This window comes from Bacteroides cellulosilyticus (assembly GCF_020091405.1).
Lineage (GTDB): Bacteria > Bacteroidota > Bacteroidia > Bacteroidales > Bacteroidaceae > Bacteroides.
On the sequence record NZ_CP081903.1, the window covers coordinates 4,442,681 to 4,558,023 of the forward strand.

Annotated in this window: 112 protein-coding genes and 3 pseudogenes (1 of these 115 cut by a window edge); 43 read left to right on the plus strand and 72 right to left on the minus strand. The window is 45.0% G+C overall.

Features of this window, described 5'->3' with window-relative positions; all coding sequences use genetic code 11:
• The 5 genes in view from K6V21_RS16480 to K6V21_RS16500 are tightly spaced (at most 13 nt apart) and all read right to left on the minus strand, a layout consistent with a single transcriptional unit that may run on beyond the window.
• Positions 1–204: the 5' end (the start) of an EamA family transporter gene (locus K6V21_RS16480; protein WP_224319308.1), read on the minus strand. Its footprint begins 741 nt before the window's first position; the window shows 204 of its 945 coding nt (coding positions 1–204); the start codon lies at positions 202–204; its stop codon lies beyond the left edge, outside the window.
• Complete coding sequence (locus tag K6V21_RS16485) at positions 171–1,349, minus strand: MalY/PatB family protein (protein WP_224319309.1); 1,179 nt, start codon at positions 1,347–1,349, stop codon at positions 171–173. The genes K6V21_RS16480 and K6V21_RS16485 overlap by 34 nt, the downstream gene beginning before the upstream one ends.
• Complete coding sequence (locus K6V21_RS16490; protein WP_224319310.1) at positions 1,330–2,232, minus strand: DUF3737 family protein; 903 nt, start codon at positions 2,230–2,232, stop codon at positions 1,330–1,332. The genes K6V21_RS16485 and K6V21_RS16490 overlap by 20 nt, the downstream gene beginning before the upstream one ends.
• Before the next feature lie 13 nt (positions 2,233–2,245).
• Positions 2,246–2,773, minus strand: coding sequence for a cyclophilin-like fold protein (locus K6V21_RS16495; RefSeq protein WP_224319311.1), 528 nt, complete (start codon positions 2,771–2,773; stop codon positions 2,246–2,248).
• A gap of 13 nt (positions 2,774–2,786) precedes the next feature.
• Entirely contained in the window at positions 2,787–3,815 is a 1,029-nt protein-coding gene (locus K6V21_RS16500; protein ID WP_224319312.1) for an alpha/beta hydrolase, read from the minus strand.
• Between the two features lie 247 nt (positions 3,816–4,062).
• On the opposite strand from K6V21_RS16500, the gene K6V21_RS16505 reads away from it, so the two are divergent.
• Positions 4,063–5,091 (plus strand): tyrosine-type recombinase/integrase, encoded by a 1,029-nt coding sequence (locus K6V21_RS16505; RefSeq protein WP_224319313.1) that lies wholly within the window; start codon positions 4,063–4,065, stop codon positions 5,089–5,091.
• A gap of 763 nt (positions 5,092–5,854) precedes the next feature.
• On the opposite strand, the gene K6V21_RS16510 is transcribed toward K6V21_RS16505, so the two are convergent.
• On the minus strand, positions 5,855–6,154 hold the full coding sequence (locus tag K6V21_RS16510; RefSeq protein WP_008777440.1) for a hypothetical protein: 300 nt from the start codon (positions 6,152–6,154) through the stop codon (positions 5,855–5,857).
• Positions 6,155–6,225: 71 nt separating this feature from the next.
• Here K6V21_RS16510 and K6V21_RS16515 point away from each other — a divergent pair, with 71 nt between their 5' ends.
• From K6V21_RS16515 to K6V21_RS16555, 9 genes are all read left to right on the plus strand, one after another.
• Positions 6,226–6,528: a hypothetical protein gene (locus K6V21_RS16515; protein WP_008659523.1), complete on the plus strand. Its 303-nt coding sequence runs from the start codon at positions 6,226–6,228 to the stop codon at positions 6,526–6,528.
• Positions 6,529–6,710: 182 nt separating this feature from the next.
• Entirely contained in the window at positions 6,711–7,040 is a 330-nt protein-coding gene (locus K6V21_RS16520) for a hypothetical protein (RefSeq protein WP_004308738.1), read from the plus strand.
• Positions 7,041–7,054: 14 nt separating this feature from the next.
• Positions 7,055–7,315, plus strand: a complete 261-nt coding sequence (locus tag K6V21_RS16525) for a hypothetical protein (protein ID WP_004308737.1) — start codon at positions 7,055–7,057, stop codon at positions 7,313–7,315.
• 698 nt (positions 7,316–8,013) lie between these two features.
• On the plus strand, positions 8,014–8,394 hold the full coding sequence (locus K6V21_RS16530; protein WP_004308735.1) for a single-stranded DNA-binding protein: 381 nt from the start codon (positions 8,014–8,016) through the stop codon (positions 8,392–8,394).
• A 487-nt stretch (positions 8,395–8,881) separates the two neighbouring features.
• Positions 8,882–9,409, plus strand: a complete 528-nt coding sequence (locus K6V21_RS16535) for a hypothetical protein (RefSeq protein ID WP_004308734.1) — start codon at positions 8,882–8,884, stop codon at positions 9,407–9,409.
• 466 nt (positions 9,410–9,875) lie between these two features.
• The gene (locus K6V21_RS16540) at positions 9,876–10,190 is read left to right on the plus strand and encodes a hypothetical protein (protein ID WP_007218095.1); all 315 of its coding nucleotides are present in this window, start codon (positions 9,876–9,878) and stop codon (positions 10,188–10,190) included.
• A gap of 418 nt (positions 10,191–10,608) precedes the next feature.
• The gene (locus K6V21_RS16545; RefSeq protein ID WP_007218096.1) at positions 10,609–11,109 is read left to right on the plus strand and encodes a DUF4313 domain-containing protein; all 501 of its coding nucleotides are present in this window, start codon (positions 10,609–10,611) and stop codon (positions 11,107–11,109) included.
• A 490-nt stretch (positions 11,110–11,599) separates the two neighbouring features.
• A complete protein-coding gene (locus tag K6V21_RS16550; RefSeq protein WP_004313639.1) occupies positions 11,600–11,854 on the plus strand; it encodes an LPD11 domain-containing protein in 255 nt (84 codons plus the stop codon).
• Positions 11,855–12,325: 471 nt separating this feature from the next.
• A complete protein-coding gene (locus K6V21_RS16555) occupies positions 12,326–13,006 on the plus strand; it encodes a hypothetical protein (protein ID WP_224319314.1) in 681 nt (226 codons plus the stop codon).
• A 368-nt stretch (positions 13,007–13,374) separates the two neighbouring features.
• Here the strand turns inward: K6V21_RS16555 and K6V21_RS16560 are convergent, their stop codons facing one another.
• A complete protein-coding gene (locus K6V21_RS16560; protein ID WP_004308728.1) occupies positions 13,375–14,019 on the minus strand; it encodes a recombinase family protein in 645 nt (214 codons plus the stop codon).
• A gap of 235 nt (positions 14,020–14,254) precedes the next feature.
• On the opposite strand from K6V21_RS16560, the gene K6V21_RS16565 reads away from it, so the two are divergent.
• From K6V21_RS16565 to K6V21_RS16595, 7 genes are all read left to right on the plus strand, one after another.
• Positions 14,255–15,304, plus strand: coding sequence for a hypothetical protein (locus K6V21_RS16565; RefSeq protein ID WP_004323439.1), 1,050 nt, complete (start codon positions 14,255–14,257; stop codon positions 15,302–15,304).
• Between the two features lie 17 nt (positions 15,305–15,321).
• The gene (locus tag K6V21_RS16570) at positions 15,322–15,768 is read left to right on the plus strand and encodes a hypothetical protein (protein WP_004308726.1); all 447 of its coding nucleotides are present in this window, start codon (positions 15,322–15,324) and stop codon (positions 15,766–15,768) included.
• Between the two features lie 10 nt (positions 15,769–15,778).
• A complete protein-coding gene (locus K6V21_RS16575) occupies positions 15,779–16,174 on the plus strand; it encodes a hypothetical protein (protein WP_008640424.1) in 396 nt (131 codons plus the stop codon).
• Complete coding sequence (locus K6V21_RS16580) at positions 16,171–16,728, plus strand: hypothetical protein (RefSeq protein ID WP_004308724.1); 558 nt, start codon at positions 16,171–16,173, stop codon at positions 16,726–16,728. Before K6V21_RS16575 ends, K6V21_RS16580 begins: the two co-directional genes overlap by 4 nt.
• Before the next feature lie 24 nt (positions 16,729–16,752).
• A complete protein-coding gene (locus K6V21_RS16585; RefSeq protein ID WP_008640423.1) occupies positions 16,753–17,613 on the plus strand; it encodes a hypothetical protein in 861 nt (286 codons plus the stop codon).
• Between the two features lie 206 nt (positions 17,614–17,819).
• On the plus strand, positions 17,820–19,277 hold the full coding sequence (mobV, locus tag K6V21_RS16590) for a MobV family relaxase (protein WP_004323434.1): 1,458 nt from the start codon (positions 17,820–17,822) through the stop codon (positions 19,275–19,277).
• A 53-nt stretch (positions 19,278–19,330) separates the two neighbouring features.
• Entirely contained in the window at positions 19,331–20,773 is a 1,443-nt protein-coding gene (locus K6V21_RS16595) for an OmpA family protein (RefSeq protein WP_004308721.1), read from the plus strand.
• A 129-nt stretch (positions 20,774–20,902) separates the two neighbouring features.
• Here the strand turns inward: K6V21_RS16595 and K6V21_RS16600 are convergent, their stop codons facing one another.
• Positions 20,903–21,076 (minus strand): histone H1, encoded by a 174-nt coding sequence (locus K6V21_RS16600; protein ID WP_004308720.1) that lies wholly within the window; start codon positions 21,074–21,076, stop codon positions 20,903–20,905.
• Positions 21,077–21,545: 469 nt separating this feature from the next.
• On the opposite strand from K6V21_RS16600, the gene K6V21_RS16605 reads away from it, so the two are divergent.
• Positions 21,546–22,016 carry a hypothetical protein gene (locus K6V21_RS16605; protein WP_004308716.1) on the plus strand — a complete coding sequence of 157 codons (471 nt, stop codon included), beginning with the start codon at positions 21,546–21,548 and terminating at the stop codon, positions 22,014–22,016.
• Positions 22,017–22,191: 175 nt separating this feature from the next.
• Positions 22,192–22,548 carry a hypothetical protein gene (locus K6V21_RS16610; RefSeq protein ID WP_004308712.1) on the plus strand — a complete coding sequence of 119 codons (357 nt, stop codon included), beginning with the start codon at positions 22,192–22,194 and terminating at the stop codon, positions 22,546–22,548.
• 184 nt (positions 22,549–22,732) lie between these two features.
• Here K6V21_RS16610 and K6V21_RS16615 read toward each other — a convergent pair whose 3' ends face one another.
• On the minus strand, positions 22,733–22,972 hold the full coding sequence (locus tag K6V21_RS16615; protein ID WP_008659509.1) for a hypothetical protein: 240 nt from the start codon (positions 22,970–22,972) through the stop codon (positions 22,733–22,735).
• 15 nt (positions 22,973–22,987) lie between these two features.
• Between K6V21_RS16615 and K6V21_RS16620 the strand changes: the two genes are divergently transcribed.
• The 4 genes from K6V21_RS16620 to K6V21_RS16635 all read left to right on the plus strand — a co-directional run bounded on the left by K6V21_RS16620 (position 22,988) and on the right by K6V21_RS16635 (position 24,770).
• Positions 22,988–23,473, plus strand: coding sequence for a hypothetical protein (locus tag K6V21_RS16620; protein WP_004323429.1), 486 nt, complete (start codon positions 22,988–22,990; stop codon positions 23,471–23,473).
• Between the two features lie 431 nt (positions 23,474–23,904).
• A complete protein-coding gene (locus K6V21_RS16625) occupies positions 23,905–24,099 on the plus strand; it encodes a hypothetical protein (RefSeq protein ID WP_004313635.1) in 195 nt (64 codons plus the stop codon).
• Positions 24,100–24,103: 4 nt separating this feature from the next.
• A complete protein-coding gene (locus tag K6V21_RS16630; protein ID WP_004308705.1) occupies positions 24,104–24,388 on the plus strand; it encodes a hypothetical protein in 285 nt (94 codons plus the stop codon).
• 10 nt (positions 24,389–24,398) lie between these two features.
• Positions 24,399–24,770, plus strand: a complete 372-nt coding sequence (locus K6V21_RS16635) for a hypothetical protein (protein WP_004308703.1) — start codon at positions 24,399–24,401, stop codon at positions 24,768–24,770.
• A 54-nt stretch (positions 24,771–24,824) separates the two neighbouring features.
• On the opposite strand, the gene K6V21_RS16640 is transcribed toward K6V21_RS16635, so the two are convergent.
• The 16 genes from K6V21_RS16640 to K6V21_RS16715 all read right to left on the minus strand — a co-directional run bounded on the left by K6V21_RS16640 (position 24,825) and on the right by K6V21_RS16715 (position 41,017).
• Positions 24,825–26,507: a zincin-like metallopeptidase domain-containing protein gene (locus tag K6V21_RS16640; RefSeq protein ID WP_004308700.1), complete on the minus strand. Its 1,683-nt coding sequence runs from the start codon at positions 26,505–26,507 to the stop codon at positions 24,825–24,827.
• 5 nt (positions 26,508–26,512) lie between these two features.
• Complete coding sequence (locus K6V21_RS16645; RefSeq protein ID WP_004308698.1) at positions 26,513–27,124, minus strand: hypothetical protein; 612 nt, start codon at positions 27,122–27,124, stop codon at positions 26,513–26,515.
• A gap of 82 nt (positions 27,125–27,206) precedes the next feature.
• Positions 27,207–27,383, minus strand: coding sequence for a hypothetical protein (locus K6V21_RS16650; protein ID WP_004313634.1), 177 nt, complete (start codon positions 27,381–27,383; stop codon positions 27,207–27,209).
• Between the two features lie 12 nt (positions 27,384–27,395).
• Positions 27,396–28,952: a glucosaminidase domain-containing protein gene (locus K6V21_RS16655; protein ID WP_004308692.1), complete on the minus strand. Its 1,557-nt coding sequence runs from the start codon at positions 28,950–28,952 to the stop codon at positions 27,396–27,398.
• Positions 28,953–28,963: 11 nt separating this feature from the next.
• Entirely contained in the window at positions 28,964–31,213 is a 2,250-nt protein-coding gene (locus K6V21_RS16660) for a zincin-like metallopeptidase domain-containing protein (RefSeq protein WP_004308690.1), read from the minus strand.
• 19 nt (positions 31,214–31,232) lie between these two features.
• On the minus strand, positions 31,233–33,017 hold the full coding sequence (locus K6V21_RS16665; RefSeq protein WP_004323424.1) for a hypothetical protein: 1,785 nt from the start codon (positions 33,015–33,017) through the stop codon (positions 31,233–31,235).
• Between the two features lie 14 nt (positions 33,018–33,031).
• A complete protein-coding gene (locus K6V21_RS16670) occupies positions 33,032–33,313 on the minus strand; it encodes a hypothetical protein (RefSeq protein WP_009017568.1) in 282 nt (93 codons plus the stop codon).
• A 23-nt stretch (positions 33,314–33,336) separates the two neighbouring features.
• Positions 33,337–34,167: a M23 family metallopeptidase gene (locus K6V21_RS16675; protein ID WP_004313633.1), complete on the minus strand. Its 831-nt coding sequence runs from the start codon at positions 34,165–34,167 to the stop codon at positions 33,337–33,339.
• Positions 34,168–34,193: 26 nt separating this feature from the next.
• Entirely contained in the window at positions 34,194–34,838 is a 645-nt protein-coding gene (locus K6V21_RS16680) for a hypothetical protein (protein ID WP_004308686.1), read from the minus strand.
• A gap of 12 nt (positions 34,839–34,850) precedes the next feature.
• Positions 34,851–35,537, minus strand: a complete 687-nt coding sequence (locus tag K6V21_RS16685; RefSeq protein WP_151927955.1) for a hypothetical protein — start codon at positions 35,535–35,537, stop codon at positions 34,851–34,853.
• 12 nt (positions 35,538–35,549) lie between these two features.
• Positions 35,550–36,245, minus strand: coding sequence for a hypothetical protein (locus tag K6V21_RS16690; RefSeq protein ID WP_151927954.1), 696 nt, complete (start codon positions 36,243–36,245; stop codon positions 35,550–35,552).
• Positions 36,226–36,711 (minus strand): PH domain-containing protein, encoded by a 486-nt coding sequence (locus tag K6V21_RS16695; protein WP_005777243.1) that lies wholly within the window; start codon positions 36,709–36,711, stop codon positions 36,226–36,228. Before K6V21_RS16695 ends, K6V21_RS16690 begins: the two co-directional genes overlap by 20 nt.
• A 12-nt stretch (positions 36,712–36,723) precedes the next feature.
• Complete coding sequence (locus tag K6V21_RS16700) at positions 36,724–38,415, minus strand: toprim domain-containing protein (protein WP_005777245.1); 1,692 nt, start codon at positions 38,413–38,415, stop codon at positions 36,724–36,726.
• 4 nt (positions 38,416–38,419) lie between these two features.
• Complete coding sequence (locus tag K6V21_RS16705) at positions 38,420–39,988, minus strand: hypothetical protein (protein WP_008659504.1); 1,569 nt, start codon at positions 39,986–39,988, stop codon at positions 38,420–38,422.
• Between the two features lie 25 nt (positions 39,989–40,013).
• Positions 40,014–40,238 carry a hypothetical protein gene (locus K6V21_RS16710; protein WP_005836766.1) on the minus strand — a complete coding sequence of 75 codons (225 nt, stop codon included), beginning with the start codon at positions 40,236–40,238 and terminating at the stop codon, positions 40,014–40,016.
• A gap of 20 nt (positions 40,239–40,258) precedes the next feature.
• Positions 40,259–41,017: a DUF4099 domain-containing protein gene (locus tag K6V21_RS16715; RefSeq protein ID WP_008640405.1), complete on the minus strand. Its 759-nt coding sequence runs from the start codon at positions 41,015–41,017 to the stop codon at positions 40,259–40,261.
• Between the two features lie 221 nt (positions 41,018–41,238).
• Here K6V21_RS16715 and K6V21_RS16720 point away from each other — a divergent pair, with 221 nt between their 5' ends.
• Positions 41,239–41,898, plus strand: a complete 660-nt coding sequence (locus tag K6V21_RS16720) for a M23 family metallopeptidase (protein ID WP_004323419.1) — start codon at positions 41,239–41,241, stop codon at positions 41,896–41,898.
• A 32-nt stretch (positions 41,899–41,930) separates the two neighbouring features.
• Here K6V21_RS16720 and K6V21_RS16725 read toward each other — a convergent pair whose 3' ends face one another.
• On the minus strand, positions 41,931–42,767 hold the full coding sequence (locus K6V21_RS16725) for a phosphoribosyltransferase family protein (RefSeq protein ID WP_004308677.1): 837 nt from the start codon (positions 42,765–42,767) through the stop codon (positions 41,931–41,933).
• A gap of 305 nt (positions 42,768–43,072) precedes the next feature.
• Between K6V21_RS16725 and K6V21_RS16730 the strand changes: the two genes are divergently transcribed.
• The 3 genes and pseudogenes from K6V21_RS16730 to K6V21_RS16740 all read left to right on the plus strand — a co-directional run bounded on the left by K6V21_RS16730 (position 43,073) and on the right by K6V21_RS16740 (position 44,836).
• A complete protein-coding gene (locus K6V21_RS16730) occupies positions 43,073–43,303 on the plus strand; it encodes a hypothetical protein (protein WP_151927953.1) in 231 nt (76 codons plus the stop codon).
• A gap of 460 nt (positions 43,304–43,763) precedes the next feature.
• A pseudogene (locus K6V21_RS16735) lies at positions 43,764–44,331 on the plus strand (ribonucleotide-diphosphate reductase subunit alpha).
• A gap of 1 nt (position 44,332) precedes the next feature.
• On the plus strand, positions 44,333–44,836 hold the full coding sequence (locus K6V21_RS16740) for an SLOG family protein (protein WP_004313628.1): 504 nt from the start codon (positions 44,333–44,335) through the stop codon (positions 44,834–44,836).
• Between the two features lie 340 nt (positions 44,837–45,176).
• On the opposite strand, the gene K6V21_RS16745 is transcribed toward K6V21_RS16740, so the two are convergent.
• Both K6V21_RS16745 and K6V21_RS16750 read right to left on the minus strand, forming a co-directional pair.
• Positions 45,177–45,662, minus strand: a complete 486-nt coding sequence (locus K6V21_RS16745; RefSeq protein WP_004308674.1) for a dihydrofolate reductase family protein — start codon at positions 45,660–45,662, stop codon at positions 45,177–45,179.
• A 61-nt stretch (positions 45,663–45,723) separates the two neighbouring features.
• Positions 45,724–45,922: pseudogene (locus tag K6V21_RS16750) on the minus strand (hypothetical protein).
• Between the two features lie 475 nt (positions 45,923–46,397).
• On the opposite strand from K6V21_RS16750, the gene K6V21_RS16755 reads away from it, so the two are divergent.
• Both K6V21_RS16755 and K6V21_RS16760 read left to right on the plus strand, forming a co-directional pair.
• Positions 46,398–46,619 carry a hypothetical protein gene (locus K6V21_RS16755; RefSeq protein ID WP_005777269.1) on the plus strand — a complete coding sequence of 74 codons (222 nt, stop codon included), beginning with the start codon at positions 46,398–46,400 and terminating at the stop codon, positions 46,617–46,619.
• A gap of 12 nt (positions 46,620–46,631) precedes the next feature.
• A complete protein-coding gene (locus tag K6V21_RS16760) occupies positions 46,632–47,204 on the plus strand; it encodes a hypothetical protein (protein WP_007218123.1) in 573 nt (190 codons plus the stop codon).
• Between the two features lie 139 nt (positions 47,205–47,343).
• On the opposite strand, the gene K6V21_RS26775 is transcribed toward K6V21_RS16760, so the two are convergent.
• The 3 genes from K6V21_RS26775 to K6V21_RS16770 are packed head-to-tail and all read right to left on the minus strand — an operon-like array spanning position 47,344 to position 48,765.
• Positions 47,344–47,697 (minus strand): hypothetical protein, encoded by a 354-nt coding sequence (locus tag K6V21_RS26775; RefSeq protein WP_004323416.1) that lies wholly within the window; start codon positions 47,695–47,697, stop codon positions 47,344–47,346.
• Positions 47,698–47,716: 19 nt separating this feature from the next.
• Positions 47,717–48,202, minus strand: coding sequence for a hypothetical protein (locus tag K6V21_RS16765; protein ID WP_004308670.1), 486 nt, complete (start codon positions 48,200–48,202; stop codon positions 47,717–47,719).
• A 5-nt stretch (positions 48,203–48,207) separates the two neighbouring features.
• On the minus strand, positions 48,208–48,765 hold the full coding sequence (locus K6V21_RS16770; RefSeq protein ID WP_004308669.1) for a Panacea domain-containing protein: 558 nt from the start codon (positions 48,763–48,765) through the stop codon (positions 48,208–48,210).
• Between the two features lie 539 nt (positions 48,766–49,304).
• Between K6V21_RS16770 and K6V21_RS16775 the strand changes: the two genes are divergently transcribed.
• Positions 49,305–54,284 (plus strand): N-6 DNA methylase, encoded by a 4,980-nt coding sequence (locus K6V21_RS16775; protein ID WP_224319315.1) that lies wholly within the window; start codon positions 49,305–49,307, stop codon positions 54,282–54,284.
• A gap of 241 nt (positions 54,285–54,525) precedes the next feature.
• Here the strand turns inward: K6V21_RS16775 and K6V21_RS16780 are convergent, their stop codons facing one another.
• The 13 genes and pseudogenes from K6V21_RS16780 to tssD (K6V21_RS16840) form a co-directional block, all read right to left on the minus strand.
• Positions 54,526–56,415, minus strand: a complete 1,890-nt coding sequence (locus K6V21_RS16780; protein WP_117860090.1) for a P-loop NTPase fold protein — start codon at positions 56,413–56,415, stop codon at positions 54,526–54,528.
• A 222-nt stretch (positions 56,416–56,637) separates the two neighbouring features.
• Complete coding sequence (tssD, locus tag K6V21_RS16785) at positions 56,638–57,027, minus strand: type VI secretion system tube protein TssD (protein WP_004308665.1); 390 nt, start codon at positions 57,025–57,027, stop codon at positions 56,638–56,640.
• Between the two features lie 331 nt (positions 57,028–57,358).
• The gene (locus K6V21_RS16790) at positions 57,359–58,843 is read right to left on the minus strand and encodes an FRG domain-containing protein (protein ID WP_224319316.1); all 1,485 of its coding nucleotides are present in this window, start codon (positions 58,841–58,843) and stop codon (positions 57,359–57,361) included.
• A 50-nt stretch (positions 58,844–58,893) separates the two neighbouring features.
• Positions 58,894–59,058, minus strand: a pseudogene (locus K6V21_RS16795) (RHS repeat-associated core domain-containing protein); the annotation flags it as partial.
• 163 nt (positions 59,059–59,221) lie between these two features.
• Complete coding sequence (locus tag K6V21_RS16800; protein ID WP_224319317.1) at positions 59,222–59,833, minus strand: hypothetical protein; 612 nt, start codon at positions 59,831–59,833, stop codon at positions 59,222–59,224.
• Positions 59,833–64,050 carry an RHS repeat-associated core domain-containing protein gene (locus tag K6V21_RS16805; RefSeq protein ID WP_224319318.1) on the minus strand — a complete coding sequence of 1,406 codons (4,218 nt, stop codon included), beginning with the start codon at positions 64,048–64,050 and terminating at the stop codon, positions 59,833–59,835. Before K6V21_RS16805 ends, K6V21_RS16800 begins: the two co-directional genes overlap by 1 nt.
• A gap of 66 nt (positions 64,051–64,116) precedes the next feature.
• Positions 64,117–64,587, minus strand: a complete 471-nt coding sequence (locus tag K6V21_RS16810) for an Imm26 family immunity protein (RefSeq protein WP_224319319.1) — start codon at positions 64,585–64,587, stop codon at positions 64,117–64,119.
• A gap of 32 nt (positions 64,588–64,619) precedes the next feature.
• Complete coding sequence (locus K6V21_RS16815; RefSeq protein ID WP_224319320.1) at positions 64,620–68,858, minus strand: DUF6531 domain-containing protein; 4,239 nt, start codon at positions 68,856–68,858, stop codon at positions 64,620–64,622.
• 38 nt (positions 68,859–68,896) lie between these two features.
• Positions 68,897–69,964 (minus strand): ankyrin repeat domain-containing protein, encoded by a 1,068-nt coding sequence (locus K6V21_RS16820; RefSeq protein ID WP_007899833.1) that lies wholly within the window; start codon positions 69,962–69,964, stop codon positions 68,897–68,899.
• A gap of 11 nt (positions 69,965–69,975) precedes the next feature.
• Positions 69,976–74,187, minus strand: a complete 4,212-nt coding sequence (locus tag K6V21_RS16825; protein WP_224319321.1) for a DUF6531 domain-containing protein — start codon at positions 74,185–74,187, stop codon at positions 69,976–69,978.
• Positions 74,188–74,194: 7 nt separating this feature from the next.
• Positions 74,195–75,544 carry a hypothetical protein gene (locus K6V21_RS16830; RefSeq protein WP_224319322.1) on the minus strand — a complete coding sequence of 450 codons (1,350 nt, stop codon included), beginning with the start codon at positions 75,542–75,544 and terminating at the stop codon, positions 74,195–74,197.
• Positions 75,541–77,298: a type VI secretion system Vgr family protein gene (locus K6V21_RS16835; protein ID WP_224319323.1), complete on the minus strand. Its 1,758-nt coding sequence runs from the start codon at positions 77,296–77,298 to the stop codon at positions 75,541–75,543. Before K6V21_RS16835 ends, K6V21_RS16830 begins: the two co-directional genes overlap by 4 nt.
• 110 nt (positions 77,299–77,408) lie before the next feature.
• Complete coding sequence (gene tssD, locus K6V21_RS16840) at positions 77,409–77,804, minus strand: type VI secretion system tube protein TssD (protein WP_004310139.1); 396 nt, start codon at positions 77,802–77,804, stop codon at positions 77,409–77,411.
• A 394-nt stretch (positions 77,805–78,198) separates the two neighbouring features.
• Between tssD (K6V21_RS16840) and K6V21_RS26690 the strand changes: the two genes are divergently transcribed.
• Positions 78,199–78,321, plus strand: a complete 123-nt coding sequence (locus K6V21_RS26690; RefSeq protein ID WP_258770937.1) for a hypothetical protein — start codon at positions 78,199–78,201, stop codon at positions 78,319–78,321.
• On the opposite strand, the gene K6V21_RS16845 is transcribed toward K6V21_RS26690, so the two are convergent.
• Genes K6V21_RS16845 through K6V21_RS16895 form a run of 11 tightly spaced genes read right to left on the minus strand, consistent with a single transcriptional unit; the run spans position 78,318 to position 90,989 of the window.
• A complete protein-coding gene (locus tag K6V21_RS16845; protein WP_004322098.1) occupies positions 78,318–79,121 on the minus strand; it encodes a DUF5457 domain-containing protein in 804 nt (267 codons plus the stop codon). The two genes, K6V21_RS26690 and K6V21_RS16845, sit on opposite strands and share 4 nt — an antisense overlap.
• Before the next feature lie 5 nt (positions 79,122–79,126).
• Positions 79,127–81,475, minus strand: coding sequence for a type VI secretion system protein TssR domain-containing protein (gene tssR / locus K6V21_RS16850; RefSeq protein WP_224319324.1), 2,349 nt, complete (start codon positions 81,473–81,475; stop codon positions 79,127–79,129).
• Positions 81,472–82,413 (minus strand): PKD domain-containing protein, encoded by a 942-nt coding sequence (locus tag K6V21_RS16855; protein WP_004310142.1) that lies wholly within the window; start codon positions 82,411–82,413, stop codon positions 81,472–81,474. Before K6V21_RS16855 ends, tssR begins: the two co-directional genes overlap by 4 nt.
• A gap of 10 nt (positions 82,414–82,423) precedes the next feature.
• Positions 82,424–82,870 carry a type VI secretion system TssO gene (tssO, locus tag K6V21_RS16860; RefSeq protein ID WP_004310143.1) on the minus strand — a complete coding sequence of 149 codons (447 nt, stop codon included), beginning with the start codon at positions 82,868–82,870 and terminating at the stop codon, positions 82,424–82,426.
• A complete protein-coding gene (locus tag K6V21_RS16865) occupies positions 82,867–83,364 on the minus strand; it encodes a type VI secretion system TssO (RefSeq protein WP_004310144.1) in 498 nt (165 codons plus the stop codon). Before K6V21_RS16865 ends, tssO begins: the two co-directional genes overlap by 4 nt.
• 20 nt (positions 83,365–83,384) lie before the next feature.
• Positions 83,385–84,533 (minus strand): hypothetical protein, encoded by a 1,149-nt coding sequence (locus K6V21_RS16870; protein WP_224319325.1) that lies wholly within the window; start codon positions 84,531–84,533, stop codon positions 83,385–83,387.
• Between the two features lie 3 nt (positions 84,534–84,536).
• Positions 84,537–85,415: a TssN family type VI secretion system protein gene (locus K6V21_RS16875; RefSeq protein ID WP_004322089.1), complete on the minus strand. Its 879-nt coding sequence runs from the start codon at positions 85,413–85,415 to the stop codon at positions 84,537–84,539.
• A gap of 13 nt (positions 85,416–85,428) precedes the next feature.
• Entirely contained in the window at positions 85,429–86,364 is a 936-nt protein-coding gene (locus tag K6V21_RS16880; protein ID WP_224319326.1) for a hypothetical protein, read from the minus strand.
• Positions 86,349–88,787 carry an AAA family ATPase gene (locus K6V21_RS16885; RefSeq protein WP_011203024.1) on the minus strand — a complete coding sequence of 813 codons (2,439 nt, stop codon included), beginning with the start codon at positions 88,785–88,787 and terminating at the stop codon, positions 86,349–86,351. The genes K6V21_RS16880 and K6V21_RS16885 overlap by 16 nt, the downstream gene beginning before the upstream one ends.
• On the minus strand, positions 88,784–90,559 hold the full coding sequence (locus K6V21_RS16890) for a type VI secretion system baseplate subunit TssF (protein ID WP_004322083.1): 1,776 nt from the start codon (positions 90,557–90,559) through the stop codon (positions 88,784–88,786). The genes K6V21_RS16885 and K6V21_RS16890 overlap by 4 nt, the downstream gene beginning before the upstream one ends.
• 7 nt (positions 90,560–90,566) lie before the next feature.
• Entirely contained in the window at positions 90,567–90,989 is a 423-nt protein-coding gene (locus tag K6V21_RS16895) for a GPW/gp25 family protein (protein WP_004310150.1), read from the minus strand.
• Positions 90,990–91,156: 167 nt separating this feature from the next.
• Between K6V21_RS16895 and K6V21_RS16900 the strand changes: the two genes are divergently transcribed.
• The 8 genes from K6V21_RS16900 (at position 91,157) to K6V21_RS16935 (ending at position 98,123) form a co-directional block, all read left to right on the plus strand.
• Complete coding sequence (locus K6V21_RS16900; protein ID WP_004310151.1) at positions 91,157–91,624, plus strand: hypothetical protein; 468 nt, start codon at positions 91,157–91,159, stop codon at positions 91,622–91,624.
• A gap of 12 nt (positions 91,625–91,636) precedes the next feature.
• A complete protein-coding gene (locus K6V21_RS16905) occupies positions 91,637–93,016 on the plus strand; it encodes a DUF5458 family protein (protein WP_004310152.1) in 1,380 nt (459 codons plus the stop codon).
• Positions 93,017–93,128: 112 nt separating this feature from the next.
• The gene (locus K6V21_RS16910) at positions 93,129–93,743 is read left to right on the plus strand and encodes a hypothetical protein (protein WP_004310153.1); all 615 of its coding nucleotides are present in this window, start codon (positions 93,129–93,131) and stop codon (positions 93,741–93,743) included.
• Positions 93,744–93,748: 5 nt separating this feature from the next.
• Complete coding sequence (locus tag K6V21_RS16915; protein WP_011203022.1) at positions 93,749–94,324, plus strand: hypothetical protein; 576 nt, start codon at positions 93,749–93,751, stop codon at positions 94,322–94,324.
• A gap of 569 nt (positions 94,325–94,893) precedes the next feature.
• Positions 94,894–95,670, plus strand: coding sequence for a TetR/AcrR family transcriptional regulator (locus tag K6V21_RS16920; protein WP_011203021.1), 777 nt, complete (start codon positions 94,894–94,896; stop codon positions 95,668–95,670).
• A gap of 782 nt (positions 95,671–96,452) precedes the next feature.
• Complete coding sequence (locus K6V21_RS16925) at positions 96,453–96,866, plus strand: single-stranded DNA-binding protein (RefSeq protein ID WP_009017601.1); 414 nt, start codon at positions 96,453–96,455, stop codon at positions 96,864–96,866.
• Between the two features lie 240 nt (positions 96,867–97,106).
• Positions 97,107–97,862: a ParA family protein gene (locus K6V21_RS16930; protein ID WP_009041028.1), complete on the plus strand. Its 756-nt coding sequence runs from the start codon at positions 97,107–97,109 to the stop codon at positions 97,860–97,862.
• Between the two features lie 6 nt (positions 97,863–97,868).
• Positions 97,869–98,123, plus strand: a complete 255-nt coding sequence (locus K6V21_RS16935; protein ID WP_004310159.1) for a hypothetical protein — start codon at positions 97,869–97,871, stop codon at positions 98,121–98,123.
• 70 nt (positions 98,124–98,193) lie between these two features.
• On the opposite strand, the gene K6V21_RS16940 is transcribed toward K6V21_RS16935, so the two are convergent.
• Positions 98,194–99,513, minus strand: coding sequence for an ATP-binding protein (locus K6V21_RS16940; RefSeq protein ID WP_005777343.1), 1,320 nt, complete (start codon positions 99,511–99,513; stop codon positions 98,194–98,196).
• A 284-nt stretch (positions 99,514–99,797) separates the two neighbouring features.
• Entirely contained in the window at positions 99,798–100,034 is a 237-nt protein-coding gene (locus K6V21_RS16945; protein ID WP_005777345.1) for a hypothetical protein, read from the minus strand.
• Positions 100,035–100,082: 48 nt separating this feature from the next.
• Here K6V21_RS16945 and K6V21_RS16950 point away from each other — a divergent pair, with 48 nt between their 5' ends.
• The 4 genes from K6V21_RS16950 to K6V21_RS16965 all read left to right on the plus strand — a co-directional run bounded on the left by K6V21_RS16950 (position 100,083) and on the right by K6V21_RS16965 (position 103,276).
• Complete coding sequence (locus tag K6V21_RS16950) at positions 100,083–101,822, plus strand: ParB/RepB/Spo0J family partition protein (protein ID WP_008659497.1); 1,740 nt, start codon at positions 100,083–100,085, stop codon at positions 101,820–101,822.
• 508 nt (positions 101,823–102,330) lie between these two features.
• The gene (locus K6V21_RS16955) at positions 102,331–102,606 is read left to right on the plus strand and encodes a hypothetical protein (protein ID WP_004322070.1); all 276 of its coding nucleotides are present in this window, start codon (positions 102,331–102,333) and stop codon (positions 102,604–102,606) included.
• Between the two features lie 7 nt (positions 102,607–102,613).
• The gene (locus K6V21_RS16960) at positions 102,614–102,886 is read left to right on the plus strand and encodes a hypothetical protein (RefSeq protein WP_004310164.1); all 273 of its coding nucleotides are present in this window, start codon (positions 102,614–102,616) and stop codon (positions 102,884–102,886) included.
• A 33-nt stretch (positions 102,887–102,919) separates the two neighbouring features.
• Positions 102,920–103,276, plus strand: coding sequence for a hypothetical protein (locus K6V21_RS16965; RefSeq protein WP_004310165.1), 357 nt, complete (start codon positions 102,920–102,922; stop codon positions 103,274–103,276).
• A 117-nt stretch (positions 103,277–103,393) separates the two neighbouring features.
• On the opposite strand, the gene K6V21_RS16970 is transcribed toward K6V21_RS16965, so the two are convergent.
• From K6V21_RS16970 to K6V21_RS17040, 15 genes are all read right to left on the minus strand, one after another.
• Positions 103,394–105,580, minus strand: a complete 2,187-nt coding sequence (locus tag K6V21_RS16970) for a type IV secretory system conjugative DNA transfer family protein (RefSeq protein WP_004310166.1) — start codon at positions 105,578–105,580, stop codon at positions 103,394–103,396.
• Between the two features lie 3 nt (positions 105,581–105,583).
• Positions 105,584–106,321 (minus strand): DNA-directed RNA polymerase subunit alpha C-terminal domain-containing protein, encoded by a 738-nt coding sequence (locus K6V21_RS16975; protein ID WP_004310167.1) that lies wholly within the window; start codon positions 106,319–106,321, stop codon positions 105,584–105,586.
• Positions 106,322–106,334: 13 nt separating this feature from the next.
• Positions 106,335–106,991 carry a DUF1566 domain-containing protein gene (locus tag K6V21_RS16980; protein WP_004310168.1) on the minus strand — a complete coding sequence of 219 codons (657 nt, stop codon included), beginning with the start codon at positions 106,989–106,991 and terminating at the stop codon, positions 106,335–106,337.
• 21 nt (positions 106,992–107,012) lie between these two features.
• Positions 107,013–107,525 (minus strand): hypothetical protein, encoded by a 513-nt coding sequence (locus K6V21_RS16985; protein WP_004310169.1) that lies wholly within the window; start codon positions 107,523–107,525, stop codon positions 107,013–107,015.
• A complete protein-coding gene (gene traN, locus K6V21_RS16990; protein ID WP_004310170.1) occupies positions 107,522–108,367 on the minus strand; it encodes a conjugative transposon protein TraN in 846 nt (281 codons plus the stop codon). Before traN ends, K6V21_RS16985 begins: the two co-directional genes overlap by 4 nt.
• A gap of 12 nt (positions 108,368–108,379) precedes the next feature.
• A complete protein-coding gene (locus K6V21_RS16995) occupies positions 108,380–108,979 on the minus strand; it encodes a hypothetical protein (RefSeq protein ID WP_004310171.1) in 600 nt (199 codons plus the stop codon).
• 49 nt (positions 108,980–109,028) lie between these two features.
• A complete protein-coding gene (locus K6V21_RS17000; RefSeq protein ID WP_004314541.1) occupies positions 109,029–109,364 on the minus strand; it encodes a hypothetical protein in 336 nt (111 codons plus the stop codon).
• Between the two features lie 12 nt (positions 109,365–109,376).
• A complete protein-coding gene (traM, locus tag K6V21_RS17005; protein WP_224319327.1) occupies positions 109,377–110,522 on the minus strand; it encodes a conjugative transposon protein TraM in 1,146 nt (381 codons plus the stop codon).
• Between the two features lie 10 nt (positions 110,523–110,532).
• Positions 110,533–111,015, minus strand: a complete 483-nt coding sequence (locus K6V21_RS17010) for a DNA N-6-adenine-methyltransferase (RefSeq protein WP_004310173.1) — start codon at positions 111,013–111,015, stop codon at positions 110,533–110,535.
• 14 nt (positions 111,016–111,029) lie between these two features.
• On the minus strand, positions 111,030–111,401 hold the full coding sequence (locus tag K6V21_RS17015) for a hypothetical protein (protein ID WP_004310174.1): 372 nt from the start codon (positions 111,399–111,401) through the stop codon (positions 111,030–111,032).
• Between the two features lie 12 nt (positions 111,402–111,413).
• Positions 111,414–112,028, minus strand: a complete 615-nt coding sequence (gene traK / locus K6V21_RS17020) for a conjugative transposon protein TraK (RefSeq protein ID WP_004310175.1) — start codon at positions 112,026–112,028, stop codon at positions 111,414–111,416.
• A gap of 6 nt (positions 112,029–112,034) precedes the next feature.
• A complete protein-coding gene (locus K6V21_RS17025) occupies positions 112,035–112,424 on the minus strand; it encodes a hypothetical protein (protein ID WP_004310176.1) in 390 nt (129 codons plus the stop codon).
• Between the two features lie 29 nt (positions 112,425–112,453).
• Positions 112,454–113,587 (minus strand): hypothetical protein, encoded by a 1,134-nt coding sequence (locus K6V21_RS17030; RefSeq protein ID WP_004310177.1) that lies wholly within the window; start codon positions 113,585–113,587, stop codon positions 112,454–112,456.
• A gap of 14 nt (positions 113,588–113,601) precedes the next feature.
• Positions 113,602–114,372, minus strand: a complete 771-nt coding sequence (locus tag K6V21_RS17035; RefSeq protein ID WP_151927949.1) for a DUF5045 domain-containing protein — start codon at positions 114,370–114,372, stop codon at positions 113,602–113,604.
• A 68-nt stretch (positions 114,373–114,440) separates the two neighbouring features.
• On the minus strand, positions 114,441–115,211 hold the full coding sequence (locus K6V21_RS17040) for a DNA-methyltransferase (protein WP_004310179.1): 771 nt from the start codon (positions 115,209–115,211) through the stop codon (positions 114,441–114,443).
• Positions 115,212–115,343: the final 132 nt, after the last annotated feature.

The window sequence follows — 115,343 nt, forward strand, 5'->3', positions numbered from 1 at the left end:
GAATATTTTCTCTCCCCGTAAGTGGCATATGCCGAGAAGTATAAGTGCGGCTGCCGTAAACCGTAAAGCTCCGAGCAGAAAAGGAGGCAAGTCCTTTAATGCTACACCTATGAAGAAGTAGGTAGATCCCCAAACTACATAGATAAGGAAATAGGCGGTAATGATACCGGTTATGTTTCTGTTTGCTTTATTCGGTTCTTCCATTGCTTGAACCTTTCTAAACCTTCTGTTAATACTTGCCGGGGGCAGGCTATGTTGATGCGGACAAAGCCTTCTCCGGTGTCTCCGTACATGCTGCCTTCATTCAGCCAGAGCTTTTCTTGTTCCAATAGCGAGGTTACTATATCTTCCGAGGTACGCTTTAATGCGGAACAATCCACCCATACCAGATAAGTACCTTCCAGCTTCGTTACAGAGAGCTCCGGCAGATGTTTGGCGAAGAAACTTCTCAAGTAGTTATAGTTATCAAACAAATACCTTTTCAGTTCTTCCAGCCATTCTTCCCCTTCATTATAGGCGGCTATCAAAGCTTCTACTCCGAATGGATTTACGTCGCAGACTTCGTTTATATTGATGGCTTTGTCTATCTTCTTGCATACATCGGTATCAGCGGACACGATGTTGGCAATCTGGACTCCTGCCAGGTTGAACGCCTTGCTGGGGGAAATGCAAGTGACGGAATTCATCAGGAACTCCTGCGATATGGAGGCGAAAGGTGTATAGGTATATTCCGGAAAAACCAGTTCACAATGAATTTCATCCGCTACTACCGTTACATGATTCCGGAGGCAAATCTCACCGATACGTATCAGTTCTTCCCGGTTCCATACTCTTCCGGCGGGGTTGTGAGGGTTGCACAATAGTAAGAGTTTGACTTTACTATCGGCAGTCTTCTTCTCCAAGTCATCGAAATCAATCCGGTAAGTTTCGTTTTCATATATCAGTGGGTTGGAAACGATTTCACATCCGTTGTTTCGTATGGATGAGAAGAAGCAATTATACACCGGAGTCTGCACCAGGACTTTGTCGCCGGGGCCGGTCAGGGCTTTTATGATTGCCGACAGCGCCGGTACTACTCCGGAGGTATAGATAATCCACTCTTTTTCTATTCTCCAGTCGTGGCGTCTTTTGAACCAGTTGATCGTTGCATTGTAGTAAGCATCGGGTACACGGACGTATCCGAAGATGCCATGCTCCACCCGCCTTTTCAACGCTTCCGTCACGGCGGGTGCTGTGCGGAAATCCATATCGGCTACCCACATCGGCAATACACCCGGGGTAGTGGCAGAATCCCATTTATAGGAATTCGTGCCCCGGCGTGGAATGATTTCATCGAAGTTGTACGGCATATTGCATCTCTTTTGTTGTTTCATCAAAACAGGTCTGGTCATCCCAAAGTTTCAGTTTGCAGTTGCCGGGAGCCTTTATGTTTTCGTCTATGATGACGGCTCCGTAACTTTCGGCTGTGATGCTTCCCGTGCGTGGATTCTTTATGCTGTGAACCGGACCTTTGATGGTGGCCTGGAGACTGCTGTATTCAAATGCAAGGTCGGCATCGTCGGCCATTGTGCAGTTTTCCATAATCAGGTCGTGGGCATAACAAAGCGGTTGCGTGCCTGAAATCTTGCAGTTCACCAGACGCAGGTTTCTGGAATGCCAGCCCAGATATTCGCCATTCAGCTCGGAATCGTATACCGTTACGTTTTCCGTATTCCAGAAGGCATCTTTGGAGTTGATGATGGCATTGCGGATTTCTACGTTCTTGCAATACTGGAATGAGTAGTTGCCGTTCTGGCTGTAATTTTCGATGCGTATGTTCTCACCGTGTATGAACAGGTAGTCGGCTTTGTCAACCTGTACGTTCCTGAGTTCTACATTGCGGCAGAACCAAAGGGTTTCCAAGGCATTGGGAAGTTGCACGTTTTCCAGTTTTATGCCGTCCATTTCGCGGAACATCTTCGGTGCTTCCACTACGGTATCCGTCATTTGTACATTCTGCGAGTACCAAAGTGCGGCACGGGCACCTTCTGTAAAGAAACAGTTCTTTATAGTGAAGCCATTGTTGTGCCAGTACGGGTATTTCCCTTCGAAGCGGCAGTTCACTGCTATGATGTTGCTGCATTCTTTCAGTGCGGACTCACCTGTATGGATGGTTACATTTTCCAGTTGGAGGTCGTGAGTTGCAAACAGGGGGCGTTCGCCTCCGAATTCTTTGTTTTTGATAATTTCCATAATTTCTTTGTTTTTATTGTAGTTCGAATGTTATAGTTACACTGCCCGAACCGAGGGCGGATGCCAGTCCCGAAGGGTTATTTACACGCCCCAGGCGAGTATAGCTGTAGGATGTTGAAAAGGTCTCATAGAAAAGTACCAGACAGGAGCCGCCGTAAAGCATCAGGTCGCCCGTGCGGATGGTTCCCGGGTTGGAAGATGCGGTAGGCAGGTTTCCCGATAGGTAGAAGTACTTTTCGTTGCCGTTCAGTTCGGACATGTTTAGGGTCATAGGCAGTAATGCCTTGAAAGCTGTTGCCGCCGCATTGTTTTCCAGTGTGGCGGTGAATGAGGCGGAGCCGACTGTTATTTTTAGATTGTTGCTCATAGGGTTATCGTCATCATCATCGTCATTGCCGGGATTAACCGGAGGCTCGTCGTCGTCCGTACTTCCCGGAGGTATCTGTTGCCCTGTTTCGGGTATAGGAGCATCGTCGCTGCATGATGTGCTCCAAACGGACAATGTCAACGTCATAAAAATGAGTACTAAGTAATATTTCATAATCTTCACGGTATTATTTCAGGTATTCCTTAAAGAAAGAATCCAGCTTGTCGAACGGGATGAGGCTGACCCGGTCGTAAAGGTCCACATGGCCTGCACCGGGCACGATGTATAATTCTTTGGGCTCGGCAGCCTTGCTGTAGGCGTCTTCGCTGAATTCGCGTGAGTGTGCATTCTCTCCGGCGATGAAGAGCATGGGGCGCGGTGAGATGGTCTCGATATCGGCAAACGGATAGAAGTTCATGAACTTCGTGTTGCTTGCCAGGGTGGGGTGCGTGGTGGTCAGGGGCGTTGCACCTTCGGGGGTAAATTCTCCGCGTTCTGTACGGTAGAATTCATAAAACTCGCGTTCAATAGGAGAGGAGTCAGGCGTCAGTTCGTGTACGGTGCCGCCGGTGTATTTCGTTTCTCCACCCAGAAATTCCGCATAGCGTTGTTCGGCGGCTTCGGCAATGATTTGTTTCCTTTGTTCCAGGGTCAGTGCGTGTTTCAGTCCGTTGCGGCTTGCTGTACCCATATTATACATGCTGATGGTTGCAATGGCTTTCAGGCGCGGATCGATTTTTGCCGCACTGATGGCGAAACTTCCACTGCCGCAGATACCGATTACGCCGATACGGTTGCGGTCGACGAACGGGCGTGTACCGAGGAAATCGACTGCTGCGCTGAAGTCTTCCGCATAGATTTCCGGGGAGACGCTGTTGCGTGGTTCTCCTTCACTTCCTCCCCAGAAGGACAGGTCGATGGCGAGGGTGACGAAACCGCGTTCGGCCATCTTGGTGGCGTAAAGGTTTGCACTTTGTTCTTTGACTGCCCCCATCGGGTGCCCGACGATGATTGCGGGATACGTTTCTCCTGCTTTCATGTCTTTGGGCAGGAAAAGGTTTCCGGCTACTTTCATTTTGTATTGGTTGGAGAAGGATACTTTCTCCATGTTGACAAGAGTACTTTTATAAAAGTTGTCCGCATCTGTTTGTGCGAAGGAGAGGCTTGTGCCGAGTGTCACTAAAAATGACGCTGCTACTGATAGTATTCGTTTCATATACGCTTTGTTTTTGGTGATTAAATTGATTCTCTGTTTTCTACAATGCAAATGTACGGCGGAGTTAGCATACTGTTTGTAGACAGATTACGGACATGATAACCCGAATTACAGATTATGAAGAAATGAGTGGGGGAGCTTTATCGCCTGCTTGTCCTTTCTTTATCTTCTGTTTACAAACTTTGCGGATACGAAACCCGTTGTGGGTTTAAGCGCGATGTTGCGTGTAACTAAATAGTATAGAGGTATGAAAACAGAAGATATGGCACCTGACGTGGGAACCGATGCAGGAGCCGATGTGGAAATTGATGTGGGAAGGATGGAGCTGTCGTCCTACATGCTTGCGGTGATTGAAAAGTTGAAACATGAACAGAAGTATGCGGCTGCACATGGCTATCTGTGTGCGCTTCATTCGTTTCAGGACTTTGCCGGTGGCAGGGGAGTGCCTTTGCCGATGAATGAAGTCTTCCGTCCCGAACGGCTGAAAGCCTATGAGGAGTGGTTGATGCAGAAGAAGGCGCGTCCGCTGAAGCCGAACAGTGTGACCTGCTACATGAGTTCTCTGCGTGCGGTGTACAATCGCTGGATGCCTGCCGGCACTCCGGGACATGATGCAAAGATGTTTGCTGACGTGCATACCCGCGTGGTTTCGCAGACCAAACGGGCGTTGCAAGGATGGCAGATGGAAAAGGTGCTGGCGGGCAGTCCCTTCATTGCCGGACAGACTGCCCTCGATTATTTCCGCCTGATGTTCCTTTGCCGGGGCATGCCTTTCATCGACCTCGCCCACTTGCGCAAGCGTGATTTGCAAGGTCGATATCTCGTCTATTTGCGGCATAAGACCCGGAGCCCGATGCGGGTGGAGTTGTGTCCCGAAGCGTTGCGCCTGCTGCGCAAGTACGGAAAGGAGAATCCGGATTCCCCCTACCTGCTCCCCATTCTGGATGCGGACACGTCTGGCGGATGGGGGTTGTATAAGGACTATCAGGATGCCTTGCGACTGTTCAACCGTGATTTAGCACGGGCTATGGAGTTTCTGCTGCCCGGAGTACGGGTCAGCTCGTATACGGCACGCCACACCTGGGCAACGCTGGCTTATCACATGGGGCTGCCTCTGGGAGTCATCAGCCAGTCGCTGGGACACGCTTCCATACGGGTGACGGAAACCTATCTGAAGCCTTTTGAGAACGAACGGCTCGATAAAGCGAATAAACAACTGATTGCAACTGTGAAGAAAGGCAAATGGAAGAAATTTGCTAATAACAACATACTGTAAGGCACGATTTTAGCAAGAAGTTACTTACCAAGTAACGGCGGTAATCGCCTACAAAGGTGCACTTATTTTCACAAACAGTCAAGCAAACCTTAAGAAAAGTTGAAATGAAATTTGTACGATACACTATAATAACACTCTGAAATAAGAAAAACACATATTATCCTCCTATTTCTACTGCGGCAGGCATATGAAATGCAGCTCCCACTTTTTGTCCTGAAAGCGGAATGACTACTTCTTGTACTTTCTTTATCCTGAAAAGTATCTTTTAGTCTAAACGGTGCGTCCTGGAAACGCTTTTCCGGGCTGCATCGGATAGTAGTGCGCCGTTACTTGGTAATATTCTTAACCATCTTAAAAATATACACTTAAATATTTTATAATCAATATATTATAAGAAAGGTAATTTTAATGGAGAAACAAATAAGGAACAAAAATAGGAATTAAAGTGATTTCTCATTTTTCTATTTGCACTCTGTTTCTTTCTTTTCGTTTGTTTGCTTTCAGAGTGCATTCCGAGCAATTTTATCTGCTCTCATCATTCGAAGAATTTGCTCCTAACTTTAACTAACAAATTATTTGCAGCTCATAAAGAGAATACAAATTATTATCTCTTGAAGTTGTATTGCTTGTAGCAAAGATAATCTTTTTTGTACAGGCAGCCAAAAATGCCTGCCTATATTTAGTTTAATTTAGTTTAGCATATATAAGGCTAACAAACTAAACCAAACTGGATTTTCATGTTACTTTTTGTGATTTTCCCATTCTACCCATACAGCCAAAAGAGAAGATAAGCTCTTGCCTCTTTTCTCTTTTCGCTGCGATACTCTTTTACTTCATAGCCACCTTTTACACACATCCGTACCGAGCAAACTCCCACATGCTCGCATATCAACTTTCGGTCTGCCCGATGGGAATTGTGTCGCAAAGGTATTTGCCATGTCTTTATTGTATGCAAGGTTGTAACCTGAAGGTTCACTACAAAATCTCCACGCTCCGCTTCGCAGAGGTAGTATTTTGTAGTGAAACCCTGCATACATAGCCATGCCACCTGTTGAAGCGACATAATTTCAATCAAGCCCGAAAGTAAGTGAAATGCTACAGGAGGGAAAGTAACAAACTTAAAACTTGGTATTTATGGCAAATTATGCAACCAACATTTTCCACGCAAGAACGGAAAATAAAACAGACCTCGACAAAATAGAGGCTTTCTTGGATGACACTTTCAGCGAATTTACCAATCGATATGGTGATAGTGTAGATGCAGAATTTTCCTCTCGTTGGGTGTATCCAGAAGAAGAAATCAAAAAATTGGTAGAATCGTTGGAGGACAAAGATAAAGTCTATATCAAGATTCTAACCTATGAATTTGAAGACGAGTACGTGAGCTTTAGAATATTCTCTCAGGGAGAATGGAAGGTCAAATTAATAACTGAATGAGTAGAAGAAGATAAAGTAAAATTATGGTCTATCCTACACTTTGCTTATTCTATAAGAGACACACGGATGGAACGATTGTCGGTGATTTCGACAACAAAATCACTGTTCGTTTCATCTGTGGCAAAGAGAGAGTATTAAATACTGTGATGAAGTAATTTTTACAATTTTACAACATAGAAACCATGACACAGATAGCAATGAAATTCGTCCAATGGGATGTGCCCGAATTGGAAAAACTGAAAGATAGCAAGGTTTACAAATTACGGGAACGTCTTGATAATGGCGACAAGTTGAGTCGGGAAGAAAAGAACTGGCTCACCCGCAATGTGAAAGAGTGCTGCCATTTCAAAAGAGGTATCGCTTTAATGGGCTACCGTTTTGACTTCTCCGATGTTCTCAAACGGTATTTCGTGAAACAACACGGACATATTGCCGAATATTATACCATTGACAAAACCGCACTACGTTCTGTCCTATATGGTCGAATTGAAGATATAATCGAAGTACAATAAAAATCAAAAGAAGCATGAAAGTAACAATTGAACACAGCTTTTGCCCCTATTGTGACGAGGTAACTGAACTTTATTTCCGAATCATTAACACGATTCTTTTTTCTGGCAATGAGGCGGAATTGCGTGAAAGCATGAGACAGTTGGAGAAAAAAACTCCACTTGATGAATATTTCACATACGGTTACGGTGCACGACACCTTTGGGTTTGCCAGCGACGTCCCAGCGACAAAACCAAAATATTCGAGCATCGTATTATGATGGTTGAATTTCAATGACACCTTGGACAAATATCATCGACTGGCTGGAATGGAATCACCCATTTCAGCCTTACTTCCATTTTCCTTTTATAACTTTTTCTTTTGGCTGCGCCACTCCCTTTTGTAGAAACCAGCCATTCGCACAAAGCGAATTGGAAACCACTTTGTGAAAAGTCTGGTTCTTCCTGCCGTTTTTCCTTCCAGTTCCATTTTTTTTTCGATGCGGATATCACTATCCTCCAAGGATGGGCTACCTACGCTTCTGTCCACTCTTGGCTGACACATTCCTTATGCAGTGGCCTTTTTTCTGATTGGATGGTATTCTGTTTGTTACAGTCTCAATTCAAGCCAGGCATGTCTCGCTTTGGCTTTGCTATTCTTCACTGACTTTCGGACGGATGTCTCGCCTTTGTGCCGACATTTGGATTTGCTCTTTTTCCTTATCATTACCGGTTTACTTGTTTCCCATTTTCCATAATCGCTTTTTATCGAAGCAATCATCATTTTTCCTCTGCAAAGATAGTATGCCGACGGGAACGACATGGTTGTCTTGACCAATGGCGTAGCCGCTTCAATCTTCCTTTATCGAGCCTTCGATTTTACCTGTGGCTAAAAATAAAGCGTATTGACGCGCTATCCTTGGTGCATCCCTTAAACGACATCTACTTTTTAGGCAGTGTAAAAATTGATTTAATAACTTCTAAAAGCAATTCAACATGAAAAAGATTGAAAACAATTTCACAGTAACCGGATTCTTAGGTAAAGACGCTGAAATCCGAGAGTTCACCAACAGCAGTGTCGCACGTTTCCCATTGGCCGTAAGCCGTCAGGAAAGGAATGCCGAGGAAACCAACCGCATTTCAGCCTTTATGAATATTGAGGCTTGGCGTAAAAACGAGAATACTGGGTCATTCGACCAACTGACCAAAGGTACGATGCTCACCATTGAAGGCTACTTTAAGCCTGAAGAGTGGACCGACAAGGTCGGTGTGAAGCACAATCGTGTTGTTATGGTGGCTGTCAAGTTTTATCCTCCTATCGAAAAGGAGGATGTTCCTGAAAAGCCGGTAAAGCCCGTGAAAAAAGGCAAAAAATAATTCTTGCCTTATCATGAACAAAGCGATCTTTTGGTCGCTTTTGTTTTGCTCATGACCGGATTAATACGCATCATACTTTTATAAGTGACTGTTGCGATGCCAAGCTCCAAATGAAATCTTCACCCGGTAATACTGTTATACTTAGCTCCACTTGATGAACAGGCAGATTACGATTTTCAATAGAAAAAAGAAGACTCTCTCAATTCCATACCTCTGAGCAGCTTTCCAGTCCCTCTTATAACCATATTTCTTCCCAAAAGTGAGGTTACGTCCGCCGTCCATTAATTTTACAGTGCGAAGTTAAGTCGGACGTGAACCTGCAAGGCGCGTTTCATTTGCAGTCAATGCCGTTCAAATGAAATCCTTCGGATTCCGCTTCCTCCTTGCATTGTTCCCTTCTTCCGCCTTGTGGTTTGCACGTAAAATCAAATCCCACCGGACGAGGTAAAAGCCTCTGAAGGGAAGGGAAAATAAAAAATTAGAATGTATGAAACAAATAATTTGGTCAAGTGATGCTCTATTGGATGAAACAGCAAGAGAGTATTATCAAAATTTCAAGCGAGAAGAACTGGACGATGATGCCTACAAGGTCAGCGATGAAGAGTGGTCGGACGAAGTGTATAATGAATTGGGGGATGAGCGGCAGAACCTAAACAAGGATGTCAATGGAGTCATTATTGCATTTGGAGATTTAGGATTGTGGAACGGACGCAAACAAGGCTATCAAATTTTGGGTGACAACATTGCCGGGATATTACAATCTACACAGTATGATGCAGAGTGGTACGGTGACGGCTACGATATACGAGGCCGTATGTCGCACCATGATGGCACGAATTATGTTTTGTACCGTGTCGCTGAAAATCGTGACGACGCAGAACGGATTGCCGCAAAAATCTACAACTATGAAATTGACGAGAATGGTTTTCGCCAAGTTACACGTTCCCTCCACCCCTATGTGGCCGCAGTGTATGGCTGGAAAACTCTACAGGACAACCTCGTTCAGGTAAAATAGCCTGTAACCTGTACTTAAACAAATGCCGTAACGCTTTCTCAAGAGGCTGTTACGGCACTTGTGTTTTATGCCGTATATATTCTGCATAAAATGTGGTGGGAAACTATTCCTTTTTACACATTTATGAATGTTCCCGCCCAACTGTTGTAGGTGGCCGCTTGTGCCAGTTTCCTTTTTTAGACTCCGGCCCTCCTTTATAGCCCCATCCAGCTACCCCCCTATATTTCTATCCCGCAAGCCTGGTTATTTCCCTGCAAAATTCGATTGCCGGCTGTCCGTCCTGTCAAGGACCGCTGACACTTGCTGCTGTAAAATCTTCCTCTCCGAAATATCGAAGAGTGTATTTTCCGCATCCTCCTTGCCCGTTCTGGCCGCCAATCCCGTGGGCAGAAAAATAATCAACCTTTCGGTACAGGAAGTATCGAAGGGAAATAAATAAAATATTAATCTTAAAATTTGAGGCATTATGACATTCAGAGAATTTATGTTAGAGAACGGTTATGAATTGCAAACAACCTTTTGGAATGATTTTTCCATTGCTGACCGATTTGGTCTTTCGGCGATACAGGACACTTTCAACCGTGCTTTTGAGGAGTGGAAAGAGAACTACAAGTATCTCACGGAACTGGTTTTAGTGCTTAACCATAAGATATGGCAGTATTATGAAACAAGGCCGGAAATTGCGACATTGTATAATACCCTTTGGGCACAAGCCAGTCAATATGCAATGGAGTATCTGAAAGATGACGAGCTAAGCTATTATTATGATGTAACGGATTAAATGTCCCAGCTCCTCCCACAGGAACAAAAGAAAGCCGGCTTTTGTCGGCTGCTCTTTGTGGTCATTCCCTTTTTTATCACTCCGTTTTACCCTTGTATAAAACGAAATTATTTCGTTTCAGGCTGCTACCAGTCAGGACTTGTTTTTTCCTGTGCAAAGGTATTGCCACGGAAAAACATTCAAGTACCGCTACGCTATTTGAACACAATTTTTCAGTAGCTTTCCCGATTTTCAATCGCTCAAATGTCGTATACGCTCCATACCGCAACTGTAAAAATTCTGTCCAAATTCCTTGCCTGCTTTTCCTTAAAGGCAATCTTGAATGCACGTAAAAATCAAATCCCGACTGGAGAAGCCTAAAGGCTTCCGAAAAAAGGGAAAAAAAGAACATGATGTTTAATAGCTAAATTTTAAAAGTATGGAAATTCAATTTGTGATTGTTCGTTCAGAAAATGCAGAGTATTTGTGTCACAATGTAAATGGAACGTATGTGGATGTCAGCGACCCATCAACAGAATTTGTTTCTGGAGAGGATGATTTTCGCTTGGTAGAGCCGGACAGCTCCCTAACGCGGAAAGAATACGAGTTTCGTGGAGAACGCTTTTATCTCATGCCTCAATTTTATGGCAATGGCTGGTTAGCACTTACTTTGCAAAGTGTGGAAGATGAAACAGAGTATATCGTGCTATCCGTCAATTTGGAGAGCATGGATGCACTCGATTTGCCAGACCGTACATTTATTGATGTGAATCATTATCCGGATGCAATGGAGTTTCTGGAGACAAATAATTTAGCGACCTATTCAGGTTACAAGCGTAGAAGCGGATTTGTGGAATATCCAATGGCGGTATTGAATCTTCCTTTGCTTTATCAGCACGCCCCGCAGATTTTCCAAGAGGCGAATATCGAATGTTTTTAAATGGTTTTCTGAAAGTATGGTACTGATGACTACCAAAGAGATACCGTATCGGTTAAATCCTATCGGTATGGTATCTTCTTTTGCCCGAAGACAGGTGGCATCCCCCTTTTTTACAGATTGCTCCGTGCCCACTTTTTTAATTTCCTTGTTTCCCTTTTATAGCAGCGTAACTGCCTGCTTCTCTTTTACAGCCCTTATGTAATGAATGTTGATGTTTCCTGTCGTTATCCAGACTTTCGCCCGGTCTTGTTTTCGTGTGCAAAATTACGGCGAACGAACGCTATCCAAGTATCGCTACGCTATCCGAAATGAAATTTGACGTAATCTTCCTAAATCATAGATTTCGGTATTCATAAAATTTCATTTCCGATTCCTTGCACTGCGTTCCTGCTTCGTCGTTTGGGACGCACATGAAAAACAACCCTTCCGGCAAAGTCGAAAGACTTGAAAAAAGGGAAAATAAAAAACTTAATTAAAAACGAAAACGAGTATGACAATAGAAGAAGTATTACAGCACGATTTAAAATTCAGGTATATGTTATTGGGGCGTTTGCAAGCCGACTGTGAATATTATCTTGGCTTTGGAAACAAAAGTTCTCGTCGTTTGTGGGCTGGTTCTGAAAAGGCACAAATTGAATACATGACGAAAATTCACGACAGCTTCCGAGAAAACGAAAAACCCGAATGGCTGACAATGGAGCAAATCAAAGAATACAGCAATGCTATGGAAGTAACACAAGAATAATTCAAAAAAAATACCGTAATAACCTTTAACGGAGGTGTTGCGGTATTACAGTATTACAAATAAGGGTCGGAGTTTGAGAACATACCCTCTTATAATTGAGAGGGTAATAATAGTCCCTCTTTTATAATTATATCATTCTATTCCTTTTTTATATTTCTGCAAAAGGAATAGCATTCTTCTTTTATATTAATTATTTTTCATTTTATCTCCCATCTATTCTTCATCCTATCACCGGTTTGGTTTTATCAAATGCAAAGGTCGGCTATCGCGCTTGATCCTGCTACTTGAAGTGTATTTCTTACAAAATTCTTCCTTCCTGCGCAAGAGTAATTTGGCAAGAAAAGTTGCCGTATGAAGCTGTATCGACATCCGTTTACCGCATCCATAAATCCCAAAACGGTTCAATCAGTAAAGAACCGACAATATGGGAAATAAAAGTTAATACTAACCAATTCTTTAAACATTAAAATCATGCCTAATTATGTAACAAACCGTTTAGAAATAAACGTAGACAGAGAAACAGTACAAAATGTGATGGATTTCTTAAAAGGAAAAACTGATGAAGACAGTACGCCTTGCTATATTGACTTCAACAACATTATCCCTATGCCAAAGGACTTACTGATAGAAGCGTCCACTTCTGGGGAATTTGGTATGCAGTATATCATAGCACAGCAACGTAAACCGTTCAATTCACAGGACGACCTGAAAGTCATTCAATGGATGGAAATTCAGGAGGAAAAAGTCAGGGAAGAAGCATTACAACTTGGAATGACATATCTGAGAAACTGGGGAAAATACGGTTATCCTACTTGGTATGAATGGTCTATTGCCAACTGGGGTACAAAATGGAATGCCTTTAATCAGAATTTTGAAGAACCGAACGTGCTTTGGTTTGATACGGCTTGGGAAGGTGTGCCTCTGCTTATCCAAACACTCTCCGAGATATTTCCGGACGTCGAGTTTCAATATGCCTATGCGGATGAAGACCTTGGTTCCAACGTGGGCAAAGGGACTATCCGAAATGGAGAAACCGACATGACATTCCCCGATAACGGAAGTAACGAAGCCTTTGAAATTGTCTTTTTCGTAAAACCGGGATTAGAGGAATACTTGGAACTGACAGACGAGGGGTATAGGTGGAAAGCCTAAACATCTCCGGACAGACAATATCTGACATGTATTCAGGGTATATCTCAACCGATATATCCTGGATTCCTGTTGCCGGAAGCTCCGTTTATATTTATTCCATTCCACTTCCTTTTTACAATTTCACGCCTCTTGAACCAGTCTTTTTTGACCGTATTTACCCATCCCTTGGCTGGCCTACTTATCATCTTTGAAGCTGCTTTTACTGAAACCGCCAAACACGCCCTTCAAGAGCTTGCCGACAACCCAGAATACCAGCAATACAATTATAATATCTCCCATAAGTCTTACTTTTATAGTTTTAACAATAATAAAAATACAAAATAATAACCGAAAAACAAATATACGATCCTGATTATCTGAAAATTCTATCAGGAGTTACCTTCATTTGTTCCGTCCTCTTTCGGGTTCTGTTTGACACGCGGACCGCTGGTTTGGCCACGATCAAGTTTTACGCCATATTTATTGAGTATGCGCCAAATAGAACTTTTGCTGCTAAAACCGCTTGCAGCCCAAATGTCATCGAAAGAATGCCCGTTGATATACATATCCACGATTGTCTTATCTCGTTCAGCTTTAGGTAATACCTTCGGCACAGCCGGGGCTTTGATATTCTGGCGTAACTTCTCGACATGAGCGGAATATTTTCGTAGTGCGGCAATTTCTTCCGGAAATGCCCCTATTATCCACAACACATCGGCTGCTGTCGTACCGGGGAATAATTCACCGCGAGTATCAACTCTGTCATGAATGGATATGACACGTACAATTTTGATACGGCATAGTTCGATGAACGCGGCCAGTTCTCTTAAACCGCGTGCAGCATTGCTGAATTTGGATATGACTATTTCATCGCCCCTTTGAAGATTCGCCATAAGCTGTTTCCACATAGGTCTCAATGTTTCATGTTCAACTGTTTCCTCTACGATTTGTACACAACCATATCGCTGCATCCATTCTCTCTCAGCATCAAAACTGTCATTATTTTCCTTGAATATATAGCCAACTTTTGCCATTTTAATATACACTGTTTTGATAACAAGTGCAAATATAGCACTTTCATTTTAATCTAAAATCATATCGTGGCAAAAATCTCGCTAAATCCTTTTTTTAGCTTTTTTTCTTGCACTTGTTTTCATTGATAATCATATTATTAATATGATACCAAAAATTATACTAAATGCGATATAAAAGGGCTTTTACAATAAAAATAATATATAGATTTGCATCGTTAAATATGAATTGTTAAATATGAAAATTTTAAAATCATACTACAAGACTCCATCATTTTTGACTGGAAGATGTATCGTTTCATTGGCCATATTGGGCCTGATATCATGCAGCGATAGAAATGGCAAATCATTGTCTGAAGCTACGAACGATCCTGCCGGAATATACAGGGAGTACTTGTACAATATACGACGTCAGAAAGATTCCTCATTTCAAGTATTGACCAAGCATATCCTACAATGGCAAACAGTAAAAGACTCTGTTTTTAGGTATCTCCGGAATGATACGCTCAGCCACCCCCATTCCAATCAGCGTGAAGAGTGTATCAGACTGCATGATTCTATCCGCACTGAGTTCTCACGCTTAGCCCTCTCAAAGACGCGTACTTATCAGGAACTTTTGGCTCTCAAAGGAGAGTTCTCACCTTATAACAATGATGAGGAACTGCATCATGCCGCTGGAGAAATCCGCCCGTTTTTCAACTCACTGGATAATCTTCCGCTTCATAAGGGTAACAAAGAGGAAATCCTTGCGGCTTACCGTATGTTACTGACCCGAACTATCCGTAACGGCATACATAGCCGCAATGAACTGATTACTTATATCACTAAAGAAGATGCTATATTCCGTGCGTTCCTCTCTCACTTGCACGATTTCGAAGGTGAGAGTATGGCTGACATCACACGTGGTACTGAACAGTGTTGTTCGCAGATATTCTTTGCCGCTGAGAGAAAGGAGATTACCTATCGGGAGGCTATGCTTTATTTGACAATGCGCACCAATCGTCGCCAAATACAAAATATGCAGATTTGTATAGAAGATGTTCGGAACAAAAAAATCAAGACTTCTTCGCAAGCACATGCTTATATATGGATGCTTATCCACCCTTATACTTCATTGGACGGATTCTCTATGACATTGCTTTCCGATAAAGAACGGAAACAACTTGACAGGATGGCGGCACAGACACCTGTGGCGTTCAAAACCTTGAGCCGAATCCTGCAATCGGAAAGTGGTCAACTGACTGAACTGCCAGGAATGCTTATGGATATTTTCATACAGACGCTCTAACAATATAAAAAATGAATATGTTACGACATTTTTTCAATGACTTTATGACATTTGTCCCTCTGCAACTACCGCAACTACTCGATGTGACGACAATGGAGGAAGCACAATTCTACGGTGACTACGCCCTACTGACCTTCCCGCTACGCGACCCTTACGATTTGGAGGAAGTGATGGATCTGTTTGAGGACGATATGGAGCTTATAACTCTCTACCACCACATCCCCACGCACGCTGACAAATTCGGGCATAGCACCTGTGCATACTCCAACCCGGCATTTGGACAGATGTTCAAGATGAATTGCAAGACAGATGCAGACGGTAAGGTAAATAGCATTCTTGTCACCATCTATGATTCTCTTGAGCAGATGTACGGCGAGCTGTGCCTTGATTTGGATCTTCATTCCAAAAGTGGCACATTCAAGTATAAGAAGAACAAAGACGATCTCTTGATGGATTTCCTTTAATGGTCATGTTATGCGGGACACACTATACCGACAAATGGTTTATTGGATTAGGGAATACCGGACATGGATAGAGGTTGTTGATGACAATTTCTATAAGGAGTATGCTTTGTCAAGAAACGGATATATCAATTACATTGTTTCCCGCACGTTGGTACTGCGGGCTTACAAAGACAAAGGCTCATACGCCAAAGGCATGACATGGACAATTCCGGAACATAAACTGGATAAGGCATTGGCAGCCTACCGTAAGCAGGAGCATACGTTCAAGCAACGTATTAAGAAAGCAGCGATATACCTTTCACCGAGGGACGCCGAAGTTATCATCCTATTGGCCACCCACAATATTGTCCAATTAGAGTTGATGATATCCCCCATTCAAATACGCGAGAAACCCTATTATTTATGATTTGGAATATACTACAACTTATCTTCTGTATAACGCTTTTCGTATTGCCATTAGCATTGTACAAAAGCCACCGTTCTTTTATGGTAAGGTTCTACGATGCTATGATACACAGTGTAAAGGCTCGTAAACTATATGTACAGGTCGTATTGATTCTGCTATTGCTCTTCCACTATGTTTACATCAGCGGACATGTTGGCGAGTTCGGTGTTTTTCTTTCAACTGCTATCTGTGCCACTATATATTCATTTAGAAGAGCGGACAGATTGTTAAGAGGTTTATGTGACCGATCATGTATGTTTGTCATACTCTCATTGGTGGCTTTGGCCATCAGTTTTGTTCCACACTTGTACACAACGGCGGTAACTGCCGCCTATCTTCTTTTGGCTGCCCTGTTCTATCCCTCTGTTCGGGTTATGACCGAATTTCAGGACATAGGCATAATCTCTGAATGGATGAAATTCCCCAGACTATTAGCCGAAAGTTATTATGACCATCATCACGCGATATTGCCGCAAGATGCGGATAGCGGCAACACTGATATATCCGCACAATAGTAATAATTAAAAAATGAAATGAAAATGAAAACCAAGCAGAAAATAGCTGTCCCTATATTGGCAGACAGAGAAGTATTTGACTACCTCAAGGAGAAAGTCGGTGAACGAAAAACAAAGACAGAAGCCTTCTGTGATTTATTGGATAAATCTTTGGCAGGTTTTGTTTCCCCTTTTTTAAGGAACAAAGGCTACGAACTTCAACCCAACCAGTGCCACGTGACTGTTTCTGACCTTTCATCGGAATGGCATTGGCATAGGGCTACTGTCCGTTCTTTTTTGGATGTAATGGAAGAGTTCGGCTTGTTGAATCGCATCCGGCTTTCCAAAAGCGTCATCATTACCATGACTGTGCAAACCAGCCAATCCACGGAGTCTTGCAATGGACAGAAGAAGTTGAACCTTGCAGAACAGCTACGTGAGGCATTGTCCGATTGGATAATCGGCAAAGTGTCCCTTGACGAGATCGGAATCAAGTGTGAGCAACTTGTTCGTCGGGCAATGGATGAAGCTGGCATATGCGATAGCTGCCCATCTCCGGACAGTATCACTCGCATCAATCCGGCAGCGGATGATGATGAACGAGCTGTCAAGATTCGTATGGTAGCTTTGGAGTGCATTACATTTGCCGCTATACAACGGGCACTGCGTAAGTCGAGATTCGATGACAGTGCAGAGTTTATGGACTACTTCCGATTGGAATTGTATGGGGACTGGACAGGACTTATTGCAACTTCGAAAGGTATTGCTGGGCTTATTCTTGATGTAGATAGGGATGAAAATTCCGATTATGATGAAGATGACAGGGAGTTCCTTAAAACGCTTTTTAAGCCTTTTCTGGCATTTGCGGCAAAGGCACAGGAGGCAACGTATCAGATTGGAGGTTGAAAACAGAATGTATAACCGCAACAATCCACTTTTGTATCCAGTGAAGCCCCCCTGCCAGTTATAGAAGGCATCCGGGCTTGCCCGCCTGCCACGAACAAAGGGAAGGGGGAGCCTAATACCCCACCTGCCTGACGTTGGTGGGAAGGGTGTCCGAACAAGCAGCAAGCTGGGACACGGTAGATTGTCCGAAACAATATGAAAAACGTATGGCAAATCAAAAACAGGTACTCGACGTGCAGGTGTCGAAAGGGATTACCACCGCCCAAAGTAATGAACATCTGCGTGACCGTAGTGAAAAGGCAGAGAAGTACGCTATGAGTAAGGGAAATTATGATCCTACGCGTAAACGGCTGAACTTCGAGATTGCGCCCGGAGGTAAAATACATCCCATCGACACAAGCCGTAGCATTCCCAAACGGATGGCGGACATATTAAGTCACCGTGGAATCAAAGATCCTAATGAGGGGCTGCTCGAACCAAAATACCGCACGGTGGTAAATATCATCTTCGGCGGTTCACGGCAGCGAATGCAGGAACTTGCTTTCGGTACGCAACAGGTGGACTTTGAAAAAGGTGCGGACAATACCCGCATCGAACGGAAGCGTGACATTGAACGCTGGGCCAAGGATGTTTATTCATTCGTTTGTGGCAGATATGGTGAGCAGAACATCGCTGCATTCATTGTACATCTGGATGAATTGAACCCGCATATCCACTGTACGCTTCTGCCAATCAAGGATAGTCGCTTTGCGTACAAGGAAATCTTCGCCGGTAAGGATAAGTTTGAATATAGTGCAAGAATGAAACAACTTCATACGGACTTTTTCGCAGAAGTCAATACAAAGTGGGGAATGTCAAGAGGAACAAGCATATCCGAAACGGGTGCACGGCACAGAACGACTGAGGAATACCGCCGAATGTTGTCTGAAGAGTGTACAACAATCGAGGATAATATCAAACTCCATCAACAGGTATTGGGTGAACTTCAATCAGACATCCGGTTGGCAGAACGCAGAGTCAAAGGGCTTACGACAATGGTTAGCAATCTTGAAAAGCAGAAAACTGAAAAAGAAACCTTGTTATCGGCAGCCGAGTACAATTTAAAAGAAAACAAAGGCAATGCGGCAGAATTGGCAATCCAAATACAAATGTTGGAAAAAGAGCTGCAAGGAATCATCAGGCAACTGGCAGACAAGCAGGAAAAGTTGCAGACGGCTGACCGGCAACTCATCGAACTGAAAAAGGATATGGGAGCCATTGAAGAACGTACCGAAGAACTCAAAGAGGAGGCCTATCAATATTCCCGTGATGTACACTCCAAAGTGGATAGCTTGTTTAAAGACGTCCTACTGGAGAGTGTAATCAGCGAGTATCGTAACGCATCGGCACAAATGAATGTTTCAGAACGGCAGCTCTTTGACGGTTCACTGGTACAGTCTATCGCCGAGCGGGGTACGGAAATCATGCACTGTGCGACAATGCTATTTCTCGGAATGGTAGATGATGCCACTACATTTGCCGAATCACATGGTGGTGGAGGCGGAGGGAGTGACCTCAAATGGGGACGCGACGAGGACGAGGACAATCGAGCATGGGCACTTCGCTGTATGAGGATGGCGAGCCGCATGATGCGCTCGACTATCGGCAAGAAATCTAAACGGTAAATGGCATACGCCTTACACCAGATTAAAAGTATAACTAATGAAATCATTGGAATATGACGAAACAAATTATTTTCATCTTCGCTTTGCTCTGCACGTTGCAGGCACAAGCAAGTGTACAACCCGTACAGAAGGACACTGTACGACACACTATTCATTATGAAGTAGCGGAATTGCTTCAACCGATGCAGCCCGTCTATCTCAACGGGGTGCTACTTCCGGCATCTCGAACCGGCAACTGGTTTGTTAGCATATCCGGAGGTGCGACAGTTTTTCTTGGTACACCTCTCGGTTGTGAAGACCTTTTTGGACGAGTGAAACCTTCGTACAGCCTCGCCGTCGGCAAATGGTTTACTCCTTTGGTCGGCGCAAGGGTAAATTATAGTGGCTTGCAGTTTAAGGATGCACAATTATCTACGCAGGACTACCATTATATCCATGCAGATCTCCTGTGGAATCTCCTTGGACGCAGATATGCCCGACAGGAACAGGTACGTTGGAGGCTTGCACCCTTTATGGGTGTCGGTCTGCTACATAACGCCACCAACGGGAACAATCCCTTTGCGCTTTCTTACGGCATACTAACACAATACCGTATTTCCAAACGGGTTAGTGCTATGCTGGAACTCTCTAACACAACTACATTCCAGGATTTCGACGGATATGGCTATCCAAACCGTCTGGGCGATCACATGCTTTCGCTGACTGCCGGATTCACCTTTCATCTCGGTAAGGTCGGCTGGAAGCGCGCGGTGGATACGGCACCATACATCCATCGGAACGAACTGCTTGTCGATTATGGCAACTTCCTTTCGGAGGAGAACAGGCGTTATGTGGGACGTCACAATCAAGATAAGCGAACACTCGTGGAATTAAAGAAAATTCTGGAAATCGAAGGACTACTCGATACATATAGCCATATCTTTGACAACGACGATATAACCGGATGCAGATATCCTATAAATAATTATAGCGGTTTGAACTCGCTTCGTGCAAGATTGAAGCATAGCTATTGGGACGGGTCGTCACCTCTTGACACGACTATTCTTCAGACAGAGAATGGAAAGCCATCATATAATTACACGGCTTCCCGAAATGTGCAGTCCGCCCATCAGGACACCCTCGCTATGGATTCCACGGTTCTTTCATACGCTGATGGAGAGTGCATCGGTACACCCATCTATTTCTTTTTTGCTCTCAATACGACACATCTGACGGATACCTCACAGAGGCTTAATCTTGACGAACTGGCTCGTGTAGCTAAGAAATACAGTTTATCCGTGAGGGTAACTGGTGCTGCTGACAGTTCTACAGGAACATCAAGTATCAATGATTCTTTGAGTATATCGAGAGCAGGTTTTATTACCGCAGAACTGGAACAACGTGGAATACCAGCCAAGCGGATTATCAGAGTTAGCAAAGGTGGAATTGCCGACTATACGCCCGTGGAAGCCAACAGACATACGAAAGTGGAGTTGTTTTTTCCAAAAGCGAAATAGAAATTTCGCATAATTGATGTTTAACTTTGTCATAATCAATGAAGCCTCTCCGCTGTGAAGCGAAGAGGCTTTTTCGATATGGTACACGTGAAGTTCGCCATTTTCCTACTGTCAGAACCAGAATGAAAATTATTTCGATGCTTCAAGTGACTCTTTTCTGAACTGTTTGAGAAGTTTTTCAAGTTCAAGTGATACTTTGCGGGCACGAGTTCCGGCAGCTTTGTTGCCTTTCTCCATCTGGAGGTTGGCATCTTTTGAGAATTGATCGAACAATTCACAGATTTGTGTAAATGTTTTTTCCATTGTTATGTTCTTAATATTATATAATACGCTGGCAAAGATAGCAAAAATATTTTTTTAGGACTTATATTAGCTCTGTTATATATTTCGCCTATAATATGATACCCCTTTTTATGTTTTTCCATTCTGAGTATTCCCTTATCGCACCATCGGCAAATCTGGCCGAAGAGATTTTATATGCAAAGGTACAGTGTCCGGACGATTGTCAAGCACCGCTATGCTAACGGTTCCTGGATATTTTACGGCAGCCTTCCTCAAATCAAAGATTGACTTTCAGTCCCCTTCTCATTGCAAGGTATAAAAGGACAAGCCTGCTTCTGCTCTTACATTCGAAGGTTGGGTATTCCGTTCCATTCCATTTACTGTTTACTTGTCTTATCGCCCTTATTCCACTGTTAATCCTGCATAAAAATCAATCCCCGGCAAGAAGCCGAAAGAGCTTCAAGCAAAGGGAAATAATAAATCAAAGAATATGGGAAAATACGATTTTATCAAGTTGGGTAATCTTCTTTATTGGCATGACCCAGATAGTGGTCTGTCTAATGGGGTTTACCAAGTGGCTTCTATTCCGGAAAACATTGAAGAGGATAGCGTTATTTTGATTGCATCTGATACTTCGGAAGCGGAGGTTTTTCCTTCTGAATTATCACCGATACATACCGGTAGAAGTCATAAAGAAGACTTTTTGCGTTGGAAAACAGAACGTGAAGCTGAAGGTATTGAGTTTTACGACCACCTTTCCAAGGTGATGGATACGGAAAACGACTTGAGTGTGGGAGATATGGTGGCGTTTACAAACGATTATGGAGTGATATTTGGACCTTGTGAGGTCTTAGCTTTTGGGAATCTCTGTAATAGTGGCAGATGTGTATATATTGACAGTGATTCTTATTGGTTTCCTAACCGTCCCGACCAACTCACCATCATGAGAGGTGCGGAATGACAATAACATATCCACCTGTAGCCAAAGCGGGTGGATAGCATTTCCTTGTATTGTATATTCAGCCCGATTACTCTTATAGCCATGCTCCACCGAACTCCCACAACCGGTCCTATTCCTTTTTTACTCGTCGTACTCCGTTTCTAAACAGTATAACACATTTATTGGCCTGACATTCTTGAAATTCACAACGGAAACGGCTTGGTTTCCGTGTGATGAAACACTTGAACTGGTATGTGAGAAATTCCCAACACTATGTTATTTCTATCAATCGGAAGAGTCGGGTCTGGCGGAGTACTGGACAAATGACCAAGAGAGTAAATACTTTCCCGAAAAGTACATTGCAGACCTATGTACTCCAGACGACAAATGGTACAAGGAATATTTTGTCAACCAGACAGAAGTATTCAAGTGGTTTGAGGTGATAAGCGGTCAGTCTGTCGAATCAATAACAGAAATTCTTGCTATTGCCGAACAACGGAAAGATGAAAACGACAATTCTTTCTGTAACATCTATGAATATGCCGCAGGCTAAGACTAATCCGATGCAGAAAACGAAATGACGGTATGCTGACAGCGTGCAGCGAACTATCATTATCCGATAAGCTTCTCTGATTTCATGCAGATTGGAGACTTTGTCGCCTTCAGTCCTTTTATACAGTCTCAGAGTGCTTCTCCAGTCTTTTATAGATATTCTTTATATCGCACATCGGCAGTTCTTATCTGAGAGATTTTGTATGCAAAGATACAGCTTTAGAATGGTCGTCAAGTAACGCTGCGCTAACAGTTCCCGGATACTTGTGGCAGCCTTCCGCATATCGAAGATTTGGGTATTCCACTTCATTCCATTCACTGTTTACTTGCCTTATCCATCCTTTCCTTGCTGTCAATTTCGCATAAAAATCATTCCTGACAAGAAGCCGAAAGAGCTTCAAGTAAAGGGAATAAAGTTTAATCATTTAAATTTCAAAATTATGCACAGCCGAATTTTTCAGATTTCTAAAATGTGGATAGAAAAAGAAAACTATCTGAATGAAGACACTCTCCATCAAGGAGATGGCAGTTTCTATGACTATTGTGCGGAGATAGATGACGAAGAACGTAAGGAGGATATTCGTTATTTGGTCAATACTGCTCTACCAAAAGATATGTTCGAACTTGTAGGTGATGACACCATACGCTACATTGGTGGTGTGGAACAATGGAAAGAGAACTTTGTGACTAACATCCGTAAGAAAGCTGAAGCTATTACGACGGAAAATATGTTGGAGTTTGTAGGCCCTGTTTATCAACTTGAAAAGGCATTGGAAAATCCATTGGATATTGCGTATCATTTCTATTTGGACGGAGAGGGATACCAGTCATTTGCCGAAAAATCTTTTGCATTTATGGAGTTTGTCTGTACGCTTGAACCGGGAACGATACTCTATATCGGAGGAGTCATCGACTATCACTTCTGATACTCCATATAATTTTTTTAAAGCCACCCGCAACTCAAGCGGGTGGTTATCATCTTCCTATATAACAGTCCGGTTACTTTTATAGACCATGTTCTGCCGAACCTCTGTTACCAATTCACAGCCTCTTTTACCGATTCTATATTACCTGTTCTAATTGTATTACATTCTCACAGTCCCGACATGCACCATTGTTTGTTTCGTGCGCAAAGGTACGGTGGCAAACGATGTTCAAGTACCGCTGTTGCTACCTGAAATGAGATTTGACGTAACCTTCCGCAATCACAGATTCCGGTATTCATAAAATTTCATTCCGGTTACTTGCTCATAGTTCTTGCATCCACCGTTGAAAATGCACATGAAACAACCTCTTGGGTAAAGTCGGAAGGCTTCAAGAAGAGGGAAATAAAAAACAACTTAAAAAAATAAATGCAATGAGAACTAAAACACTCTACAGATGCGATGCACAGAAAATAGACATCAGTCGTTTCCCTAACTTTCACATAACAGGAAGTATAACCGGAATGAAGAAACTCTATTATGGCAAGAATGCTCTATTGGTACGTTGCGGAAGCTGGATTTACAACGTGTCAAGTGAACCCGAAGTTTATTATAATATAGCACATTAGTAGTATGAAAAAAGGTTATAAAAAAGATTTTCAGAGTTGGAAAGGTATAGTAACTCTAAAATTACTTTGCTGCAATATAGCAGCAGGTCGTTTTGATTGGAAGAAATATTGTACGCCACAGCCTTATTGTGGTCAGGAGATTTGCGTTATACCGCTACATTGTTCTTATGGACAGATAGGCTACACTGTGTATTTCCCTTATTCTGATATGCCGGAAGTGGAATACGATTGGGAAATGAACAAATTAACTATTGACAAAGAGAATTGGGAGAATTATTTACAGAATTAATATTAAAAATATGGCACAGAATTTTTATACCAAATGGCAGAACGCAATCCTTGCAGATGCAGGAGTCTATGTTTCAAAAAAATACCGCAGTTTCCAAACGGCCTTAGTACGTGAGATTTCCAAGTACGCAACAGCCGTTGGCGCAAAAGTAACATTCAACTTAAAGGGGCATTATAATACCTCTTGTTTCATAGAACGTAACGGTAAATTCGTTTACATCAGTCACTCTTCCGGTTTGTCCCGAATGGGTAGCGGTGTAAAAATAGAACTCGATTCTTTCTTAATCCGGACAGCCCAACACGCGAAAGATTACAGAGGGGGACATAATCAGTATTGCGATATAACAAATTTACAGTCTATGATAGATAATTTGTTAGAGTAATAAAATAAATTCAAGAAAAGGTACGGAGCAAACAGCTCCGCATCTTTTTCCGTTTTATCGGCGCATTCCGCCGCTGTACTCTGCTTCTTGTAGCTCTTCCCGGTATTCCTCCATATTATTCAGCTTTTCGTTCACGGTTTGCAGGTTGGCATCCAACGAAGCATTATGGTCGTATGGGAAACGATGTTGTGCGACAAGTCCCGCATTAGTAACCGGCCCGATATCTATCATGTCGGATTCTTTATTATAGCTGACATACAGCACATCACCATTCGGCATTTCAAATGCAGGAATCTTTTGTTGTGTCATGATAGCGAATTGTTCCGCAGCCATCTCCTTGGCTACCCCTTTTAATGTATCTCCAGCATGTTCGATACCATAACGCCTGATATGGTCGCGTACTTCCTTTTCCGTGAATTTCAGCATCACTTCATAAGTTCCCCCGACACTCCCATTGTACACCACAGCAAAATCCTTGTCCTCAATCAAAAGATTGTCTCCTCGGTTCTGTATGGGAGAAGAATAAGTATATTCTTCGTTAATGCCGTTACCGTCATAATACTCCTTGGCGAGAGTCAGCAGTCCTTCGTAGTCCCCCTTATCCTTGAATGCGTCCAACCGCATCGTGTCATCGGTAAGCTGAAGATAGGCCACGGAAGAATAATACACTTTTTCTTTCGGTGCTACTGTTTGCTCTTCATCAATGTTCTGCTCCAATTCCAGTGCAATCTTATCCACCTTTTGGGTAATCAGAGAAGCCGCTCTTTTCACATCCAACAGAGTTGTCTTGATGAATTGTGGCGATTCCTTCAATTCGTCGAGCCATCCTTTGAGGTAGGCACAACTGTCCTCTTTTATATGTTTCGTCATGCCGTAACGTTGGGCAACCAATGCGCTGCCTAACTCGGCTACCAATTCTTCGCGCGCATACTCTGCCGAGCCGAAAGTTGTCGGCTTGATACGGTCGAGAACTCCTTCCGCACCGGTCGAGTGTGTCATCTCATGGAATAGTGTTCCATAGAACGCCTCTCCAGATTTGAACTGTTCCTTTTCCGGCACAACGATTTCATTTCTCGATATAGAGTAGTAAGCGTTATCCTGATGCTGTGGTTTGATCGGACAAATCCACAGATTGTCCTTTATCAGCGCATCGACGGGAGCGAAGCTGAAATACTCTCCGTTCTCAATCTTCGGTAGCGAATACTCCTTTTCGAGTTTTTGCCACAGCTCCGGTCTTGCCTCCTGCAAGTTGGTCTGTGCCACGTTAAAGACTCGGAATACCTGCATCTTAGGATAAACATTGTATTCCTTCTTCTCGTTATCAGATAGTTTTTTGTAGTCATCATACTTAATCTTCTCACCAGAATCCTTGTGTATGCAGGTGAATGTAGTCAGCATGATTGGGAATGATTTCTCTCCACGAAGTACAGAAACACGAGGTTTCTCCTGATTGTCCTTATCGGATTTGTTGAGCCGTTGTACACACTCAAAAGTGCAGAAGCGCGGAATCTTGTAACCTTCCTTTTCACAATGTATAAGCAACATAATGGCATTCATGCCATTATACTCGCGTCCGGAAAGATTGCAGGGCCATTGTAACGCTTCTTCTGTGAACCATGGCTTTCTCCAATCCTTACGGATACTCTCGATTTTCTCAATCATCATTTCAGCGAAGAGGTCTAATGCTTTATCTTCGCTGTTCGGCCCGTCCGTGTGCTGTTTTTTATATCCGGCCATATCCTTTACTGATTGGAATTAGACGAATCTGCTACATACTGTACAAGTTCTTCCACCTTGCATGAAACATTCAGCTTTCCGTTATATGCCGAAAGGGATATTTCACCTTTGGCATCCACTCGCACGCCCGGCTGTAACCATGCTTCGCGTTCTTTGCCAAAACAGAAAAAACGTACCCATTGGTATTCAAAGCCATCCTCTACTTTCTCCGTACTGAATGCCGAAAACATTGTGTAAGGCTGGTCTTTCTTATCCCTTTTTTCCTCGATATGCTGCCCGACCTTACCTCGAAATACTAATTCGCCCTTGACCGTATCTTTCGCATCTGCCGTAGCTGTACGAATTTCGTTAATAAAAAGATTGAAATAAAGTTTGTCACCACGGTGTTTGAGATACATTGTCCCCGAAACCTCGATGCGGGAACCATTTCGATATTTGGAAACCTCCTTTCCGGCAGTATCTTTGCTGACATCCACCTCAATAGGCATAGTCTTCCCGTCAGTGTCAGGGATCATTACTCGAAGAGGAAAAACCAGGAACGTTTTCCCTTCCTTATTGGTGCGTATCGACGCATCACGTCCGATAACGCCACATACCGTAACATTACATTTTATCATTTCTATTGTCTTTTAATGTGATACATAATCACCCGACAACTGTGTTGCCATGATTTGTTGTTGAACTGCTAAATCATTGCTCTTAATCGGGTGCTCGTATCATTGCCCAGATCAGCCATCCGGCAAGGAACAGTTGAACGCTCACGATAATGAGCGTTGCTACCCAGCCGAAGAGTTGGTAGCAGAGCAGGACATACAAGGCAAGGTAGGACAGTCCGAACAGACATCTGCATAGCTGTATCATCACGCATTTTACCATATCGCCACGCTTCTATCTTTTTAGGTTCTCTGTCTGTCCCTGCTGTTGGGACATCCCTTGTTCAAAATTCTGTGAAGCCGCTTCCGAGAGGATAACCGTATTCAGCATACCGGTTACACGTATCCTTTTGGCTTCTTCTGTGAGAGTATTGTTATTCAGTGTTGCCGACAGACGGCTTAACTCCGCAGTAGTCAACTCACGTGACATGCGCAGTTCTCCATTGTTCACTCGCAGAATAGCCTTTCCATTTTCACTGATTGCCAGTTCGCAGTTTTTCATGCCCGGTAATAATGATTTCAGATTGATGCGTCCACTATCCATTTGTTTGGATATGGCAGTCTTTTGCTCCTCCTCGTTCTTGTTGTCGATTTGTACGGCCAATAGCATAAGGGAACTAAAGGCTGTCATCGCCATCTCTACTATAGGGTCATTGCATCCTGACATTCCCACACCGCTATCCTCTGACGAAAGCAACTTCTTCATCCATCCGTCGGGCGAAAGGTTTTTGCCGGCGGCATTCTCTTCTGTTCCTTTATATCGGGTGAGCAGGCTGTTCCCGTTGTGCAACACTTCCAATTTGATATTACCTTTCTGTGCGATTTCAGTCAGATAAGCCGCAGGGTCGATGTCACGCTTTGTTCCGTCTGCATAGAAGTTTGTCACGCCGAAATGTAGATGTTCGCCCGTTGTACGTGTACCTGTGTTGCCCGATGTGCCGAGCTTCCCACCGGCTTGTACTACATCACCGACCTTTACAGTAACCTCCTTAAGGTGCATATAAGTACATTGTACCTTGCTGCCATCCGTTCTGGTATATTCCACAGTCAGCGATTTTCCACCGGGCGTGTTCTTATTCTGATTCACAGCCACCACCTTCCCGTTGTTCTCAGTAGCCAGTACCGCATCGCCATTGCAACGGATATCAATTCCCTTGTGCATCTGTTGTTTCGTGTTGTCCATCGGATCTTGCCGCATACCGAAAGGCGAGGTAACAAAAAGAAACTCTTCACGCTCTACCGGGAATGAGTACTTCGCACCATACTCTGAATTTTCAGACGTTCGGAGAGGATTATGTTCCGTACCGAACCGCTTACCCTGTGTCTCCATTTCCTGCATCACCAGTTTGTCATACTGCTGTAAGCCATTTTGCTCTATAATCCGTTGCAGACTCTCGGCATATTCTCCGCCTGTGGCATAACCGGCCTGTTCGATATTTTGTGTCCAACCCTTGTAATCGTCGGGCGAAAGTGCAAAACATTGGGCATAGCGGCTGTTTTCTTTTAAAAAACGGGAGTGGTGTTCGTATGAATCACCCACACTGTCATAACTGCAAAACTTCTCATTCGGCTTATCGTCAGTATATATACCATACCTTCCTCCTTCGGCAATCCATGCAGGCGTAGCCTTGATGCCAAAATGATTGTTCTCGTTTTGCGCCAAACGGCTTTGCCCGTTGGAACTTTCCAGTATGCCTTGTGCCAACGTCACGGATGCGGGGATTCCGTACCGGCGCATCTGCTCCATAGCATACTCTGCATATTTCATTGCGTATTGTTGGTTCTTGCTCATTTCCTTACTCCTTATCTATGAAAACCTCTGTGTGTTTCTTGTTCCTCCATGTCACTTATAGCAACCCGTGCCCCGGCACGGACGAGCTTAGACAGATAGTTGTCGAGCTGCTCCGTTGAAAATTCCGTTGAAGCCGTAATGTCCCCTTCCGGATACTCTTTTAGGGTTATGCCCAATATCTTTGCACCCTGTACCGCATCTTCGTTATAGAGCCGATAACCATCTTTCGTGCGAAGCAGTTGCAAGGCATCGGGATGATTCGCTTTAAGTTTGTCCCACAACTGCCGTTCCGGTGAAATACCCTTGTTGTCTGATTCCGTCCGTTCCTGCGCTACCGTTTCTATCGGCCACAACTCTGCTTCTTTCTGTTGTTTCTCTCCGGTGTGTGCCTCCTGCGATTGTCCTTTTTGTAGTACGTCTGCGAATAAGGTAGCTGCCAAATGACGTTTGTAGCTGTCACGCTCTTCCGCTATCCACATCCGCTGCCACTGTTGCGGAGTGACACTTCGGGCAGGCTGTTTCTGCCCATCAATAGTTGCGACGCATTGTATGCCGTCTTGTTTGGTTTTGAAAACCGAAACACGCTGGATACGGTTCAAGTCTATTTCCGGCATTTCGCTGCTGAACAAATCCACCTTCAGGTCAGGTTTGACCTCGGCCAGCGCATAATACTTGTGCGCCAGTTCCATCCGAACCTTACCGATGTTATCCATTGCTTGCTTGAGTGTTGAAAAGAAGCGGTTTATATCTTCTTTATCAGGATAGATGCTATATCCGCTCTTATTTTCGGGTTTGATATAAAGTGCCCATCGTTTCTTATCATCTTGAATCATCTCTACGTGGTCAAATCCGATCTCATTCGCCTGTTTGACCGCTGACGCCACGTCCAGTGTGGAGAGCTTCTCCATTGCCCAATTCTTCAGCCGGGCCAGCATAATTATCTTCTCGGCAAAATAACTGTCATCGGGTCGATAACCTAATGCACCATCCGTATTGTAGAAGCGTACCTGCTCGATTCCATCTTTCTGCAACGCTCGCATGATACGTCCCTTGTTCATTCCCGGTATCTCGTTATCTGCCTCTGTAGAAGCCCCTGCTGGAAGAATTACATCTGCGGTTTTTGCCTGTGGGTCAATAACAAGCACAATTTTTTTCGTTTCTTTATCCGGATGCTGCCGAATCTCGTTCGACACAAAATAATGTTTGGGCATTTGCTCCTGCATGGTTGAAGTGTCTCGCCGGTTGCGCATGGTGGCGTATTCGATTTTCTCGCCCCGTTCCGCTTTATTGATTACTTCGATGGCATTGTTTACGTCACTTTCGAGAGCGTCCATCAAGTTCGGGTTCTCTTTTAGCTCCCGGCACCAGTATTCCACTGTCTTCAGACTTTCTTCAGACAACCGTGCTGGCAACCCCAGTTCCAACATTTTAATCCCTGAAGCCAGTTCCACTACCAACCGTTCCTGTCTGACAGCATCCTCCGAAGGAGCTACACCGTTCTTCATCACCATACCTTCACGCGCTAATCGTTGTTGGTGTCCGGTAGCACTCACGATTTGCCGCAAGGCTTCCTGTATATAGTCGTGATAATGTCTGAACTCTCTTTGTCGCGGCATATAGACCGCATCCTTATCTGTTTCGTAGTGGGGTACACCGCTTCCATCCAAACGAACAGGCACAAGGTTGTCTCGCATCCTCAGTAGGAAGTCGTTGAATTGAATATGCAACCGTCGGTTGTCAGCTTCCGTATATCCTCTTTCCACTGCACTTCCATACCGCCGCAACGTCGTTTCGTATCGCTCCTTATCCACGTAGGGTAGTGTCGTCTGGTCAATGTTGAACAAAGTGCGAATTTCACGGTTATGTACACCTTTATATAATTTTTGTTCCTCTTCATACAGTTTCATGTAGTCATCACGACTGATAACCTGTTCTGGATTATTGCGGTGAACATACTTGTTCCAATTATAAAACAAAAATGGAACGCCTTGCTCATTCTCACGCACCGAGGCTCCTTGTGCCTTGGCATCGCTGAATAGCGTGAACTGGTTGGTTTTGCATCCATTTTTATCAGAATGCAGCGTCATGAATAGTGCATTGAATGCGCTGACAGAAACACCCTTTGGATAGAAGCGCGGGTATCCCTTTCCTGATGCGTTGAGCCAGTGTCCACCGGCATTCGAGGCTTCACTCAAAGCCGTAGAAAGCAAGGTGATTTGTTTTTCCTCGGCTTTCTTTTCGATTTGCGATTTTTCTTTCATCGTTTATTTGATTATAGGATTATTGAATACCCCGTGGGCGCACGATGGTTTCCAGTTTTCCGTCCTCATAATTCCGTGCGGCAGCCTGGCGAAGCTGGTCGTTCTTGGCAAGGACAGCATTTGCCAGCGTGTTCAAAGGCAATGCCCCGGTACGGTAGGCTTCTGCTACAATCGGTGACAACTGGATGGTACACGGTACTCGGTCTATCGTGGCAATCAACGTACTATCTTGCAATACAGGGTTTACTATACGTGGGTTCAGAGTTTCATTTGTATAGCGTCGGTACTGCACATTGTTCTCATTTGTTACGTTCAGTTTTCCCTCTGTTCGTTCTTTCAAGGCTTCGTGTCCTGCCTTATTCAACAAGTTCATACCTCCCAGGCCTATCAGGAGCATTTTCAGCAACGGGTTACGCACAAACATACCCGCCACAATGCTCGCTATCGGTAACATATTGTCTTCCAAATGCAATGATTCTGTCTTGCCTGTGAATATTCCCAGTAGAACATCAGGGAGCATGGCCATTACATAACCGAGATTGCCTGTGATATTACCTATGCCATCCAGTCCCAGCATACCAAGCAGTCCGCCCCAACCGTTTCCCTGTGCTACTTGCGCACTTTGTATCGTTTGTACATGTTGTTCCGCATCATTGGCAGGAACAACAGTTTCATGCTTCTCTTCTTTCATAATTTCATCCTGTTCTGTCCTGACCATTTTCGCTTTGTCACATTGTTCCAAAGACTGCAAGTAGGCTTCTTCCTGTCCGGGAGCAACAACAATCGGCACATCCTTGTACCGTTCCTCATATTTCTGTTCTTCCTTGCTCTGTACATTCGGCCACAATAAACCGCTATTCTGGTTTTGTGTCCATTCCATGAAGCCAAAGTCCATGACAGGGATTTTCTTTTTCAGTTGCTTGTTGTCTGTACCAATCGCCGTGTTCTCTTTGATTTGTATTTGGGCTGCCTCTTTGCGAAAATCGTCGAATACGTTTCTGTCTCTGCCGAACACTCCTTTACTGATGCACTGTTCTACTGAAAGGGTATCAGGCTTCTTGCCTTCAAAATGATTGGTGATGGCTGCAATAGCCACATCTGCACCGGTAAACTTTGCCAGTGTCGTCCATGAACCAGTACCACCCATCATCAGGGTATCTGCGGCTGTGCCCAACATCCATCCCGTACCTTTTTCCCATCTGTTCGGGCGGTAAGCTGCTTCGCCTCGTGCCTCTATTTCATCGGTCAGCGGTGAACGGCTTAACGTCTGCGATAATCCCAGCAGACTCGATTCGGCAGCCTTTCGGATGATGTAGTCAGCGGAAGACTTGGGCATACGTTCTTTCACCAACCGGTCAATCATCAGTTCCTCTATTCGGTGGTCCATATAGGCATAGGCGAGGTCACAACCGAGCTGTTCTGACAACTCATTGTAACGTGCCCTTCCGATTTCCTGCACGACGGTATCCCGCCACTGCCCGGCCATATACGCAAGGTCTTGCTGCATTTCCTCGGAACCGGTAATCTCCGTCTTGCACATCTCGATATAGTCCTCTGTTGTTTTGGAGTTCCATTCGCCTGTGACCTTGAGTGCTTGATAGGGGTCGCTCATTGGTTGTGCCGAAGATGCCATCATACTGAGAATACCACCTAAAGAGGTGGAATATTCTTTCATTTCCTCTCCCTGATTCCGTATGAGGTCAGTCCGCGTTTTTGACATGATGGGTGCGATATGGCAGTTGAAATAGTCGTTCACGAGGCGTTCCATTTCTGCAAACCGTCCGCTATGCTTGATTCCGTCCATAGTGTATTATATGTTTATCCTATTCTATTCATTAATAATTGCTCTTTTGTCTGCTCGATGGCGTTGTGGTAAATTTCCATCTGTTTGGGATAAAACTCTTCCAGCCATACATCCTTCTCGATGTTGTCGTGAATGAAGCGTATCGCTTGTTCTCGCTCAATCTCCACCGATGCTTCGCCCTCTTCCCGGTTATTGAACCATGCTTTCGTCCACCAGCGCACACCGGCCCGGTCAGGATATACCGTGACTGCTCTCGGTATGTCAAAGCTCTGGATGTCTATGTCTAATTCTGCCAGTGGGTCAATGATACCACTATGGGTCAGGGCTTCGTCGTAGAGTTTTTTTTTACATCATCGCCCATCGTCGATAAGTACACGCCATGCCGTAGGGCAAGGTAATGCAGGAAGTCCGCAATGAGTAGGTTCTGCACCTTACAAGCAAGCGGCATTGCTTTATGTCCCAGTCCGAGTGGGTTGGATATACTTGGCATATTTTCATAGAAATATTCTTTGACTGCTCCCATTGTAAAGACATGGCGGAGTGACTGCTCCGTATGTGGAGGAAGTCGGTATGCACCACGCTGTAAGTCTTCCATGTAGTAGGGCAGGAAACGTAGCATCAATTCCTCTATTTCCTGTCTGTCCTGCTCGTAATCGGTGGTCAGTGCCATCTCCATGTTGGGAGATGTTGCCGCTTCGCCTCCATCAGCATGACACAATGCTTGGATATTCCCATACAGCATGGTTAGAAATTCCAGCGGATTCAGTTCCTCACCCTTGAAGCGTATCCCGATATGCAGCTTGTCACCGCTTAAAGCTACAGTCTGTCCGGCCTTGACACGCTGTCCGAACTGGGCGAAGACATTTGACAAATGCCCATAGGTCACTTCATACTCCCCATAGCGTATAGTTTGGCAGATGCCGAGTATAGGGTCATTGCCTATACCTGACACGATACCGCTGGCGACAGCCGCCAGTGTGTAACACCGTACATCGAAGTCGATGCCATGATGAAAATATGTTTTGCCCGTTGTCGGATCGGTTTGTTCGCCATAGCCGAGCGATAGTTTCACATCCTTGCCCTTCCGTTCTTCAAAAGGCATACAGTATCCACTTTCGGATTGCAGGATCATTTCTTCTGTATATTTCATTATGTGATTATATTTGATTCTTATTCTTATCTTTTCATCCCCCCGCTATTCGTCTGTTCTTCAACGGGAAGAGCGGGTGTCTGTATTCGTTGTATGCTTCTCGTATCAGGTGTGCGGAAAATACCGGCATTGTTACCGATAAGCATCATGCCGAGAAATGCACCGGCAATCTTGCCCAGCCAGCCGAAGCGTCCGAATATAAGAAATGCTGCTGCGACCAGTCCCGCTATACTCAATCCCGACACGTTACCCTGTCCGAGATTACGGAAAAAGTTACCGAACATATCGGAAACTCCGCCATTGGAGACTTGCCGTAGAAAATTCGATACTCCACCCAGTTTTGAGTCTATGCCGGCTACCGTACCGCTGACGGAACCGACTGCTTCTCCGGCTTTGCTTGTCAGTTCTCGCACACCGTCCGCTGCATCTGCAAGGGTATCCGTAGCCGATTTCCCTATGACCGCATCGCTTACGATATGTACCACGCTCTTATCTGTGGTTAGTTTCTCCCAACCCACATAACCGACTGCACCGCCGATGGCTGCGGTCTTGACGGCTTGTCCTGTGCCCCGTAAGGTTTGTGAAGGATGCAGTGCAGCATGTCCCATACTTCTTCCGGTAGCTTTTGCTGCTTTGCCGCCATATTTTAATATTGAATCCCAAATTCCCATATCATTACATTTTTAAGGTCTTACATTCTTTCCAATCTGTCGCCAACGTCGCTTGGCTGCGTCCACGATACTACGTTTATCGGCTTCGGGATGTGCACCCTCGTCGATTTCCCGCCAAATGTCGCCCATTGTCGTGTACTTTACCGCTTTGGTCAGTCGTTGCAGCTTTGTGTTCATTGTTTTGAGCTTTGGACGGATGCCAAAGACAATTTCCATACGCTCTTTTTCCGTCATCTTGTTCTCCGAAAGGCACGCTGTGCGTATATCGTTCACTATTTCCACGCTGTTCATCATCAGTTCCCTATAAATCTTGTTGCGCTGTGTGGATAGGGCTACGGCAAGCGTATTGGCTGGACTTCGCTTCAATTGTTTGGTGAAGTCGCCCATATTGTCTGTCAGCCTCGATACCTCATAATAGAACCCATAAGTTTGCGCCGCATAGCAGACTATTGACCGGAAAGAGTTTAGATAATTATTAAACTCTCGTTGCAGGTCTGTTGTCGCCTGCACTTCTTCTTTTGTCCAAATATGTCCGGTGGTCTGCATCAGCATGACCTTTTCCTGATTCTTCAGCTCCTTCTCTGCCTTTTCGGTATATACTGCAATCATTCCGGCCAGTACAGGGTCATTCTGCGCTTGTACCTCACCGATACTGGTAAGACACAGCAGTAATATACTTATCCAAATTGTCCATTTCATAACTGATATATTTTATCGGACGAGAGCTGCCGCCCTGTGCCAATTGGACAGAGCTATACGAGCTGCCTCACCGTTGTCACGGTCAAGCATTCCTGCCGTTACGTTGTTCCACACATCATTGAAAGTATAGTACCGTATGCTCAAATAGAGCAGATGCAACTTCCGGCTAAAATCCGATAGTTGGTCGTTCAACGCCCATAGCGTCTTGCTGCGTTCTGCCCCCGTAAGCATGTTTTCGTTGCTACCTTTGGCCACAGCGTCATTCAGCAATGTAAAAACAGAGACAAGTTCCGTTGCTGTTTCTATATAGAGGTTGTTCATGTTCATACTGGCCACAATGCCCTGCGGATTGTTTTGGATGGCCTTGCCTAATTTCCCCAGCGTGAGGAAAATCCGCACACCGTCATTGTAGAGATGCGTACAGGCTTTCAGTGATGAAGCGTAACCGCTTGCTGTCTTGAGGTAACTGTTGTACTGCTTCTCCCACTTGTGGATTTGGTTGAACTCGGTAGCGATGCTGTTTTGGAGCAAGGCTGTTTGTGTCTGTCCCTTTATTTGTTTTTCAATCTGCCCGTTTATCAGTTCGTTACCTTCGGCCAATGCAGTCCATTCCAACGGATTGGAAGCCGCAATTTGGGCTTCTGCCACCTGTGGAAGCAGGCATACCAGCGAGGCAACCAGCCCCAGACTAATGATTCGTGATTTCATATATTCCCTTTTTTCGTTTGTTAGTTTCTACCCGTTCACGGATAATTGACACGAGGTCGTCCCTATGGAAGATACCGATCAGGTCAAGACGGGGCGTGTTTCTGTCCATTGAAAGGATACGTACGGTTTTCAGCCCACAAAATTGTTGCAGCAGGCTTTGGTGCTCTTGAAAATCCACGATACGATATAGCTCCATATAATCCACTTTGCGACGGATAATACCGTATTCGCTGACAAGTTGTTCCGTACCGATGCAATAACGGATTCGCCGCAGGTAGAGATAACGGTAGAGTAACAGTAACGAGAGCATCAAGGCAATTACTGTGGCAATAGCTGTCAATGGCAGCCCTTCCATGCCTCCGTACACCCATACAGTGCCGCACAGCACGAGAGTGGGCAGCTCGTTGATGACAAATTGCCCGGTATGTGGATGGATGACAATGGTTTTGTGACAAGTTCTCTGCATAGGTTTTATGGATTATCGGTGAAAACGGGAATGAAAGTCTTCTCTCATTCCGGAAAGAGAATTGGTTATATCCACTTCCAACCGGGCAAGTTCTTCCCGTATCTTGTACATTTCCTGAAAACCCTTATCTGACATTCCTTGGTCATTGGTTTCAAAGGAGAATATTACTCTGTCCGCACGTTCAAGACGCTTTCGCACAGCCTCATGGTCCGCTTCGTCGTATAATCCGTTTCGGATATGTTCCGGATTGACTTCGGGCAAATCGGACAAGGCATGATTCAGCGTGGCTTTACCGCTGATCTCCCAATCGTCAAGGTTGTCCTTCTCTGGTTTTATCCGTTTGCCGAGTAGCTGGTCGTTCCAATCCTTATAACCCTCTGCGGCAGATTCATACAAGATGCATCCTGTAGCTTCCGGACCGGAAATGGAAGCATCAATCGCTTTTTCGATGGCTTCCAGATTGCTTCTCATTTTCTCTAATTCTTCCTCACTGGCAGAACCTTCGTCACGAGCCATTTCGTACTCATCCATACAAACCATTCTCATTTCCTGTAGATAGCCGTCACCAATTCCCATGTCGTCACGCTCCCCATTCTTCAAATTTTGTTTTGCATCATTTATACCCAGTATGGCTGTAATCTTTTCAAAATTGAATGGTTCAAGTTCTATTTCATACTGTGAATAGTCTTCGCTATTGTTCTGTACAATCAGTCTGCCGGTTTGTGACAGACAGGTGGAGAAGTTCCAGCCTGCATGAGTGAGAGCAAAGTGGATAGCATAGACTTGTCCGGCACGGTCATGATCGAAGCAAAGATGATGTGAGGCATGGGGAGTTGCTTTTATCGCTCCTTTGAATTGCTGCTGGCTCGGTGCCCCTCCGGTAGAGATGAATACCGCCTTTCGCAGATCCTTGTTCTGTGCCTGATGAAGTTGGTAATATGCCATCGCATCATAAGCACTTTCGAACCAATAGATATGTTTGGCGGAGGTGAGAGAAGTGCGGGCAGGGCTGGCAATCCACAGTCCCTCGCTTGAATTGCTCCCTGCGGCTTTGCCTTTGTAGCTGCCGCTCCCGTCCATACGGGCACGTCCTCGTTCTTCAAGTCCCACAATCGCTCCGTCGCCTTTGGGCAGGGTTAGTGGAAAGGACAGGTTCGTGTAGGTTGCACCGTCCTCCCGATGTTTCGTAGCCAGATAAAAATGCCGATGGAAGGCATATTGTGTATAAAGGTCGATACCTCGGCTTTTAAAATAAGGATAAAATTTTTTCTGCGTTTCCCGATTCTGCGGATTGAACTTATGAATGTCGTAATCCGCTATGTCAAATGGCTTTACATCTCGTTTAGGGTTCACTATTCGGGTTTTCCGTTCAGTGACAGGAATGTTCAGTAATCTGTTACAGACAAGATTCACCAGTCTGTCCGGAGACATACCCGCATGGTACTCCGTGAAAAAGTGCGGATGCTCCTTGATGAAGGAAATGATGTTATAAACTTTCTGTTGTTGTGCGTGGAAACAGCATTTTCCTTGTTGTGTCACAATAAATTTGTCACCACGGATACGTCTGCCGTCGCTGTCCAAACGAACATACGAGGGATAGCGCAGACCGTCACGACGGTTCAGGTGATACCCTGCGTCAATCAATACGTCCTGGATGTTTAGTCGTTGCAGAAAGTCATCGTATGTAAGGTCTCCGTCTCTCATAGGTTTACCTCCCTCTTCTCATTTCATTAATATCTTGATTCATCTGTGCCTCGAAATTACGGATGGCCACATCTCTCGGTGTATCTACGCCGGGCTTGAAGTATGGATGTGGCGGTCCGCTGAAACGTTCGCCATAGAACTCCGGAGAGTGGTGGTGATGGAAGCCATGTGCGACTTCCGATGCCACCACAGCACCGGCGGTAAGGGCAGCGAATATCTTCACGCCAAGCCCCTTGTTCGCTTCAGGACGTGTCTTCATATCCACCTCGTTGAAAATCTTCGAAAAAAGTTTCATCCGGTGGTAATCATCCACAGCAAGAAACTTGTCGTAGTCTTTCTGGCTGATTTCGTGGCTGATGACCTGTCCGTCAATAACAGCGGACATCTTGTATTTACCCTCCGTCTGTGCCGGTTGCACGGCAATGTCACTGACCTCTACTTCCCGGCCATGTTTCTCCTCACGATACCAGCCTTTGCTTTCGTTGAGTAGTTGCAGGTCACGCCCGTCCACGGCTGCACCGATACTGCCCTGTATGTATTCCTGCCGCATCGGAGTTTCTTGCTGCATGAATAATTCTTGTTCCTGCCGCTGCCGTTCTTCCAGTTCATGCCGCACTTCGGGATGCAGGCCGATACTGATGCGTTGTTCGCTGTTGAGCTGTTCCATCGTTACTTTATCGGCAAAGTCCGCTCCGATAATGCCGTTCAGCAGATCCAGCCGTTTCTCCACAGGTTGTTCCTCGATGGATGCGGTAGCCAGTTTTTTCACTTCTTCTTCCGTCAGGTCATAGACCATATCGGCATTGACACTTTCCGATTGTACGGTCAGTGTCCTCCGTTCCATATCCACGATAAGACCGTGCGAAGTAAGGCACTCCGACCATTTCTCGTTGGAAAAATAGACTGGTGAAGCAATCAACTCCTTGTATGCTTGTGCCGGTTCCTTGCTGCGCGGACGGCTGACAAGCGGTGTAATGACCTCCTGCAAGTTCTTCAATACATCTTGCTGTACAATGGGTTGCTCCTGTTGACCGCCTTTGTAGTAAAAGCCGTAGCCACCCGATTGCAGTTCGCCGGGCTTCATGCGCCCGTCTGGGCGTTCGGGTACGATGGATGGCCCCGGAAAGAAAAGCTGCCCACCAACTCTGCGTAGGTGGAAACCCCACTGTTCGCGTGGTGTCCAACCAAGGAATGGAGGGGGCATACCCAGTCGCCCCATGTGTCCGTACTCACCGATACCGATGCGGTAGCCATGTAGCCCCATCGCCACGCGACCGTTGGCATTGCGGGCATGGACGAAATTTTTCGGCATATAGAAGTCTTTTCCTATGATACTCGTGAGTATGTTGTAGGCTTTCTTGTTGGCCGTATTCGTTCCCCAGTCCGTCAGAGCCAACATCTGTCGTTCTGTTATAGGATAGACCAATAACGGTGAATCATGCCCTTGCACAATCAGCCGGTAGCCGCCTCCGTCAAATGCGACATGGGCTTGAAGTCCGTTACGCATCAGTAGATTGCGCATTTCGGGTTGCAAGTCCATCTGCCGAGGATTAGTGTTTGTTCGTATCGTCATAGTCTGATGTTATGATGGTTACTTGTTATGCGTTGCCGTATTTCATAGCCGCTTCCAATTGTTCGTCTTTGAAACGGACAAACCCGGCGGCAGAATCTTCGCAGACCGTGAGTCCTTTTTCCTCACAGTAATGGGCGTACTCCTCCTGCCACTCGGCAGAAAAATGGTTGATGTAATCGAGCCAGCCGTATTCGCCGCTCTGCATCTTCTCGACGAGAATCTCTTCGGGATAATATTTCTGTTGTGCCATACGCTTATATTAAATAGGTCTTATTTGTGAATACCTGCCGCTCGGTTACGCTCACCGCTTTTCTTCTGTTCGTTCCACAGTTCTTCGGTGTATTCCTCCTCTGGAACGTAGTCGAGATTGCCGTCATCATCCATCACCCAGCAACCGTAGCAACCGAAGGTGTACTTATCCCATTCACGCTTGGGTTGCTCTTTCCATTTCTGCGCGTCACCTGCGCAGAAACGGATGCCCGTCTTGTTGTGAAGGTCGATGCCTACCGTGACAGGTTCGCCATCCACTGCCACCGTCAGAGGCTCACCATGCTGCATTCCGTTTACTTCTACTGTACCTAAGTGCATTACCTCTGCCAGCACTTTCAGGTTACGGGCGATGATGGGTGTCGGAACATACATCACCTGTTTTGTTTCCTCGTCGATTTGCACGAAAGCTTTACTGCGTCGTCCGTCCGCCATAGCCACGTCTGCAATGATGGATTTGCCGTCAAGCAACTGTTTTTGCTGCTCCTCGTTGTAGCATTCCAGTGGTGACGACTTCAGTGTGGGATAAAAGACCACATCCACCTCGCCGCTATCCATACGGATAAAGGCAAACCGACTGCGACTCTCGATTACTTCGCCATTCTCGTTAGTGACACGCATGGGCAGTACCGGCGAGTAGCCGCCTTTCCCGATTTCTTTCAGGATACACAGGGGCAAATCTTCAATCATTTCTTGGGTAAGCCCAAAGCGGGCCAATGTCGGATAAGGCAGTTCGTTGAACTCAAATTGTTCTTTTTTCATATTCTGAATGATGTTATAAAATTATACTCAGCAAATATAGAGCGATTTCTTATCTGATGACTAAAACATTTCTTTATAAGTGATTATAAAGTGGTATTTTTAATGTTTTGAATATGATTTTTCGCAAATAATCATATTCAAAATTGATTAAATAGTTATATTTGGAGAAAAAACAGTCGGCAATGGACAGACCATAAGAAGAGCGTGCTAACTTTGCTGCCATGAGAAAGATTTTATTATTGATGATGACGGGTGTCTCATTATGTATCACGCCAGCCAAAGCACAATTCAATACCGTTGCCGTTACCCCAACACGCTACAAGATGGAGGTATTGGATATGGGGTTAGACCAAGCGGAACCGGCATCCGAAAGCGAGATTTCCGTACAGGAAGTTTCAACAGGTATCCCGGTATCCGCAGATATGGATAAGAAAAAGTGGATGGATCGTTACTTGAGTGTAAGTTACCCGTTACGTTATATCAAGGTCACTTCGCCTTATGGCTACCGTAAGGACCCGTTTACGGGAAAGAGTAAATTTCATGGCGGACTGGACTTGCGCGCACGTGGCGACAAGGTGATGGCCATGATGGAGGGTGTGGTCGTGAAGGTCGGACAGGACAAGACTTCCGGCAAGTATGTAACCTTGCGGCATGGTAGGTACACCGTCAGTTATTGTCATCTCTCTAAAATTCTTATCGTCAAAGGGGCAATAGTTCATCCTCGTGATGTGGTTGGCATTACCGGCTCCACAGGACGCAGCACCGGCGAACACCTGCATATCACCTGCAAACTCAATGGCAGGAGTATCAGCCCCTCGCTTATACTCGATTATATCCAATCCATCCGGCAGGAGTGTATATCAGCATTGGCAGGTTTGTAAAAGAGAAGTGAAAAGGGCTGAAAACGTTCCGGTTACTTTGTCATCCGTTCAATAATATGGGCAATATGGTTGCCCCAGACGTGTATTTGTACAAGGAGCATCGAAGGCATGGAGAGCGTCTTGCCATAGAAGATAGCCGCCACTACTTTGCCACCGCACCGTTCGATCTCTTCCTTGTAATCCACCACGCTTTGCCCGGTTGTCAGCACATCATCTATGATGATAATCTCTTTCCCTTTGATTTTTCCGGTAATGAGGTAGTTTCGTTCGAGGATACGCTTCTCTCCACCTTTGGCCTCATGCAGGCTTTCTCGTGCATCGCAAATATCAACGTCGTACAGTCCTGAAGTTAAATCCTGTCGGTGCTTTCCGATGTACCAGTCGAGCCGTTTGAACCGTTGACCGTATTTTATCCAGTTGCTACACGGCATGAACATTATATGGTAAGGTCTCTTTTTCAGTTGCAAGGCATTCATACACGTTTTAAAGAACTCGATTCCGTGTATATCTCCTTGTTTGAACTGGTAGATGGAATGGCAGAAAGCCCTCTGTTCATCATTGAGCAGCGCATTGTATCGTGACGGATAGTAATATCCGTAAAAGGAGATTCGGATGCCTCGTAACTTGAACGGCTTATGGGGAGAATGGCCATCAAACCGTTCGGGATGCAAGAGACAGAACATACGGCAGGCTTCCCGATGACCGGCCATTACCGCCAGACGACAGTAACGTTCACGTTCCTCGCTCTTTTCGGTCAACCGTGCGGCGGCGAATGCCGCTTCTCCTGCTTTTCGTCGCCAGTAGCCGATAATATACCACAATGCCCCAATTGTGAAAAGCAGGAGTATGAACAATAGTCTTGCATTCATCGTATTTTTATTTGAATGAAGCAGCCCGTTTCAATCTGGTTATTTACAACATTACGGTGTATTTCGACATAATCGGATATGGGGGTTATGGCTTCATTACTTATATCAAATTCGTTTTCACTCACTTGCAAAGTTAGCAAAATCGTGGCACTAATCTAAAATAGCACCGATAATTTATAAGCCATATCACTTTTATATCATAAAGTCTTACCCATACAATTTCCTCTTTTAATTGTACATGCTCAACTTTTATAGAAGATGTTCGCCCTGACCGGTACACGGCAAATGGCATACAAGTCTGCTATATGCTGTGTACCCGTCTTTGGGGCAAAGCAAGGACGATGGCACATTTGCCACAAGTGTCAATCAAGCCAACCTGTTGTCCTTGCAGCGACCTCTGCTATCTGTTCTTTTGTAACCGGCAATGCCGTCTGTTTGTTTTTATAGCTTCGCCCCACACCATCAGCGGAGCGTCACAGGACTTGTCCGCAAGAGACATTCACTCACCTTATGGCAGCAGAGCTGCTATGGGGTGAGTGAAAGACTCTTTACGGAAGCCAAACATGAAAAGACCGTACACCTCGGTCACAAACTGCCAAGGCTTACGCTTCGCCAGATTTGAGACTAAGTTGTACGGTCACTTCATCGGGAAGTTTGGACCGGCAAGCCACAGACGCTCCACTGCCCACCCATTCCTTTTATAAATCTTGCACCTATTCTACATGTCTATATGACAACCGCCTGTAGTAAGAAAGCATATTCTGTTTGTCGGTTAGCTCTGCCGTAGTCATATTTTCCGCAAAGTAAGCCGCCTTTTACCAAACATCAAATCGCCACTATCGCTGGAACGAAAAATCTTCCTCTGACACGTCAGAGCGTATTTCTTGTCCCCGTTTTGTCTTATCGGTATTCTTGGGCGGCAGTTGATGGCAGAAAATATCCCTCAGCAGGCTGAACAGCCTTCAAAAAGAGGGAAAAAGAAAAATTATCAGAGTTATGGCAAAGACGATAGACATAGAACTTCAAAAACAGTTGGACAAGCCACAGGCATGGTTCTGTAAGTATTTTCCTGCACGCATACGCAATGTGAGTGAGCGTGAGATAGCAGACCGCAAGTTAGTCTTTGATTTCAAGGATGGACGGGCATACGAAGAGGTTGCTCAACGCACGGCAGCCAACATGACCGAACGTTATGGAACATCATGTACCAACATTGTATTTTCCTCCCGTACCGGCATCCACCGATAAGAAGAACGAGATACGTTACAAAGCATTCTGCCAAAGAGTATGCGAACTGACGGGAGCTATCAATGGTTATGACCATGTATCAGTGAGTGGTGAGAGGCTAACCATTCACGAAAATCGTAAGGCAGAGAAAGAAGTCCGTAAGGTAAACGTCATTGAGTTTGATTCGGCTTTTTTCAACGGCAGGTCTGTGGTAGTCTTTGATGATGTGATAACCAAAGGGCTGAGTTATGCTACCTATGCCAATCAGCTTGAAAGCCTTGGTGCTAATGTACTCGGAGATATATTCCTCGCAAGAACCCATTACAAAGTGAAATAATATGACCCAGACAAAGTATGATAAGGCAGTGTCCGTTTGCTTCAGTGGACACCGCAATATTCCATTCCTATACAGGAAGCAACTGAAGCTGCAATTAAAGGCAGCGATAACCAAGGCATACGCTGGAGGTTATCGTCATTTTTACTGTGGTTGTGCCATGGGGTTTGATATGCTGGCGGCAGAAGTTGCTCTTGCGTTGCAGTCCGAATTATCAGGTCTGCAAGTTATTGCCGTAGTACCGTATCGCGGACAATCCGAGCGGTGGAACGATGCGATGAAAGCCCGGTATGATACTATTCTCTGTAACTCGGATGATGTTATCATCCTGAGCGAACACTACTACCATGGCTGTTTGCTTCGACGCAACGACTATATGGTTTTTCACAGTTCGTCTCTTATTGCCTGGTATGACGGAAACCCCAAGGGTGGTACGTTTTATACTTATCGTAAGGCTACAGCGAATGGACTAAAAGTTCTAAATCTCTATGGCAGCTCAATCGTATAACAGCCATCTTGTTTTCGCATATTCCGAGCCGTAGCGGTGACTCCTTTGCCATTCATGTAAAGGCTGTTTTGTCAGCCATAGCGTGATATGGCAAAGTACGCTATTAGTTCTGATGTATTGCCCGGCTTTACCAATGTGCCGGTTTAGTTGGTGTGCTGTATTTTTATATCTTCGGAGGCTCCATCCTCCTTATGTCTTTCTCTACCTTTTTTAGTATTCGGCTTAAAAAGTAATATACTTGCCTTACTTTTCGCCTATTTAGCATGTTTAGGGCACGTCTTTTATAATAAAAGTGCAGCAATTGGTTGCTACACTTTTGCTATAATATCTATTTGTCATATTAGACCTTCCCGTACACCGTCCTCATTTTTCCGTCCACCAGCACCTTATTTGACCGCACAATCCAAGCTCTACCGTCATTCAATCCGCATTCCAATGCCTTTTCGCCGCCGCCGATTAGTACCGGAACGGTTGTCACTGTGATTTCGTCCGCCAGCCCGTTATCCAAGAGTAAAGCCCCGATTTCCTCACCGTAAGCCACCACCATACCGTCGCCGTCTTCCTTCATCTGTCTCAGTTCTGCCACTGCATCTCCTTGGATGAACTTCACTCGTTCATTCTCCGTCAGGTCGATGCCGCCGTTCGTCACAACCAAAGTCTCTTTCGCCGTAATCGGCCAACCCAAATGGTTCATATAAATACGCAGGTAAGTTTCTTCGTCAATCAGCACACAACTGGAGGCATCCACAGCCGCATCAAAATGCTTGTCCGAAGGAGCCGGACAACCGTCGATGGACTGGTACACGTGCAAGGAAATCTGTTTCATATTCAATGTGTTTTTAAGAATTATGTCCACCTTGCACCATAAAGGACAGCATGAACCCACGCTATTCCAAGACGTTCAGTGAACGTATAATATATATCAATCTCCGCCTGTTTCCAAGCCGAGTATGAATCTTCCATGTCACGACAATGACTGTACCCGAAAGTACCGTCTGCTGTCTTCATTTTGACAAAGATAACGAAAGATTGGCGGATAAGCAAACAAAAAACATTGTTTTTCTGGTTGCCTGTTCCGAACTGCATTCTGCCTTATCAAAAAGACTTACTCATTCCCTATGATTTAATACAGTCGTCATTCTGCAATTATCAAGAGATGGGCCAATCCATCCGATTCCACCTCCCTTTATAGTTCACCTTCCTCCGATATAGTACGGGCAATCCGTTCCGGTTGTCCGTTACCCTGTTTTAACACCCCTGTTTTACTGTTTTATTCATCCCTTTCTATTTGATTGTCATTTATTATCGTTTTGCTGCTGCCGTGCGACCTCTCGTGGACTTATTTTCCCGCAAAGGTAATAGGCTGCTCCAATCTTGCCAATGCCGGCGTTCCGCCGCGAGTGAGCCGCAAAAATCTTCCTCTCCGTCTGTCGAGCGTATTTTCCCGCATCAGCCTTGTCAGATTGTTTCCGCCACCTTTTGGAGGCAGAAAAATAAATCCCAAAGGTCGCAAACAGGTTGAACAAAGGGAAATAGTAACAATAAAAACAAAAATAACATTATGAAAACAGAGATTAGGCAGAATGGCAAAGTGATACTATCGAGTACAGACGATATATCCATTCCGATGATTTTCAAAAACTTATGTGGTAAGAACTTTTCTGGAAACGACTATCAAAACTATCTCAGAACAGTTTGTCAGGATATTGGTGTTACGACGGGGGCGATTGAGTATTATGCCGACAACGTTTTGATTGAGAAAGCAACTATTCCTGAATTTTAAAAACTATATACAATGAAAAGGAAAGAGAAAGCAGCAGTAGATGAATTTGTTGCCCTTGTAGGAGGCAAGACATGGGAGCCTGTACGCCATAAATGTATGGGTAAATGGAGTGGTATGACCGATTACGGTTTTGTCATAGACGGACGGATAACGCTCTTTGTTTCCAATAGTATGGCATACTTTAAGAAACGGATTCGTGAGTGGATTAAGTCGATACATACTTTTGAAGCGAAGAAAGATTGCTACCTTCGCTTGCTACGTGAACAAATTGAAAAGGACAACGACAAGGCAAAGGACGAAAAGTTAAATCCTGTCAGACTGATAGACATTGGCATCTTATCCCCCGAAAGCAATAGCCCGTTTGATTTTTTTACCCCTTATGTGTTAGTCGAAATAAACGGCAGGCGGTTCAAGCATCAAACAGCGGAGTTAAGTTGCGCTATTATGGTGGATAGTTTGGCAGGATACCTTGAAGAATGCAACTGCAAGGATATATACACGGCAAGGGCAGTGCGTACACCTGACTACATTTTTTGCGGTGTGCGGTTTGACTCCCGTGATAATATGTATAAGATTGGAAAGTAGAGATTAATGATGTCTGAAGAAGTTATCACTTACAACGATAACTCCAGTCGTTTTAAAGGACGGCATCAGCATTTGACCTACTAAATACATAAGTTCCCAATTTACGATTGGAGACTTATGTATTTTTCTGTATGGAAAACTAATCAAATAATCGCTGACTTATCATCCAGTCATTAAGCACGTCCGGATCTACACGATTTGTAAGATTCACATTTTTACTCAAACAACCGATTTTCTCACCTCTTAAATAAATAACTGGTGGGGTTAATGTATTCGGATTGTATGGACTTAACGATGAACTGGGACTTCCATATATGGAATACCGATTCTTGAAAGATATACTTGAAAAGTGACTACCGTATATATTCTCGTTGTTGGATATGGAATCAGGAGTAGATGTGTTCAACGACAATCTGCCTAAATACAAACCGTCATTTGCCAATAGAAACGATTCTTTCCTTGAAATTCTGGTATCTAAACCTATTCTATCCATTCCCTATGATTTAACGCCATTATTTAATAATGCCATAACGTCTTTTAGTTGCATTATCGAACACCTCTGTCTCTCTTAGAAACTGCATTACCCGTTCCCTGTCTTCGGAAATCAGGCAACCTTTCAGTTTACCGTTCTTTTCCGTGATTTTTAATTTTGAAAGTTCGAATATATCGGAACAATCCAGCCAACTGTCATAGTCCAGAATATCACGATAGTTCCGAACCATCAAAGGATATTGGCAGTCCAGTAGCTCTTCCGACCTCTTGGAAGAATCTATTTCCGAATTTATCAGTAAGGCACCGATAGCGACACCTTCCGGAGTAAAGCCGATAATAACAATATATTTATTGCGGTCTTTATATCCGTCTTTTAGTATCAGTCCGTCCTCTTCGTCCAAGGGGACATAAATAATATCACCAATTTTGACTGATGACATATCTACTTGCTCAGCTTTGGCCATTATAGCTTTCAGCTTTTCCAATGCACCGGTTTTGTCGTCCATTTGATTTAAGATAAAGCGTTCTTGACAATCTGCTTTTCTCGGATATAATCTACCATGTCCTTGGTAGCTTTTCCTGCCCGGGCTATATCTATAATGGTAATGAAGTTTTTTTGAGGATCATCCTGAATGCGTGTCATCGCTTCTTCCCATGCCGAGTCATGCGACAAATCGGACAAGTCATAAGGGTCTGTATCCTTATATTTAGCGATAGCAGCGTCAAGACAACGTTTGTTGGCACCTGATATATAGTCCATATCGGGTACGGCAGAAGTATATACCTTCTTGTCACGAACCTCTATGTCTGAAAGGAACTCGTCAAAATTCCCATCCAAGGGTTTGCCTTCTGCAATTTGCAGTGCCTTGTAGGTATAGGCTGGCACCGGGCCATGCTTCAATGCTCTGAAAGAGTCTTCGACAATCACTTTGCCATATTTGACAAGATGGTCCTGTTGGGCAAAATAAAGTATTTTAAATAACTTTATATAGTCCACTCCTTGAGTGAAACTCTGCATGATGTAGAGTACCACTGCTCTTATTTTAGCAATCTGTATAGCTGTTTTCATTTCAAAAAAATCTATGCGATTACAAAGATACAACTAATTTGCTGAATAATACGCTCATGATACAAAAAAAATAGTCCGTTGCATTTTTTTACGACATTTAATATAGTCGTCATTCTGAGAGTAATAGTCTGCAATTATCAAGAGATGGGCCAATCCACCCGATTCCACCTCCCTTTATAGTTCACCTTCCTCCGATTATAGTACGGGCAATCCGTTCCGATTGTCCATTACCCTGTTTTAACACCCCTGTTTTACAGTTTTATTCATCCCTTTCTATTTGATTGTCATTTATTATCGTTTTGCTGCTGCCGTGCGACCTCTCGTGGACTTATTTTCCCGCAAAGGTAATAGGCTGCTCCAATCTTGCCAATGCCGGCGTTCCGCTGCGAGTGAGCCGTAAAAATCTTCCTCTCCGTCTGTCGAGCGTATTTTTCCGCATCAGCCTTGTCAGATTGTTTCCGCCACCTTTTGGAGGCAGAAAAATAAATCCCAAAGGTCGCAAACAGGCCGAAAAAAGGGAAAAAAAGAAAGGTTAAATTATGAGTTACAACAAATTGAAATCATTGGTAGCGAACGTGGAAGCCATAGAAACGGCAATGAAAATCCAAGTTCAAGGCAGGCAGGCCACTGCGGAAGAAAAAGAAATTTTATCCCGATATTCTGGTTTCGGGGGTATCAAAGAAGTGTTGAATATAGGTACGGACAAGCCCATAGGTGGTGATATGCAAGAACCGATACAAAGATTGCAGGAGTTAATCAATGCTTACCCTCATTTCACAGAACCCATGCGACACAATGTCATAGAGGGTATCAAAGCATCTGTACTGACAGCATTTTACACTCCTAAATTCCTTGTTGATGCAGTGGTGCGGCAGATACACGCCACGTTCAGCGAAAACGGCCTCAAAATGCGTTCATTTCTCGAACCGAGTGCAGGTATAGGCGGTTTTCTGCCCATAGCCATGTCCGGCACGTATGACTATGCCATTGAGAAAGATCTCATTTCGGGGATGATACTTTCCCTGCTCCATGAGAACACGCTAACACGGACGGCTGCATTTGAAACCATTGGAGAACAAGGTTTTGAGCATACAACTTTCGATGTCATAGCCTCCAACATCCCGTTTGGCAATTTCCGGGTATTCGATGCGGAGCTGTGGAAGAAAGGCGGTATGTACGAACAGGCCACCAAGACCATACACAACTACTTTTTTGTCAAAGCGATGGAGTTGTTGAATGAGGGTGGATTATTGGCTTTCATCACATCGAGGGGCATAGCCGACACGCCCGGTAACAAGTTCGTGCGTGAATATCTTGTAAATCATGCAGACCTGATAAGTGCAATCCGTCTGCCCGATATGCTTTTCATGCAGACAAGCGGTATAGAGGTAGGCAGTGACCTGCTGATATTCCAAAAGCACACGCACAAGACGGTACTCTCACAACGGGAACAACTGTTTTTACAAGTAGGCAGGGAAAAGGCGGACGCCATAGGCACAATGACCGAATACGCCAACAAATTGTTTACCATGCCGAAAACTACCCTTGCAACAGGTAGCCGCATTGTACAGAACCAATACGGAAAATATGTGCGCAAATACCAATGGCAGGGAAATGAAAATGCCATGTCGCAATATCTCGCCGCACTGCTGAAACTCGACTTTGGCCGATATTTCCGCAAAAGTCTTTTCACTGGGAACGGACAGGGCAGCGAACATATGCAAATGTCCCTTTTCGGGAATGTAGCGATGAAACAAGTAGAAAAAGGTAAACGAGCCTACACGGATGGGGTGGAAGCATGGATGAAAGACGGCGCAATGGTACTGTTTGAGGGCCAGGTGGGTACTATCCAATATCGAAAATCAAGTCTTTATCAAGAGGTAGCCATTGATTTTGTGCCGGTGGACGAGGGTAAGGTCAATACAGATAGGGCGAAAGACTATTTTCCTATACGCAAAGCATACTTTGAACTGTCAATCAAAGAAAGGGAAGAACAAAAAGAGGATAACGGGTTGCGTAGAGAGTTGAACGCCCGATACGATGCCTTTGTTGCCAAATGGGGCTGTTTCCACGAGAACGACAACAAGGAGTTTATCATGCTTGACAGCCTCGGTGTGGAAGTCTTTACAATAGAAATGCAGCTTGGAAAGGATTTAGTCAAGTCCGATATCATGCGTGAACCTGTGGCGTTCAAGAAGATAGACTCGAACAAAAGGCTGACACCGATTGAAGCGTTGGCAAGCAGCTTGAATTTCTACGGCAGGGTTGATATGGACTACCTGATGCAGTCCACGGACAGCACCGAGGAAGAAATCATCGGCGACCTCAAAGGTGAGATATTTTACAATCCTGCTATCGGGGAGTGGGAGCACAAAGGCAAGTTCCTTTCAGGCAATGTCATAACCAAATGCAAGGAGATAGGTTCTTACTTGTCCGAACTCACGGACAGGGAAAAAGATTGGACGGAAACTGCTGTAAGGGCTTTGGTGGATGCGACACCCGAAGCGATACCCTACGAGGAACTCGACATTAACATGGGCGAGCGTTGGATTGACACAAAGTTATACGCCGATTTTGCAACTGAACTTTTCAAGGTAGAGACAAGTGTAATGTATTTCGATGTGAACGACACCTACATGGTACGTCTGCAAAGTTACTCTCCGGTGGCTTACAACACCTATTTCGTCCGCAACTATAACGGTGAGGATTTGTTTGTTCATGCCCTGCATGATACTGTACCCGAAATTACGAAAAAGATATACCGCAATGGTGATAAGGTGCGTGTGCCGGACGAGGAAGCCATACAAGAGGCAGCCACCAAGATACAGGAGATTAGAGACCGTTTCAACTGCTGGCTTGACAGGCAGCCGATAGAGGTTCGGGACGAGCTGGTAAGGGTATATAACGAGCGTTTCAACTGCTATGTTAGGCCGCACTATGACGGTTCGGCACAAACCTTTCCGCAGCTCTCTTTTGAGCAATTTCCATACGATAGCCTCTATCCCTCACAGAAAGATGCTATCTGGATGATTAAGCAGAACGGAGGCGGTATCTGTTGGCATGAGGTAGGCACAGGCAAGACGATGATAATGTGTGTTGCCGCTTACGAAATGAAACGTCTCGGACTGGTACACAAGCCGCTTATTATCGGACTGAAAGCGAATGTGCACGAAATTGCTGATACGTTCCGCAAGGCATACCCTACGGCCAAAGTTCTCTATCCGGGCAAGGAAGATTTTACCCTTGCCAACAGGCAAGAGGTCTTTTCAAAAATCAAGAACAACAACTGGGACTGCATCATACTGACCCACGACCAGTTCGCCAAGATACCGCAGTCAGAAGAGACCATGATAGATATATTCACGGAAGAGCTTGCCGATGTGGAACGTAACCTTGAATTTTTGGAGCAGTCCACCATGCGTTACCGTAGCGGAAAGATGCAGGAGGGGTTAGAAAAGCGCAAACAGAACCTTGGGGCTAAATTACAAGAACTGCGTATGAAAATCAATAATCGGAAAGACGATGCTGTGGACTTCCACACAATGGGAATAGACCATATTTTTGTAGATGAGTGCCATATTTTCAAGAACTTAATGTTTCAGACACGCCATAACCGTGTGGCAGGTATCGGCAACACCAAAGGCTCTCAAAGGGCAATGAACCTCTTGTTCGCCATTCGTGACATCCAACTTCGTACAGGTCGTGACCTTGGGGCTACGTTTCTGTCGGGTACGGTGGTCGTGAACGCCCTTACCGAACTATATGTGATGTTCAAGTATTTGCGTCCGCAGGAGCTTCAACGGCAACGGATTAGCTGTTTCGATGCGTGGGCAGCCATATTCACAAAGAAAACGGCAGATTATGAGTTGAATGTGACAGGCTCGGTGAAGCGCAAAGAGCGTTTCCGTACTTACATCAAAGTACCGGAGCTGGCAATGTTCCTGCGTGAGATTACGGATTACTGTACAGCCGACATGATAAATCTTGACGTGCCTGAGAAGAACGTGCGTTTCCTCTCTTATCCCCCGACAATCGAGCAGGAGGAAATGATAGGACGCTTGATTTCTTTTGCCGGTAGCGGCCAGTGGAAGGACTTGGGACTTGACGTTCCGCAACCCGACAATCTCGATAAGGCAAAAATGCTGGTTGCGACCAATGTAGCCCGAAAAATGGCTCTTGATATGCGCTTGTTGGGTTGCAAGTTCAAGGATGATGCCGATAACAAGGCTTCTATCTGTGCGAGGACAATCTATGACTACTATATACGCTCGAATGACAATCGGGGTACACAGTTCGTGTTCAGCGATCTTGGTACATACAAACCGAACGAATGGAACATATATGCCGACATCAAAGAAAAGTTGGTACAACTCGGTATTCCTGCTGATGAAATACAGTTTATCCAATGCGCCACTACCGAGAGGACAAGAAAAAAGCTGTTTGAAGAAATGAACAACGGCAAGGTGCGAGTTCTTTTTGGAAGTACGACCATGTTAGGCACAGGTGTGAACGCCCAGCAAAGGGCTGTGGCAGTGCATCACCTTGAAATACCTTGGCGACCTGCTGACATGGAGCAACGAAACGGCAGGGCGGTACGCAAAGGCAACACTGTAAAGCTGTGGGGTGGCAATGTGGTAGATATTGTAATTTACGGCACGGAAAAGACCCTTGACGCCTACAAGTTCAATCTGTTGAGAAACAAGCAGATGTTTATCAATCAAATTAACAACGGCACAATCGCCGTGCGCCGTATTGACGAGGGAGGCATGGATGAGGACAGCGGTATGAACTTCGCCGAGTTCGTGGCTATTCTGTCAGGCAACAACGACTTGCTGAACAAGACGAAGCTCGACAACAAGATTATGCAGCTTGAAAAGGAACAGGCTATTTTCAAGAAAGAACGCATCCGTGCCGAGCGTAAAATAGCTGCCGGTCAGGGAGAAATCGAAAAGGCAAAGCGTACTGAGGCCGATTTCAAGAGGGATTTGGAATACATCAACTCGTATAATGGGACAAAGGCAACCCTGCTTTTGAACTTGCCGCAAGCCAGTACCGAGGAAGTTGGCCGGGAGTTGCACCGTATCGCCAAGACCTACCGCAACGGAGCGTATGGTACAGTTGGCACGTATGCAGGGCTAAACTTGTTGGTGCATAGCGAGTATAATATGGACGGTACGTTTGACCGCAATACATTCTTTGTAGAGGGTATAAGTGGATTGAAATACCGATGCGGTCTGAGCGGTGCGCTGCCGCTTGGTTTCGTTGAGTCGGCACAATATCCGCATGGAGCATTAAGCAAATTGCCCTCTCTTATCGAGAAGCAACAAAAGGCGGTAGAGCGGATAGAAAGCGAAATTCCCACATTGCAGGACATCATTTGCCGTCAGTGGAGCAAAGCCGATGAACTGTCAAGGCTCAAACAGGAATGTAAGGAACTCCAGCACAGGATTGATGAAAGCCTGAAAGAGGCCGAACAACCGCAGGCTGCCAAACACGAAGCTATTGCCGAAGCTGCTTGACATAATCATAATTCAACCGTTCCCTCTGCATGGTCGCGATGACTGGGCAGAGGGATTTTTTTGCGCTCCGGTCTGCCGACGGCTCTACTCTTTTATGGCATCCTTTCTCCCTTTATAACCTCCCGATTCCCCGCCACCACCCATTCTCATTTATAGCTATTAATATCTTCTGTTTTTAGTCAAATAGAGATAATATTCTTTCATCGCATATCCGTTTTTTGCGATACGCCATTTTTAGCTTCTACATTGGTGGCAATGTATCACTTTTGCCTTCACACCTCCTAATAGCTTCAATCAAGGCATCTTTTAATCTTATGAAGGCAAGTTTATCCACTCCTTTTGATATACTGATTTCATTACCGACCAAATCTTTCAACTTGAGTAAACAAGGAACATCTGCCTTATATCTGTCTCCCACATCTTGTAAATCATAGTCAAAATTATAATGATAAGCAAGAAATTGCGTAAAAGTATTTCTGCTTTTATTGCTTAGTTTGCAGATAGCATCAAAAAGAGCATTGGCATCTTCATATGCAAATATAGCACGAAGTTCGTATGTACAACTTTTATCTGGATAAGGCAATCTGTCTATGATTATAAGTTGTTCTACTGTTCCTTCAGTCAAATTACGCAGTGCTTTTTGCATTTGATCCGGCAACTCATTTATCTTTGATTTCATCTTCTGCAAGAAATAGTCCACAATATCATCCGTTATTGGGGTCTTGGAATCTGTGGTTACATAATTACATCCACTAATAAAAAGCCCTCTTAGCTGATAAAGTTCCTCTAAACTGGTTTGGCTATCAATCATTTCTGCTATTCTTACTTTTATTAAAGAGACATAAGCCTGTATAAAATAGAAAATGCCAATAGCGTGAAAGTATGATAGATACGCAATACTATAACCAAGTTGATAAGCATCTTTTATCTCTCTATCCAATATGGATGTTATAGTATCTTGACAAATTCTTTCAAGTTTTTGCTGCTCCATATCGAAAAAGCCGGATAGCATTTCCCAAGGTTTCAATTCTTTTTGCTTATCCCTTATCTCCGTAACAATAAATTCTACAAGTGGAGCACCTGTGATAATATATTGTATAATAGCCGTAACATACTCTGGATTTAAGACATTATAAATTAGCTCCTTGTTCAAAGAGTGATATTTTTCCCTTAGATGCTGTATTCTTTGCTTATCTTCATTATTATCTTGGAGTAGAGAAATCCGACAATCTCTACTCCAATCACAAATTACCTCTTTGTTCTCACTATTATTATACTCTGCATACACAGCAATAAATGATCCAAGAATATTCTTAAGAAAGATATTATCCTTTTCAACCAGTTCGGGAGGAAGTTTGTTTAAGTGGCTTTTAAAATCATATAAGCATTGTCTCAAAACTCGTAAGTTATCGGATTTTGTACACATAAAACAGGCAATAATGAAATCACGCATTTCTTTCAAATAATCGGATATCGGTACTTCGCCAAGGAAGTATTCGATGGCTTCTTCTATGTCAGGTTGTATTTCAAATTCCCTGCCTATGGTCTTTTCCTTAAACTCATCCCATACAGCCTTGGGAAGTTCTTCAAGGTGGTTCTCATCTCCAATTACGACAACATGACAATTACAATGCTCTACAAAATAGTTGATAAAGCCTAACAATTCCTTCATCTCTATCAGGCACCTTTCGATGTCATCGAATATCAGAAACTTTACACCTTTTATACTGTCGTCTTTCACTTGTAGTAACGACAACGAATCCAGTGTTGCGGAAAATGAACCATCCTCTTTAGAGTCTTCATTAAAATCCATACTCGTCTTGAAGACTACCTTACCGGCTAATTTCAAAACTCCCTTTATGAAACGCCCCGTTTTCGAATAGAAGAAAGGATTTAATTCCCTATCTATAGCTGTCTTGATGTCATTCACGCTATCCATTCCATAGGTCGAAATATAAATGGGCTTTAGCGTAATTTCCTCGTCGGTATCTGCGGTTCCATCAAACTTCTTCTTCCATTCTTTTATAAGATGAGTTTTGCCACATCCCCATTTTCCTTTCAGCATCACGGCATACTGAGGATTAGTATTATCAGCATAGCTGTTTAAAAAATCAAGAATCAAAGTATTCATACCTTTGTTATTAACATAATTCTATTTTAACTCCATTGAAAAACAAAAATGTAGCAATAAGAACATTAAATATTGAAATAGTAAACGACGCTGCAAATCCATTATCGCCACATCCACAATGAACAAAGTTAGTGATATTTCTTAATACAATAATATCCAAACAACTAAATTTCATGTTTCTTCTTTGAAAGATCCAATAAAGGCTTGCAGGAATCGTCAGTCTTACCATTGATTGCTTAAATATGCGTCTCCTATCATAATAATATCCGCAGAAAATGTGATGGTGGAATACATTTGGCGTTTTCTGTCAACATTGTAAACCTCTTTGTAATATACGATATACGCGTATTTGAACTCCACGACACGAAAGATTGAATTATCCTTAGTGTTGTAATAAATCACCTTGCCGCTTATCGCTTTGAAAGGACTGTTTACCATTGCTTCAAGAATAGTAGTTTCTCTGGTAGATTCAACGGTAATGGTAATACGTCCGCCAATAACATTTGTCACTGGCCTTCCTTTATTATCTGTCTTGCGGTTAAATTCAATGTGTGATGAAATCACTTCTATATCCTTCCCTTGCAAGCACACGGTTGCCTTTAATTCTGCCATGCTGATCTTATTATTTATTATAAAACCAAGACATTTCGCCTTGGTTAAAGCAGTCAGACCGCTTTCAAGACAAGAAGGAGGATATCATATTTCGCAAATATAGAATTTTCCTTTGAACATAACAAACAATCAATTAAATTTATTAACCAGCAAAATCGAAGAAACTCTATTTACAGGCTATCCTCCCTTCTAAGTATTATTTATACAAAGTAGAGAAATACTTGCAAGTTCAAGATATACCACGAGATTAAGACTTGATGTAATTTTTCAAGTTGAGAGCCGAGCTATCCGTGTAATAGCTCGGCTTATTTTTTTTAAAATGAGGGAAAGGTTATTTAGGTAGATGATATTTGTCCTTTATATGCTCGGCCACGTGTTCGACTTCTGGGAACAACGTTGATTTGTCTATGCCGAGGGCTTCAAGCTGCTTCCTGATCTTCCGCTTCTGCGCTTTATTGATGATGTACACTTTGTAGCTGAAGTTGAGTGATGCTGGTTGGCTTTTATTGCCATTGATACCATAAAGGAAAAATGCCCCGGACTGCCGGATTATACGAGGATTGTCAAACATCGGTTTTACACAAAAGACTCTCTCGATATCCTTTGAGTCAATCACATTCTGAAAATGGGGTTTCTCATACTTAATTTCATGCAGAAGATATTGGATTTCCTCTTCGGAGTTGAACTCATTCCTATCCAGTTCTCTCAAATCTTCGATACTGAAATCTATTGGGCGTTTGGCGATATTAGAAACAACACTGACAGCATCACTGTCGAAATATTTAATATCTGATGTTTGAACTTCGAATCGGAACAGTTTTCCGTCAACGGCATCATTCTCGCACGCAAAATACAGAGCTACCAAAGGATTTGTAGTAATATCCAAGAGGCGTGTCGGCAAGGAATAATGCTGCATCTTGACCAACTTCTCAAAGGTAGATGTACACCCTTTGAAATCAGCCGGACTTTGAGCGATAATATCTCTGAAAATTCTATTTTCATTCTGGATTAAGAATTTCTCTCGATAGATGGAGGGAATCAATCCAAAACTCTTATCTGACTGTCCTCGATAAAAGATATGGTAATCCATATCGTCCTCTAATTCATCTTCAAGTTTCTCGAATAGAGTCCGGATGCTACCAATACTTGATGAATCACTCTCCGGTGTATAATTATATGCCTCGTATGAAATCTCCCACGGACGTTTTCCAAGAGTCTTGACTATTTTTTCTGACAACCCATTATATGATGCAAAGCTATCATAAGTATAGCCCAGTTTCTTGCTTCTTAAATACGATGAAGTGTTGGAATCCAAAGGAACATATTTTTCTGGATTAGCGTAGAACAGAACAATGCTGAGCTTTCCCTTTCCGACACTTTTAATGTTCAATGCCGTTTGAAAAAGTCGTTCATCTACTTTCCCTTCTTTTACCTGTCCGAACAATTTCCATAATACATTTATATCATTGTTGCCCCTGATTGTCTTCCATGGGAATAGATGCACTTTCATGGGATGTGTTGTCGGGATGCCTGATACATCTGTCGGTTCTGTACATTTAAAATGTAGCTTACGCCTTAAATCCTGTAAGATTTCAACCCTCCTTTCATCGGAGTGAAATTTATTGAGATACGCCAAGAATGTGAACGGATCTATTTCTTGTAATGTAATCTCTTTACCTTTTTCTGTGCCATCTCGAAAACCGGTAATACCGATTTCTTTTAACTTAGATATAAGCTCTGGCTGGTTATTCTGTTTTCCAAGTAGCCATTCGGATAGTTCTTTATAGAATGGTAGCCATGTATATATTTTATCCATATCAGTTATAGTAATTTAAATTCTTATATATAAGCAGCAGGAGACAACCTCTATTTTTGTTCATTCAGGGTTACATCCTGCACATACCCACACAGAGTAGGATTATTAGCCTCCAGTCCAATCGAATCAGAAGAAATGTACATCCCCATATCCTGCGAATAGTACCTGAACCTATTGTAATGCAATCCCATTTCTTCATCCTCATACTGTCCTTGATGCCTGAGTGGGCAGAAGTACTACAATAGCTCCAAACGTATGGTAGGTGTTCGGGGAATCACCGAACACCTACGCACTATGAATGTCTTACATATTTACCTATAGACGGAACTTCCTTGTTCTGAACGTGCATTTCATAACTTCAAAATTTATACAATACATTTAAATGCTATAAATAATTTTACTATATCCATTAGTGTAAGACTGCTCAATTGTGCTTAATTCCCCATCATTGTACTTAAATAGAAAGTCGCATTCAATAAATTGATTAGATGTGTGCTCTTTTGCTTTTCTATGTACATTGAGTATCTCATCTGAAGAGTTACAAAAATAAGTGTCAATTCTATAGCCATACTTCCCAAAATTATATAACGCATCAATAAGTTCGGTTTTAGATAGAACTACCATTGTAATATTTTGCAACAGAGGAATTCCTCCAACATACTTATATATAGTAATTTTAGAGTCGACATAACTGACAAAAGAATAGTTACATATTTCTGGCGTTATATGTTCTATTACTAAAATAATCCTTCCATCATTGTCAAAACCATATTCCATTATTTTGTTTATCTTAGCGGGTTTGTTTTTGAGGAGTCTTCCTTTACGGAAGCCGTCTATTTCGTTCTCAAATGGGTATATATTATAATACCAACCTTTAGAATATACTGTCCGTTTTACACGTTCAATGTATTCGTTAAATAGAGACCCAAAGGATTTCTCATAATCTTGAAAATCCTTTTCTAATTGTTGTATTTTTATGTTTTCTTTCATTAGAATCTTATACTTTTTAAATTTTGTCTAAATTCTTCTTCACTTTTAGTCGGACTTAAGATATCATAAATAGATTGTTTATATTGTTCTGTATGAACTCTACTATGAGCTATTTCATCAATGGCAAATTGCTCTTTAACGGAAGAACTTCGTGGCAAAAAGATACCATTATCAGCATCATTTATATCTATACCAAATGCTTCCATTTTACCTCTAAGACTAACCATCCTCCAATCATTTGAATTAGACAGAACTATATGGTGTGCTGCATTGGGATAAGGTGGCTCTACTTTTCCAGCGGCGATCATGTTAGCTCGTAATTTTTGTGCGTCCTTAGAGCAATCCAGTCCCCACGGATCCATCCACGTATTCACATCCTGCACATACCCATAGAGTGTCGGGTTGTTACCCGCCAGCCCAATGGGGTCAGAAGAAATATACATCCCCATATCCGGCGAGTAGTACCTGAACCTGTTGTAATACAGTCCCGTTTCTTCATCCTCATACTGTCCCTGATACCTGAACGGCACGAGCATCCGGTCCCCATGGCATTCCGCCACCCTGCCGTACACGTCCAGCAGCATCTCCCAGACAAGTTCTCCCTTGCTGTCGTATGCCTGCGTCGGCGTACCGAGGTAATCATGCACTATCGTGTAGCGTTCCCCGTCCGTGACCTTCGCCACAGGCGTGAACGATGTTCCGTCATACACCCATGTAACGAGGTTGGCCGGCTTCTCCATTCCGTCGTATTCCTCGCGCCCGGTCTCGTCCGTGACGAGCCTCGGTCTCAGGGCTTCGTCGGTATCCCATTCGTGCAGCACCACGTTGCCGTCCCACCCGAAACGGTGTACGGTGTCGCCCGTCCTCTTTGACACCCGTCTGCCGAGGGCGTCATAGCCGAACGTGACCGTCCTGCCGTCGGGAGTCCTCACCCCGGCAAGCATACCGTTGGCCTGCCATTCGTAGCAGGTGTCGCCCGGCTGCCAGACGACGAACGGGTCAGTCTCACGGCTGTTGTCCTTGTTGTCGGCATCATCCGCAGAGAACAGCATACCGAGCCATCCCTTCTTTCCGGTATTCCCGTTTTCCGGAACGGACACATCCCTGCGGCTCTTGTGTACGAGGTTGCCCTCGCAGTCGTAGCGGTAATGGTACTCGCCGTCCCACAGCAGCCGTCCGCCACGGTCATACTCGCGCCCCTTGCATCCGTCCTCCCGGTACAGGTTGCCCACCTTGTCGGGGGTGCGGAAGACGCTCTCATACATGGAGTAGTCGCCCCTGACGAGGTTGCACATCGAGTCGTAGTCGAAGATGACCGGCTCCGGTGACAGGTTGCCGCGCATCGACATCAGCCTCGCGCCCACGTCCCAGCGGTAGCTTCTCCAACCCGTGTGGCGGTTGCCCGAACGCACGTGGCGCGAGCGGACAAGCCCCATGTCGTTGTAGTCCGTGGTGATCCTTATCCCTCCTGTTGCGAAACGCTCCACCTCACGCCCGGCATCGTCCCTGCCTATGGTGCTTTCCCATGGCCGGACGTCCCCTCCGGCGTCGCCGTATGCGGACGCTTCATCCGCTTCCGGTTTCCCGACGGTGGCCTTTATCCTTTCGACAAGTCCGAGCCTGTCATATGACAGCTCCGTGTCGGCTCCCAGTGAGCTTCCCACACGGGTGCGCTCGCCGTATGCGTTGTATTCCGACTCCACCGACATGACCTCCATGAACCTGTCACCTCCGGGAAGCCCCATCGTCTCCTTTGTCACACGCCCCATCGGGTCGCGTTCGAACACCATGCGCGCCTCACCGTTGTCGGCGGTGGCCATCAGCCCGTTCCTGTCGTAGCCGTATTCCTCTTTCGTGCCGTCGTGGTACTCGGCTGCGAGCACGCGTCCCATGGTGTCGTATGTGTAGGCGGTGCTGCGCCCCCCGGGACGATCTATGCGTGTCACACGTCCGCAACCGTCCCTGTGGTATATGCGCTCTATGCCGCCGTAGTCCTTTTCCGACGATATGTTGCCCGCAAGGTCGCGCCTGAAGACATACCCGGCACCGGCCTCGTTGACCACCTCGCGCAGGCGGTCCATCCCGTCGTAGCGGAAGCTCACCCTGTTCCCGCCTTCCTCGCGCCATGTCATGCTTCCCACGGAGTTGTAGCCCATGCGGACATGGCGTCGCGCGTCACGCGCCTCCGTGATGCTGTCATAGCTGTCGTAGCCGAGGTGTATGACGTTACCGTCACGGGCGTCTATGCGCCGCAGGCGGTCCAGGGCGTCATACACGTAGAACTCCGTGCGGTTGCCGGGAGAGCTTCGCTCGATGAGCCTGCCCCTGGCATCATGCTTCCAGCCGCCGAGCAGCCTTCCGTCCTCGTGCCATGACACGAGGTTCAGCGAGCCGTCGTAGGACAGTTCGGAGCGGCGGTATCCCTTGCCGACGCCCACGGGCTGGCCGTGGCTGTCGTAGGTGAACTCCGTGACGCCGCCGTCACGGTCTATGAAGCGGCTGACAAGGTGCGGACGCTCCGTGTCGTACAGGCGGACGGTCTTGCCGCCCTCACGGTCCACGTGGATGCTCAGCCGTCCCTTGTCGTCGTATATGTACATCTCGCCGCTGCCGTCGGGGTATGTGACACCGGTGAGGTTGCCGTCATTGTCGTAACTGTAGCCCGTGACGCCGCCCTCGGGGTCGATGGTGCGGTAAGGCTCCATGAAGTCCGTGTAGCTGTGGCGCGTCTCGTTGCCGAGCGGGTCGATCTCGGAGGTCACAAGCTGGTCGGGAGTATATCGGTAGGTGGTCGTGCCGCCCGTGGAGTCGGTCACGAGGTTGTAGCCTTCGGACGGGTGGTACTCGATACGTCCCTCCATCATGCCGTCCGTGCCGTAGGTATGGACGCACCGTCCCTTGCTGTCGTATTCCCAGCGGTAGGTGTCGCCGTTGCGGTCGGTCTTCTCCGTCATCAGGTGGCCGCTATACGACATCTCCGTGGTCTTGTCCATGGCGTCGGTGATGCCCGTCATGTTGCCGGATTCGTCGTAGGTGTACGACACCAGACGCTCTTCTCCCTTGCCGGTGACGAACGACAGGCTCGTGACGCGTCCCTTCGTGTCGGTGGCGGCGTGTACCGTGCGTCCGGCGGGGTCGCTCACTCCGGAGAACCTGCCGTTGCTGAAACGGAGCTGTATATGAAGCCCGTCGGGGTTTTCTATGCGCGTCATGCGCCACGCACCGCCGTCCCGCATGTCGAAACGGTATGTGAGCAGGCTGTCATGGCTGTATGCCTCGTAGCCTTTTTCGGTGCGGCGCAGCGTCGTGCGTTCCGTGCGCATGTAGAACTCGCCGCCCGGTGCTATCGGCGGGAAAGCGACAGCACGGCCGTCCTCCATGCGGAGCATCGTCACGCCCTCGTCCTCGAAACTTTCCACCGTGCGGTCATAGCAGCAGTGTACGCCATGGCCCAGCCAGCCCTCGTACTCCGAATCGGAGTACCATGCCCGGCTCCATTCCAGCGGAAGCGGTGACGGGAAGCTGAAGTCCGTGCCCTCGTAAACCACAATTCCGTTAACGAGGTTCACAGGCTCGAAGCCATTTTTGCACAAGTATGCGCTCAGCTTCTTCGTCGAGGGGAAACGCTTCTGTATGTCGGTATTCTTGAGAACTTTGTGGTTGAATGTCTTTAGTGCCTTGCCAAGTCCCTTGCCTCCGAGCTTCATCAGGGAGCTGAACCCTATGCTCGCCGCGAGTCCCGTCAGCATTCCGCCCCAGTCGGGGACATAGGGGCCGCCCACCATGACGGGCTTGCCCGTGGGGACAGGGGGGGAAAAGGAGGTCGGGGCGAAAAGGCTCGGTATGAGCCGTGTCTTTCCGGCCTTGTTCTTGCCTATGCCTGCCGACAGCGGTATGCCCACGTCGTTGCACGTCATTACCATGTGCCCTTTCGGACTCATGCGGCTGCCGTCGCAGAACACGGTCTGCGAGGCGAAGAAGTTCATGCTCTCGTGCCCGATCATCGAAGCCATGGCGAAAGGTCCGGCAAGCGGGATGTGCATCAGGGGGATAATCATGCCGCCCGTGTCCGAGACGCCGCGCTTCAGCCCGTTCACGCTCACGTTCGTGCCGAGGAACGGTATGTAGTCGGCGGGGTCCATCACCATACCTATGTAAGGGTGGATGGGATTGAAGGGGGGAGCTGTCGTCACATGGACGTCAACCCCGACTACCATAGTGATATGACTGTCCGCGAGTAACATGATTTTACAAAAAAAGAATTTCCTTTGAACAGCAAATATTTATATTGGCAATATGTCCTGATTGTTTGGATATTCATTAATATTATCTAATATCCATTGTTCAAACTTATTGTTATTTTCGAAAAAACCATAGATGTATCCTTGGCGTAGTAAAGATAAATATTCATCATTAGAAATTGTTGTCAAATTACCATGTCTCATAATTTTCGACTGTTGTAAACTAAGTGATTTATTCCAACTTTGAAATATAACTAAATCTGGTAATTTGATATTTTCTTTATCCAAATCAATGTGACCTACCAATCTCCATATTTTTCTTCTAATAGCAGTCTCTTTACATGCTTTATATGTTTTAAATCCTAAAGATAATAGATGATTTAATTGAGCAGGTTCTTTTGAAATATAATTAAAAATACCAAAGCTGTTTTCTTCGATTAAACATACGTACACATAAGTATTATTAGACAATAATATCTCATATATATTTCCGTATTCTGACTTTTTCATCATATTATATTATAACATTTTAATTACTACAATATTTAATTACAAGAATTAGGTCTTAAAGATGGATTTTCAGAATAAAAGGCATCCATATATATATCACCTTTAAGCTTCTTACCATTCTTACCAAAGTTCCTATTTGCAATACCATTAATTTGATCCGCCGCTTTTCCTGATTTACGAGTTTCAGTTATATAATAATGTTCTCCACCTCTTACGGCTTCATAACTATTAGTTTCAAAAACAGGTACCAGTTCTCCCAAATTTCTATGATGATTAGATTTTCTTTTATTTAAAATTTGTTGTGTGGACATTTCATCAGAACCTCTTGTTCTTCCTGTATATATATTCCCCGTTGGATTTCCCACACTATCTAACTCTGGTGCTTGATATACAACATATTTTGTTAATCCCCACGAATCAAGCCATATATTGACATCTTCGACATACCCATAGAGAGTAGGATTATTTCCTGCCAATCCAATGGGATCAGAAGAAATATACATCCCCATACCCGGAGAGTAGTACCTGAACCTGTTGTAATACAGTCCTGTTTCTCCATCCTCGTACTGTCCCTGATAGCGGAACGGTACGAGCGTTCGGTCCCCATGGCATTCCTTCACCTTGCCGTACACATCCAGCAGCATCTCCCAGACAAGCTCTCCCTTGCTGTCGTATGCCTGCGTCGGTGTACCCAGGTAGTCATGCACTATCGTGTAGCGTTCCCCGCCCGTGACCTTCGCCACAGGCGTGAACGATGTTCCGTCATACACCCATGTAACGAGGTTGTCCGGCTTCTCCGTGCCGTCGTATTCCTCGCGCCCGGTCTCGTCCGTGACGAGCCTCGGTCTCAGGGCTTCGTCGGTGTCCCATTCGTGCAGCACCACGTTGCCGTCCCATCCGAAACGGTGCACGGTGTCGCCAGTCCTTTTTGACACCCGTCTGCCGAGGGCGTCATAGCCGAACGTTACCGTCCTGCCGTCGGGAGTCCTCACCCCGGCAAGCATACCGTTGGCCTGCCACTCGTAGCAGGTGTCACCCGGCTGCCAGCAGGCGAACGGGTCGGTCTCACGGCTGTTGCCCTTGTTGTCGGCATCATCCGCAGAGAACAGCATACCGAGCCATCCCTTCTTTCCGGTATTCCCGTTTTCCGGAACGGACACATCCCTGCGGCTCTTGTGTACGAGGTTGCCCTCGCAGTCGTAGCGGTAATGGTACTCTCCGTCCCACAGCAGACGTCCGCCACGGTCATACTCGCGCCCCTTGCATCCGTCCTCCCGGTACAGGTTGCCCACCTTGTCGGGGGTGCGGAAGACGCTCTCGTGCATGGAGTAGTCGCCCCTGACGAGGTTGCACATCGAGTCGTAGTCGAAGATGACCGGCTCCGGTGACAGGTTGCCGCGCATCGACATCAGCCTCGCGCCCACGTCCCAGCGGTAGCTTCTCCAACCCGTGTGGCGGTTACCCGAACGCACGTGGCGCGAGCGGACAAGCCCCATGTCGTTGTAGTCCGTGGTGATCCTTATCCCTCCTGTTGCGAAACGCTCCACCTCACGCCCGGCATCGTCCCTGCCTATGGTGCTTTCCCATGGCCGGACGTCCCCTCCGGCGTCGCCGTATGCGGACGCTTCATCCGCTTCCGGTTTCCCGACGGTGGCCTTTATCCTTTCGACAAGTCCGAGCCTGTCATATGACAGCTCCGTGTCGGCTCCCAGTGAGCTTCCCACACGGGTGCGCTCGCCGTATGCGTTGTATTCCGACTCCACCGACATGACCTCCATGAACCTGTCACCTCCGGGAAGCCCCATCGTCTCCTTTGTCACACGCCCCATCGGGTCGCGTTCGAACACCATGCGCGCCTCACCGTTGTCGGCGGTGGCCATCAGCCCGTTCCTGTCGTAGCCGTATTCCTCTTTCGTGCCGTCGTGGTACTCGGCTGCGAGCACGCGTCCCATGGTGTCGTATGTGTAGGCGGTGCTGCGCCCCCCGGGACGATCTATGCGTGTCACACGTCCGCAACCGTCCCTGTGGTATATGCGCTCTATGCCGCCGTAGTCCTTTTCCGACGATATGTTGCCCGCAAGGTCGCGCCTGAAGACATACCCGGCACCGGCCTCGTTGACCACCTCGCGCAGGCGGTCCATCCCGTCGTAGCGGAAGCTCACCCTGTTCCCGCCTTCCTCGCGCCATGTCATGCTTCCCACGGAGTTGTAGCCCATGCGGACATGGCGTCGCGCGTCACGCGCCTCCGTGATGCTGTCATAGCTGTCGTAGCCGAGGTGTATGACGTTACCGTCACGGGCGTCTATGCGCCGCAGGCGGTCCAGGGCGTCATACACGTAGAACTCCGTGCGGTTGCCGGGAGAGCTTCGCTCGATGAGCCTGCCCCTGGCATCATGCTTCCAGCCGCCGAGCAGCCTTCCGTCCTCGTGCCATGACACGAGGTTCAGCGAGCCGTCGTAGGACAGTTCGGAGCGGCGGTATCCCTTGCCGACGCCCACGGGCTGGCCGTGGCTGTCGTAGGTGAACTCCGTGACGCCGCCGTCACGGTCTATGAAGCGGCTGACAAGGTGCGGACGCTCCGTGTCGTACAGGCGGACGGTCTTGCCGCCCTCACGGTCCACGTGGATGCTCAGCCGTCCCTTGTCGTCGTATATGTACATCTCGCCGCTGCCGTCGGGGTATGTGACACCGGTGAGGTTGCCGTCATTGTCGTAACTGTAGCCCGTGACGCCGCCCTCGGGGTCGATGGTGCGGTAAGGCTCCATGAAGTCCGTGTAGCTGTGGCGCGTCTCGTTGCCGAGCGGGTCGATCTCGGAGGTCACAAGCTGGTCGGGAGTATATCGGTAGGTGGTCGTGCCGCCCGTGGAGTCGGTCACGAGGTTGTAGCCTTCGGACGGGTGGTACTCGATACGTCCCTCCATCATGCCGTCCGTGCCGTAGGTATGGACGCACCGTCCCTTGCTGTCGTATTCCCAGCGGTAGGTGTCGCCGTTGCGGTCGGTCTTCTCCGTCATCAGGTGGCCGCTATACGACATCTCCGTGGTCTTGTCCATGGCGTCGGTGATGCCCGTCATGTTGCCGGATTCGTCGTAGGTGTACGACACCAGACGCTCTTCTCCCTTGCCGGTGACGAACGACAGGCTCGTGACGCGTCCCTTCGTGTCGGTGGCGGCGTGTACCGTGCGTCCGGCGGGGTCGCTCACTCCGGAGAACCTGCCGTTGCTGAAACGGAGCTGTATATGAAGCCCGTCGGGGTTTTCTATGCGCGTCATGCGCCATGCGCCGCCGTCCCGCATGTCGAAGCGGTATGTGAGCAGGCTGTCATGGCTGTATGCCTCGTAGCCTTTTTCGGTGCGGCGCAGCGTCGTGCGTTCCGTGCGCATGTAGAACTCGCCGCCCGGTGCTATCGGCGGGAAAGCGACGGCACGGCCGTCCTCCATGCGGAGCATCGTCACGCCCTCGTCCTCGAAACTTTCCACCGTGCGGTCATAGCAGCAGTGTACGCCATGGCCCAGCCAGCCCTCGTACTCCGAATCGGAGTACCATGCCCGGGTCCATTCCAGCGGAAGCGGTGACGGGAAGCCGAAGTCCGTGCCCTCGTAAACCACAACTCCGTTAACGAGGTTCACAGGCTCGAAGCCGTTCCTGCACAAGTATGCGCTCAGCTTCTTCGTCGAGGGGAAACGCTTCTGTATGTTGGTATTCTTAAGAACTTTGTGGTTGAATGTCTTTAGTGCCTTGCCAAGTCCCTTGCCTCCGAGCTTCATCAGGGAGCTGAACCCTATGCTCGCCGCGAGTCCCGTCAGCATTCCGCCCCAGTCGGGGACATAGGGACCGCCTACCATGACGGGCTTGCCTGTGGGAACAGGAAGGGAAAAGGAGGTCGGGGCGAAAAGGCTCGGTATAAGTTTGGTCTTTTTCCCTTTTTTACTGAATGATGCAGACAGCGGTATGCCCACGTCGTTGCACGTCATCACCATGTGACCCTTCGGACTCATGCGGCTGCCGTCGCAGAACACGGTCTGCGAGGCGAAGAAGTTCATGCTCTCGTGCCCGATCATCGAAGCCATGGCGAAAGGTCCGGCAAGCGGGATGTGCATCAGGGGGATAATCATGCCGCCCGTGTCCGAGACGCCGCGCTTCAGCCCGTTCACGCTCACGTTCGTGCCGAGGAACGGTATGTAGTCGGCGGGGTCCATCACCATACCTATGTAGGGGTGGATGGGATTGAAAGGGGGAGCTGTCGTCACATGAACGTCAACTCCGACTACCATAGTGATATGACTGTCCGCGAGTAACATGATTCATCCAATTATAATATTGGAAGAGATGTCCATTCCAATGTTTTCCATTTTTTTTTCTTCAATTTTTCTAAGAGTACAGATGTAAGTTCGTAATGAGAATTTTTTTTCTTTTTTTGAGGAATTAGAGTAAACAATGTAACTGAATTGTCATTTTTATCACATTCTAATGTTGTGTAATTATATTCAACAACATGAAAACCCGAATACTCCAATTGTGTATTATCACATATTTTATCAAGAGGAATAAATTCTCCATCGAAAAAAATACGACCATTTTGTAACCATAGAGACAACCATTCCATAATCAAATAAGGTAAATTTGAAGGTGCAATTCTTGAATATGGATTCCAACCTAATGGTAAAATCATTATAAATTCTGTTGATGGATTGCTATACCTATAATTACCTATGGTATATAAGAGTACGTTGCTGTTACTATTTGTTATTGCAATTCTATTAAATGTCCCATTTGACAAAATATTGAAGCGATTTGGTATTACTCTTCCAATATAGTAATCTATGTGGGCGGATATTCCTCCCCCATTTTCTGAAGTCCAATCATAATCCCTATTTACATTTGATAATGCTCCATTTTCAATTAGATAGTTAAATAGATGTTCATGTTTCCATATTATAGCTAAATCCAACGGACTCAGATATAATCCGATATTTAATCTATTTATATCTGCTCCACACTCAACAAGATACGCCATCATATCATAATGCCCTTTTGTGCAAGCTGTTCCAATTGCAGAAAGTTTTACTAAATCGTATCCATTTACATCTGCATTATTGTCTAATAATAATTTTACAATATCAATATTATTAGAAGATGCGGCACCTTCTAAAGGATAGAATATATGATCTTTTGTATAATTGACATCAGCGCCATAATCAATAAGAATTTTACAAATATCATATAAGCCCAATTTTGCAGCTCGATATAGCGGTGGATTTAAATTATACAATTCTCCATCATTTAAATTCAATGTGCTATTTTCTCGCAAAATTTTTTCCAAAGCAATACTATTACCTTGTGTTATGTATTTCTCAATTTTTTGATACAATTCATTCATGTCTTTTTATTTTATTTAAAACCAGTTCCAGAGAAGATCTCTCCAAGTGAACCTAATGTCTCTTTTATGGCTTCAGGGTTTCCTCTTACTTTGGATAATTCATCATATACTGTTTTAGCTGCTTTTTTAGAATGATTGCCTAATCCATTGGAAGCCCAAACAAAATTTTCAATAGAAGAATTTAAATCTATTCCGACTTCTGCTATTATATCTTGAGAGTCAGTTATCCATTTCCTTGCGTCAGCAGACCAATTAGAGGGAGCATGTTCTCTTACAATATGATGCCTATGCGGATTATACATATTTTTAGGAGCAGGTCCCATTTTTTTCATATCACTCGCACTTAAAGCGCATTTTTCTAATCCGAACAGGTCTAAGTAGCTATTGACATCTTCAACATATCCATAGAGTGTAGGATTGTTTCCAGCAAGCCCGATAGGGTCGGAGGAGATATACATACCCATTTGCGGGGAGTAATAGCGGAACCGATTGTAGTACAATCCCGTTTCTTCATCCTCGTACTGTCCCTGATAGCGGAACGGCACGAGCGTTCGGTCTCCGTGGCATTCCTTCACCTCTCCGTACACATCCAGCAGCATCTCCCAGACAAGCTCTCCCTTGCTGTCGTATGCCTGCGTCGGCGTACCCAGGTAGTCATGCACTATCGTGTAGCGTTCCCCGTCCGTGACCTTCGCCACAGGCGTGAACGACGTTCCGTCATATACCCATGTCACAAGGCCCTCCGGCTTCTCCGTTCCGTCGTATTCCTCGCGCCCGGTCTCGTCCGTGACGAGCCTCGGTCTCAGGGCTTCGTCGGTATCCCATTCGTGCAGCACCACGTTGCCGTCCCAGCCGAAACGGTGTACGGTGTCGCCCGTCCTCTTTGACACCCGTCTGCCGAGGGCGTCATAGCCGAACGTTACCGTCCTGCCGTCGGGAGTCCTCACCCCGGCAAGCATACTGTTGGCCTGCCACTCGTAGCAGGTGTCACCCGGCTGCCAGCAGGCGAACGGAGTGGTTTCCTTGTTGCCGTTATCGATATCCACATCGTCCGCAGAGAACAGCATACCGAGCCATCCTTTCTTTCCGGTATGCCCGTTTTCCGGAACAGACACATCCCTGCGGCTCTTGTGTACGAGGTTGCCCTCGCAGTCGTAGCGGTAATGGTACTCGCCGTCCCACAGCAAACGTCCGCCACGGTCATACTCGCGCCCCTTGCATCCGTCCTCACGGTACAGGTTGCCCACCTTGTCGGGGGTGCGGAAGACGCTCTCATACATGGAGTAGTCGCCCCTGACGAGGTTGCACATCGAGTCGTAGTCGAAGATGACCGGCTCCGGTGACAGGTTGCCGCGCATCGACATCAGCCTCGCGCCCACGTCCCAGCGGTAGCTTCTCCAACCCGTGTGGCGGTTGCCCGAACGCACGTGGCGCGAGCGGACAAGCCCCATGTCGTTGTAGTCCGTGGTGATCCTTATCCCTCCTGTTGCGAAACGCTCCACCTCACGCCCGGCATCGTCCCTGCCTATGGTGCTTTCCCATGGCCGGACGTCCCCTCCGGCGTCGCCGTATGCGGACGCTTCATCCGCTTCCGGTTTCCCGACGGTGGCTTTTATCCCGCCGACAAGCCCGAGCCTGTCGTATGACAGTTCCGTGTCGGCTCCGAGTGAGCTTCCCACACGGATACGCTCGCCGTATGCGTTGTATTCCGACTCCACCGACATGACCTCCATGAACCTGTCGCCTCCGGGAAGCCCCATCGTTTCCCTTGTCACACGCCCCATCGGGTCGCGTTCGAACACCATGCGCGCCTCACCGTTGTCGGCGGTGGCCATCAGCCCGTTCCTGTCGTAGCCGTATTCCTCTTTCGTGCCGTCGTGGTACTCGGCTGCGAGCACGCGTCCCATGGTGTCGTATGTGTAGGCGGTGCTGCGCCCCCCGGGACGATCTATGCGTGTCACACGTCCGCAACCGTCCCTGTGGTATATGCGTTCTATGCCGCCGTAGTCCTTTTCCGACGATATGTTGCCCGCAAGGTCGCGCCTGAAGACATACCCGGCACCGGCCTCGTTGACCACCTCGCGCAGGCGGTCCATCCCGTCGTAGCGGAAGCTCACCCTGTTCCCGCCTTCCTCGCGCCATGTCATGCTCCCCACGGAGTTGTAGCCCATGCGGACATGGCGTCGCGCGTCACGAGCCTCCGTGATGCTGTCGTAGCTGTCATAGCCGAGATGTATGACGTTACCGTCACGGGCGTCTATGCGCCGCAGGCGGTCCAGGGCGTCATACACGTAGAACTCCGTGCGGTTGCCGGGAGAGCTTCGCTCGATGAGCCTGCCCCTGACATCATGCTTCCAGCCGCCGAGCAGTCTTCCGTCCTCGTGCCATGACACGAGGTTCAGCGAGCCGTCGTAGGACAGTTCGGAGCGGCGGTCTCCCTTGCCGACGCCCACGGGCTGGCCGTGGCTGTCGTAGGTGAACTCCGTGATGCCGCCGTCACGGTCTATGAAGCGGCTGACAAGGTGCGGACGCTCCGTGTCGTACAGGCGGACGGTCTTGTTGCCCTCACGGTCCACGTGGATGCTCAGCCGTCCCTTGTCGTCGTATATGTACATCTCGCCGCTGCCGTCGGGGTACGTGACGCCGGTGAGGTTGCCGTCATTGTCGTAACTGTAGCCCGTGACGCCGCCCTCGGGGTCGATGGTGCGGTAAGGCTCCATGAAGTCCGTGTAGCTGTGGCGCGTCTCGTTGCCGAGCGGGTCAATCTCGGAGGTCACAAGCTGGTCGGGCGTATAGCGGTAAGTGGTCGTGCCGCCCGTGGAGTCGGTCACGAGGTTGTAGCCTTCGGACGGGTGGTACTCGATGCGCCCCTCCATCATGCCGTCCGTGCCGTAGGTATGGACGCACCGTCCCTTGCTGTCGTATTCCCAGCGGTAGGTGTCGCCGTTGCGGTCAGTCTTCTCCGTCATCAGGTGGCCGCTATACGACATCTCCGTGGTCTTGTCCATGGCGTCGGTGATGCCCGTCATGTTGCCGGATTCGTCGTAGGTGTACGACACCAGACGCTCTTCTCCCTTGCCGGTGACGAACGACAGGCTCGTGACGCGTCCCTTCGTGTCGGTGGCGGCGCGTACCGTGCGTCCGGCAGGGTCGCTCACTCCGGAGAACCTGCCGTTGCTGAAACGGAGCTGTATATGAAGCCCGTCGGGGTTTTCTATGCGCGTCATGCGCCATGCGCCGCCGTCCCGCATGTCGAAGCGGTATGTGAGCAGGCTGTCATGGCTGTATGCCTCGTAGCCTTTTTCGGTGCGGCGCAGCGTCGTGCGTTCCGTGCGCATGTAGAACTCGCCGCCCGGTGCTATCGGCGGGAAAGCGACGGCACGGCCGTCCTCCATGCGGAGCATCGTCACGCCCTCGTCCTCGAAACTTTCCACCGTGCGGTCATAGCAGCAGTGTACGCCATGGCCCAGCCAGCCCTCGTACTCCGAATCGGAGTACCATGCCCGGGTCCATTCCAGCGGAAGCGGTGACGGGAAGCCGAAGTCCGTACCCTCGTAAACCACTGCGCCGTTGACAAGGTTCACCGGCTCAAAGCCTAATTTACACAAGAATCGACTTAGCTTGTTAGGCCCTTTGGTTATTTGTCTTTTCAGGTTGAATTTTCTTATCTTGTTCCGTGCGCATTTCATCAGGGAACTGAACCCTATGCTCGCCGCAAGTCCCGTCAGCATTCCGCCCCAGTCGGGGACATAGGGACCGCCTACCATGACGGGCTTGCCTGTGGGAACAGGAAGGGAAAAGGAGGTCGGGGCGAAAAGGCTCGGTATAAGTTTGGTCTTTTTCCCTTTTTTACTGAATGATGCAGACAGCGGTATGCCCACGTCGTTGCACGTCATCACCATGTGACCCTTCGGACTCATGCGGCTGCCGTCGCAGAACACGGTCTGCGAGGCGAAGAAGTTCATGCTCTCGTGGCCAATCATGGAGGCCATGGCGAAAGGCCCGGCAAGCGGGATATGCGCCAGGGGGATAATCATGCCACCGGTGTCCGAAACGCCGCGCTTCAGCCCGTTCACGCTTACGTTCGTGCCAAGGAACGGTATGTAGTCGGCGGGGTCCATCACCATACCTATGTAAGGGTGGATGGGATTGAAGGGGGGAGCTGTCGTCACATGGACGTCAACTCCGACTACCATAGTGATATGACTGTCCGCAAGTAACATAATCAGACTATTTTTGGTTTCTCAGTGAGTATTCCGCATCGAGTTTGGCTGCCAGTTCCTTTGTGGAAAGCTGCCAGTCCTCGCCATATAAGTCAGACATACGTTTTGAGATTTCGTCTCTTTTTGACGAATCAAGGCTGTATGTTTTGTCAAGATAGGTAGAGGCAATAAATGAGAGATTGATAATCTTTAAGTCTTCGTCAGAAAATGAGTATCCATACTCAAATGCCTCATTTAAGATCGGTTCGTATGTAAGCCTGTCTTTTTTCAATGCCATAAGTAGTGCATAGTTGTATTCATTTACAACCTCGGTTTTCATATTGACCTCCTTGGCTATTTTGACGGCTGTCATAAATTGTTTGATGGCTTCTGTTATATCTTTATTGTAACTGTGTACAGTTCCTTTGTAATTATAGAGTTGTAACAGGATTTGTGCGCAATCCTGTTCATCATGGTATTTGGGAAGGACCAAAGCTATCCCTTTGTCAAACAAATCATGGCAGAATCCGGCTTCGCGATGAAACTTTACCATGAATCCCCCAAACATAAGGTAGGACGAAGCCATAAATGCCGTTCCGCCAATTTCACGGCTTAGCCTTATCAGTTCATGTCCCAGCTTCTTTGCTTCATCCTTGTTTCCTTTCGATGCTGCTTCTCCAAGTTCAAACAGGCATTTCCGATATTTTACGTTCGGATCTTGTGGATTACCTTGGGTCGCAATTTCTTTGTATGCGCCAGTCATATTCTGATTTGGGATGTCTATTAGACATATCCTGCCTTTCATTTCAGACAGCAGGATATCATAGACCTCTCGCTTTTTATAGTCAATTAGAATAAGCGCAACCCCTGCGGGCAGTCGTTCGGCAATGTCCTTTATTACTTCATTCAGAGCTTCCACATCGCCAATGCGGGATATGAAGAGAGTTATGCCGAGTAGATTGTCGTTTCCGACAAATGTTTTGAAACTTGTAACAAGACGAATATACAAGTCTCGTAGTTTATCTGCACTTAGAGAACTGACAGACGTCAATTCTGACTTGAATGAAGAAAAATCCGCCCAATCCCAATCGGGATTTTTCTCTACATCCATGGAAAACGAATCTATCCATGTTTTTATCAAGAACTTATAAAAGTCTGTTTTATCATCATAGTCGGCCTTGAAACCGACGATTATATCCGATGTGCAGCCATGTTCGGAGGCTTCAAGCCGTATGAATCCTTCTACAATTTGATAATCGGTTGGTTCGCAAACGAGACAATAAATCTTTGCATCGGGAAATTTCTCCCGATTTTCAATCCATAAGTCCTGTACGTTGCTGATTCTTATGGCTATCGGATTATGTTCGTTGTTTATCATGGATTAAAATTAAGTAAACCGCCTTTTATATTTGTCATCGCAGAACCATCCACATCAACGGTTGCTCCCGTTGCTTTCAGTGTTGCAGATGCTTTTATATCTATCGTAGCTGCCTCTTCCTTAATGGACGTATCACTTTTTATTTTTGCCTCGGACTTACCTTCAAAAGTGGATGTCTTACCAAGTACCTCAACCTCTGAATCGGCTTCAATTCTTATCTTTTCATCAGCAAGTATCTCCAATTCTTTGGAATGGATGGTTATTTTGTCCTTTGCATCAATGGTGATGGTATTGTCACCGTTCAAGATGATTGTGCTTCCGGTCGGATCTGCAATGGTAACACTTCCTTTTTCATCATCAAGCGTTATGGTACAACCGCTGCGGGTGGTCAGGCTTTTTGTTTTGTTTGAACTGCCGCCACCGGTGCCTGACTTTCCATGGAATAAGCTGCCAAGTACAAACGGACGGTTCGGGTCATCATATCTGAATGCCACCATGACTTGGTCTCCCTTTTCGGGTATGAATACAAATCCTCTGTTTGTGGTCACTTTGTCGCTTGTACCTGCGTCAGGAGTGAGCACCCGTATCCACGAGGTTTGCATCGGGCCGGTCTGCCAGTTCATCTTGACTTGGACGCGGCCTAACTTTTTCGGGTCCTGGTTGCTGACAACCACGGCCTGCTGTGTATGAGCAACAGGCAGAGGTACATCCGGGCATGGAAGGGTGGGAATAGAAGACGGAAGTGCGGTGAAATAGTTCTGGTAACTGTCACCCATACCGGCTACGTGGGTTATTTCCGTAATGATATAGGTGCCGATGCTATTTTTTACGTGGATACCTATTCCTGTATGGATAGCGGTATGAACATCTATGATACTGCCCACCGTGAGGATGCGGCAATCGCTTTCTCCGGTGATGAAACTGGATGCGGCGCTGTCGCTTTGCTGCTTGCGTTGGAAATAGGCGTCAAGTTCACCCTTATTGGTTATGCGCGGTTCCGCCCGTTGGACAGCGGGAGCGGTAAACAAAGCCAATGACGAGTCAAAGGCCGCTTGTCCCAATGTGTTTTGTCCGGCTGCGGTATCGGGGGATTGACCGTTATAGGTCTGGTCGTTCACCGAATGGTAAGAACTTCCCTTTATTGGTCGGGCAAGTGCCTGCGAGCAGACATCGAGCACGGATAGTTCCTCGCCGTATGTCAGCTTGGTCGTCGAGCCGGCCTGTGGCTTTCCGAATACAAGGTTCTGTCCGTCGTAGTAGAGCCATTCCTGATATTGGCGGGCAAGCCGTTGTATGAATCTGAAGTTGGTTTCCTCGTACTGGCATTCGTATTCCAGCTTCGATTTCGTTTCCGGATTGACAAGAGCTTGCACTCCCGCCTTGTCTGTAAGTTCCTTAACGATGTCAGACAAGGATTTGTTGCACCATGAGGCACAAGTGTGGTCTGACTCCAATAGGAATGTTGACGAATATCCCGTCACTTTTATATTTCCGTGTGTTCCACCGGAACGATGAAGTCCCACCATGGTGGCCACGCCGACAAAAATAGTGCCGCCGAAGTCCATGATTACTTTTTTCCCAACCCAGTCTTTTGACGCCTCCGGGATTTCCACACCATAGGCTTCTATGGCTTGGATATCCAGCGTTATCTCAAAGTAGTGATGCTCATTGATGCTCTGTTTGAGCATCAACTGCACAAACGACGGCATGGGTATGCCGGCTATTTCCAATGTGACTTTTTTTTGTTCCAGCATGGCGGCATTATATTTGACGGTTTATATCCAAATTGCCAAAGCCGCCCGGCGGAAGTCCGTCGGACGGCCTGACAAATGTTTTGATTTAGGATTTACCTATGTACGCCGATTTATTTCTTCGGCCAACGGTTGTCAAGAGCTGCGCTGCCGACGATGATTTCTTCAGCGGAGAACGTAATGGTGATTGTCATAGGCACATCGTTATTCGCGTCCAGAGTTTCCGAGTAGTGAACGATGTATGCGTTCTTGAACTGGATCTCCTTCATCTTGGCATCTTCCTCCGTTTTTTTGTAGATAATCTTTCCTTCTACAGGTTTGAAAGGACTGTTCAACATCGCTTCGATGACAGAAGTGTCTTCTGTTGATTCGATGGTTGCTTTTACTCTACCACCCAATACGCTTGAAGAGGGCATACCTTTAGGGTCTGTGTTACGACTAAACTCATAGTTTGAATAAAGGACGTCAAATTCCTTGTTGTTAAGTTCCAATGATGCTCTAAATGCCATAATACTTGGATTTAATGGGTTAAACTTAATTATTTTACTTCGGTTTCTCCGTCCTTGCGCCCTAACCGGTATAGATGCAAAAAAGAGAAAACCTCAAAAACGATTTTTTGAAATTTCCTCTCAGCCTCCGGATGACTCAGTTTTATTGTGGGAAAAAGAGAAGAAAATAAAACATCATCTTTGATGTGAGCAAATATAAGTGCTTATATTCATTTTTCCAAATTTTTTAGCGCGTTTTTTTGCTGTTATTTTCATTTTAACACGTTTTAAACTAATGTTCGTGTATAAAGCCACTGTCCTATATGATTAGAAACACGCCCCGTTGATGATGTGTCGCTATTAAATTGATTCCCGGTATTGTACAATAACACTTGTAGAAGAAGTTTCATCAGGAATGGACGAAACCGTCAGAAAGAAAACTGCTGCCGGAATGCAGAAAAACGGTATCCACCGCATGAAAGTGGCAGATACCGTTAGCAGATTGACTATGCAGTCTGAATGTTTGCGTATGTCCTAATTCTTACGTCCGTATCGGCAGATGAGCAATGAACTTAATACCAGGAGTGCAAGAGCAATCATCCATGTGTAGATCTTCCGTTCCTTTTCCAAATGTTCGATGTCCGCCGCTTGTTGTTTGGAGCAAGTTGTCAGTATATTAATCTGGGATTGTTGTGCCTTGCAGATATCCATAAGTTCAGCATTAATCCGTTGCTGTGTCTCCAGCGAATTTTGGATGTTCTTGAAGTTGCGGTTGGTCGTATATGCGTCACGGATATATCCGGGCGTGCTTACCTGTAACGAGGGAACCTGTATGCTGTCCGGAAGGTATGTCAGTTCTGCATTATTGCGCCGTTCCGTTGCGAAGCTGTTGAACAGGAGTATGCCAACAAGTGTGCCACTGATCAGAAAGGCTATTAATGCTATGATGGCAAACATTGTGTTTGATGATTTCGCGACAGGTTGTTGGTACTCTCGTTCAAGCCATGGATGATGGTTCATCGTGTGAGGCGGAATGGATGTTCCATACTCTACAGTCCGGACTTCGGCATTTTCTTCGGTCTCTTTTTTCTCAAGAGCCTTACGTCTTGATATATCCATAAATTCGCGCTTGGCAATCTGGTATTTATCCGCTTGATAAATTACAAGGTCGTTTTTTACCAGCCAGTCAAGAACGTCCTTGACACTCCGTTCTGATACCTTGAGGTTGCTGATGCTCCAGAATATTTCTGCACAAGATACCCATATTGGCTTCTGGAGGCACTTCTGATATAGGATTTCAAGAATCTCTGCCTGTAGTTGTTCTCTTGTTGGTTCCATTTTATTTACAGTATTAATTGTTTCGGAATAAAATAATATTTCTTGCCGGCGATGAATACAGGTCTGAAAAGGTTGCGTTGATACATGTCTTCCAGTCTCTTCATCTTTGAAATCAGGGCTGTATAGCCACTATTAAAGTCCGTCAGTTCAACCTTTCTTTTCTTTAGTTTCTTCACCTTTGTTGAATTTAAAAGGCTGTCATTGGCCATGACTCCCGTCTTACAATAGAAGATTTGAGCCAAATATGGATTTCTGGGCAATACTTTTCGATAGAAACTTCTGTTTATGCTTTTCTTTTGCCGGTTAAATTGCTTGCGAAGCACTCTTAGCTCCTTTTTCCCTATGTTATCTGAGAACTCCGGGAGCAGTCCCCTGTAGCTTTGCAGCAGTTCCATCACTTCCTTGTCATCGAGTAGATATCCATATTCGTACCCGTCCATTATACTGTCCGCTACGGAGGTCTTTATATAGTAGGTGTCATTCACGCTGTTTCTATCTATATCGTCAAGGCTCATACTGTCAGGATTTTCCGTATGATGGAATATATGCGTCAGTTCGGATGTGGGACGGCTTCTTAGGACACCTATATTTCGCTCATAATCTTTAAGTGAGTGCAACAGTAGGCTGTCCGTCTCGAAAGATTGCCATAACACGGAATCCAAGGCTGTTTCCAAAGCGTTGCTTTCCAGCCTGTTTCTACCTTTAGGGAATAAGATTCCTCCTACCGTAAGGCTGTTGTATGGAGCATCGTACAGGTATAAGTTGGCATCCGTAGCTTCTATGTTCTTGAACAGCTCCGTCTTTACCAGTCTGCTGTCTGCGATATAATTGGATATATGGTCTATGTATTTCGTAGAATGGCTGTCCAGAATGGATTTGGCCTGCAATAGGAAGTCCTGATAAGAAGTGCCTGACGCTCTGTCTATCTGGGCAAACAGAAGCCTTGCCGGTTGGGTTGCCAGCCACGAGAGTTGTTGCTCGTGCAAGGATAAAGTTTGCTTTGACCCTAAAATGACAAATACATTGTTGCTGAAACGGCTTTCGTTATCATAACGGGAGATTTGTTTGATAGCCCCGCCAAAACCGTAAAACGATGATTGTTCCTCTTGCTCGTTTTTCCGCTTGGAAGAAATGGATTGTTTGATATAGTCGAGCCAGGCTGAAAAGTCCTTGGTTGGGGCCAAATGTCTGTTTTCTCCGTTGGAGGATATGCAAGTTGCCGAGAAAGTGTAGTCATATTCGGGCTTCATTTTCAGCTTTAGGTTCTGTAGCACATTGATATATGGGGATAGATAAGGCAGGTCGGCATCATTGAACAGTACATGTATGTTCACGTTTTTGTTTTCCGCTTCCATCTTTCGGACATCGGAAACCATGATGTCTCCGCCTTTGATATTGATGATCTTATTCCAGTTCTTGTCCCAGACGGACAGAGGATAGTTCAGCCGGATATTCCCATTCGTTATAGGCCCTGCCGGGTTTCCATCCAGGTTGAACAACATCGTACCCTGAATATTCGCATTATGTAATGCCAACGTATCGGGATACATTAGGTTGACAGCACACAACAAAGAATCACGGTATCGTGAATAATCAATATGATACACCTCATTTTGGCCGACTTCTGCAAGAAGGTCAGCGGGAACCCACCCTAAAAAGCGTTTGGTACTGTCTGATAATGCGGGAACATTGGAAATCAATGCGGATTTGCCGCTCTTGTCTAACTTGTATAGGTAAACAACCTCTCCGCTGACAACTACCGCATCCGTTGTTGTTTTCAAAAACGGCTCTCCGTATATTTTCAGGGTATCTCCATTGAAGAATTGATGGATATCGAACAGCTTGTTAATGCTGTTTATGCCTATACGGTACCTTATCGGCTGGTTATTGCGGGGATTGATACGGGCATGGTCGTACATCAGTACATTTTCCGATGGTATCCATCCGGCATAATTGACTTTACGGGGTTCCTTAAAGTGTCTCTTGCTGTTATACAGGAAACCTATTATCGACTTGGGCTTGCCTGTAATGTCTGGGTCAGCCTGAACGAGCTTGTAGGTTCCGTTCTTTTCACCTACTATGTAATAGGGTGTGCCAATCCCGTGTGAAGACCGCTTACGCTGGAAATACGGGTCTTCATAACTTTGATTTCCAGTCCTGTCCGAATAGACAATTCTGTTTGTCTTGCTTTTCTTTGTTTTGACAGGAGTTTCTGTTAATTCCGGATAATTGAATATATCCCTATCCATTATTTGTATTCTGTCGCGGATGGACACTTGGGCAGATACGTTGCACGCAAGAGTAATCATCACGGCCACAGAAAACAGATTTCGTATGAGATTCAGTTGTTTCATTTTTCAATATAACTTTGTGTCACATGGATGGACTTGACGCAATTCAAATCGTCAATTTTCACATCATCAATACTCACACGCTTTTTCCTGTTGCTTTCAAGAAAATGCAGTCCTTGGCAATAGCCGTTGAAGTCATTGTATTTTTCATCATTGATGACGACCACTACCTGGTCTGCATCAATGCAAAAATATTTGTTACGGATATAATTCGTATGTTCGTAATAGACCGACTTTTGTGAGACTTTGGCGTCAGCTATGGCTTGCAAGTGTTTTTTTATATCATTCTGTACCAGTACCAACGAATCCACCGTGACCAGTTCCTCTGCTTTTTCAAAGCGTGGGAGAATGGTTATACGGTGCTTCACCGGATATTTCGTCGTATTGGTTTGTAATGAGATGGTGTATTCTCCCGGAATATCATACGAATACACGACTTGCTGCTCGTATGCGTCCACAGTACCGCTTTCTCCAAATTCCCATAGCCATGTGTCCATACCATAGCCTTCTGCCGAAAAGACCAGTTCTTCGCCTTGATAACCCTCTGACACTCCATTTATACGGGGTATGGAATCAATGGCCTCATGCTCCAGCCCTGAGATAACTTTGATATACTTGTTTACGGAGTGTTTTCCGTCTATTTTCAAAGTAATAAGATATTTGCCGGCCTTACGGTAAGTGTATGACACATCCGTATTTCTCATCAGTGTATCACCGTTTCCCATTTCCCATATGAGCCGCTTGCCTTTAATCGCTGCCGTATCGTTGACTAATAGCTCCAACCGCTCATTGACCTCATAATGAAAATTATCATTGGTGTCATACACATAAAAGTCAATATTGGCAAGGTGCGACTTCGAAGGCAGGAACAAAAACAAAAGGATACCTGCCATGGCAACCAGTCCCAATATGATGATTGTTATAGTTTTCTTATTATCCATCGCGAATGTTTTATAAATTGGCTTTACATTCTTCCAAATCCCGTTCAATCAGTGCATTGTTATGTACCAGACTGTTCAATTCCTCTTTTATGTCGAATTGGCATTTAAGCATTCTGGAGGACAACACGCCGAAAAGGAATTTCGTATTCATATTGTTTTCCTTGTATATATGCTGCAATTGGTAAATCCCATCCTTCACCTCGTCCATCTTTTGTACTTGATGAATGTTGAAGTCCAGAGAGTCAATCTCATTCCAGATGTTCTGCGCTTGCTGCATATGTGTATGCTGGATTTCAAAAATGCGTTCGGAATGGTTGATTTCGTTTATCAACTCCGAACTGTCCTCTGTCGGTACGTTGAGTATATACCGGCAAAGTATGATATAAATTGCGGCTACTGAGAAAATCAGCAGCAGGAGGAAACGGATGTTTCCCCATAGCATTTCGTCTTTTGTCATGGCTTCGTCAGTTTATTCTTGGTTAATTCCTGATATTTGATTCTACACTTTTCAAGTTGCTCCATGTTGCTTTCACGCTTTTTGCTTTCGCGGTCAAGGTCATCCATTGATGATTGGATGACACGGATCTGTTCAAGCATAGCTTTATACACTTCGTACTTGCTTTTATCGGCCTGCATCGCAATGTCATTTTCCATTAATAACCGTTTTTTGGTTATCAATTTTTGCATGTGCTTGTGTTCACTCGAATTTCGCCGCTTGGTCTTCAGATTGTTCAAGTCTCGGAACAATTCTTCTATCTGGAAGTTAAGTTCTGCCTGTTTCTTGAACACATTGTCATATTCGGCCTTCTTGCTTTCAAGAAGGGATATTCCCTTTTGTGCAGTCACAATCGTTACGATACCTCCGGTTGTGGTAACAATCAGTGCGATAGCGAATACCAAAGTAAATCGGAGCTTCGCTTTCAAACGAGCTTTTTTGTTTTCTGCTTCCATACTTGCTATGATTTAATCGCTCAACCTATAAATGACCATGATCGTTTCTTTTGAGCCTCTATTGTTTCGTGACTTTCGTCTCCTACTATAATATTCTCACGAACCATTCCGATGTATTCCAGTTCACTCATTTTGTGGAACATATTGCTGAGCAGTGTCACAAATGCCCCTGCCGTCTGCAATGATTGGTTTATATTGGTATGATCATACATAAGCTTGGTTAGGCTCTCTATCTTCGTGATAAATTCAGAGGGTGTGACATTGGTCCACTCATAGAAATATTGGAGCAATTGTTCTCTTTCCGTTTCAGAAAGACTTTGAAGAGCGGAGTTCAGACCGTTTGCAAGCTCATTCACGGCCTGCACAAGATATATCGGCGGTTGCTCTAAGGCGATTTGTTCGATAAAGAAGATTCTTGAGTTGTAAAAGGCCGAGAAAGCCTTACACAGCTCAAATGTATTATTGGCAAGCGTATCTCTACGCTTGTCAGCAACATTCCTGCTGTAAATGAGTTTCACGTCTTCTTTTATCGACTGTAGGGTACGTGCCAATTGGGAAATGAATGTTTTAATCCCATCGTGGCAAGCGGAATGTTGTACCGGTGGAATATATTGATGATTGATTTTATAGGTATTCCCTTGTCTGCATACCTCTGCCACCAGCAAAAAATTCTGGCTGTAGAAAGATTTGTTGACTTGGTTTCTGGGAACGATATGGAGTTTTATGCTCGGCAAGACATACGGGTGATGCAAAGGCACCTCTTCCGGGTCCGGTTCACCGACAGGTATCAAGTGATACGGATCTACGGATATTAGTACTATATACTCGCTGTCCTCGGCTTGCAGACCGGATTCTGAAATGGTTGCACAGGGTTTCTCATCCCCGTATAAACCGTCGTAATAAACGATGGGCAGACCGCCTTTGGTGATAGCGTTGCAGCTTTTCAGGCGGACACAGAGAGTGGACATGGTATCACCTGAAATCTCTATTTCAAGATTGTCACCTATCCCTTCAAGGACCTCTCCAAGACCATAGTTATAACTGGTCAGACTCCTTCCTGCTTCGCGGTTGAGAGCTTCCGTTTGGCAATATTGGTTTGCAAAGAAATGCTGGCTGGTCAGCTTCAGACCATTGACCCAGTTTACAGGCAAATATGTTAGTGTTTTCATATATTATGATGTTTTTGTTTCTACTTGTACACGTCGGATATATATCGTTTGATTATTCTTAATCTTATTGCCCTCACTCGTCAGAGTGGGGTCAAGTATTCTTATGAACAACGGGAAGTTAAACCATTTTGAGGTATAGAACATCCATCCGATTTGCATATCTTCCTTCTCTGTTTCAATCTTGTTTTGGGGGAAACGCCTGTTTTGGTCTTCGATAACCCAATTGAACCAATTCCCAAGAGATATTTCATTGGGCAGGCGGACAACTAACGAAGCGTATGTCGGGTCTTTTATATTCCGTTTGATTTTGACTTTGACCGTTCGGAAGCCGAAGTTGTCTATGTTGTCCCAATATTTCCGGTCAAAGGTACCATAGCTCAATTCCCATGGGGTATATATCGGGTGCGGGATGTCCAGGAACAGGGTTCTGCTGTACATAATCAGATATGGGATTGCAAACCACAGGATATTTGTTGTGTTCCATAGCGAATAAGGTAGCTTGCTTATCAGTTCAAACAGTAGATAGTAGCACCATCCGCCTAAAGCGCATATTGTGGTTAGAGTGAGAATGACCGCTGTTCGGGAACTGCCAATACCGATTGCTCCGAACAAATCGGAGGTTGACAGTTTGCAGAACAATGCTCCAAGGAGGATATAGGACAATATCGTGAATGTCAAGCCTCCCCAGACGTATTCGTTTTTTAGGAAACCGAACAGGCTGGGTAAAGCAACGGCAATGGAAGCCAGAAGAATGAATATGATTAATTTCTTCAGGCTAAGTTTGCTCTTGATCGTTTTTATTCCGGTCAAGACAAATATCATCACGGCTACAAATAATGGAGCCAATAAATAACGTGCAAAGAAATATAGCAATATCTTCATATTATTAGATTTTTCATAAGTTCATATTATATCCTAATCGGTTTTCTCCGAGTATAAAATCCGTTTCTCCACGTACCAGATAATCAACTTCGATATTTCTTGTTGAAAGGATGAAAAATTCAAGTATCCGGCGGACATTGGATAGATGCGTTTTTACCTCCTCATAGTCATCTGTCGGAGTATCAAGGATGATTGCCGCCGTCAAATCATCGGTTTCGCTTATCATTAGACCATTAAGGCCTAATGTCTGTCCGACACATCCGGAACCGACGGAAAGGTAAACCGTTTCATCAATCTCATGGACTTCCAGTCGCAGTTTCACCTTCAATCCCAAAACGATAAGAAGCAGTTGCTCGATAGCAGGCAGGTTCTCTTTATACCGTTCTGCATTGCAGAGGAATAGGAACAGCTTATATTTCTGATGGGAAGTAATGGATAGTTCGACATTTTCCATTACTTCAATCATCTTGATGAAGTTCTTCTTGGAGTCCGGGTCTGAAAAGAAATTCAGATGGCGGTTATTGATACGGACCTTTTCTTTGAAAAACTCTGTATCAAAGGGTGCAAAGAATTGTATAAGCTCTTTATCCTGTTTTTCATTGGCTCGGATGGCTTCAACTATCTCCTTGTTGCTCATGCCCGGTGTGCTAAGCACCAATGGATGAAATAGTAATTCCGGCAATTGATGATAGATGCTGTTTCTTGCCAGATTCAGCAATATATATTCTTTGTCGGCATTTGTCGCCGCGATATGCTGTACCGAAACACTTAATACATCTCTGGATTTCACACGACTGTTCATACCATGGCAATTAACCATAGTATGGTCCAACAGCCGCCGGTCAAGAATAAATTGAAGTTCATCATAAAAGATTTCTGCGACAAAATTTATTGCCTGACTTCGTTGGATGCTTTCCAAGGGTTTCTTTTGCGCTAACATTGTTCCCATATCAGTTCACCGTTTCGATAGTTTATGACGATGTTGTCACCCGACTTGATTTGCTCAGAGACAATCAGACGAGATACGGACTTCTTGATATAAGTTCTTATGACTCCTGCTATCGGACGTGCGCCGTATTTGGGAGAATACCCTTTGTTTGCCAGATGTTGCAATGCTTCATCCGACAAATTCAACTGGATGTTTTTCTGTTTCATCAGTTGTTCTTGCAATCTTCCAAAATGGAGGTTGAATATCTGTTTGGCGACATTTTCATCTATTGGCGCAAACGGAACCACCTCGGTGAGACGTCCCAAAAATTCAGGTCGGAAATACTGTGCCATAACCTCGATGAGCTTTCCGGAATCAGGAGTATGTCCGGATTGTATTTGTTCCACAATCCACTGGCTTCCGATATTGGATGTGAAAATGATTATGGAATTTGAAAAATCTCCTTCCCGGCCCAGTTTATCATGTATTTTGCCTTCATCCATCATTTGCAGGAAAACATCATAAACGCTGCTATGGGCTTTCTCAATCTCATCGAATAACACTACCGAATAAGGTTTCTGTCTGATTTGAGTGACCAGTAAACCACCTTCCTCATATCCTACATATCCCGGAGGTGCACCATACAGCAATGCAGCCGAATGTTCTTCCTTGAACTCGGACATGTCAAATCTGATCATGGCTGATTCGTCATCAAACAGTAACTCGGCCAGTGATTTTGTGAGTTCTGTTTTTCCCGTTCCGGTAGGGCCAAGGAAGAAGAATGAACCTATAGGCTTCTTGGGGTCACTCAGTCCGCTGCGTGATTCTATAATGGCATCTGATAAAGTCGTAATAGCCCGGTTCTGTCCTTTGACCCGTTCTTGCAATTTGCTCTCGATGCTCAAAAGTCGGTCCTTCTCGCGGGCTTGTATTTTTCCGATAGGTATATTGGTGCACTCCGCTACAATCGCCTCTATTTCCGAAGAGCGTATCTCTTCAATAGACTGGTCGGATAGTGCCTTTAATTCTTTGATGATGCCCGACAAACGTCCTGCTTTTATCGCGATGTCATCTTCTTTATCCCATACATAGTTGTCTGACAGTTTGGTGGTCAATACGACACTGATTTTGCTGAATACAGAACGGTATAGTAAGTAAAGCGGCCCTTCAGATATTTTTTCGTCGAGACTCTTTATTTCCTCAAAATCCGCTTCCAAATCAGAAACACTGGCTCGTGCATTCTTATTGCATAGCCGGACGGCAGCAGCGGTTCTGTCAAGCAGGTCGATGGCGGCAGATGGCAGGCTGCGTTCCTTAAAATATCGTTTGGAGAGTGCGATTGAATCTTTAATACACGCATCTGAAATTCTCAGCTCGTAATAGTTTTCAATCCTTTTTTTATGTAATTGTATGGCACTTTCAAGTGTAGCCGTATCCAGTTCTTCAATCTTTATGATATCAAGACGCCCTTCTATCGGATGCTTTTCGATGTTCTTCCGGTAAGAATCGTTCGTGAGTGTGAGAACAAGATTTGCGGCTCCCTCGCTGATTTGTGCACTTAATATGTTGATGAGTGTGGATGCTTTGCCTGATACGCTGTTCTCCAAAAGGACCTGTAAATCATCAATCACCAGCACAGCTTGTTCCAATTGGTTGAGCTTGTGCATCAGATTGACAACTTTTTGTGCTATCTCCGTTTCAGACGAGGTTGATGCGAGCAGTTTTGCCGTATTGAGTCCGACAATAGATATTTGCTTTAACATCTCGTCTTCATTCTCACAGATATCTTTGACAAAGGCGTTGATGATGGAACTCTTCCCGATACCGGATTCACCGACAATCAGTATGCCCTTGTTCTCTGAGCGTTCGAGGCATTCTAAAATAGTACGGACCTCTTTTTCCCTACCGACGACAAAGCCACCGGCATTGATGGTTTCTTGCTTTTTTAGGTTGTCGGCATAAGGAACGCTTGCTGTTATCTGCATTTCCTCTCCTTGATAAGAATGCAACGGGGTAAGGGCATTGTAGTGGGACAATATGTCATCTTCCGAAACATCCAGTATCTCTATCTGCTGATGCGAATATACGACACCTTCACGCAATATGGCGGTAAACACACAGATGGAGTCTATGGAATCCGCTCCTAATTTAATTTTAGACCGTTCGGACTCATCCAAGACTTTTGACACTTCTTCGTCAGGCTCCACTTCTTCTGTGGAAGTGCCACTGGACCTATACATTTCGCGGTGGGTGTCAAACCATTCCATTATGTAGCCGACATCCTTCTGCATCGAGGATAAAATTTCTTTTAGACCCGTGTTTTCTGCAAACATGGCCATGACAAGATGTGACACGCCGAACGTGTTATGCTTGTCTTGAAGTGCCATTCCTCTTGCTATCTTAAGGGCAGACACCAAACTTGGACTATAATTGCTATCATTCATACGAATTTGATTTTATAGTTTGAATTACATACAGAGCGTTCAGTCAAATCTTTTTCAAGATAATGGGCCAATTCTTCCAGATTGGGAATTTCATCTTTATCAAATTGTCCAAGTTTTATCTTGACCTCTGTCACTCTGATTAATCCTTTTTTGCTGTCAGGAGATATAGCTACGCCATTACCGACTTCGACTGATTCAACATGTTTTCCCAGCTTGTGAAACAAGTAGCTTTTGATGTCTTCTTTAGATATAATCCGTTCCCGGGACAACAGACCATACCTTAAACTATTAATAAGTTCCTGTTCGCTATCATGCGTTGTTCCTCCTTGCATACAAGTGCGCAACATGATGCCTGAAGCGTCATATTTTTCTATGTTGAATTGCTGTATCAGTGTGCGTTCATTGAAACCGTTCGCCAGAGATCCGGAAGTCACCCAATATTTTATCTCGGCATTGGTCGCATCCTTTTGTGGGACACTTAAAACAAAGGCCTTTATTTTGTTATCTCCTTTTAGCGTGGCCTCCAATCCTTTCTCTATATCATTTATCTTGTTGAACAACTCTTTGAGCTGCGTCGAAAGTGCATCCGGATTCATTGAAGCAAAAGCACTCCCGTCTTCTTTCATTAATTGTAACACTTTTGAAATTAATGAGCGGGCACTGTCCGAATCAAATCGTTCAAGGTCGCCAAAATACAGGCTGAATATACCTGTCGGATTTTCCTCATACTGGTTCAGTCGGTTTACATATTCCCGGCCTTTGTTGTCTTGAAACGAGCGTATGTTCAAGAATTGTGTACGGCCCGGACATTTCAGGGGTATAATTCGTCCGGTGGAACGGAAATTATGCTGTTTGTAAACGATTTGTCTGTTTACAACCGGAAATGTGTTCAAATATACTTCCAGATTTTCAAGACTTTCTTTCGTGAATATTTCAGGAAAGACTATCTTGACCCAAAAGAGATTCTCAGAGTCATCCGGGACCTCGCAGTCGGCCACATAACCGGGAAACATTTCTCGGTAGGTATGTTTCTCTTTGGAAGCATCTTTTATACCCACATTAAAATATAGGTCACTATAAAAATCGCGGATTTCATCAAAGTAGTGCGCATTACTATATGGATCTTCAACATGAAGGCCTGTTTTTGCATTCAATCGGTTTCCTGTGCAGTCATAGAAGAAAGCCATATTCATAAACGGAAGCAACCCCATATCGGAAGGCTTGATACAAAACATTACAGAGTCCATTTTTTGCAGGACTTCTTTAGACACATCCAGCCCGACCCAGACGCAATAATCCGCTATCCGGTTTTTAGGGCCAAGGAAGCGTGTTGGAGTGCTAAAGCTATCGGTTGAATGCCTTATACTATCGTTGTATGCGATTGCTTTGACTTTTGCATCAACCAGTTTATAGGAAAACAAAGGGGTTATAAAGACTTGAATATCCCCTTTGCCAAATATGTTTTTCTCTGCATAAAAGTGATCTTCGGCATCAAGTTCGCAACATTCCCCATGATTGGGGGTAATAGTCATAAGCGCATGGGCCGGCTTTGGCAGCGACCATTTGTTTCCTATGAGTATTCTGGACAGGCGGTGAAGTATCCGTGAATCGGACTGATCTATTTCTTGATGCAGCTTGTTGGACTCATGGGCAAAAACTTCAAGCAGCAAATCTATCACGGGGTCCATATCGCGTATATCGGATACACCCCAAAACTCCATAGCCTGCTTTAATATTCGTTCCTTTATTGCGATTTGTTTCTTGTCTGACATAGTTCGATTATTGTGATAAAGGGCTTATATATAATGAGGTGTTAAAACTGAATTTCTCGTTGGTTCTATCCATTATTCCGGTCACCGTTATTTGTGCCTTTCTTCGGATATGAGATACTTTATCTATATTTTCTTCTTCTATTTCCAAAAGGGTGACGTTCACATCTACATTCCGTAGTCTCTTTTCATATTTCTCTATCGTTTTTATTAAGGAGTTTTTTACTCCTTCCTCCCAATCGCTGATTTTCACAAGTTGGTTGAACTCAAGGTCCCATATCATGGAACCAAAGTCTTCTCGGCCGATAACTTCCCCATGGTGAGAAAGAATCAGTAGCATGATGTGTTGGGCTATCGATTCCTGATAGGAACACCTTTGCAATTTCTTGGCAACAGCCGATTGCAATTGTAATGGCATTTTCAGGTAAGTCATACTATTCTTTTATTTTATTCTATTTCGCAAATATACTCTTTTCCTTGTTAGATGCCAATAAAATGCTCCTAAAAATTTGACGGTTTCAGAAATAATTCATATATTGCGCACGGTCACAAAACCAAAAGAGAGCTATAAAAAAAGTATGATATTAAAAAGTAAATTCTATGGCAATCTACAATTATGGAATTGGAGGCAACGAAGTAAAAGTCGATGCGAACGAATCCATCGCGGAAATCCCCTCCAACCGAACTTTGATAGTTCAAAAACTGACAGATGAAGCTCCTGCGGCTCCGGAAAGCGTGTATGGTTTGGAAACCATTGAAGATGTGTTCCAACGTTTTGAACCAACAGTTGACTTATGCCACGTGGATGCGGAAGGTAATGAAATCAAGGAAATCATGACATTCACCGGACTTGGAGACTTCGGAGCCAAGAAGATTAAAGAGAAGAGTGATTTCTTGAGTAAACTTGACATTGAGAAAGAGCAGGGTGTCAGAATAACTCGCCAGCTTACTTCCAACCGCGCTTTACAGAAAGCACTTGAAAATCCGGAAGTCAAAAATGCCATTATGGACGTGATTGAATCATCAATCGAGGAGATTCTGGCAAATCAAAAGAAAGTAGAACTTTAATCTTTTACTAAGATGAAGCAGGAAACTCAACAACAGACAGCCAGTACGACAACCTCACAGAAAGTCGTATCACAACAGGCGCAAAAGTCATCTGCATCGGCAATAGACAAACTCAAAGAATTTGGTGGCTTCGCTTTTCTTGAAAATATCATAGATGGGTATTCCAATCTTAATCCGGCACGAAAGGCCCGTCGCAACATCTTCCTCACGGATGAACAGTGGGAAAATGAACGTAAGGCCTTGGTTAATCGCTTAAGCGTATGGCTCAAACTCTTACGTGAGAATGACACTGCCGAACAAATGCGGGACAAGGCCAAAGAAACCGCAGAAAACGCCGAGAACCTTCTTAATCATAACTTGAAGAATGCTCTTGCCAGGACACGGGAACTTGAAAGCGCATATCGCACTATTGCGTTCTTTTACAAGAACACGGAAAGTGATAAGGTGAAGAATGTCACCATTGTCAATGCGACCATGGAGCAGCTTCAGGATTTGGACAATACCATTTTCGCTGACCACATTAGCAACGAACTCAAACAGAATTTTGACCGTCTTGACCTGCGTCGCAACTACTCCTTGCTTGTCGTTCCTGGGTATATAGGCTCAAATGCCATTTTGGATAAGTGGTCTAAAATGGCATACGAGAACAAGGTTTTTCTTGTTACAGACTTCCAAGACCTTGAAACTCCGGACGATGTAGTAGATATATTCTTCAATGCCAATCATACGAGTGGAGATGTGTTCAAATCGAATACTATTATGACCTGTAACTGGTTGCTTGGTCGTCAAAGAGAGGAAAGCGTTGGAGAAGAAGAAAATCTTTATATTCCGCCATCTTCTTCACTTGCCGGAAAAATATACAACACCTTAATGTCTCAGGTAGTAGCCGGAAAGAAATTTGGTGGACTTAATGAAGTAGAAAGTGTACGCTTCGACCTTCGCAAGAGCGAGATTTCCGAGCTTGAACGTATGGGTCTTGTGCCGATGGTGAACGAGTACAGCAAGGTTATGGCTTTCTCCGCCAAGACATTATTTAATGGAGATAATCTTGGCTTGCAGACCTACTCCGTAGTTCGTGTATTCGACTATATAACGAAGGTACTGATTGACTTCCTGAACCGTCGGGCATTTGAAAATTGGACTACTCGCACGGAAGCAGATTTGCGTGGTCAGGTTGTGAAATTCCTCGATAGTGTAATGGGACCGAACAAACTCATCGAACGCTTCAAGGTTATGAAGATTGAACAAGACCCGAATCAGAAAGACCGTGTGCTTCTTGACATCCACATCACACCGTATTTCCCGGCAAAAAGCTTCGTGATACAGCTTGCCGGTCATAAAGGCGATAATCCGGAGGATGCTATTTGGGAAAGCGAATATCATCAAGAATAGTATTGAATAATTTTAAATTTACAGATGGGCATAACTATGCCCATCTGTAAATCATTTATCAGGGTCATGTGTTGCTGAAATTATATGTCTTATTATTGAAATCTTTACTTATATGAAACTCCGAGATGTGGATATTATTATTTCTGGTACAAAAACTGGGGATACCTATTATGCAAAATCTTATCCATGCAGTGATATGGATAAGAATAGCAAAATAGAGCTCTATGGAGTCCCTGTATATTATGTCTATATCAAAGGTACTGATGATAAAGGTCAAAGTGTAAAATATACATGGAAAGCATTACGCTTCATGCCGTATTATAACCCACCAAATTTTAGTTCTTATAAAACAATTGGATGGGTTAATAGTGGCTTGCATAAGCTTAATAGGCAGCCTGCGCCAGAATATAAAAAAGCCTATGAAGTACATAATACATATTCTCAACATAATGGTGCAATAGTTCTAAAAGGAACTTTTTACATTCACGCTGGTCCTGAAGATCTTACTCATATTGGATGGGGAGCAGCAGGGTGCGTTGAAATAATAGGAAGTTTTAGTGAGTTTAAAGATCAAGTAAAAGAATTATCGGGGTCAACTCAAGTTGATGCGGATAGTGCAATTTCTGAATTAGTTTTTTATAAAAAACTTTATATAGAAATTGAATATGCTACTCCACCCAATATTAAAGCAAATTTTTATAAAGAAGTTAGTATAAAAAGGAGATAAGATTTATGTGTAACATAAAATATATACTATGTACTATATTTTGTATGTGTGCATATCTTCATGCTGCTGCAATCTGTAGCGATAGTATATCTGATAAGTTTTCATATAAGGTACTTGAAAATCTCAATTATTGTTGGGATAATAATAATATTGTCTATGAGGATACTAATTCCAAAGATACTGCTTTATTTGTCTCGTCTCATAAATACATAATCTCTCCTATTTTAAACGCTTTTTGTAATAATGTGAACGAACAGACAGAGTTGGCTAAGATCGGATATTGTTGTAAGCATTATCTCATTAAAGTCCCAAATAAATCAAAGAAAAATATACAATATTACTCTATAGAAATCAATATTCTATCTAATATAAAGAGCCATGCCCCCATAACCTCAAAAATAGAAGAATTAAAAAAACAGGACTATGCGATTATTGATATTATATCAGAGGCTCCTGTTATGTGTCTTGTTTTTGTGGAAGCAGATTATTTAGTAGCCGTAACTTATAATATGTTCTACGATTTTGATGATGTATTATCCTTTTCGAAATTCTTTGTAAAAGAACACTTCTCAACAAAATAATTAGATGTCATTACACAGTGAATATAAAACGTAATACATCCTCTTTCAAAGAAAAAATAGAGTTTCATTTTTCGATATATAATGCTTCTTCATTCTTATAATTCTCACATGAATAATCCAACATGAAGTTTTCTTTATATGAAATCATTAGGGTCTCATTTAAATTGACTTCTCTTATCGCAACCGGAAACTATCAGGGATTTAATGTAGATGTGCAGCAAGTTTTCTTCGTGTAGTGAGTGCTCTTTTTTCAAATTGGAGATTTTCCTATAATATAGCAATAAATAAGTAAATTAATACGTCTATTATTGAAATGCAAATTTATTGGTAAACGTAGTTTTTATATTCTGTCTATTGTTTGTAAAGCATAAAAATGTATATTTGCAACAGACCCAATTGCTCTATATCAAAACAAATGAAAAGAGAATGGAATAGCTGTATAAATACTTACAGTCTACCTTGGGATATTATCGTCAATTCAGAAAAGAAGAAGTTTATCGAAAGCTAAAATAAAAATATTTCCTTTTACTGATTTTTGCAGATTTATTTTTATAACATACTATATAATAGTGAAACAGAAAGAAAAGAAAGCTCGAAATAGGAGGACAAATGAACAAATAGACAAGGAGGTAATATCCGAACTTGAAAAGCTTGTAGCTGAATACGGTTTTGGTAATGTCAATTTGAGTGCATTGATGAAAGCTGCAAACATAGAAGCTAATGTGTTTTATAGAAGATACGGCTCGATGGACAATCTTTACGACAGGCTTGCCAAGCAGTATGATTTCTGGATCAATGATGCTATTGACGTTTCCAGCCTGAACATATTGGGACCTAAAAAGTTTTTTGCGGAAACATTCAAGACCCTTTATAGGAACTTGTCTGATAACACTGTAATGCAAAAGTTGTTACTTTATGAAATGTCGGTTATCAATGAAACGACAAAGAGAACAGCAGAAACACGGGATATTATGAATCTAAATTTGATTGCGTTTTATGACAATCTGTTTAAACCGGCGAAAATCAATATTAAAGCTATTATGGCGAATCTGATTGGAGGAATTTATTATCTGATACTTCATAGGAGGTGTGCGAAAACCTGTACAATAGATTTTAGTACTCAAGAAGGGGAAAAGGTCTTTTTCGAATGGATAGATTTTCTAACAGATGCCATTTTTGACAAACTGGAAGCGTATGAAAGGAATAGAAAAGCAGCTCAAGAAATGTTATCAGACGGCATAAGTGAGTTTAAAATATGTAAATACATGGGCATCAATAAAAATGACTTAAAAATGTTACTTTCAAATAGCCATAGAAATTCACGAGAACTTTCAAAGGAAAGCTAAAAATTTTATTTATAGTACATATCATATTAATAAGTAGAATACCATAAAATATTCGCAAAACTCCATTGCTGCGTAAATCCCTATCCGGATACTTTGTATTAATAGCGGTCATTATCTGTATAGCCGTCGTGTGTATCCATGAACATATAAGTGATTATGGACTTAATAGTCTAATCAGGCCATTGGAGCAAGGGGTATTTGACGTTAGCTATTGTCGGTTACTTTTATAATTTTTTTCTATATCCCTCTGTATAAGGACTGATAGGCTGCTACAAGAAAAATCTGACACGCTTTGTGTAGCGCGTTACATAAAGTGCGTCAAGTTATTTTTCAAAGGGTACACGAACAGACTTGAAATTGCGGAATGATATAACTATATCACTATTCACAGTTTCAAGGTAGTCTTTGGAGCTTAGTCCTGCATGTCCGTTCTCCTGTTTTATTATTCCCTGCTTTAGCGTTTTCTATTCCTTTTTTATATACTTCTATTTATCGCTTTTCTGCTGCCGTGCAACCTGCCGTGGATTGAATTTTTCCGCAAAGGTAATCGCCAGTCCCAGTCGTGTCAATGCCGGCATTCAGCCGCAAGTGAAGCGCAAAAATCTTCCTCTCCGCTGGTGAGCGTATTTTTCCTCTTCAGCCTTGCCAAATTGTTCCTGCCGCCTTTGGATGCAGAAAAAATCATCCCGGAGGTCGCAAACAGGCCAAACAGAGGGAAATAAAGAATATTTATAAACTAAGGTAACGGTAGGATTAACCACCTGCCACAAAAAGAATTTATTATGTTATACGTTCACACAATTGGTCGCATTGGCAAGGATTGCCAGGTTATTACTGGAGCACACGGTTCATTCATTGCATTTGATATTGCGGTAGATGACTATTCACATGGAAACAGCATCACTACTTGGGTAAGGGTACGGAGTAAGAAAGAGAACCATATTCGACTATCCGAATATCTTACCAAAGGACGGTTATTGCTCATTGAAGGGACACTTTCGGCTTCACTGTGGAAGGATAAGGATGAAAACTGTCAGATTCAACTATCCATTACGGCAGACGCATTGGAGTTCATCAATACCGGAAAGCGTGAGGGTACAACTTCAGAAGCAGAGAGTCCGACAGATGCCGCAAGCAATGTACCTGTACCACCGGTAGCTATGCCGCAAGAGGACAAGGAAGACTTGCCGTTCTGATGATGTGCATATAGAGTATTGAACAACAATAAATACTAAATGTAGTATTTACTAATTATAGTAAAGTAGGAAGTTAGTGAGTTACCTATTGCTGAAAGTAGTATTTACTACATTTAGTCTATTAGTATTTTAGTATAGTAGTAAATACTAAAATACTCTTTTTAGTAAAATAGTATATACTAATTATAGTATTTACTAAGAATAGTATTATCTTTGTATCGCATATAAAGACATCAAATTATGACAAAAATTATAGCTGTTTTGAATCATAAGGGTGGGGTTGGCAAGACAACTACCACCATCAATCTTGCCGCTGCTTTGCGACAGAAGAAAAAGCGTGTACTGGCTATCGACATGGACGGGCAAGCAAATCTTACAGAATCGTGTGGTCTCTCCATTGAGGAAGAACAAACGGTGTATGGGGCAATGAGAGGTGAATATCCCTTACCGGTTATCGAACTGGAGAACGGACTTGCTGTTGTGCCGTCCTGTCTCGACCTGTCGGCGGCAGAATCCGAACTGATAAACGAGCCGGGACGTGAGTTGATACTGAAAGGTCTGATTACGAAGTTGCTTGACAGTCGGAAGTTTGACTACATCCTGATTGATTGTCCACCTTCACTGGGCTTGCTGACACTCAATGCCCTTACCACAGCGGACTTTCTGATTATTCCGGTGCAGGCACAATTCCTCGCCATGCGCGGAATGGCGAAGATTACAAGCGTAATTGAGATTGTCAAGGAACGCCTGAACCCGAACCTGAGTATTGGTGGCATTGTTATTACCCAGTTTGACAAGCGCAAGACACTCAACAAGAGCGTAGCTGAAATTATCAATGACTCTTTCTGTGACAAAGTGTTCAAAACGCTTGTACGGGACAATGTGGCACTGGCCGAAGCTCCTATAAAGGGAAAGAACGTCTTTGAGTACAATAAGAACTGCAATGGAGCCAAAGATTATATGGCTTTAGCACAAGAGGTTTTGAAATTAAAATAAGACAATATGGGCAAGAGTGATTTATTGAAAGACAGTATGAAAAGCGGACTGGACGGATTGCTGTCATCCACGAAGAAATCTCCGCAAAAGAAGGAAGCCACACCACTTAAAACTGAAAAAGAGCCTGCGGTACATTGCAATTTCGTTATCGACAAGAGTGTTCATACGCGTATGAAATTCCTTGCTATTGAGAAGAATATGTCATTGAGAGACATTGTAAATGAGGCGATGAAGGAGTATTTGGAAAAAAACGGTAAGTGAGGGTATGTTCCTCGCTTACCGTTCTTTTAAATCTGTGACTTCTGTTAGTACGTTATGCCGATATGTATTGCTACATATCAGTCATTGACAACCCTTTGTATGACAGGGAATAACCTTTGAACTCTCCCGTTGCACGCATGAAAGCGGCTGCTTTCGCTTCCAGTTTTTCCATGTCGATATTTTCGGCCTTGCGTTTGACTTCGAAAAATGTCGCCGTATCGTCCAGTTCGTTTTCAGCTACTATGTCTATTTCGTTCTCACCCTTGCGGTCCCACCAGCCTCCGATACGCGTATAGACTTGCCGTTCTATCAGTACACGCTTAAAGTAACGTTCAAGCATCAGACCGCTGAAAGTTTCATAATCCCGACCTATAATCATCTTCACACTTCCATAGTTCTCTATCTCCAGCATATAGCTGTACTTGTAGATGAAGCGGAACCAGAACGTGAAAAAATTATCCTCGATGACATACCGGACATTCTTGGCGGAACTCTTCTCGAACAGCGGTTGCTTCTTCGATATGATTTCGTATTCTTTTTCCAGCTTGGTAAGATAACCGCCGATTTCCTTGCCTACCACGTTTTCAATTTCCGAACGGGATGTTTTTCCTCGTGCAATGGCCGATAGTATGGAGAAATAGATTCCGTAATCCTTGCCGAACTCTTCGATAAGAATCGCTTTACCCTCGCCCAAAAATATGGAGTCGGCCTTTATAATCTGGTCGAGCATAGTCGTTTTGGTTGTTGCTCCTGCATCCACGAGTAGTTGTACATACTTCGCCACACCGCCCGTGAAAGCGTACAATGCCAGCAGATCTTCCGCCGTGTAGCCGGGGTTGTATTCCGAAAGAATATCTTTCAGAACAGTTGGGGTAAACGGACGCACAGTCATAAAGCGCGACTGCCGGTTATACAACGGCTCTTTCTTATCCTTGAATATCTTTGTCATCATGGAATAAATCGAACCACAGACAATCAGGTTAATACGGGACTTCGGGCTGTATAGATCCCAGATGCGCTGCATATCGCTGAACACCGATTTGTTCACACGGAAAAACTCCTGGAACTCGTCGATAAAGAGTGTGATGGGACGTTCTGCCGAAAGTTTCATCAGGTACTCGAACACATCGGTAAAGTGTTCGGCCCGCCCCATGGTTGGGACTCCCAACTTGTTCTCTATTTCAAGCCGGTAGTCCTCACACAAATCGCCTTCGGCTTTCCGGGCAACAAAGAAATAGAGAATCGGTTCGTCCTCGTATGCCTTCCACACGAGTGATGTCTTACCGATACGGCGACGTCCCGTTACCACTGTAAACTGAGCATTGTTTTTGGCCATTTCGCGAATCTTGCGAAGAGAGGCTATTTCTTCTGTCCTGTCAAAAAATCTCATATCCTTATCCTTTTTTATTGCTGTTTCCGAAACGACTGTTTCCGAAACAGCTGTTTCCGAAACGGCTGTTTCGTTACTGCAAAAATAATGCAAATTTCTGGTAAAACAGGCAATTGATACAGATTTATTTAGCGAAATGGCTCAAAGGATTTTTATCTGGTAAGTTCCATTCCTGTTTTACACCGTCTGGTCTTACGTCCTTCCGCTTGTCCCGTTGTATCGTTAATCATCCCTTTATAGTTCCATCCGTTTTACCATCCGCCTTTCAGCGTATTCTTCCTTTTCTATATTCTTTTAATGCCACTCATCCGGTCCATTCCTGCCATCACCGGTTGGTTTTCCAGACGCAAAGGTGGACTGCCGCGCTTGATTCCGTCGCTTTGAAGTGCATTTCCTATAAAATTCTTCCTTTCTGCGAAAGAGTAATTTTCCGGAAAAAGCGTCGGAAATCGCTTATTCGTCAGTCCTTGTAAAGCATCTGTAAATCCCAAGCGGTTCAGGCAGAAAAGAGAACCGAACAAAGGGAAAATAAAAAATTAAATATTAAAACCAATTAAATTTTTATGATTATGGAAGCAACAGCAATTCAATCAGTAGAGAAAAACATCACAATGGTAGCATTGGCAAACGTGCAGCCGAGCAATTACAACCCACGTAAGAATTTTGACGAAGCGAGCCTTGCAGAACTTTCCGAGAGTATTCGTCAGCAGGGTGTGTTACAGCCTATTGGAGTACGCCCAATAGAAGACAACCGCTTTGAGATTGTTTTTGGAGAACGCCGATATCGTGCCTCCCTCATGGCAGGATTGGAAGACATTCCGGCTGTCGTTATGGAAATTTCAGACGAAGTTGCCGAAGAAATGGCGGTAACTGAAAACCTCCAGCGCAAGGATGTTACCCCGATAGAGGAAGCAAATGCCTACCAAAAGCTCATTGATAGTGGTCGCCACGATGTGCAGTCTTTGGCGGTGCAGTTCGGTAAAAACGAAAGCTATATCCGCACACGCCTTAAATTCGTTTCCTTAATGCCCGAAATCGCACAGCTTTTGGAACAGGACGAAATCACAATCAGCGTAGCGAGCGAAATTTGCCGTTATGGGGAAGATATTCAGAAAGAGGTGTACAACAAGCATCTTAAAGAGGGGGTGCAGTACAATAGTTGGCGAGGAATGAAAGCCTCTGATGTTGCACGGAACATCGAACGGCAATATACCACCGACTTGGAGCGATACGCATTTGACAAGACCCTCTGTCTGTCGTGTCCTCACAATACAAATAATATGATGTTATTTTGCGAGGGTGGTTGCGGAAATTGCGCCAATCGTACTTGCCTTGCTGAAATGAATGCAGCATATCTCACGGAGAAAGCCGTGCGCCTTATGGAAGAACGCCCTGAGGTATCCCTCTGCTATGAAAGTTTCAACAGCAATGAAGCCGTAGTAGAACGTCTTACCGCCATGGGTTACGAAGTGGAAAGCCTTAACTATTATGCAAAGGCATATCCCGAACAGCCCGAAGCACCCCGAAAAGATGAGTACGACACCACCGAAGAATACGAACAGGCACAGAGCGAGTTCGAACAGGATTTGAACGATTACACGGAAGAATGCGAAGAAATCCGTACCCGAAGTGAAGCAGGTGAAATCATCCTTTATTTCCGTATTGAGAGCAAGGACATCGTACTCTGTTATGTTCCGAAAGTTACCTGTACTACCAATGACACAAAACAGGAGCAGACGCTTTCACCGGTAGAGAAGTTGGAAAAGCAAGACAAACGCAACAAGGAAATTGCCCTTGAAAAGACTGTAGAGGACACAAAAAAACAGATTTTGGAGGTTGATATGTCCGATTGCAAGTTTGGGCAAGACGAGGACAAGATGATTTATTTCTTCTTGCTATCATCCCTCCGCAAAGAGCATTTCGAAGCGGTAGGTATTGAGGAAAAAAAGCCTTATTCCTACCTTACAGATGAAGAAAAGATAAACATCATTGCCAACCTCACGAGCAAGCAGAAAGCGATTATTCGCAGGGATTTTCTAATTGCTAATTTCAAGAACGCATACGGCAACAATGCCATTGCATCCCTCTTGCTTGACTTCGCACAAAAACATATGCCCGACCTGTTGGCAGACATCAAGAACGGACATAATGAAGTGTATGAGAAGCGTCACCAACGTATCGAAGAGAAAAAAGCCGTTCTTTTGGTGCAGGAACAAGCAAAGCAGGAAGCGGAGCAATCTGACAAACAGCAATCCGAAGTAGGGATGCAGACCGAAGAACAGCCACAAGAGGAAGATATTGCAGCTTAACCATAATCAGTAACCAACGAATAGAGGGTGGAGTAATCTGTCCTCTATTCGTTCCTAATTTGTAATTAGATTAAGGTGAAGATGTTCACGGACAACTGCTCCAAACCGTTGTCGGGCGGCGCGTCTGCCGGGCAAACCCGCCATCCGCGCGATTATGCCTTTTCTATCCCATTTATAGCTACCTCCCGATACCCCGCCGCCACCCGTCTTCATTTATACCTATCAGTTTCCTCCTTTTTATCTTTTCCATCTTATTCCTTCTCCGGTTCCTTCCTGTCCTCGCCGGTTGGTTTTCCAGACGCGAAGGTGGACTGCCGCGCTTGATTCCATCGCTTTGAAGTGCATTTTTATAAAATTCTTCCTTTCTGTGAAAGAGTAATTTTCCAAAAAAAGCGTTGGAAGTAGCTTGTTCGTCAGTCCTGTAAAGCATCTGTAAATCCCAAGCGGTTCAGACAGAATATAGAACCGAACAGAGGGAAGAAAAATAAATCATTAAAATTTCATGACAATGGACAACATCAAAGAAAGCAAAGAGTACAAACTTGCCAAAGAATGGGAAATGGCAGTGAATAGTTTTAGTTTCAATCCCAAGCGTTTTGCAGCCGCTATACCTGATATGCACCCCACACTGCAACAGAGCCTCTATAGATTGTTTAAGGAGTGCATCATTGTGATGGCGGATGAGACACGTCGCTATGATGACCGCAATCGTGCGTCACATGAAGAAGCAAAGTGTCTTATGGAATACCTCAAGACAAATGGAAAGCATATCCCATTAAAATAACAAGCGTATGAAAACACAAGAAGTACAATTTGGCGGCAATAACTATCCTTGCCGTGTGGTGGAATCCAACGAGGGTGAAGAACTCCTTATCGGCTCGATTACCTTGCTTGATGCCCTTCAGCCCGGTAGTTTCAACGATGAAAACGAAGGCTTCGCAAGCAAGGAAGCCGAAAGAATCTATGACGAGGTTTTCTTCTTTACCGACATGGCAAACCTGCGACTGACAGACGTAGAATTGGTTGCCGAACTGAAAAAGGACAACCCGGAATGGTTCGAATAAAAAAACAATAATCATCTTAAAAATAGCATAGTTATGGAAAAAGAGTATGTAATACAAATAGCACAGACCATTCAAGAGCAGTTGATAGGACTTACCCCTATGCCCGTCCTCATGTCATGGGGTATCGCAGAGTTTGCAGCCACCATCTTCAAAGACCTGCCTGCACTTCGTATCAAAGTAAACGGACTGTTACACACCGGATACGTCATTATTGCACTTAATGGGTCGGACTATTATGAGGTATATCTGTTGAAAGGCAAAGATGCAGAGTGTGTCAATGAAGAAGTTTGTTACAACGAGTTAGGGGATGTCATTGACAGGGCAATTGAATGCGGTACTGACAAAGAGGAATACGAAAAAATTGCCATCAGCAACTCACCCAATTATTAAGCAGGTAGCTCACCTGATAAACCAGAAGAAGAGATTAGTTAGTAGTAAACCGCCAGTACGATTGTACTGACGGTTTTTGTTGTTTTTATTTACATTATATGTCAGACAGCCGGATTTTTATTTCGCGTTGCGCTTATTTTGAACGTCTTTTATCATCTCTTTCACATCTTGCCCCACTTGTACGAAGTTTTTATATAGGATGCGCTCCCGTTCCTCTCTCGACTTGAAAGTGTAGAACTTCGGCAGCGGCACATACGCCGCTTCTTCTTTCTTGATTTCTGCCATATCAAAATCTGTTTTGCAGAAGAACTTTGTAGTCTTGAACTCTTCCGATTCTTGAATATTCATTGAACCGCCCATACCTGTTTTCGTCTTCACAAAGTCCCGTGCCGTCTGACCGCATATCCATCCGGTTGCCATATCCGAGATTTTCGAGGCAGGCACAAGGTTATCCATATTCTCATTGAGATTGATACTTGTTTTGTCCCGGTCAATAGTCACGCCTTTTTTGACCTGGACCACCTTGCCGAAGATGTCATTGGACAACCATTCCAGCGTTTCTTTGGCACGTGCCGAGCCGCTTACCACATTACCTACCGTCGTAATGATCTTTTGCATACCTACCTTACCATAATCGGCTTCCAGTTGCGGTAGTTCCTGAAAGCCGAGCGTTACACTCACCTTATTGCTTCGCGCTGTACCTATCAGACGGTCTATTTTGTGAAAGTAGAGTGTCGGTAACTCGTCCACTATAATACTCACAGGAATATTTTTCCCCTGCCCGGTATTCACACGGGTAACGAGACGGTTTAGGATAAGAGCGTTCAATGCACCGATGATGGATTCCATTTCCGGGTCATTTGCAATCAGCAGGTAACTCGGATTCTTCGGGTCACTCACCTTCAGGTCGAAGTCATCGCCATCCCGGTGGAATATCCAGTAGCTCTCTTTGGTTGCCAGACGCGAGGTATAAACACGTAACGTGCCAATCATACCCTCCAATTGTTCCATTGCCTTATTTTTGAAAGCTGTCTGGAATGGACCAAGCAGCGGAGCAACCTCATTGTCAGTTTCCAGTACCTCGAAAATCGTCTGATAACTTTCATTCAAGAATGACAGAATATGTGGCATGTCCGAATACTTTCCCAGCCAGTAGGCAGGTTCCACGATATTGCCGCCTTCACGGTCGCGCACGATACCTGTCGGTTTCCAGAATTTGGTCTGCGGATCTTGCTGTCTTTCCGCATATAGAGGCTTGCCGTTGGCATCGTAGGGTTCACGTTCATAATTCACGAAGAAGTAGATACAAGCGGCAAGGAAGTTTACCGCCGAGGTTTGGAAGAACTGGTCGCTTCCGCCGCCTCCCTCTTTCTTACCCTTTTGTAGGCTTTCCAATAATGTTTCCGCCGTTTCGCTGGCCGCCGCAAGATTGTTGATGTACTTTGCCTGAATTGGATTCACCCGACGGCTGTACTCCACATCCACAAAATTAATCATGTTGAACTTGCACCCTTGGGGTACTCTGCCCAGTTTCTCGTTCTTCTTGTAATGGTAGTAGAGCTTGGTCGCCAATGTAGGAAACTTGTAGTCATACACCACCATGGCGAAACCTTTGGCCGAATGCTGTCGGATAAACGGCTCTATGATACTGAAAGTCTTACCCGATCCCGGTGTTCCAACTACCCATGTTCCTCGAAAGCAGTTGCTTACAGAAATCCACCCCTTACGGAATTTACCCTTATAGTAGTATCGCATGGGGATATTTACGCTGTATTCATTCTCGACTTTTTCTTCACATTGTTCAAAACTTTCATTCTCGAAGTTGAAACGGTCTTTCATCAATCCCTCCTTGATGAACTTTGAAATGTTGTCTAATGCGATATGTACCAGTACTACGCCAGCAATGGAGGCAATCATATAGAGAATGATATTCAGAGGTAAGGTATAAAGCCTTGTTTCCATCGTATGGCCGAACAGCCATACGGAGAGTACGAGCAGCAATAACCCACTCGTCAATGGATACACCACCTGCCGGCGTGCGTTGAACTCCAGATGCTTCTTGTTCCGCGTTCCGACACAAGTGATGCAGATAAGCAGTACCGTTGCGATTTTGCTGTACACAAGATTGCCGTCGTGGTAAATCATCCATTGTTTGATGCGTCCGTGAATGTCGGTCAGTATGCCGCCCCAGTGGTCGAGCATTGCAGGGTCAATGGCATATTCAAAGAACTCCAGCAGCACGGACACATATACCACTGTGCGGAATATTTTATAGAACCCTTGCAATTCCTTACTTTCTTCCATAAGTCAGTCTGTTATTAGTCCTTGTTTTCTACGATACCAATGATTACCTACTCTGATTACATCCATACCGAACCATGCACCATTCTCGTTCAGTTTTGTTTTTATCTTATCAAGTGTTACCGGACCGATACCCCAGATTTCCATGAGATATTGCTCGTTAAGATGAATCAGGTCTCCGATATATAATATTCCATGAGATTCAAGATGGCTTTTGATGGATGGGGTAATACCCAAACTGAATACCGGTTCCGAGAGATAGTGTACTTCTTCTGCCTGAATGTTATTCAGGGCTATTTCAAGCCCCACTTTGATTCTTTTGAGAGAATCAAGGCGTTCTTGCATCTTTTGGATGACAAGCTCGTCTTGCTGTATCTCATTGCGTAATTGGGTTGCTCTCTTTACAAGTTCGGCATTACTTCTTTTCAACTCTCCGTTAATATCCGCCATTGACAGATTACTTGTTTCAAGCTCGTTTCGTGTGCGGTCTAATTGCGTGACAAGTTCCTCCAGTCTGTCGGCATGACGCTTCAAGATTGAATTTTTTTCATTATCGGCAGTCATTTCGTCCAAAAGGTAGCCGAACCTTTTAATTTGAAAATTAATATCTTCTTTATCCGATGCTATGGAATCTGCGAGTTTTGCCAGTATTTGTCGGCATGAATTACCTTTCATGGACTTATACATGAGGACAATTCCCAATATCATCAATGCTATGCTGAAAAATATATCCGTATCTTTCATATCTTTCTATCTTTTATTCGTTTATGGTAATTATAGGGCGTACTTTGTGCGCCTGTACTTTAGGTGTTTCCTGCATTGCGCCGCTCCCCATGGAATAGAGCCATGCCTTGGCTGTCTGTTGCTTTTCGACTTCTGTGGATGTCCAGTACCAACAGTCGTTTTCATCCAGTGGTAACGGCTCACCGCCACATTGTTCGATGACAGGGTTGATTATCTTTCGCATGGTGTAGAGCAGCCGCATCTCTGCCACGGACGGTACATAGGCACTCTGCCCGTACCGCCATAGGTCGAAAACCGCTTCTGCCATTGGCGAAGCGGTTTCTTGTGTATCATACAGTGCGAATGTATTCTCATTGCCATCATAAGCCATGATGTCAGCCGATGTGCCTTGTGCGATGCCGAGGCTGTCGGCGAATGCCTGTGGAGCAATGTCCCACAGGTAAACTGCATAACCGTCCCCCTCCGTATCTCCGCGTTTTTCGGTATCGAAGACAACCGCTATCGCTTTTTTCCCCGATTGTTCATATTGTGCGTAAGGCAAGGCTGTTCCATCCTCGCAGAGGATATGTCCTGGACGAACTGCTGTATCGGGTACGTCTATATGCGTGTCACAGGCAGCGCAAAGCACGGCAGCCGTTGCCGCTGCCACCAAATGTATCTTTCGTATCATATTGCTTTCTTTTTTGTTTCCCTATTTTATAGGTAGTTTCACACCCAGCACGACACCTGCTCGCAGCACGTCCGCACCTTTTATCATCACATCGCTTTTCACTTGCCAATACAGTGTCCATCCGGCCCGTAGCACATAGTTGTGTTCGTAACCGAAGTGCAGGCCACCGAGGAACTTATTCATGTCGCTTCCGGCTGAAGCTCCGATACGCAGACTGCCATAGTGGTTGCGTCCCCGCGTCATGCACGGCTTGTAGGCCACGCCAAAACCGTAGCTGCGGTAGTTTCGCCAAAATGATTCCGGGCAGATATGCCCGCACGAAGCGCACTCTGCCCATTGTAGATAGCCGTTGACGAAGAACTCCCACGTATGGCGATAGTTCATTTCGTGTTCGTAGGCGAGCGTTATATCCATGCCGTTCTTGTAGAGTAGCCCTGTGCCAAGCGAGAGGCGTCCGCTACCTTGTTGTGCATTTGCACTTGCAGCGATACACACGCAGGTAATTATCACGATGATTGTCTTTTTCATAGTCATTCCTCCTCCAATAAATCTGCATGGAACGAATCTGCCGCCAGTATATCCTCATAGTCGATGTTCAGACTGATGTTACGGCCACTAATCTGTTTCTCCGTCATTTCGATGGTCAGTAGCTTGTCATTGGGAAAGGTCATCTTTTTCACGACAATCACATTCCGATAGCCGTGTCTGAATGTCTTGCCCGATTCCAGAACCAGGGCAGGTGTCAGTTCGATAGTCTGTGCGTTGGTTGCCTTGGCGAGTTTCTTGTCTGTCAGCTTTATCCGTATCTCATCAATGTCAAAACGAATGTTCGTCTTGTTCTCGATGGAAAAGTCTATGAAGAAGTAGTCACCCACCGAGTAGATATTGTTCAGACGCATCACCATGCGGTGTGCTTTGGTAGCTACGTTGCGGATTTTTGCAGGTGAGTTCCAGATGCGCCGTGCATGATGTGTCATGTCGGCAGCGGACATTGAGACTGCCGGATTGTTGTACGCATTACGCTCTTGCAGCAATATCTCCTTATCCGTTACTGCCTCTTTCATCCTTGTGGTATAAATCAGTGCGTATTGTGTGCGGTATCGTTCCGTCACAATGGTGACGATGGCGAGTATTTCACCATCCTCGTGTCCGCTTTCCTTGGGCTTTAGGCGAATGATGTTGTCAATGGGCTGATCGCCCGCCACCTTGTCAGTGGAAATATCCACGAAACGCACCGGTTCCGATGCCGTGATGACAGTTGTTATCTGTTCGTTCACCGTCAGTTGTTCCATTTCTTCGTAGGTAGTTTGTGCGTTAGCTTTCGGTAAAATGGAAATACCTGATAGAAGCATAATGCCAAATAAATTCCTTTTCATTGAAATACAGAGTTATAATTGAAAATTCATGATTGCTTTATTCTCTTGCGGATTGATATTTGCCTTATCTGGGATGTCATCCTGCATACAACTTGGAGATTTGTCCGTAACATCTATCTGTTCGAATATGATTTGTTTCGGAAGTATTTTATGGCAGAAATAGCTGCTGTTGAACGGTACGTTTTTCCCTTTTCCGAACTGAATACGTTTATCGAACATGAGTAATTCCAGATCAGTATTCTGGAAAAGTCGGCAGGGTGTTACGTTGTTCAGCCAATAGTTGGACATCAGCAAGGCGAATGGTTTTCCGAGTTTCAGACAGCGTTCGAAGACTTCCACTTTCCGGCTGAAAGGAGGATTGGATACGAGTATATCCCATTGGGACGGTTCATAGTTGAAAAAATCCTGTCCGTTATAGATATGGGAATACACGACATGGAAACCGGCATCCTTGAATTTCTGCACAAACTCACTGTGCTTCGTATCGAAAGGACACCAGACTATCTTGCCTTCAGGTATATATTTGATAATGGGTAATACACCATATCCCGGTGTATATTTTTCATCTGTCGGATTCCCGTATATTTTTTTTAAGTAGTTTGAAGATTTCATAGGCACATGATTAAAAATATTTATATTGATTTCTTTTCCCTATTTCGCTTCATTTCTTTATCTGCCTGGCACGCGCCCAAGTACAACGTCTCGTCCGGGTCATTTGGATTTCACATTGCCAAAGAGTGCCCTTCTCCACTGTTTTGAAATTAACATTCCCGTATCTTGGTCCGTAAAAACCGGTATGTTTTTGAAAAGCGAATAAGGCAATCCTCCGTCTGTCTTCTGTTCGGAAGTTGCATATTAGGGCAAACTGCCCTCTGTGATGCCACCATTCGGTACTCACAAGTTTTCCGATAAATGTTTCGGCTTTATTTGGGGCTATATAGTCCGCATAATAAAGCCCATCCGTACCTTTGTGATATTCTGATAAATCTGTTTCCATGTCATCATCGTTTTAATTCCTTTTTTCCTGTCCGTTCACTAAATACACGAAAGTTCCGTATTTCAACTTGACTTTGTTTTTCTTGATAGCTTTGCTAATGGCATTGCTTGTTTTCTGGTAGGCATTGTTCACCGCCTGCATCCCCCATTGTGCAAGGCTGTTTCCTGTTGTACTTCCCATACTCATGTTCATATTGCCCGACATTGCCCCGCTTGCTACATCCTTGCTCGTTTCCCGGAATTGGCTGTTGGGCACATACAGCCCCTCCATGCCATCTGTATCATAGAGTGAGAGACTCACTTTCATCAATTCGTCATTCACGAGGATGCTGCTGATATTACCTTTCACGCGCCCGGATGAGAATCCGCTTACCGTAGCGTACAGGTATGTTCCCCTTGCTATCACACACTCGCCAATCTCCACATCGTCAAGCAGGCGCAACCTCACGCGCGAGCCGTCCACCGCTTTGATGTTCTCGTCAATGATGGCTTGGATGAGTTTCGGTTCACGGACATTCTTCGACAGTGTGTTAAAGTAGTCCGAGGTTGTCTTCACCTTGCGTACCACCTCGCTGGGCGGTTCGTCCGCTGATGGCGTTTTCACAGCCCGGCTCTCTTCGTTGATGGTTCCGGAGGCTGCTGCTCCTTGTGGTGGAGCAATGTTGGCCGTGTCCGTTTCTGCCGGGGGTACAGTCGCGTTTTGCCCTCTCAGTCTCGCCTCTGCGAGTGCTTTCTCCAGTTCGGCAAGTGCTTCCTGTTCTCGTGTCTTGGCAGAGGCAATTTCCGCTGCCGCAGCTTTTTCCTGTTGTTCTTCCGTGAGCAGGTCGATGTCGTCCTGCGTGTATTTCGATTCATACTCTTCCTTGTTTTTATCGGGTTCTTCCCGGTCTATGTTATCTACAGCGGAGTAGTCTTGTATCTTACCCCATGATTTCGCCATATTCTCGTATTTGCTGCCTATGCCATCGTCCTTGATCTGTGCCCCCGGCAATTCGGGGTTTAGGAACTCCGTCGTCTGCAACGCCTTGTCTTGTATTTCTATCGTTTCTGTCTGAAACAGGTCGAAGATGAAATAAGACGTGCCGAGCAGGGGGAAATAAAGGATGGCGGGAAGCATATATTTCGGCTGGCGAAAATTGATTTTCTCCAATATCTTCATTATACATCTTTTAATTGAGTTGTACATATTTGCCTTCAATGGCACAATTTCTCAGTATCTCTGCGTTGTCTTCTCCGAAAGCTAATAGGATGCTACCGCGACTGGGAGAGTCACCTCGTGCTCCGCCTGGTCGGTAGAATCGGATGCGGTGGCGTAGGAATTTCATTCCCGTCGCTTTTGGAAAGATGACGTCCTGAAACATTTTGGAATCGCAACGGTTGAATAATAATGCAATGCCGTTGCCATGTTCTGCCAATTTCCGGACGAATAGCTCGATAAGAGGACGCGAATAGGGAGGATTGAGCCACACACGCCCTTCCCATATCTGGGACAACCCATCTATGTTCTGGTCATACATGACCTCGGCAGTCGGCCACAACGGATGGATGGGAGCGCAAGGGTCAAGGTCGAATTTGCCCAATGCGTCCAGTATCTCCTTTGGCGTGTACCATTCGTCTGACGAACGGACTGATTTTTCAAGCCGTGTATTCATAAGTACTCTTTTTACTATGGTTTGTCCCCTCTGTTTTTATGTTCCCTTATTTCGACTTCCTGCAACAGCTTGTGCCGTTCCCGAAGCACTGAATCCTGCTTTTCCGTCGCCGTGCGACTTACCGGACTGTGTCTGTACACAGTTACCAAGCGGTAGGCGTTCCATACGAAAGCTCCGATGACGAATGTAAAGACGATGACCAGAAACAGCGTCCGGTGTGCGTTGGCAAAGCCCTGCACCTTGGCCGCCGCTTGGTCGATGCGTGTCGCCTTGGCGAATTTATGCCCGGCCTGCACCTCTCGCTCGTAGCGTTCCTTGTACTGCGGGTCATCTTTGTCCGGCATCTTCTCGCCGAACAACATCCGTTTGAATCCTTTGATATTCATATCTTTGGTGATTTAATAGTTACTCTTTGTTTTTTGCTCGATATCTTTGTTCAGCAATGTGCGCCAGTTTACTATGAGCAGTCCATGCGGATTATTGTCCGTTCTCGGCACACGTTTAAGTTGCCCTGCCGTAACCAGTTCGCGCATCAGGATATTACTCCGGCGCTCGATTCGCTGCCGACCATAGTAGGTGAACTCCATATTCTTTTTGTCAAAGGAGATACTGTCACAGAATATCGAGAACACCGCGCTCGTACCCAATATATTGGAGTAAAATCCCTTTTCCTTGAGGGTATTGTACTGTGCCAGTCCCGTCTCATCGACCAGGTACATCGCTTTTTCCATCGTATAGCGGATGTATTTGTCGTCCGGTGCGAGAGTAAAAAAGTAATGGTGGAACATTTCTACGTGGCTCTTGGCCTCCACGTCCAGTGTTTCGTCCATCGTCGTGCGGGTTACGAGTATAGGTACATTTCCGTCCAGCACATACACCTTTTTCTGCGCGTCCGTCACCATTGTCCGGGCAGTCCAGATACTTGATACGCTGATGATGATACACCCTGCAAGAAAAGCAGTGCAGATGATGCCCACCAGTCGGATTTTATTCTCCAAATGTTTGATGACCATATACCTTTATTTTTTCTTGTTAGACAATCGTGTGTATTCGTCATGTAACATTGTCATGACTGTATCATGCAACTCCGTCAGAAATTTTTCGAACTTCCCGTCAAAAAGCTGTGTGTAATCTTCCCGCATGATTACATGCACGAATATCCACCAGACACGGCGGTTTCGATTCTTGGCATTTTTCTGCAATTTGACCAGTTGCAGACGATAGGTAAGGTAAGTCATCATAGGGACAATATATCGGTTGTCCCATGTAATGGCTTCGTCCAGTTCTTCATATTCCGGATCAATTCGGTGGTTAGGTGCATAAACGAGTTCTTCGCTTATGCGTTCATTTGCATAGTGCACGAAACGCTCGTTCCTGCACCATTTCTCAATTTTCTGTTGTACATTCATCTTTTGGATATTTAATATTAGGTTTATCATTATCTCATCATCGAGCCGATACCGCCCGTAGCCGTCATTTTGGCCTGCTGCGCCACACCTTCTCCAAAGTTCCGTGTAGAGAAGGCCGTGTCGCCTTCAGGTATCATCCATGCTGCCAAGTCCGGCACGAGGTTTAGGCATTTCAGTGCCACGATACTTGCCGCCATCAAGTAGCCGGCGGAGAAGAAGCTGTTTTGCAAGTAGGCCGCCATTGTCTGTTCGCTTGCTGTGATTGCCGTCAGGTTTTCTACCTGTATGCACAGTACAATGTCGAATAACAGTAGCACATAGAAGCCGACGAAGTAGAGCATTGCACCATAGAAATGTACTGTCAGATACCTTATAAGCCACTTCGCCCATGCACCTTCCCATTTGGGCAACAGCGAGAACGCCCATTGTATAGGTCCGAATATTGTTAACATGCCCAGTAGGATTTGCTGGCAATAGATGGTTGCCCACCATCCGATACGATACACAATCAGAGCGATAAGCATGATGATTTTGTCGATACCTACGATGACTCCTGCCGTCAGTGAGGTAAACCACAGTTCGGCTGCGTCTTTCTCCATCTTCGTCACTTCGTCCACTCCGGTTTGTTCCATGGTCGCTTCTACCAGGTTCGGGTCGGAGGTACCCGTGTGAGCGACATCTGCCTGTGCTTGCAAGCTTTGGTACATCGTGTCACGTACATGGATAAGTTGCTGCACTTCCTCGAATTTGTCCGCTATTTGGGTGGCTTCTGCCTCGTACAGGTCATGCGTGTACGAGCCGATGCAGTTCGGGATGTAAGACAGGAAGTCAAGGAAACACCAACTGCTCCCACTGCCAGCCATACCCGTGTCTGCTGGCGGATACCACCAACAGAGGATGATTGAAACAGCCAAAGGACGGAACAGCTTCAGCACATCCAGTGGCTCATGTTTCACCATCATCTTGTACGCCATTCCCGCTGCCATCACAATAGCGAACAGGGCAGCCAGTGCCATGCACATTTGTAGTATCCACCAGAACGGTCCCTGCGAGCCGGTAAAAGTCGCATCAGTCAGGAACTCGTTCGTTTGAAAAATCACATCGTCAATTTCTTCTTCAAGGATATTAATACCGAAATCCGAGAGTATATTTCCGTCTGCCATACGTTTTTGTTTTTTCAGTTCCCTTTGTTTACTGTTTCATCTCCGTCGCCGTTGCCACCCGTGTTATTGCCTGATTGCGGGCCGCGCACGGCAAAGCGCGATTCGTGCCATCGGTTCACCGCATCGCGGACAATACTCTCCTTATCCAGAGTACGGTCAGTGGTAGCATTCAGTAGCGTACTTGTTATCGTAGTATTCTGCCGTTTGGCAAGGTAGCCGACAAGGATTTCGTTCTGTCGAGTTATATCCTCGTAGATGCGCAGATACTCTTTCTTCCGCTGTGCGTTGGGCATATAGGCATCTTTCGTTGCATCAATGGCGCACTGGTAGATATGGTAATATTCCGTCCATCTGTCTTTATCCTCCGGTGTCCCCCCGACAGGCAAGATGCGGTCTATGTTTCGTTTGAACCGTACCATCTGTCCGTTGACCTTATCGCCTTCAGCGACCCATGCGATGTCCGCTTGACGGTCAGCCACGTTCAAGGCTTCTATCTTTGCCCGGCTCACCAATGCCGAGTCGATGGCTTCAGCTTCGTCCGTTTGGTTGTATAGGTTGACGCCCGCCAGTGTGCGGAATGACAGTTTGTTCTTGACTGCTGCCGACTTCTTATACTTGTTGTGCAGTATGGAATAGTAGAGGTCGGGCGAGAGTGCTCCCGTACCGGTTTCCATTACTGTTACTTGGTTTTGTTTCGGCGAATCGTGGTTATAGGTCACGGATTGTGCCTTTGCCGCCGTGGTTGCAATTATTGTAACCGTCACGAGTAAGAGTATTCTGTCCATATTTACTTTCGGTTATTTGTTATTAATCTTTTAATACTCAATGTGTTTCAATCAGTTAATCACCAGGATTATTCCACATTTCTTTTTATATTATATTCATTTCTAATCCTTTCCTCTCCCCGCAAGAAGTGCATATCATCCTTTTCAATACAAATACATTTTCTATTCGTATGAATACAGGCGATTGCAGTGCTCATGCTTCCAGAGGCAAAATCAAGGACTGTGTCACCCTCTTTCGTGTATGTTTTTATCAGATATTTCAACAATGCGACTGGTTTTTGATTAACATGAATCGTTTTGCCCTCTGATTCCGCAGTTTTAAAATATTTCACACTTCGTGGGTATCTCGTTCCTTTGTTTTCATTTCTGAATGTAGGATTTGGTACCTTGTTTACTCCTGTCCAGTTACTTCCTCTCTTTGTACGATTCTCATAAGGCTCACCTTCCTCCATGATTGGATAATAAGGAGTTCTGCCGTTACAAAAGATACTGATTAGCTCATGCGCTTTTAGAGGTTGCTTTTTAGCAAGAAGGAAATTGCTTGCTTTTGACTTTTCCCATACCCAGTCATATTTAAATTCGGCTAAATTGCCACAGCGTAAAAGGCTGCTGAACGGTTCGCTGCCAAATAAAGCCGTAGGCGCATTATCCTTTCTCACTCTTCTAATCTCCTCCCACATTTTCGAGAATGGTATTATCTTATCCCATTGCGAGGCTGTAATTCCAAAAGGTGGGTCGCATAGAACTAAATCAATACTTGATTCTGGGAGAAGAGGCATTACTTCAAGGCAATCGGCTTTATATAGCGTAATGTCTTTTTCAAAAACGATCTTTTTCATTACATCTTTTATTAATGTCCATTTGCCTCTTGGTTATAGGCCAGATAGACTTGTTTGTACTTAAAGTTTCTTTCTCTGTTTGTACTTCTCCGAACATTCAGGACGAAACGCTTTTCCTGCGTTTTAAGATAT

Bases quoted from the DNA above. Each gene is read 5' to 3' on its own strand.
- K6V21_RS16485 (WP_224319309.1), bottom strand. From the start codon at position 1,349: ATGCCGTACAACTTCGATGAAATCATTCCACGCCGGGGCACGAATTCC.
- K6V21_RS16490 (WP_224319310.1), bottom strand. From the start codon at position 2,232: ATGGAAATTATCAAAAACAAAGAATTCGGAGGCGAACGCCCCCTGTTT.
- K6V21_RS16495 (WP_224319311.1), bottom strand. From the start codon at position 2,773: ATGAAATATTACTTAGTACTCATTTTTATGACGTTGACATTGTCCGTT.
- K6V21_RS16500 (WP_224319312.1), bottom strand. From the start codon at position 3,815: ATGAAACGAATACTATCAGTAGCAGCGTCATTTTTAGTGACACTCGGC.
- K6V21_RS16505 (WP_224319313.1), top strand. From the start codon at position 4,063: ATGAAAACAGAAGATATGGCACCTGACGTGGGAACCGATGCAGGAGCC.
- K6V21_RS16510 (WP_008777440.1), bottom strand. From the start codon at position 6,154: ATGTCGCTTCAACAGGTGGCATGGCTATGTATGCAGGGTTTCACTACA.
- K6V21_RS16515 (WP_008659523.1), top strand. From the start codon at position 6,226: ATGGCAAATTATGCAACCAACATTTTCCACGCAAGAACGGAAAATAAA.
- K6V21_RS16520 (WP_004308738.1), top strand. From the start codon at position 6,711: ATGACACAGATAGCAATGAAATTCGTCCAATGGGATGTGCCCGAATTG.
- K6V21_RS16525 (WP_004308737.1), top strand. From the start codon at position 7,055: ATGAAAGTAACAATTGAACACAGCTTTTGCCCCTATTGTGACGAGGTA.
- K6V21_RS16530 (WP_004308735.1), top strand. From the start codon at position 8,014: ATGAAAAAGATTGAAAACAATTTCACAGTAACCGGATTCTTAGGTAAA.
- K6V21_RS16535 (WP_004308734.1), top strand. From the start codon at position 8,882: ATGAAACAAATAATTTGGTCAAGTGATGCTCTATTGGATGAAACAGCA.
- K6V21_RS16540 (WP_007218095.1), top strand. From the start codon at position 9,876: ATGACATTCAGAGAATTTATGTTAGAGAACGGTTATGAATTGCAAACA.
- K6V21_RS16545 (WP_007218096.1), top strand. From the start codon at position 10,609: ATGGAAATTCAATTTGTGATTGTTCGTTCAGAAAATGCAGAGTATTTG.
- K6V21_RS16550 (WP_004313639.1), top strand. From the start codon at position 11,600: ATGACAATAGAAGAAGTATTACAGCACGATTTAAAATTCAGGTATATG.
- K6V21_RS16555 (WP_224319314.1), top strand. From the start codon at position 12,326: ATGCCTAATTATGTAACAAACCGTTTAGAAATAAACGTAGACAGAGAA.
- K6V21_RS16560 (WP_004308728.1), bottom strand. From the start codon at position 14,019: ATGGCAAAAGTTGGCTATATATTCAAGGAAAATAATGACAGTTTTGAT.
- K6V21_RS16565 (WP_004323439.1), top strand. From the start codon at position 14,255: ATGAAAATTTTAAAATCATACTACAAGACTCCATCATTTTTGACTGGA.
- K6V21_RS16570 (WP_004308726.1), top strand. From the start codon at position 15,322: ATGTTACGACATTTTTTCAATGACTTTATGACATTTGTCCCTCTGCAA.
- K6V21_RS16575 (WP_008640424.1), top strand. From the start codon at position 15,779: ATGCGGGACACACTATACCGACAAATGGTTTATTGGATTAGGGAATAC.
- K6V21_RS16580 (WP_004308724.1), top strand. From the start codon at position 16,171: ATGATTTGGAATATACTACAACTTATCTTCTGTATAACGCTTTTCGTA.
- K6V21_RS16585 (WP_008640423.1), top strand. From the start codon at position 16,753: ATGAAAACCAAGCAGAAAATAGCTGTCCCTATATTGGCAGACAGAGAA.
- mobV (WP_004323434.1), top strand. From the start codon at position 17,820: ATGGCAAATCAAAAACAGGTACTCGACGTGCAGGTGTCGAAAGGGATT.
- K6V21_RS16595 (WP_004308721.1), top strand. From the start codon at position 19,331: ATGACGAAACAAATTATTTTCATCTTCGCTTTGCTCTGCACGTTGCAG.
- K6V21_RS16600 (WP_004308720.1), bottom strand. From the start codon at position 21,076: ATGGAAAAAACATTTACACAAATCTGTGAATTGTTCGATCAATTCTCA.
- K6V21_RS16605 (WP_004308716.1), top strand. From the start codon at position 21,546: ATGGGAAAATACGATTTTATCAAGTTGGGTAATCTTCTTTATTGGCAT.
- K6V21_RS16615 (WP_008659509.1), bottom strand. From the start codon at position 22,972: ATGATTAAACTTTATTCCCTTTACTTGAAGCTCTTTCGGCTTCTTGTC.
- K6V21_RS16620 (WP_004323429.1), top strand. From the start codon at position 22,988: ATGCACAGCCGAATTTTTCAGATTTCTAAAATGTGGATAGAAAAAGAA.
- K6V21_RS16625 (WP_004313635.1), top strand. From the start codon at position 23,905: ATGAGAACTAAAACACTCTACAGATGCGATGCACAGAAAATAGACATC.
- K6V21_RS16630 (WP_004308705.1), top strand. From the start codon at position 24,104: ATGAAAAAAGGTTATAAAAAAGATTTTCAGAGTTGGAAAGGTATAGTA.
- K6V21_RS16635 (WP_004308703.1), top strand. From the start codon at position 24,399: ATGGCACAGAATTTTTATACCAAATGGCAGAACGCAATCCTTGCAGAT.
- K6V21_RS16640 (WP_004308700.1), bottom strand. From the start codon at position 26,507: ATGGCCGGATATAAAAAACAGCACACGGACGGGCCGAACAGCGAAGAT.
- K6V21_RS16645 (WP_004308698.1), bottom strand. From the start codon at position 27,124: ATGATAAAATGTAATGTTACGGTATGTGGCGTTATCGGACGTGATGCG.
- K6V21_RS16650 (WP_004313634.1), bottom strand. From the start codon at position 27,383: ATGGTAAAATGCGTGATGATACAGCTATGCAGATGTCTGTTCGGACTG.
- K6V21_RS16655 (WP_004308692.1), bottom strand. From the start codon at position 28,952: ATGAGCAAGAACCAACAATACGCAATGAAATATGCAGAGTATGCTATG.
- K6V21_RS16660 (WP_004308690.1), bottom strand. From the start codon at position 31,213: ATGAAAGAAAAATCGCAAATCGAAAAGAAAGCCGAGGAAAAACAAATC.
- K6V21_RS16665 (WP_004323424.1), bottom strand. From the start codon at position 33,017: ATGGACGGAATCAAGCATAGCGGACGGTTTGCAGAAATGGAACGCCTC.
- K6V21_RS16675 (WP_004313633.1), bottom strand. From the start codon at position 34,167: ATGAAATATACAGAAGAAATGATCCTGCAATCCGAAAGTGGATACTGT.
- K6V21_RS16680 (WP_004308686.1), bottom strand. From the start codon at position 34,838: ATGGGAATTTGGGATTCAATATTAAAATATGGCGGCAAAGCAGCAAAA.
- K6V21_RS16685 (WP_151927955.1), bottom strand. From the start codon at position 35,537: ATGAAATGGACAATTTGGATAAGTATATTACTGCTGTGTCTTACCAGT.
- K6V21_RS16690 (WP_151927954.1), bottom strand. From the start codon at position 36,245: ATGAAATCACGAATCATTAGTCTGGGGCTGGTTGCCTCGCTGGTATGC.
- K6V21_RS16695 (WP_005777243.1), bottom strand. From the start codon at position 36,711: ATGCAGAGAACTTGTCACAAAACCATTGTCATCCATCCACATACCGGG.
- K6V21_RS16700 (WP_005777245.1), bottom strand. From the start codon at position 38,415: ATGAGAGACGGAGACCTTACATACGATGACTTTCTGCAACGACTAAAC.
- K6V21_RS16705 (WP_008659504.1), bottom strand. From the start codon at position 39,988: ATGACGATACGAACAAACACTAATCCTCGGCAGATGGACTTGCAACCC.
- K6V21_RS16710 (WP_005836766.1), bottom strand. From the start codon at position 40,238: ATGGCACAACAGAAATATTATCCCGAAGAGATTCTCGTCGAGAAGATG.
- K6V21_RS16715 (WP_008640405.1), bottom strand. From the start codon at position 41,017: ATGAAAAAAGAACAATTTGAGTTCAACGAACTGCCTTATCCGACATTG.
- K6V21_RS16720 (WP_004323419.1), top strand. From the start codon at position 41,239: ATGAGAAAGATTTTATTATTGATGATGACGGGTGTCTCATTATGTATC.
- K6V21_RS16725 (WP_004308677.1), bottom strand. From the start codon at position 42,767: ATGAATGCAAGACTATTGTTCATACTCCTGCTTTTCACAATTGGGGCA.
- K6V21_RS16730 (WP_151927953.1), top strand. From the start codon at position 43,073: ATGCTGTGTACCCGTCTTTGGGGCAAAGCAAGGACGATGGCACATTTG.
- K6V21_RS16740 (WP_004313628.1), top strand. From the start codon at position 44,333: ATGACCCAGACAAAGTATGATAAGGCAGTGTCCGTTTGCTTCAGTGGA.
- K6V21_RS16745 (WP_004308674.1), bottom strand. From the start codon at position 45,662: ATGAAACAGATTTCCTTGCACGTGTACCAGTCCATCGACGGTTGTCCG.
- K6V21_RS16755 (WP_005777269.1), top strand. From the start codon at position 46,398: ATGAAAACAGAGATTAGGCAGAATGGCAAAGTGATACTATCGAGTACA.
- K6V21_RS16760 (WP_007218123.1), top strand. From the start codon at position 46,632: ATGAAAAGGAAAGAGAAAGCAGCAGTAGATGAATTTGTTGCCCTTGTA.
- K6V21_RS26775 (WP_004323416.1), bottom strand. From the start codon at position 47,697: ATGGATAGAATAGGTTTAGATACCAGAATTTCAAGGAAAGAATCGTTT.
- K6V21_RS16765 (WP_004308670.1), bottom strand. From the start codon at position 48,202: ATGGACGACAAAACCGGTGCATTGGAAAAGCTGAAAGCTATAATGGCC.
- K6V21_RS16770 (WP_004308669.1), bottom strand. From the start codon at position 48,765: ATGAAAACAGCTATACAGATTGCTAAAATAAGAGCAGTGGTACTCTAC.
- K6V21_RS16775 (WP_224319315.1), top strand. From the start codon at position 49,305: ATGAGTTACAACAAATTGAAATCATTGGTAGCGAACGTGGAAGCCATA.
- K6V21_RS16780 (WP_117860090.1), bottom strand. From the start codon at position 56,415: ATGAATACTTTGATTCTTGATTTTTTAAACAGCTATGCTGATAATACT.
- tssD (WP_004308665.1), bottom strand. From the start codon at position 57,027: ATGGCAGAATTAAAGGCAACCGTGTGCTTGCAAGGGAAGGATATAGAA.
- K6V21_RS16790 (WP_224319316.1), bottom strand. From the start codon at position 58,843: ATGGATAAAATATATACATGGCTACCATTCTATAAAGAACTATCCGAA.
- K6V21_RS16800 (WP_224319317.1), bottom strand. From the start codon at position 59,833: ATGAAAGAAAACATAAAAATACAACAATTAGAAAAGGATTTTCAAGAT.
- K6V21_RS16805 (WP_224319318.1), bottom strand. From the start codon at position 64,050: ATGGTAGTCGGGGTTGACGTCCATGTGACGACAGCTCCCCCCTTCAAT.
- K6V21_RS16810 (WP_224319319.1), bottom strand. From the start codon at position 64,587: ATGATGAAAAAGTCAGAATACGGAAATATATATGAGATATTATTGTCT.
- K6V21_RS16815 (WP_224319320.1), bottom strand. From the start codon at position 68,858: ATGGTAGTCGGAGTTGACGTTCATGTGACGACAGCTCCCCCTTTCAAT.
- K6V21_RS16820 (WP_007899833.1), bottom strand. From the start codon at position 69,964: ATGAATGAATTGTATCAAAAAATTGAGAAATACATAACACAAGGTAAT.
- K6V21_RS16825 (WP_224319321.1), bottom strand. From the start codon at position 74,187: ATGTTACTTGCGGACAGTCATATCACTATGGTAGTCGGAGTTGACGTC.
- K6V21_RS16830 (WP_224319322.1), bottom strand. From the start codon at position 75,544: ATGATAAACAACGAACATAATCCGATAGCCATAAGAATCAGCAACGTA.
- K6V21_RS16835 (WP_224319323.1), bottom strand. From the start codon at position 77,298: ATGCTGGAACAAAAAAAAGTCACATTGGAAATAGCCGGCATACCCATG.
- tssD (WP_004310139.1), bottom strand. From the start codon at position 77,804: ATGGCATTTAGAGCATCATTGGAACTTAACAACAAGGAATTTGACGTC.
- K6V21_RS26690 (WP_258770937.1), top strand. From the start codon at position 78,199: ATGGACGAAACCGTCAGAAAGAAAACTGCTGCCGGAATGCAGAAAAAC.
- K6V21_RS16845 (WP_004322098.1), bottom strand. From the start codon at position 79,121: ATGGAACCAACAAGAGAACAACTACAGGCAGAGATTCTTGAAATCCTA.
- tssR (WP_224319324.1), bottom strand. From the start codon at position 81,475: ATGAAACAACTGAATCTCATACGAAATCTGTTTTCTGTGGCCGTGATG.
- K6V21_RS16855 (WP_004310142.1), bottom strand. From the start codon at position 82,413: ATGGATAATAAGAAAACTATAACAATCATCATATTGGGACTGGTTGCC.
- tssO (WP_004310143.1), bottom strand. From the start codon at position 82,870: ATGACAAAAGACGAAATGCTATGGGGAAACATCCGTTTCCTCCTGCTG.
- K6V21_RS16865 (WP_004310144.1), bottom strand. From the start codon at position 83,364: ATGGAAGCAGAAAACAAAAAAGCTCGTTTGAAAGCGAAGCTCCGATTT.
- K6V21_RS16870 (WP_224319325.1), bottom strand. From the start codon at position 84,533: ATGAAAACACTAACATATTTGCCTGTAAACTGGGTCAATGGTCTGAAG.
- K6V21_RS16875 (WP_004322089.1), bottom strand. From the start codon at position 85,415: ATGAAGATATTGCTATATTTCTTTGCACGTTATTTATTGGCTCCATTA.
- K6V21_RS16880 (WP_224319326.1), bottom strand. From the start codon at position 86,364: ATGGGAACAATGTTAGCGCAAAAGAAACCCTTGGAAAGCATCCAACGA.
- K6V21_RS16885 (WP_011203024.1), bottom strand. From the start codon at position 88,787: ATGAATGATAGCAATTATAGTCCAAGTTTGGTGTCTGCCCTTAAGATA.
- K6V21_RS16890 (WP_004322083.1), bottom strand. From the start codon at position 90,559: ATGTCAGACAAGAAACAAATCGCAATAAAGGAACGAATATTAAAGCAG.
- K6V21_RS16895 (WP_004310150.1), bottom strand. From the start codon at position 90,989: ATGACTTACCTGAAAATGCCATTACAATTGCAATCGGCTGTTGCCAAG.
- K6V21_RS16900 (WP_004310151.1), top strand. From the start codon at position 91,157: ATGGCAATCTACAATTATGGAATTGGAGGCAACGAAGTAAAAGTCGAT.
- K6V21_RS16905 (WP_004310152.1), top strand. From the start codon at position 91,637: ATGAAGCAGGAAACTCAACAACAGACAGCCAGTACGACAACCTCACAG.
- K6V21_RS16910 (WP_004310153.1), top strand. From the start codon at position 93,129: ATGAAACTCCGAGATGTGGATATTATTATTTCTGGTACAAAAACTGGG.
- K6V21_RS16915 (WP_011203022.1), top strand. From the start codon at position 93,749: ATGTGTAACATAAAATATATACTATGTACTATATTTTGTATGTGTGCA.
- K6V21_RS16925 (WP_009017601.1), top strand. From the start codon at position 96,453: ATGTTATACGTTCACACAATTGGTCGCATTGGCAAGGATTGCCAGGTT.
- K6V21_RS16930 (WP_009041028.1), top strand. From the start codon at position 97,107: ATGACAAAAATTATAGCTGTTTTGAATCATAAGGGTGGGGTTGGCAAG.
- K6V21_RS16935 (WP_004310159.1), top strand. From the start codon at position 97,869: ATGGGCAAGAGTGATTTATTGAAAGACAGTATGAAAAGCGGACTGGAC.
- K6V21_RS16940 (WP_005777343.1), bottom strand. From the start codon at position 99,513: ATGAGATTTTTTGACAGGACAGAAGAAATAGCCTCTCTTCGCAAGATT.
- K6V21_RS16950 (WP_008659497.1), top strand. From the start codon at position 100,083: ATGGAAGCAACAGCAATTCAATCAGTAGAGAAAAACATCACAATGGTA.
- K6V21_RS16955 (WP_004322070.1), top strand. From the start codon at position 102,331: ATGGACAACATCAAAGAAAGCAAAGAGTACAAACTTGCCAAAGAATGG.
- K6V21_RS16960 (WP_004310164.1), top strand. From the start codon at position 102,614: ATGAAAACACAAGAAGTACAATTTGGCGGCAATAACTATCCTTGCCGT.
- K6V21_RS16965 (WP_004310165.1), top strand. From the start codon at position 102,920: ATGGAAAAAGAGTATGTAATACAAATAGCACAGACCATTCAAGAGCAG.
- K6V21_RS16970 (WP_004310166.1), bottom strand. From the start codon at position 105,580: ATGGAAGAAAGTAAGGAATTGCAAGGGTTCTATAAAATATTCCGCACA.
- K6V21_RS16975 (WP_004310167.1), bottom strand. From the start codon at position 106,321: ATGAAAGATACGGATATATTTTTCAGCATAGCATTGATGATATTGGGA.
- K6V21_RS16980 (WP_004310168.1), bottom strand. From the start codon at position 106,991: ATGATACGAAAGATACATTTGGTGGCAGCGGCAACGGCTGCCGTGCTT.
- K6V21_RS16985 (WP_004310169.1), bottom strand. From the start codon at position 107,525: ATGACTATGAAAAAGACAATCATCGTGATAATTACCTGCGTGTGTATC.
- traN (WP_004310170.1), bottom strand. From the start codon at position 108,367: ATGAAAAGGAATTTATTTGGCATTATGCTTCTATCAGGTATTTCCATT.
- K6V21_RS16995 (WP_004310171.1), bottom strand. From the start codon at position 108,979: ATGAAATCTTCAAACTACTTAAAAAAAATATACGGGAATCCGACAGAT.
- K6V21_RS17000 (WP_004314541.1), bottom strand. From the start codon at position 109,364: ATGGAAACAGATTTATCAGAATATCACAAAGGTACGGATGGGCTTTAT.
- traM (WP_224319327.1), bottom strand. From the start codon at position 110,522: ATGAAGATATTGGAGAAAATCAATTTTCGCCAGCCGAAATATATGCTT.
- K6V21_RS17010 (WP_004310173.1), bottom strand. From the start codon at position 111,015: ATGAATACACGGCTTGAAAAATCAGTCCGTTCGTCAGACGAATGGTAC.
- K6V21_RS17015 (WP_004310174.1), bottom strand. From the start codon at position 111,401: ATGAATATCAAAGGATTCAAACGGATGTTGTTCGGCGAGAAGATGCCG.
- traK (WP_004310175.1), bottom strand. From the start codon at position 112,028: ATGGTCATCAAACATTTGGAGAATAAAATCCGACTGGTGGGCATCATC.
- K6V21_RS17025 (WP_004310176.1), bottom strand. From the start codon at position 112,424: ATGAATGTACAACAGAAAATTGAGAAATGGTGCAGGAACGAGCGTTTC.
- K6V21_RS17030 (WP_004310177.1), bottom strand. From the start codon at position 113,587: ATGGCAGACGGAAATATACTCTCGGATTTCGGTATTAATATCCTTGAA.
- K6V21_RS17035 (WP_151927949.1), bottom strand. From the start codon at position 114,372: ATGGACAGAATACTCTTACTCGTGACGGTTACAATAATTGCAACCACG.
- K6V21_RS17040 (WP_004310179.1), bottom strand. From the start codon at position 115,211: ATGAAAAAGATCGTTTTTGAAAAAGACATTACGCTATATAAAGCCGAT.